102 protein-coding genes, 1 tRNA gene and 2 riboswitches (1 of these 105 only partly in view) are annotated in these 113591 nt (G+C 66.7%); of the genes, 56 read left to right on the top strand and 47 right to left on the bottom strand.

Annotated elements, in window-relative coordinates:
• From K5L94_RS19755 to K5L94_RS19740, 4 genes are all read right to left on the bottom strand, one after another.
• Positions 1–674, bottom strand: the beginning of a protein-coding gene (locus K5L94_RS19755; protein WP_164086570.1) for an efflux RND transporter permease subunit. Its footprint begins 2392 nt before the window's first position; only the first 674 of its 3066 coding nucleotides appear in the window; it begins with the start codon at positions 672–674; the stop codon falls past the left edge of the window.
• Positions 671–3748, bottom strand: a complete 3078-nt coding sequence (locus tag K5L94_RS19750) for a multidrug efflux RND transporter permease subunit (RefSeq protein WP_164086569.1) — start codon at positions 3746–3748, stop codon at positions 671–673. The genes K5L94_RS19755 and K5L94_RS19750 overlap by 4 nt, the downstream gene beginning before the upstream one ends.
• Positions 3745–4911 carry an MdtA/MuxA family multidrug efflux RND transporter periplasmic adaptor subunit gene (locus K5L94_RS19745; RefSeq protein ID WP_164086568.1) on the bottom strand — a complete coding sequence of 389 codons (1167 nt, stop codon included), beginning with the start codon at positions 4909–4911 and terminating at the stop codon, positions 3745–3747. Before K5L94_RS19745 ends, K5L94_RS19750 begins: the two co-directional genes overlap by 4 nt.
• Positions 4912–5196: 285 nt before the next feature.
• A complete protein-coding gene (locus tag K5L94_RS19740) occupies positions 5197–5814 on the bottom strand; it encodes a trimeric intracellular cation channel family protein (RefSeq protein WP_006472906.1) in 618 nt (205 codons plus the stop codon).
• A gap of 84 nt (positions 5815–5898) precedes the next feature.
• Positions 5899–6002: riboswitch (glycine riboswitch) on the bottom strand.
• A gap of 13 nt (positions 6003–6015) precedes the next feature.
• A riboswitch (glycine riboswitch) is annotated at positions 6016–6105 on the bottom strand.
• A gap of 40 nt (positions 6106–6145) precedes the next feature.
• Here K5L94_RS19740 and K5L94_RS19735 point away from each other — a divergent pair.
• Positions 6146–6421 carry a GIY-YIG nuclease family protein gene (locus tag K5L94_RS19735; protein WP_274511197.1) on the top strand — a complete coding sequence of 92 codons (276 nt, stop codon included), beginning with the start codon at positions 6146–6148 and terminating at the stop codon, positions 6419–6421.
• Positions 6422–6492: 71 nt separating this feature from the next.
• Positions 6493–6924 (top strand): nuclear transport factor 2 family protein, encoded by a 432-nt coding sequence (locus K5L94_RS19730; RefSeq protein WP_053450918.1) that lies wholly within the window; start codon positions 6493–6495, stop codon positions 6922–6924.
• Positions 6925–7006: 82 nt separating this feature from the next.
• On the opposite strand, the gene K5L94_RS19725 is transcribed toward K5L94_RS19730, so the two are convergent.
• Complete coding sequence (locus tag K5L94_RS19725) at positions 7007–8287, bottom strand: NAD(P)/FAD-dependent oxidoreductase (RefSeq protein ID WP_180879565.1); 1281 nt, start codon at positions 8285–8287, stop codon at positions 7007–7009.
• A gap of 123 nt (positions 8288–8410) precedes the next feature.
• Between K5L94_RS19725 and K5L94_RS19720 the strand changes: the two genes are divergently transcribed.
• Positions 8411–9190, top strand: a complete 780-nt coding sequence (locus K5L94_RS19720; RefSeq protein WP_053450916.1) for an NYN domain-containing protein — start codon at positions 8411–8413, stop codon at positions 9188–9190.
• 112 nt (positions 9191–9302) lie between these two features.
• Positions 9303–9923, top strand: coding sequence for a glutathione S-transferase family protein (locus K5L94_RS19715; RefSeq protein WP_274511195.1), 621 nt, complete (start codon positions 9303–9305; stop codon positions 9921–9923).
• A 95-nt stretch (positions 9924–10018) separates the two neighbouring features.
• Here K5L94_RS19715 and K5L94_RS19710 read toward each other — a convergent pair whose 3' ends face one another.
• The gene (locus K5L94_RS19710; protein WP_053451388.1) at positions 10019–12196 is read right to left on the bottom strand and encodes a primosomal protein N'; all 2178 of its coding nucleotides are present in this window, start codon (positions 12194–12196) and stop codon (positions 10019–10021) included.
• 412 nt (positions 12197–12608) lie between these two features.
• Between K5L94_RS19710 and K5L94_RS19705 the strand changes: the two genes are divergently transcribed.
• The 4 genes from K5L94_RS19705 (at position 12609) to sppA (ending at position 17785) form a co-directional block, all read left to right on the top strand.
• Positions 12609–13613, top strand: coding sequence for a hypothetical protein (locus tag K5L94_RS19705; RefSeq protein ID WP_053450914.1), 1005 nt, complete (start codon positions 12609–12611; stop codon positions 13611–13613).
• Positions 13606–14181 carry a DUF3106 domain-containing protein gene (locus K5L94_RS19700; protein WP_053450913.1) on the top strand — a complete coding sequence of 192 codons (576 nt, stop codon included), beginning with the start codon at positions 13606–13608 and terminating at the stop codon, positions 14179–14181. The genes K5L94_RS19705 and K5L94_RS19700 overlap by 8 nt, the downstream gene beginning before the upstream one ends.
• Positions 14182–14381: 200 nt before the next feature.
• Positions 14382–15746: an MATE family efflux transporter gene (locus K5L94_RS19695; protein WP_049456854.1), complete on the top strand. Its 1365-nt coding sequence runs from the start codon at positions 14382–14384 to the stop codon at positions 15744–15746.
• 116 nt (positions 15747–15862) lie between these two features.
• A complete protein-coding gene (gene sppA, locus K5L94_RS19690; RefSeq protein WP_040006996.1) occupies positions 15863–17785 on the top strand; it encodes a signal peptide peptidase SppA in 1923 nt (640 codons plus the stop codon).
• Positions 17786–17860: 75 nt separating this feature from the next.
• Here sppA and K5L94_RS19685 read toward each other — a convergent pair whose 3' ends face one another.
• Positions 17861–18073: a hypothetical protein gene (locus K5L94_RS19685; protein WP_274511192.1), complete on the bottom strand. Its 213-nt coding sequence runs from the start codon at positions 18071–18073 to the stop codon at positions 17861–17863.
• Between the two features lie 111 nt (positions 18074–18184).
• Here K5L94_RS19685 and K5L94_RS19680 point away from each other — a divergent pair, with 111 nt between their 5' ends.
• Positions 18185–18961, top strand: a complete 777-nt coding sequence (locus tag K5L94_RS19680; protein ID WP_049456856.1) for an SDR family oxidoreductase — start codon at positions 18185–18187, stop codon at positions 18959–18961.
• 92 nt (positions 18962–19053) lie between these two features.
• Here K5L94_RS19680 and K5L94_RS19675 read toward each other — a convergent pair whose 3' ends face one another.
• The 9 genes from K5L94_RS19675 to K5L94_RS19635 form a co-directional block, all read right to left on the bottom strand.
• Positions 19054–19791, bottom strand: a complete 738-nt coding sequence (locus K5L94_RS19675) for a hypothetical protein (protein WP_180879575.1) — start codon at positions 19789–19791, stop codon at positions 19054–19056.
• Positions 19792–19826: 35 nt separating this feature from the next.
• Positions 19827–20522, bottom strand: coding sequence for a DUF4124 domain-containing protein (locus K5L94_RS19670; RefSeq protein ID WP_274511191.1), 696 nt, complete (start codon positions 20520–20522; stop codon positions 19827–19829).
• Between the two features lie 43 nt (positions 20523–20565).
• Complete coding sequence (gene tsaC, locus K5L94_RS19665; RefSeq protein ID WP_164086561.1) at positions 20566–21156, bottom strand: L-threonylcarbamoyladenylate synthase type 1 TsaC; 591 nt, start codon at positions 21154–21156, stop codon at positions 20566–20568.
• Positions 21157–21278: 122 nt separating this feature from the next.
• The gene (locus K5L94_RS19660) at positions 21279–23768 is read right to left on the bottom strand and encodes a DNA topoisomerase I (RefSeq protein ID WP_053450909.1); all 2490 of its coding nucleotides are present in this window, start codon (positions 23766–23768) and stop codon (positions 21279–21281) included.
• Between the two features lie 193 nt (positions 23769–23961).
• Complete coding sequence (locus K5L94_RS19655) at positions 23962–24894, bottom strand: RDD family protein (protein WP_053450908.1); 933 nt, start codon at positions 24892–24894, stop codon at positions 23962–23964.
• A 49-nt stretch (positions 24895–24943) separates the two neighbouring features.
• A complete protein-coding gene (locus tag K5L94_RS19650; RefSeq protein WP_164086559.1) occupies positions 24944–25696 on the bottom strand; it encodes a pilin in 753 nt (250 codons plus the stop codon).
• 39 nt (positions 25697–25735) lie between these two features.
• A complete protein-coding gene (locus K5L94_RS19645) occupies positions 25736–26209 on the bottom strand; it encodes a DUF494 family protein (RefSeq protein ID WP_053450906.1) in 474 nt (157 codons plus the stop codon).
• A 43-nt stretch (positions 26210–26252) separates the two neighbouring features.
• Positions 26253–27380 (bottom strand): DNA-processing protein DprA, encoded by a 1128-nt coding sequence (dprA, locus tag K5L94_RS19640; protein ID WP_274511189.1) that lies wholly within the window; start codon positions 27378–27380, stop codon positions 26253–26255.
• Positions 27381–27510: 130 nt separating this feature from the next.
• The gene (locus tag K5L94_RS19635; RefSeq protein WP_053450904.1) at positions 27511–28644 is read right to left on the bottom strand and encodes a LysM peptidoglycan-binding domain-containing protein; all 1134 of its coding nucleotides are present in this window, start codon (positions 28642–28644) and stop codon (positions 27511–27513) included.
• Positions 28645–28770: 126 nt separating this feature from the next.
• On the opposite strand from K5L94_RS19635, the gene def reads away from it, so the two are divergent.
• The 4 genes from def to K5L94_RS19615 all read left to right on the top strand — a co-directional run bounded on the left by def (position 28771) and on the right by K5L94_RS19615 (position 33407).
• Entirely contained in the window at positions 28771–29283 is a 513-nt protein-coding gene (gene def, locus K5L94_RS19630) for a peptide deformylase (RefSeq protein ID WP_008267110.1), read from the top strand.
• 120 nt (positions 29284–29403) lie between these two features.
• Entirely contained in the window at positions 29404–30327 is a 924-nt protein-coding gene (gene fmt / locus K5L94_RS19625) for a methionyl-tRNA formyltransferase (RefSeq protein ID WP_274511188.1), read from the top strand.
• Between the two features lie 3 nt (positions 30328–30330).
• Positions 30331–31662: a 16S rRNA (cytosine(967)-C(5))-methyltransferase RsmB gene (gene rsmB, locus K5L94_RS19620; protein WP_053450902.1), complete on the top strand. Its 1332-nt coding sequence runs from the start codon at positions 30331–30333 to the stop codon at positions 31660–31662.
• A 23-nt stretch (positions 31663–31685) separates the two neighbouring features.
• Positions 31686–33407 (top strand): ArnT family glycosyltransferase, encoded by a 1722-nt coding sequence (locus tag K5L94_RS19615; protein WP_274511187.1) that lies wholly within the window; start codon positions 31686–31688, stop codon positions 33405–33407.
• Between the two features lie 10 nt (positions 33408–33417).
• Here K5L94_RS19615 and K5L94_RS19610 read toward each other — a convergent pair whose 3' ends face one another.
• Positions 33418–34539 carry a glycosyltransferase family 4 protein gene (locus K5L94_RS19610; RefSeq protein ID WP_053450900.1) on the bottom strand — a complete coding sequence of 374 codons (1122 nt, stop codon included), beginning with the start codon at positions 34537–34539 and terminating at the stop codon, positions 33418–33420.
• A gap of 46 nt (positions 34540–34585) precedes the next feature.
• Entirely contained in the window at positions 34586–35404 is an 819-nt protein-coding gene (locus tag K5L94_RS19605) for a glycosyltransferase family 2 protein (RefSeq protein WP_053450899.1), read from the bottom strand.
• On the opposite strand from K5L94_RS19605, the gene K5L94_RS19600 reads away from it, so the two are divergent.
• The gene (locus K5L94_RS19600; protein ID WP_053450898.1) at positions 35403–36461 is read left to right on the top strand and encodes a CDP-glycerol glycerophosphotransferase family protein; all 1059 of its coding nucleotides are present in this window, start codon (positions 35403–35405) and stop codon (positions 36459–36461) included. The genes K5L94_RS19605 and K5L94_RS19600 overlap by 2 nt on opposite strands.
• Positions 36462–36537: 76 nt before the next feature.
• Here K5L94_RS19600 and K5L94_RS19595 read toward each other — a convergent pair whose 3' ends face one another.
• The 4 genes from K5L94_RS19595 to K5L94_RS19580 form a co-directional block, all read right to left on the bottom strand.
• Positions 36538–38076, bottom strand: a complete 1539-nt coding sequence (locus K5L94_RS19595; RefSeq protein WP_274511185.1) for a PH domain-containing protein — start codon at positions 38074–38076, stop codon at positions 36538–36540.
• Positions 38073–38573, bottom strand: coding sequence for a PH domain-containing protein (locus tag K5L94_RS19590; protein ID WP_049457916.1), 501 nt, complete (start codon positions 38571–38573; stop codon positions 38073–38075). Before K5L94_RS19590 ends, K5L94_RS19595 begins: the two co-directional genes overlap by 4 nt.
• Before the next feature lie 75 nt (positions 38574–38648).
• Positions 38649–39782 carry a GTP cyclohydrolase II RibA gene (ribA, locus tag K5L94_RS19585; protein WP_274511184.1) on the bottom strand — a complete coding sequence of 378 codons (1134 nt, stop codon included), beginning with the start codon at positions 39780–39782 and terminating at the stop codon, positions 38649–38651.
• Positions 39783–39865: 83 nt separating this feature from the next.
• Positions 39866–40786, bottom strand: a complete 921-nt coding sequence (locus K5L94_RS19580; protein WP_006472320.1) for a lauroyl acyltransferase — start codon at positions 40784–40786, stop codon at positions 39866–39868.
• A 62-nt stretch (positions 40787–40848) separates the two neighbouring features.
• Here K5L94_RS19580 and dtd point away from each other — a divergent pair, with 62 nt between their 5' ends.
• The 9 genes from dtd (at position 40849) to K5L94_RS21940 (ending at position 52273) form a co-directional block, all read left to right on the top strand.
• Complete coding sequence (gene dtd / locus K5L94_RS19575; RefSeq protein WP_006472318.1) at positions 40849–41289, top strand: D-aminoacyl-tRNA deacylase; 441 nt, start codon at positions 40849–40851, stop codon at positions 41287–41289.
• 90 nt (positions 41290–41379) lie between these two features.
• Positions 41380–43233, top strand: coding sequence for an RNA polymerase sigma factor RpoD (gene rpoD / locus K5L94_RS19570; RefSeq protein ID WP_274511182.1), 1854 nt, complete (start codon positions 41380–41382; stop codon positions 43231–43233).
• Between the two features lie 266 nt (positions 43234–43499).
• Positions 43500–43811 (top strand): hypothetical protein, encoded by a 312-nt coding sequence (locus K5L94_RS19565; RefSeq protein ID WP_053450895.1) that lies wholly within the window; start codon positions 43500–43502, stop codon positions 43809–43811.
• A gap of 40 nt (positions 43812–43851) precedes the next feature.
• Positions 43852–43927: transfer RNA gene (locus K5L94_RS19560), tRNA-Ile, on the top strand.
• 450 nt (positions 43928–44377) lie between these two features.
• Positions 44378–49123, top strand: a complete 4746-nt coding sequence (locus tag K5L94_RS19555; protein WP_080374971.1) for an RHS repeat domain-containing protein — start codon at positions 44378–44380, stop codon at positions 49121–49123.
• A gap of 4 nt (positions 49124–49127) precedes the next feature.
• The gene (locus K5L94_RS19550; RefSeq protein ID WP_053450893.1) at positions 49128–49523 is read left to right on the top strand and encodes a hypothetical protein; all 396 of its coding nucleotides are present in this window, start codon (positions 49128–49130) and stop codon (positions 49521–49523) included.
• Positions 49524–50115: 592 nt separating this feature from the next.
• Positions 50116–51231: an RHS repeat domain-containing protein gene (locus tag K5L94_RS19545; RefSeq protein WP_053450892.1), complete on the top strand. Its 1116-nt coding sequence runs from the start codon at positions 50116–50118 to the stop codon at positions 51229–51231.
• The gene (locus K5L94_RS19540; protein ID WP_053450891.1) at positions 51228–51587 is read left to right on the top strand and encodes a hypothetical protein; all 360 of its coding nucleotides are present in this window, start codon (positions 51228–51230) and stop codon (positions 51585–51587) included. Before K5L94_RS19545 ends, K5L94_RS19540 begins: the two co-directional genes overlap by 4 nt.
• Before the next feature lie 65 nt (positions 51588–51652).
• On the top strand, positions 51653–52273 hold the full coding sequence (locus K5L94_RS21940) for an RHS repeat-associated core domain-containing protein (protein WP_080374970.1): 621 nt from the start codon (positions 51653–51655) through the stop codon (positions 52271–52273).
• Between the two features lie 261 nt (positions 52274–52534).
• Here K5L94_RS21940 and K5L94_RS19525 read toward each other — a convergent pair whose 3' ends face one another.
• The 4 genes from K5L94_RS19525 to K5L94_RS19510 form a co-directional block, all read right to left on the bottom strand.
• On the bottom strand, positions 52535–53095 hold the full coding sequence (locus K5L94_RS19525; RefSeq protein ID WP_425507571.1) for a fasciclin domain-containing protein: 561 nt from the start codon (positions 53093–53095) through the stop codon (positions 52535–52537).
• A 178-nt stretch (positions 53096–53273) separates the two neighbouring features.
• A complete protein-coding gene (locus K5L94_RS19520; RefSeq protein WP_006472189.1) occupies positions 53274–53525 on the bottom strand; it encodes a hypothetical protein in 252 nt (83 codons plus the stop codon).
• 92 nt (positions 53526–53617) lie between these two features.
• Complete coding sequence (locus tag K5L94_RS19515; protein ID WP_274511180.1) at positions 53618–53902, bottom strand: hypothetical protein; 285 nt, start codon at positions 53900–53902, stop codon at positions 53618–53620.
• A 155-nt stretch (positions 53903–54057) separates the two neighbouring features.
• Positions 54058–54888, bottom strand: coding sequence for an alpha/beta fold hydrolase (locus tag K5L94_RS19510; RefSeq protein ID WP_274511179.1), 831 nt, complete (start codon positions 54886–54888; stop codon positions 54058–54060).
• Positions 54889–55089: 201 nt separating this feature from the next.
• Between K5L94_RS19510 and K5L94_RS19505 the strand changes: the two genes are divergently transcribed.
• Positions 55090–56088 (top strand): GlxA family transcriptional regulator, encoded by a 999-nt coding sequence (locus K5L94_RS19505; RefSeq protein ID WP_274511178.1) that lies wholly within the window; start codon positions 55090–55092, stop codon positions 56086–56088.
• A 76-nt stretch (positions 56089–56164) separates the two neighbouring features.
• Here the strand turns inward: K5L94_RS19505 and K5L94_RS19500 are convergent, their stop codons facing one another.
• Entirely contained in the window at positions 56165–56563 is a 399-nt protein-coding gene (locus K5L94_RS19500) for a DoxX family protein (RefSeq protein WP_274511177.1), read from the bottom strand.
• A 120-nt stretch (positions 56564–56683) separates the two neighbouring features.
• Between K5L94_RS19500 and K5L94_RS19495 the strand changes: the two genes are divergently transcribed.
• Positions 56684–57103 carry an H-NS histone family protein gene (locus K5L94_RS19495; protein WP_008264957.1) on the top strand — a complete coding sequence of 140 codons (420 nt, stop codon included), beginning with the start codon at positions 56684–56686 and terminating at the stop codon, positions 57101–57103.
• Positions 57104–57152: 49 nt separating this feature from the next.
• A complete protein-coding gene (locus K5L94_RS19490; RefSeq protein ID WP_053450886.1) occupies positions 57153–57560 on the top strand; it encodes a hypothetical protein in 408 nt (135 codons plus the stop codon).
• Positions 57561–57583: 23 nt separating this feature from the next.
• Here the strand turns inward: K5L94_RS19490 and K5L94_RS19485 are convergent, their stop codons facing one another.
• Positions 57584–58225 carry a glutathione S-transferase family protein gene (locus K5L94_RS19485; protein ID WP_164086534.1) on the bottom strand — a complete coding sequence of 214 codons (642 nt, stop codon included), beginning with the start codon at positions 58223–58225 and terminating at the stop codon, positions 57584–57586.
• 473 nt (positions 58226–58698) lie between these two features.
• Between K5L94_RS19485 and K5L94_RS19480 the strand changes: the two genes are divergently transcribed.
• Positions 58699–59151 carry a PA2169 family four-helix-bundle protein gene (locus K5L94_RS19480; RefSeq protein ID WP_008267995.1) on the top strand — a complete coding sequence of 151 codons (453 nt, stop codon included), beginning with the start codon at positions 58699–58701 and terminating at the stop codon, positions 59149–59151.
• Between the two features lie 150 nt (positions 59152–59301).
• Here K5L94_RS19480 and K5L94_RS19475 read toward each other — a convergent pair whose 3' ends face one another.
• Complete coding sequence (locus K5L94_RS19475) at positions 59302–62661, bottom strand: autotransporter domain-containing protein (protein ID WP_274511176.1); 3360 nt, start codon at positions 62659–62661, stop codon at positions 59302–59304.
• A 188-nt stretch (positions 62662–62849) separates the two neighbouring features.
• Here K5L94_RS19475 and K5L94_RS19470 point away from each other — a divergent pair, with 188 nt between their 5' ends.
• Both K5L94_RS19470 and K5L94_RS19465 read left to right on the top strand, forming a co-directional pair.
• Positions 62850–63050 (top strand): hypothetical protein, encoded by a 201-nt coding sequence (locus tag K5L94_RS19470; RefSeq protein ID WP_006472022.1) that lies wholly within the window; start codon positions 62850–62852, stop codon positions 63048–63050.
• Between the two features lie 122 nt (positions 63051–63172).
• Positions 63173–63523: a VOC family protein gene (locus tag K5L94_RS19465; protein WP_053450882.1), complete on the top strand. Its 351-nt coding sequence runs from the start codon at positions 63173–63175 to the stop codon at positions 63521–63523.
• Between the two features lie 15 nt (positions 63524–63538).
• On the opposite strand, the gene K5L94_RS19460 is transcribed toward K5L94_RS19465, so the two are convergent.
• Complete coding sequence (locus tag K5L94_RS19460) at positions 63539–64156, bottom strand: TetR/AcrR family transcriptional regulator (protein ID WP_053450881.1); 618 nt, start codon at positions 64154–64156, stop codon at positions 63539–63541.
• 125 nt (positions 64157–64281) lie between these two features.
• On the opposite strand from K5L94_RS19460, the gene K5L94_RS19455 reads away from it, so the two are divergent.
• A complete protein-coding gene (locus tag K5L94_RS19455) occupies positions 64282–65754 on the top strand; it encodes an MFS transporter (protein WP_053450880.1) in 1473 nt (490 codons plus the stop codon).
• Between the two features lie 11 nt (positions 65755–65765).
• Here K5L94_RS19455 and K5L94_RS19450 read toward each other — a convergent pair whose 3' ends face one another.
• Entirely contained in the window at positions 65766–66068 is a 303-nt protein-coding gene (locus K5L94_RS19450) for a KGG domain-containing protein (protein ID WP_049457930.1), read from the bottom strand.
• A gap of 163 nt (positions 66069–66231) precedes the next feature.
• Positions 66232–66696 carry a MarR family winged helix-turn-helix transcriptional regulator gene (locus K5L94_RS19445; RefSeq protein WP_053450879.1) on the bottom strand — a complete coding sequence of 155 codons (465 nt, stop codon included), beginning with the start codon at positions 66694–66696 and terminating at the stop codon, positions 66232–66234.
• Between the two features lie 50 nt (positions 66697–66746).
• On the opposite strand from K5L94_RS19445, the gene K5L94_RS19440 reads away from it, so the two are divergent.
• The 4 genes from K5L94_RS19440 to K5L94_RS19425 all read left to right on the top strand — a co-directional run bounded on the left by K5L94_RS19440 (position 66747) and on the right by K5L94_RS19425 (position 71785).
• Positions 66747–67658 carry a S41 family peptidase gene (locus K5L94_RS19440; protein WP_053450878.1) on the top strand — a complete coding sequence of 304 codons (912 nt, stop codon included), beginning with the start codon at positions 66747–66749 and terminating at the stop codon, positions 67656–67658.
• A 98-nt stretch (positions 67659–67756) separates the two neighbouring features.
• Entirely contained in the window at positions 67757–68650 is an 894-nt protein-coding gene (locus K5L94_RS19435; RefSeq protein ID WP_053450877.1) for an NAD-dependent epimerase/dehydratase family protein, read from the top strand.
• Positions 68651–68862: 212 nt separating this feature from the next.
• A complete protein-coding gene (locus K5L94_RS19430) occupies positions 68863–71394 on the top strand; it encodes a methyl-accepting chemotaxis protein (protein WP_274511174.1) in 2532 nt (843 codons plus the stop codon).
• 220 nt (positions 71395–71614) lie between these two features.
• Complete coding sequence (locus K5L94_RS19425; RefSeq protein ID WP_180879615.1) at positions 71615–71785, top strand: hypothetical protein; 171 nt, start codon at positions 71615–71617, stop codon at positions 71783–71785.
• A 58-nt stretch (positions 71786–71843) separates the two neighbouring features.
• Here K5L94_RS19425 and K5L94_RS19420 read toward each other — a convergent pair whose 3' ends face one another.
• Positions 71844–73889: a TonB-dependent receptor domain-containing protein gene (locus K5L94_RS19420; RefSeq protein WP_274511173.1), complete on the bottom strand. Its 2046-nt coding sequence runs from the start codon at positions 73887–73889 to the stop codon at positions 71844–71846.
• A 490-nt stretch (positions 73890–74379) separates the two neighbouring features.
• Here K5L94_RS19420 and mdoH point away from each other — a divergent pair, with 490 nt between their 5' ends.
• The 5 genes from mdoH to hemC all read left to right on the top strand — a co-directional run bounded on the left by mdoH (position 74380) and on the right by hemC (position 80262).
• Complete coding sequence (gene mdoH, locus K5L94_RS19415) at positions 74380–76305, top strand: glucans biosynthesis glucosyltransferase MdoH (RefSeq protein WP_053450874.1); 1926 nt, start codon at positions 74380–74382, stop codon at positions 76303–76305.
• A 50-nt stretch (positions 76306–76355) separates the two neighbouring features.
• Complete coding sequence (locus K5L94_RS19410; protein ID WP_080374968.1) at positions 76356–77015, top strand: alpha/beta hydrolase; 660 nt, start codon at positions 76356–76358, stop codon at positions 77013–77015.
• 3 nt (positions 77016–77018) lie between these two features.
• Complete coding sequence (locus tag K5L94_RS19405) at positions 77019–78062, top strand: sensor histidine kinase (protein ID WP_008264821.1); 1044 nt, start codon at positions 77019–77021, stop codon at positions 78060–78062.
• Positions 78063–78072: 10 nt separating this feature from the next.
• Positions 78073–78804 (top strand): LytR/AlgR family response regulator transcription factor, encoded by a 732-nt coding sequence (locus K5L94_RS19400; protein WP_053450872.1) that lies wholly within the window; start codon positions 78073–78075, stop codon positions 78802–78804.
• Between the two features lie 546 nt (positions 78805–79350).
• A complete protein-coding gene (gene hemC, locus K5L94_RS19395; protein ID WP_053450871.1) occupies positions 79351–80262 on the top strand; it encodes a hydroxymethylbilane synthase in 912 nt (303 codons plus the stop codon).
• Between the two features lie 113 nt (positions 80263–80375).
• On the opposite strand, the gene K5L94_RS19390 is transcribed toward hemC, so the two are convergent.
• Positions 80376–81152 carry a DUF481 domain-containing protein gene (locus K5L94_RS19390; protein ID WP_006471539.1) on the bottom strand — a complete coding sequence of 259 codons (777 nt, stop codon included), beginning with the start codon at positions 81150–81152 and terminating at the stop codon, positions 80376–80378.
• A gap of 106 nt (positions 81153–81258) precedes the next feature.
• Positions 81259–81861, bottom strand: a complete 603-nt coding sequence (locus tag K5L94_RS19385; RefSeq protein WP_274511172.1) for a LolA-like protein — start codon at positions 81859–81861, stop codon at positions 81259–81261.
• 81 nt (positions 81862–81942) lie between these two features.
• On the opposite strand from K5L94_RS19385, the gene K5L94_RS19380 reads away from it, so the two are divergent.
• Positions 81943–82914 (top strand): helix-turn-helix transcriptional regulator, encoded by a 972-nt coding sequence (locus tag K5L94_RS19380; protein WP_008267051.1) that lies wholly within the window; start codon positions 81943–81945, stop codon positions 82912–82914.
• A gap of 26 nt (positions 82915–82940) precedes the next feature.
• Positions 82941–83735: a MetQ/NlpA family ABC transporter substrate-binding protein gene (locus K5L94_RS19375; RefSeq protein ID WP_053450869.1), complete on the top strand. Its 795-nt coding sequence runs from the start codon at positions 82941–82943 to the stop codon at positions 83733–83735.
• Between the two features lie 106 nt (positions 83736–83841).
• Here the strand turns inward: K5L94_RS19375 and glpK are convergent, their stop codons facing one another.
• The 3 genes from glpK to K5L94_RS19360 all read right to left on the bottom strand — a co-directional run bounded on the left by glpK (position 83842) and on the right by K5L94_RS19360 (position 87688).
• The gene (gene glpK, locus K5L94_RS19370) at positions 83842–85341 is read right to left on the bottom strand and encodes a glycerol kinase GlpK (protein WP_008268321.1); all 1500 of its coding nucleotides are present in this window, start codon (positions 85339–85341) and stop codon (positions 83842–83844) included.
• A 79-nt stretch (positions 85342–85420) separates the two neighbouring features.
• Positions 85421–86902: a glycerol-3-phosphate dehydrogenase gene (glpD, locus tag K5L94_RS19365; RefSeq protein WP_053450868.1), complete on the bottom strand. Its 1482-nt coding sequence runs from the start codon at positions 86900–86902 to the stop codon at positions 85421–85423.
• Between the two features lie 153 nt (positions 86903–87055).
• Positions 87056–87688: an OmpW/AlkL family protein gene (locus tag K5L94_RS19360; RefSeq protein WP_053450867.1), complete on the bottom strand. Its 633-nt coding sequence runs from the start codon at positions 87686–87688 to the stop codon at positions 87056–87058.
• Between the two features lie 186 nt (positions 87689–87874).
• Between K5L94_RS19360 and K5L94_RS19355 the strand changes: the two genes are divergently transcribed.
• From K5L94_RS19355 to lpdA, 3 genes are all read left to right on the top strand, one after another.
• On the top strand, positions 87875–88444 hold the full coding sequence (locus K5L94_RS19355; protein WP_164086582.1) for a DNA-deoxyinosine glycosylase: 570 nt from the start codon (positions 87875–87877) through the stop codon (positions 88442–88444).
• A gap of 113 nt (positions 88445–88557) precedes the next feature.
• Positions 88558–90270, top strand: coding sequence for a dihydrolipoyllysine-residue acetyltransferase (aceF, locus tag K5L94_RS19350; RefSeq protein WP_274511171.1), 1713 nt, complete (start codon positions 88558–88560; stop codon positions 90268–90270).
• Between the two features lie 107 nt (positions 90271–90377).
• Entirely contained in the window at positions 90378–92186 is a 1809-nt protein-coding gene (lpdA, locus tag K5L94_RS19345) for a dihydrolipoyl dehydrogenase (protein ID WP_274511170.1), read from the top strand.
• A gap of 452 nt (positions 92187–92638) precedes the next feature.
• Here lpdA and K5L94_RS19340 read toward each other — a convergent pair whose 3' ends face one another.
• Positions 92639–93457, bottom strand: a complete 819-nt coding sequence (locus tag K5L94_RS19340) for a hypothetical protein (protein WP_053450863.1) — start codon at positions 93455–93457, stop codon at positions 92639–92641.
• Between the two features lie 461 nt (positions 93458–93918).
• On the opposite strand from K5L94_RS19340, the gene K5L94_RS19335 reads away from it, so the two are divergent.
• The 9 genes from K5L94_RS19335 (at position 93919) to K5L94_RS19295 (ending at position 101135) form a co-directional block, all read left to right on the top strand.
• Positions 93919–94284, top strand: coding sequence for a hypothetical protein (locus K5L94_RS19335; protein WP_006471338.1), 366 nt, complete (start codon positions 93919–93921; stop codon positions 94282–94284).
• Positions 94285–94315: 31 nt separating this feature from the next.
• Positions 94316–95116, top strand: coding sequence for a F0F1 ATP synthase subunit A (gene atpB, locus K5L94_RS19330; RefSeq protein ID WP_049466592.1), 801 nt, complete (start codon positions 94316–94318; stop codon positions 95114–95116).
• A gap of 73 nt (positions 95117–95189) precedes the next feature.
• Complete coding sequence (gene atpE / locus K5L94_RS19325; protein WP_005411133.1) at positions 95190–95495, top strand: F0F1 ATP synthase subunit C; 306 nt, start codon at positions 95190–95192, stop codon at positions 95493–95495.
• A gap of 106 nt (positions 95496–95601) precedes the next feature.
• Positions 95602–96072, top strand: coding sequence for a F0F1 ATP synthase subunit B (locus K5L94_RS19320; protein WP_005419512.1), 471 nt, complete (start codon positions 95602–95604; stop codon positions 96070–96072).
• 2 nt (positions 96073–96074) lie between these two features.
• Entirely contained in the window at positions 96075–96602 is a 528-nt protein-coding gene (locus K5L94_RS19315) for a F0F1 ATP synthase subunit delta (protein ID WP_006471336.1), read from the top strand.
• Positions 96603–96646: 44 nt separating this feature from the next.
• Positions 96647–98194, top strand: coding sequence for a F0F1 ATP synthase subunit alpha (gene atpA / locus K5L94_RS19310; RefSeq protein ID WP_008266965.1), 1548 nt, complete (start codon positions 96647–96649; stop codon positions 98192–98194).
• Positions 98195–98291: 97 nt separating this feature from the next.
• Positions 98292–99155, top strand: a complete 864-nt coding sequence (gene atpG, locus K5L94_RS19305; RefSeq protein WP_006471334.1) for a F0F1 ATP synthase subunit gamma — start codon at positions 98292–98294, stop codon at positions 99153–99155.
• Between the two features lie 37 nt (positions 99156–99192).
• On the top strand, positions 99193–100599 hold the full coding sequence (atpD, locus tag K5L94_RS19300; protein ID WP_006471333.1) for a F0F1 ATP synthase subunit beta: 1407 nt from the start codon (positions 99193–99195) through the stop codon (positions 100597–100599).
• Between the two features lie 113 nt (positions 100600–100712).
• Entirely contained in the window at positions 100713–101135 is a 423-nt protein-coding gene (locus K5L94_RS19295; protein WP_006471332.1) for a F0F1 ATP synthase subunit epsilon, read from the top strand.
• Between the two features lie 176 nt (positions 101136–101311).
• Here the strand turns inward: K5L94_RS19295 and K5L94_RS19290 are convergent, their stop codons facing one another.
• Positions 101312–101698: a GtrA family protein gene (locus tag K5L94_RS19290; protein WP_053450861.1), complete on the bottom strand. Its 387-nt coding sequence runs from the start codon at positions 101696–101698 to the stop codon at positions 101312–101314.
• An 83-nt stretch (positions 101699–101781) separates the two neighbouring features.
• On the opposite strand from K5L94_RS19290, the gene glmU reads away from it, so the two are divergent.
• Positions 101782–103149 (top strand): bifunctional UDP-N-acetylglucosamine diphosphorylase/glucosamine-1-phosphate N-acetyltransferase GlmU, encoded by a 1368-nt coding sequence (gene glmU, locus K5L94_RS19285; RefSeq protein WP_180879350.1) that lies wholly within the window; start codon positions 101782–101784, stop codon positions 103147–103149.
• Positions 103118–103651, top strand: coding sequence for a GNAT family N-acetyltransferase (locus tag K5L94_RS19280; RefSeq protein ID WP_274511169.1), 534 nt, complete (start codon positions 103118–103120; stop codon positions 103649–103651). The genes glmU and K5L94_RS19280 overlap by 32 nt, the downstream gene beginning before the upstream one ends.
• 56 nt (positions 103652–103707) lie before the next feature.
• Here K5L94_RS19280 and K5L94_RS19275 read toward each other — a convergent pair whose 3' ends face one another.
• From K5L94_RS19275 to K5L94_RS19245, 7 genes are all read right to left on the bottom strand, one after another.
• Positions 103708–105060: a sensor histidine kinase gene (locus tag K5L94_RS19275; RefSeq protein ID WP_053450858.1), complete on the bottom strand. Its 1353-nt coding sequence runs from the start codon at positions 105058–105060 to the stop codon at positions 103708–103710.
• Positions 105057–106403 (bottom strand): sigma-54-dependent transcriptional regulator, encoded by a 1347-nt coding sequence (locus K5L94_RS19270; RefSeq protein ID WP_274511168.1) that lies wholly within the window; start codon positions 106401–106403, stop codon positions 105057–105059. The genes K5L94_RS19275 and K5L94_RS19270 overlap by 4 nt, the downstream gene beginning before the upstream one ends.
• Before the next feature lie 121 nt (positions 106404–106524).
• Positions 106525–106905 carry a PDZ domain-containing protein gene (locus K5L94_RS19265; protein ID WP_053450857.1) on the bottom strand — a complete coding sequence of 127 codons (381 nt, stop codon included), beginning with the start codon at positions 106903–106905 and terminating at the stop codon, positions 106525–106527.
• A 1-nt stretch (position 106906) separates the two neighbouring features.
• Positions 106907–108124: an ABC transporter permease gene (locus K5L94_RS19260; protein WP_053450856.1), complete on the bottom strand. Its 1218-nt coding sequence runs from the start codon at positions 108122–108124 to the stop codon at positions 106907–106909.
• 20 nt (positions 108125–108144) lie between these two features.
• Positions 108145–109443 (bottom strand): ABC transporter permease, encoded by a 1299-nt coding sequence (locus K5L94_RS19255; RefSeq protein ID WP_274511167.1) that lies wholly within the window; start codon positions 109441–109443, stop codon positions 108145–108147.
• 10 nt (positions 109444–109453) lie between these two features.
• Entirely contained in the window at positions 109454–110179 is a 726-nt protein-coding gene (locus K5L94_RS19250; RefSeq protein WP_014038558.1) for an ABC transporter ATP-binding protein, read from the bottom strand.
• Between the two features lie 35 nt (positions 110180–110214).
• Positions 110215–111492, bottom strand: a complete 1278-nt coding sequence (locus tag K5L94_RS19245; protein WP_164086589.1) for an efflux RND transporter periplasmic adaptor subunit — start codon at positions 111490–111492, stop codon at positions 110215–110217.
• A 203-nt stretch (positions 111493–111695) separates the two neighbouring features.
• Between K5L94_RS19245 and glmS the strand changes: the two genes are divergently transcribed.
• Complete coding sequence (glmS, locus tag K5L94_RS19240) at positions 111696–113534, top strand: glutamine--fructose-6-phosphate transaminase (isomerizing) (protein WP_053450853.1); 1839 nt, start codon at positions 111696–111698, stop codon at positions 113532–113534.
• The last annotated feature ends 57 nt before the right edge of the window (positions 113535–113591 follow it).

Raw genomic sequence — 113591 nt, 5'->3', positions numbered from 1 at the left:
CCCACCGCGCCCAGCGGGCGCACCGCATTGGCACGCGCGATGGCCTGGGCCACGTCCTCAAGCGCCAGGCCTGCATGGTTCAATGCATTCGGGTCCAGCGATACACGTACGGCGGGCAAGGCACTGCCCCCCACCTGCACTTCACCCACGCCCGGTACCTGCGACAGCTTCTGCGCCAGCACGGTGGAGGCCAGGTCATACAGCTGGCCGGGCGACAACGTACCCGAAGTCAGCGCCAGCGCAAGGATAGGCGCCTGCGAAGGATTCACCTTGCGGTACTGCGGCATGCCGGGCATGCCACTGGGCAGCTGCCCACGTGCAAGGTTGATGGCGGCCTGCACTTCACGTGCCGCTTCATCGATGTCGCGGCCGAGCACGAACTTCAATTCGATCTGGGTCTGGCCCTGGGTGCTGGCCGAGTCGATGCGTGAGATGCCGGGCAGGCTGCCCAGTGCACGCTCCAGTGGTGTGGCCACGGTGGCAGCCATCGATTCGGGCGAGGCGCCGGGTAGGCTGGCGCTGACTTCAATGGCCGGGTAATCCACCTGCGGCAGCGGTGCCACCGGCAACAGGCGCAATGCCAGCAGGCCGGCCAGCACCAGCGCCACCGCCAGCAGGATCGTCGCAACCGGGCGCTGCACGCAGGCCTGCGCCAAGCGCGCGATGGGGGTCACGCGCGCGCCTCGTCAACGACCACCGGGGACGCTGCACGGCCACGCTGCAGGCGATCAAAGGCCAGGTAGATCACCGGCGTGGTGAACAGGGTCAGCACCTGGCTGACCAGCAGGCCGCCGACCATCACCCAGCCCAGCGGTTGCCTCAGTTCGGCACCCGAACCACTGGCCAGCATCAGCGGCACTGCGCCGAACAGCGCGGCCAGCGTGGTCATCAGGATCGGCCGGAAGCGCAGCAGCGCGGCCTGGTGGATCGCCTCGCGCGGTGGCATGCCGCGTGTGCGCTGCGCGTCCAGCGCGAAGTCGATCATCATGATCGCGTTCTTCTTCACCAGCCCGATCAGCAGCACGATGCCGATCACCGCGATCAGGTCCAGGCTGCGTCCGCTTGCCCACAGCGCAGCCAGCGCACCGACGGTGGCCGAGGGCAGGGTGGACAGGATGGTGATGGGATGTATGAAGCTCTCGTAGAGCACGCCCAGCACGATGTACATCACCACCACGGCAGCCAGGATCAGCCACAACGTGGACGACAGCGAGCTGCTGAAGGCCGCCGCCGCGCCCTGCAGGCGAAGTTCGATGCTCTGCGGCAGGTTCACCTGTGCGCGCGCGGCGTGCACGGCCTCCACCGCTTCGCCCAGCGATGCGCCCGGGGCAAGATTGAACGATAGCGTGGCCGCTGGGAACTGGCCCACGTGATTGCGCAGCAGCGCAGAGGGTCCCACCTCCACCCGTGCTATCGCGCCCAGCGGCACGGTCTGCCCGGCGCTGTTGCGCACGCGCAGGCCGGTGATGGCCTCCGGTCCCGATTGGCGCGCCGGATCGGCTTCCAGTACCACCCGGTATTGGCTGGCCTGGGTGAAGATGGTTGAAATCTGGCGCTGTCCATAGGCGTCGTACAGGGCATCGGCTACCGCTTCCACGCTTACGCCCAGGCGCGCCGCCGCATCGCGGTCGATCGCCACGCGCGCCTGCCGCCCCTGCATCTGCAGATCGCTGGCGACATCACGCATCGCAGGCGACTGGCGCAAGGCCTGAAGCAGCTTCGGTGTCCAGATTTCCAGCGTTTCCAGGTCCGGCGTGGTCAGGGTGAACTGGTATTGATTGCGGCTGATGCGGTCCTCGATGCCCAGCTCCTGCACCGGCTGCAGGTACAGGGTGATGCCCGGAATCTTCGCCACGCGCTGCTGCAGGCGTGCCATCACCACCGCAGCGCCATCGCGGTCGCCATGCGGCTTCAGCTCGATCAGCAGGCGCCCGGTGTTGAGCGTGGCGTTGTTGCCGTCCACGCCGATGTAGGACGACACGCTGGCCACCGCCTCGTCCGCTTCGATGGCCGCGGCCAGCGCCTGCTGGCGCTCGTGCATGGCCTGGAACGAGATCGCCTGCGGCGCTTCGCTGATGCCCTGCACCAGGCCGGAATCCTGCACCGGGAAGAAGCCCTTGGGCACGGCGAAGTACAGCGCCACGGTGAGTGCGAGGGTGGCAACGGTGGCCAGCAGCATCAGCGGCTGGCGCTGCAGCACCCAGCGCAGCTGTCGGTCGTAGAGGGCGATGACGCGGTCGAAGACATCGGGTGCATGCGCGGTCTTCGCATGCGGCTTCAGGAAGCGCGCGCACAGCATTGGCGTCAAGGTCAGCGAGACCAGCAGCGAAATGCCGATGGCCACCGCCAGCGTCACTGCGAACTCATGGAACAGCGCGCCCACCAGGTCGGCCATGAACAGCAGCGGGATCAGCACCGCGATCAGCGAAACGGTCAGCGACACCAGGGTGAAGCCGATCTCGGTTGCGCCTTTCAGCGCTGCATCGCGTGGGCTTTCACCTTCCTCCAGATGGCGGGCGATGTTCTCCAGCATCACGATGGCATCGTCCACCACGAAGCCGGTAGCGATGGTCAGCGCCATCAGCGTGAGGTTGTTGAGCGAATAGCCGGCCAGCAGCATCACCGCGAAAGTCCCGATGAGCGACAGTGGCACCGCTACGCTGGGAATGAGGGTGGCCGGCAGATTTCGCAGGAACACCCAGGTGACCAGCACCACCAGGCCAATGGCCAGCACCAGTTCCTTCTGCACGCCGCGCACCGACGCGCGGATCGATTCAGTGCGGTCGCTCAGTACATTCATCTGCACACCGGCCGGCAGCGTGGCCTGCAGCTGCGGCAGCAGCGTACGTACCTGTTCGACCACGGCGATCACGTTGGCGCCGGGCTGGCGCTGGATGTTCACCAGCACCGCCGGCGTGGTGCCGCTCCACGCGGCCAGCTGGCGGTTCTCTGCGTCATCGGTGATGGTGGCGACATCGCCCAGCCGCAGCGGCGCGCCGTCGCGCCAGGCCAATACCAGCGCGCGGTATTCGGCCACGCTGCGCATCTGATCGTTGGCGTCGAGCATCACCGCGCGGATCGGGCCATCGAAGCTGCCCTTGGGCAGGTTGACGTTGGCGGCGGCGATGGCAGTGCGGATGTGGTCCATGCCCAGGCCGTTGGCGGCCAGTGCCGCCGGATTGGCCTGGATGCGCACGGCCGGGCGTTGGCCACCGGCCAGGCTGACCAGGCCGACGCCGGGCAACTGCGCCAGGCGCTGGGCAATGCGCGTATCCACCAGATCGTGCACCTGCGGCAGTGACAGGCCTTGTGAGGTCACTGCCAAGGTCAGGATCGGCGTATCGGCTGGATTGACCTTGCGGTAGACAGGTGGCACCGGCAGGTCGCCGGGCAGGAAGCTCCCTGCCGCATTGATCGCGGCCTGCACGTCCTGTTCGGCCACGCCCAGCGACACCTCCAGCCCGAACTGCAGGGTGATGACCGACGCGCCGCCGGAACTGGTCGACGATAGTTGCTTCAGGCCGGGGATCTGCCCGAGCTGGCGCTCCAGCGGCGCGGTGATGGTGCGTGTGGTCAGTTCCGGGCTGGCACCGGGGTACAACGTGGTGATCTGGATGATCGGGTAATCGACCTGCGGCAGTGCCGCCACCGGCAGCAGGCGATAGGCCAGCATGCCCGACAGCAGCAGCGCCACCATCAGCAGCGTGGTGGCGACCGGACGCAGGATGAACGCGCGCGAGAGATTCATGTGCCAGCCCTGGTCGCGGCCTCCTCGGCGATGATCTCCACCGCCGTTCCGTCTTCCAGTCCGTCGATGCCTTCGATCACCACCTGATCGCCCGCAGCCAGCCCCGAGCGCACGGCCACGCGGCCGTCATCGGCAGGCCCAAGCACCACGTTGCGGCGCTGCGCCTTGTTGTCCTTGCCGACGACATGCACGTAGTTGCCCTGGCTGCCGAACTGTACGGCGGCATCGGGAATCAGCAGGGCGGGCTGCTCGCCCAGCCGCAGGCGTACGTTGACGAACTGGTTGGGGAACAGCGCCAGATCGTGGTTGTCGAAGTGCGCACGCAGTTTCAGCGTGCCGGTGGTGGTATCGATGCGGTTGTCGACGCTGGACAGCGAGCCGCGGGCCAGTTGCCGGCGTTCTTCGCGGTCCCAGGTTTCCACTGCCAGCGCCGGTTGCGCCTGCACGGCATCGAGCAGCGCGGGCAGCTCAGGTTCGGGCACGGTGAACAGCACGCTGATCGGCGCGGTCTGCGCCAGCGTCACCAGGCCTTCGGCATCGCTGGAGCGCACCAGGTTGCCCACGTCCAACCGGCGCAGCCCGACGCGGCCACTGACCGGTGCGGTGATGCGGGTGTACTGCAGCTGCAGTCGGGCTTCGTCAACTGAGGCCTGGTCGCTGAGGCGGCGGCCTTGCAGCTGGCGCACCTTGCTCTGCTGGTCGCTCAGTTCCTGCCCGGATACGTAGTTCTGCTTCTGCAGTTCGCGGTAGCGCTGCAGTTGGCGTTCGGCGTTCTCCAGCTCGGCCAGGTTCTGCTGCTGGGTACCCTGGGCCTGTGCCAGCTTCACCTCATACGGGCGTGGATCGATCTGTGCCAGCAGGTCGCCTGCTTTGACCTGCTGGCCTTCCTGGAAGTGCAGGCGCAGCAGCTCGCCATCCACACGGCTGCGTACCACCACGCTGTGCAGCGGGGTGACCGTACCGACCGCCTTCAAGCGCAGCGCCAGCGGCTCGGCGCTGGCGCGCGCCACGCGTACCGGCACCGTCTTGACCGGCGCACCGTCGCTGCTGCCGGCGTCGTTCCGGGGCCACAGCCACCACGCCAGAAGGGCGACGAGGGCGATAGCCAGCACCACCCATAACGGGCGGGCACGGCGGAAACGGGAACTTTCGGCGACAGACATGGGGCATCCTGCGCCCTGCGCGCGCAGGGTCATGCGGGCCCGTCGGCGCGTACACGGCAACCACGGGCAACGGGGAGGGAGTGTCTGGCGGGGCCGCGGGCGCGGCGTGGCTGGATGCCGTCGCAGCAGCGACGGGGTGACAATGGTAGCCAATCACTCCGGCCAATGCCGCATGACCAACGTCATGCAACGCAAGCGGTAGTGCCGGCCGCTGGCCGGCAACCGGCTGGAATCTGCGGGCGTGTGCCGTGTTGCCGGCCAGCGGCCGGCACTACCGTCAAGCAATCAATGCACTTCGTCGTGATAGACGAACTTCGGCATTTCCCAGCGGTAGTGGATCGCCAGCAGGCGCAGCGCGAAACCGCCGCCGAGGCAGCACAGGATCGCGGTCGCGTCGGCCACGCCCCAGTGCAGCAGCAACAGGTACACCGCACCGGTCAGCAGCGAAATGATCGCGTACAGCTCCTTCTGGAAGATCAGCGGCACCTCGTTGCAGAGGATGTCGCGCAGCACGCCGCCGAAGGCACCGGTCAGCATGCCGGCGATCAGCACGATGGGCGTGGCATGGCCGGCCTCGCGCGCGATCGAGCAGCCGATCAGGGTGAAGGCGATCAGGCCCAGCCCGTCGAGCACCAGGAAGGTGCGGCGGAAGTGGTGCATCCAGCGCGCCACCCAGGTGGCGATCAGCGCCGCGCATACGGTGAAGGCAAGGTACTCGGGATGCTTCACCCAGCCCAGTGGATAGTGGCCGAGCAGGATGTCGCGCAGCGAACCGCCGCCGAGGGCGGTGACGCAGGCGATCATGACCACGCCGAACAGGTCCATGCGGCGGCGGCCGGCAGACAGCGCGCCGGTCATGGCTTCGGCGGAAATGGCGATCAGGTAGATGATGGACAGCAGCATGGGGCAGGCTCCGGGCGCGGTGGGGCCGGCCATGCGCGACTACCGCCCCTGCATGCGCAATGACGGGATGACGATGACCGGTGCCGCTCCCGCTGTCCTTTTGCCTGAGAGTTCAGCGGCGTTGGCCGCGTGCCCCTTCGGCGGATCGTCCCGGGCGTGCCCGGTGACCTCTCTCCAGCTCGGCGAGTCGAATGCATGGTTGGTGGGATTCCAGCCCACCGGCCTGAGCGATCATGGGAGCCTGCGCCTTCGGCGGGCGCCAGCGCGGCGCCTCTCTCCTGCATTCGGGCGCCAGTATATCCGCTGCAGTGCAGCACGGCATAATCCGGCCATGGCCCCGTCCCTCCGCCCGTGGTTCCTGTACCTGCTCGAATGCCGCGATGGCAGCTATTACGCCGGCATCAGCACCGACGTGGACGCGCGATTCGCCGCCCACCGGGCTGGCAAGGGCGCCCGCTACACCCGGGCCCGCCCGCCGCTGCGGGTGCTGGCCGTGCGCGAGTACCCGGACCGGGCCGCCGCTTCGCGCGCCGAATGGCAGCTCAAGCAGCAGCCGCGCGAACGCAAGCTGGCCTGGCTGCAGGCACCTGCCGGGACGCTTCTGTAGATCCACGCCATGCGTGGATGGGCTGCCCGGCCCATGCGATGATCGCCCCGCGCCCAGAGCTGGAGACCCGGATGTCCACGATTGCCCTGCTGCTCGCTCTTTCCGCATCAACGAGTCCCGCCGCCGACCCGGCCACGATCGCGGCCATCGAAGCCACCTGCCACGACTACGTCGATGGCCAGCTTGAAGCCGATCCGCAGCGCGTCGCCCGTTCCCTGCATCCGGACCTGGCCAAGCGCGCGGTGCTCGGCGATACCCCCGACGAACGCCTGGGCCTGCGCCGCATGTCGAAGGAAGAGCTGGTCTCGCTGACGAAGCAGGGCGCGCTGAAGACTCCAAAGGATCAATGGGACCGCCGCTGCACGGTGCTGGACGTGACCGGCAACGCGGCCTCGGTGCGACTGGAAACCCCGTGGTTCGTCGACTACTTCCACATGGGGCGCTTCGACCAGCGCTGGGTCATCGTCAACGCGCTGTGGTACCCGAAGCCGAAGGCGCAGTAGAGCGGAGCCTACGCTCGGCTTCTGCAATCCGCGCGAAGCGCAGCCGAGCATGGCTCGGCTCTACAGGAACATGCACGCGGCCCTACCGCCTTGGCCGTCGGTCTTCCTGGTCATCGCCGAAAATGATGCGTGCGCTGCGCTGGTAGCTCCAGTACGCCACCGCCCAGTTCAGCAGCACCACGATGCGGTTGCGGAAGCCGATCAGGAAGAACACGTGCGCGGCCAGCCAGAACCACCAGGCCAGGATGCCCGACAGCTGCAGCCGGCCCAGGTGCACGATGGCCGCCATGCGGCCGATGGTGGCCAGGTTGCCGTAGTCGGCGTACTTGAACGGACCGGGCGCGGGCTTGCCGTGCAGGCGCGCGCGGATCACCTCGGCCACGTACTTGCCCATCTGCTTGGCCGCAGGGGCCACGCCGGGCACCGGCTTGCCATTGGCCTGGTTCAGTGCGGCCAGGTCGCCAGCCACGAACAGCTCCGGGTGCTCGGGCAGGGTCAGGTCCGGCTGCACCTGCACGCGTCCGGCGCGGTCCAGCGGCACGTCCAGCGTGCGTGCAAGCGGTGAAGCGGCCACGCCCGCAGCCCATACCACGGTGCGGGCCGGCACGAACTGCTCGCCCAGCATGAAGCCCTGGCTGTCGATGCTGCTCACCGGGGTGCCGGTCAGCACTTCCACGCCCAGCTTTTCCAGCTGCCGGCGCGCCTTCAGCGAAAGCACTTCGGGGAACGAGGACAGCACGCGCGGGCCGGCTTCGACCAACCGCACCTTGGCGCTGGCCGGGTCGATGTGGCGGAACTCGTTGCGCAGCGTGTGCCGTGCAATTTCGGCCAGCGTGCCTGCCAGTTCGACACCGGTGGGGCCGCCGCCGACGATGGCGAAACTCAGCCAGGCGGCCTTTTTTGCCGGGTCCGGTTCGGCCTCGGCACGCTCGAACGCCAGCAGCAGTTTGCGGCGCAGGGCGATGGCATCGTCCAGGGTTTTCAGGCCGGGCGCATCATCGGCCCATTGGTCGTTGCCGAAGTAGGCGTGGGTGGCGCCGGTGGCCAGCAGCAGGCTGTCGTAGTCCAGCATGCTGCCATCGGCCATGCGGATCTGCCGGGCCTGCTTGTCGATGGCCACCACTTCGCCGAGGCGGACTTCCACATTGCGCTGGTGGCCAAGGATATGGCGCAGCGGTGCCGCGATATCCGGCGCGGACAGGCCGGCGGTGGCCACCTGGTACAGCAGCGGCTGGAACAGGTGATGGTTGCGGCGGTCGACCAGGGTGATGCGTATGCGCTCGCGGGCCAGGGCGCGGGTGGCCCAGAGACCGGCAAAACCACCGCCGACAACGACCAGGTGGGGAACGCGCTCACGACTCATCGACTCACTCCAGTGGGGGCATTGGGGGAAGCGCCTGGCATCTTCGCACGGCGGCCGCCTGTCACGTCAGCGCCCGCGTGGATCGGCGATACTCGGGTTCAGGCAACCGCCCGTGAGGAGCCCATGAGCGAACCGGAAAAGCGCATCGCCCTGTTGATCGACGCCGACAATGCGCCGGCTTCGAAGATCGACGAGGTGCTGGCCGAAGTGGCCCGCTACGGCGTGGCCAACGTGCGTCGCGCCTACGGCAACTGGAAGAGCCCGCGGTTGAAGGGCTGGGAAGCGGTGCTGCACGAATATGCGATCCGCCCGATCCAGCAGTTCGCCTACAGCAAGGGCAAGAACGCCTCGGACATGGCGATGGTGATCGACGCCATGGACCTGCTGTACGCGCGCAACCTCGATGGATTCGCCATCGTCTCCAGCGACGCGGATTTCACCCCGATGGTGATGCGGCTGCTGACCGATGGCGTGAAGGTGTATGGCTTCGGCGAGAAGAAGACGCCCGAACCGTTCGTCAACGCGTGCTCGAAATTCACTTATCTGGAGGCGCTGGGCCAGACCCATGCCAGCGTTCCGGATGCCGAGCAGGCCTCCAGCGAACAGGCCTCGAACGAACCGGCGACCAACGACGATGCACGGCCGCGCAAGAGCGGTGCGGAAATGCGCAGTGATACCCGGCTGGTGAAGATGCTGCGCCGTGCGGTGTCGGCGGCCGAGGGCGAGGATGGTTGGTCGCATCTTGGCCCGGTCGGCAGCCAGATCGGCAACCAGGCCTCGTTCGATCCGCGCAACTATGGCTACGGAAAGCTGAGCGATCTGTTGGCGGCGATCGGCCTGTTCGAACTGAAGAAGGACGGCAAATCCTCCTACGTGCGCGCACTGCCCAAAAAGAACCGGTAGTGCCGGCCGCTGGCCGGCAGCGCCCAGAAGCCAGATCCCGCATCCGGCGTGCACACACCCACACCAATCAGGCGTATCGTTGCCGCTCGCATTGCCAGCAGGGAATACCCGCATGTTGAAGATCTGGGGCCGTCGCAATTCAAGCAACGTCCGCAAGGTGCTGTGGTGTGCCGAAGAAATCGGCCTGCCGTATGAATCCATCGAAGTCGGCGGCAGCCACGGTGGCACGCAGACGCCGGAGTACCTGGCGATGAACCCCAACAGCCTGGTGCCGGTGATCGAAGACCATGGCCTGCCGCTGTGGGAATCCAACGCGATCGTGCGCTACCTGAGCGCGCGCTACGCGCTGGGCACGCTGTACGCCGAAGACCCGATGCAGCGCGCCCAGGCCGAGAAGTGGATGGACTGGAGCACCTCGCGGATGGCGCCGATCTACAGTGACCTGATCTGGGGCATCATGCGCACCGCGCCGGCCGACCGTGACGAAGCGCGGATCAACGCGGCCATCGTGCGTGCCGGTGACTACCTGGCGATGCCCGACGCGACCCTGGCCCGGCAGCCGTGGCTGTCCGGCGATACGTTCGCGATGGGCGACATCCCGCTGGGCTCGTTGATCTATGCCTGGTTCGAACTGCCGATCCAGCGCCCGGAACTGCCGCACCTGGCCGACTGGTATGCGCGCCTGCGCGAACGCCCGGCCTACCAGCGCGGCGTGATGTCGCCGCTGACGTAAGCGGTGGCGTTCGGCGTAGCGTCGAGCTTGCTCGACTGCTTCTGGCGCACGGCAGCCGAGCAAGCTCGACGCTACGCAGTACCGGTTGCCAGACCTCAATACAGATCGGTCGGATCCACATCCAGCGACCAGCGCACCTTGCGCGCTTCCGGTAGCGCATACAGCTGCGGCACCAGCTGCGCCAGCACGCTGTGCAGTGGCGGCCGCTGCAGTGCCGACAGCAGCAACTGCGTGCGCTGGTAACCGGCACGGCGCGGCATCGGTGCCGGCATCGGCCCGTAGGCCTCCACCACGTTCTGCTCGCCAAGCAGCTGCCGCGCCGCCAGCAGGAAGGCGTTGGCGTGCTCGACCTGCTGCGCTTCCGCGCGCATCAACGCCAGGTGCGCGAAGGGTGGGAACCCGGCGGCCTGGCGCTGGTTCAATTCGGCCTGCGCGAACGGGTGGTAGCCACCGTTCACCAGGGTCTCCAGCAACGGATGCCCGGGATGATGGGTCTGCAGCCAGACCTCGCCCGGGTCGCGTGCGCGGCCGGCGCGGCCGGCCACCTGGATCAACTGCTGCGCCAGTTTCTCGCTGGCACGGAAGTCGGCCGAGAACAGGCCCTCATCGATGCCCACCACCACCACCAGGGTCAGCTTGGGCAGGTCGTGGCCCTTGGCCAGGATCTGCGTGCCGACCAGGATGCCGGGCCGGTCGCCCAGCTTCGCCAGCTGCTGTTCCAACGCATCGCGGCGCGAGGTGGTGCCACGGTCGATGCGCACCACCGGGAAATCGGCGAAGGCCGCAGTGAGATGTTCTTCCAGGCGTTCGGTGCCGATACCCTGCGGTTGCAGCGCCAGGCTGCCGCAGGCCGGGCATGCCAACGGTGCCGGCTGCCGTGCACCGCAGTGATGGCACTGCAGGCGCCGGCCACCGCCATGCACGGTCATCGGTGCATCGCAGCGGTTGCACGGCGCGGTCCAGCCACAGTCGTGGCACAGCAGCACCGGCGCATAGCCGCGGCGGTTCTTGAACACCAGCACCTGCTGGCCACGCTGCAGGTGCTCGCCGATGCCGGCCAGCACATCGGCGGAGAGACCGTCATGTAGTGGCCGCTTGCGTACATCGAGGATGCGCACGCGCGGTGGCCGCGCATCGCCGGCGCGCTGCTTCAGGCGCAGGTGGGTGTAGCGCCCGGCATAGGCGTTGTGCAGCGTTTCCAGCGAGGGCGTGGCGCTGCCCAGCAAGACCGGAATGCCCAGTGCCTTGGCCCGCACCAGGGCGAAATCGCGCGCGTGGTAGCGGATGCCGTCCTGCTGCTTGTAGCTGCCGTCGTGTTCCTCGTCGACGATCAGCAGGCCGGCCTGCGGCAGCGGTGTGAACACCGCCGAACGCGTGCCGACGATCACCCGTGCCTCGCCGCGCGAAGCGGCGGCCCAGACACGCGCGCGCTCGTTGTCGTTCAAACCCGAATGCAGTGCGTGCACGGCAATGCCGAGGCGGCCGCGGAACCGCGCCAGGGTCTGCGGGGTCAGGCCGATTTCCGGCACCAGCACCAGCGCCTGCCGGCCCTGTGCCAGGCAATGGATGATCGCCTGCAGGTAGACCTCGGTCTTGCCACTGCCGGTTACGCCATCCAGCAGGAACGGCTGGAAGCCGTCGGCCGCGTTGATCGCGGCCACGGCCTCGGCCTGGTCCGGATTGAGCGTGGGGCCGGGCAGCGGCTGCGCGTGCTGCGGGGCCACGCTCAGCGCAACGCGCTCGGCCAGCTCGCGCTTGGCCAGGCTGCGTGCGGCGGTGCGCCAGTCGTCCATGCGCTCGCCCAGTACGTCTTCATCCACCACGGCCTCGGCCAGCAGCTCGGCCAACTGGCGGGGGCGGCTGCCGGCGCGCAGTTTTTCACGCTGGGCGCGGCCTTCGTGGGTCAGCTGCCAACCCCAGTGATGGGTCTCGGGCAGGGCCTCGCCATGGCGCAGGGGGCCGGGCAGGGCGGTGCTGAGGACCTCGCCCAGCGGTGCGTGGGTGTAACGCGCCAGCCACTGCAGGCTCTGCCACAGCTCGCCCTGCAGCAGCGGTTGCGGGTCACACCAGGCCAGTGCCTGGCGCAGTCCCTGGCCGTCGTCGGCCTGGCCGTGGCCGACCACCACGCCGACCAGCTCGCGGTTGCCGAAGGGCACCTTCACGCGGCAGCCGACCACCATCGCAGGGGCGTCGCCCTCCGGTGACAGGTAGTCGAACAGGCGCGGCAGCGGGACGGGCAGGGCGACCTGCAGGGTCGGAATCGGTGAAAGCATCGGGCCAGTGTAACGGGCCATGCGCGCACGGATGGCGCGGCCCGGGGCGCTGGAGCGACGGCGGTTGAATCATAAATGTCACCTAAATATCGGTGTCCATTGGAGATTCAGTCTTATCCACATGTTCTGTGGATAACGTTGTGCGTTACCGGTCGACGGGCGCGCAGGAGGCCGATGGCGACGGCCTCACGCTTGGGTTGGTCAAAAAATCGCCACATTAGAAAAGCGATATAAATCAACAAGTTGAGTGTGAAACATTGCTGAAACAGAGTGGATTCAGCTGGATGCCCCAGTTTTGCCCGAGGGGGGCGTGGTGCTGTGCACAACCTGCAGCACGAAGTGCCAGCGGGCGCAAGTCCTACGGGCGTCGATGGCCTGCCGCTATCATGCCGGCAGACCTTTGGAGTGACCGATGACGGCTGTGCCCGCCCCTGTTTCCTCGACCGCGGCCGGTGCGCTGTCGGCGTTCCTGCGTGGTGTTGAACGCCGTGCCCTGGTGGTGGCTGAACTGCAGTGCGGCGATGCTGCCCGCGCCGAGCAGACCCTGGTGGCGGTGATGCGCGCGTTTGCCGCGGTGGCCAGCGACCTGCCGATGGCACAGTGGCCGACCCGCTTCTGGACCCTGCTGGGCCAGCGCCAGGCACTGCGCGAGCCGGCAGGCGGCCAGTGGGCGCCGCCGTTGGCCGCACTGGGCGGGATGGACCCGCTGCCGCGCTTGGCCTTGTTGCTGCGGGTGGGCGGCAGCCTGGACGAAGGCATCGCCATGCGCGTGCTCGACCAGGACGAAGCGGGCTACCAGCACCTGCTGGCCAATGCCTGCCCGCGCGATGCGCACGGCCAGCCCGACGCGTCGGCCTGGCGCCAACTGGCCGAACAGGTACAGCTGCGCATCCGCGACCTGCCGGCCAAGCGCCTGCAGCAGCTGCAGCAGCCGGCCGCACCGGCCGCCCACAATGAACCCGTAACTTCCAGCTGGCGCGCGCCGCCGCAGGAAGCGCGTGCCGCCGCCAATGGCAAGCGCCGCCGCCCGACTGCCAAGCCGCGCTGGCGCGGCCCGCTGATCCTGCTGCTGACCGTAGCCGTACTGCTGGCGGCGGCGCTGGGCTGGCGCTACCTGCAGGGCCGTTCGTTCGGTGCCGCGGCACCGTTGCCGGAAGGCGTGGTCGGCGAGGCAGGCCCGGTCACGGTGGAGGCGTTGCCGCCGAGCACGGTCAATGCCGCGCCGGATACGACGCCTTCCCAGGCCGCAGACGACGCCACGATGCTGGCCGACCGCGACTACCCGCTGCTGGCCGATGCCGATCTGTATGCGTGGACCGCCGCAGGCGGTCCGTTGCCGGTGGACGAATCGCAATCCAGGCCGAGCCGGCCCGAGCCGGCCAGTGCCACGCTGGAAACCACCGCTGCCGATGAATAAGACCCTGTTCGCCAGCGCGCTGCTGGCCCTGCCGCTGTCGCTGTCCGCCGCACCGCAGACCTTGAATGTGCCCCTGCCTGCGCCGGCGCCCGGCGTTGAGGCGACAGCACCGGCCCCGGCCGTTGCGCCGTCGGCCTTCGCGCAGCTGGATGCAGCGCAGCAGCGCCAGCGACGTGCCGACTACGCCGCGTGGCGGGCGCTTCCGGAAGGCGAGCGTGAGCGCATCCGCCAGGCCGCGACGCGATTCAACGCGTTGCCGGCCGACCAGCAGCAGCGCCTGCGCCAGCAGTTCCAGGCGCAGGACCAGGCCTTCCGCGAAGGCTGGCGACTGGGCCCGCAGCTGGGCCTGGTGTTTCCCAAGCTGCATGGCCTGTTCGGCTACGTGCCGCCGCAACAGCGCGAGGCCGCGCTGGCCGTGCTGCGCCAGCTCAGCCCGGCCCAGCTGGCACAGCTGGCCCTGGTCGCACAGCGCACGCCGCCGCAGGAACGCGACGCGGTGCGCAGCGCCTTCCTCGCGGTGCCCGCCGCCGAGCGTGACACCTGGCTCAAGCGCCAGGCCGGACAGTAAAAAAAGGGACGGAGGGGATTAAGTCGTATTCGGAACAATTGGGTCTGAAACGACTTAATCCCCTCCGTCCCCTTTTTGTGGCTGGAACCCAGCATTCACACCGTGTCATGGGAATGCGCGCGCTGCGCGCGTAAGATGACCGGCCGCAAACCCGGTGCCTGTGCCCTTCGCGCGCAACCGTAGTTCGCGTCAAGCACCTTATGTCTACTGCAACCTCCACGCCGCGCTTCAGCAAGGAAGTCGGCGCCACCGGTCTGCTCGCCCTGCCGCTTGTGCTGGGCCATGTCTCCACCGGCCTGATCTCCTTCGTCGACAACGTGATTGCCGGCCACCACGCCACCGCGACCCTGGCCGCGGTGACCATCGGCACCGCCCTGCTGTGGCTGCCGATGCTGATCCCGATCGGCACGCTGATCTCGCTCACCGCCTCGGTATCGCAGCTGCACGGCGCTGGCCGCGAGCGCGAGATCGGCCCACTGTTCCGCCAGGCACTGTGGCTGGCACTGGGCCTGGGCCTGATCATGTTCACCTTCCTCACCGTGGTGCCGCCGCTGCTGCCGGCCTTCGGCATCGCACCGGACATCGTGCCGGGCGCGACCGCGTTCCTGCATGCGGTGCGCTGGGGCGGCCCGGCGCTGACCCTGTACTTCTGCATGCGCTACCTGAGCGAGGGCATGCACTGGACACTGCCGACCATGCTGCTTGGCTTCGGCGGCCTGCTGGTGCTGGCGCCGATGGGCTATGTGCTGGCCAACGGCAAGCTCGGTTTCCCGGAAATGGGTGCCGAAGGCCTGGGCATCGCTTCGGCGGTGATGATGTGGCTGCAGGCGATCGCCTTCGCTACCTACCTGTGGTTCACCAAGCGCTTCGCCCACCTGCAGCTGTTCTCGCACTTCGAAGGGCCGCGCTGGAAGGCGATCTGGGAACTGCTGCGCACCGGCCTGCCGATCGGTATCACCGTGCTGATGGAAGGTGGCCTGTTCATCGTCACCGCGCTGCTGATAGGCCGCCTGGGCGCCAACGAGGCGGCCGCGCACCAGATCGCGATCAACGTCGCGCAGCTGTGCTTCATGATTCCGATGGGCGTGGCCGAGGCCACTACCGTGCGCGTCGGCCATGCCGTCGGCCGTGGTGACGGCTTCGGTGTGCGGCGTGCGGCGTGGGCCGGTTACGCGATCATCATGGGCACGCAGACGCTGTCGGCGGCGGTGCTGCTGTTCGGCCACGATGCCATCGTCGGCGTGTACACCAACGATCTGGCGGTGGCCGGCCTGGCCTCGACCCTGCTGCTGTACGCGGCCACCTTCCAGTTCCCGGATGGCATCCAGGTGCTGTCGGCCGGCGCGTTGCGCGGCCTGAAGGACACCCGCGTACCGATGTTCATCGCCATGTTCGCGTACTGGGGCCTGGGCATGCCGCTTGGCGCCGGGCTCGGCCTGGGCCTGGGCATGGGCCCGCAGGGCATGTGGATCGGCCTGATCGTGGGCCTGACCGCGGCCGCCATCCTGATGGGCTGGCGCCTGCGCCGCAGCAGCCTGCGCATCGGCCAGTCCACCCTGTCCTGATCCTTCCTGCCCGCCATGCTGATCCATGGCGGGCGATCCCCTGACTTGTGTCCGATGCCGCATCACACGGCACCGGCTATGCTGGTACCACGGCAAGAAGCCATCCGGAGCGTTCCATGAATCAACCCGTGCCCCCGCTGCCCCCGGCGCGTCGCAATCCCGTCGCCAGCTTCTTCATCGGGCTGTGGGACGTCATGAATTTCACCCGCCGGTTGATCCTCAACCTGGTGTTCTTCGGCCTGCTGTTCCTGCTGCTGGTGATGTTCGTCATTGCTGCCGGCATGGGCGCCGGTGCCAGCAAATCGCTGCAGGACCGCACCACCCTGGTGATCGCGCCGGAAGGACGCCTGGTCGAGCAGTTCAGCGCCGATCCGGTCAGCCGCGCGCTGGCCAAGGCGGTGGGCGACAACGGTGCCGAGGAGATCCAGCTGCGCGACCTGCTGCGGGTGATCGAGTCGGCCAAGGAAGACAAGAAGATCGAGCGCGTGGTGCTGGAGCTGGACAAGCTGCAGCCGTCGGGCTTCGCCTCGCTGCGCGAAGTGGCGTCGGCGCTGCAGGACCTGCGCGCGTCCGGCAAGCAGCTGGTGGCCTACAGCGAGAGCATGGGCCAGTCGCAGTACCTGCTGGCCGCACAGGCCGACGAGGTCTACCTGGACCCGATGGGGTCGGTGGTGCTTGAGGGCCTGGGCCGCTACCGCCAGTACTTCCGCACCGGCCTGCAGGACAAGCTGGGCGTGGACGTGCATCTGTTCAAGGTGGGCGAGTACAAGTCCGCCGCCGAGCCGTACGTGCTCGACGCCGCCTCGCCGGCCTCCAAGGAGGCCGACCTGTTCTGGATGAACGACGTGTGGCAGCGCTACCTGGCCGACATCGCCAAGGCCCGCCGCCTGGATCCGGCCCAGCTGGCCGCCGGCATCGACACCTTGCCGGAGGGCATCGCCGCCGCCGGTGGCGACCTGGCCAAGTTCGCCCTGCAGCAGAAGCTGGTAACCGCGCTGAAGACCCGCGAGGAATTCGAGGATCTGATGATCGAGCGTGGCGTGGCCGATGACGATGCCGACGGCGGTTTCCGCAACGTCGACTTCGGGCGCTACCTGGCGCTGCTCGACGCTCGCCGCAACCCGGTGGACTCGCGTCCGCAGGTGGCGGTGGTGGTGGCCGAAGGCGAGATCAGCGGCGGCGACCTGCCGGCCGGCCGCATCGGTGGTGAGTCGACCTCGGCGCTGCTGCGCGCCGCGCGCGACGACGAGAACGTCAAGGCCGTGGTGCTGCGCGTCGATTCGCCGGGCGGTGAAGTGTTCGCCTCCGAGCAGATCCGCCGCGAAGTGGTGGCCCTGCAGGCGGCCGGCAAGCCGGTAGTGGTGTCGATGGGCGATCTGGCTGCGTCCGGTGGTTACTGGATCAGCATGAATGCCGACCGCATCTATGCCGATCCCTCGACCATCACCGGTTCGATCGGCATCTTCGGCATGGTGCCGAACTTCAGCCGCGCGCTGGACAAGATCGGCGTGCACACCGATGGCGTCGGCACCACCCGTTTTGCCGGTGCCTTCGACGTCACCCGTCCGATGGACCCGGCCGTCGGCCAGGTCATCCAGACGGTGATCAACAAGGGCTATGCCGACTTCACCGGCCGCGTCGCCGATGCGCGCAAGAAGCCGGTCGAGGCCGTCGACGAAGTGGCCCGTGGCCGCGTGTGGAGCGGTGCGCAGGCCAAGGAACGTGGCCTGGTCGATGCCTTCGGTGGCCTGAAGGATGCCGTGGCCGACGCCGCCAGCCGCGCCAAGCTGGGCAAGGCCGATGCCTACCGCGTGCGCTACATCGAGAAGGCGGCGACGCCGTTCGCGCAGTTCGTCAGCGGTTTCGCCGGCAGCCGCGCCGGTGCGTGGATGCTGTCCGACTCGGGCATGGCGCGAATGATGCTGGCCCGCACGATGCCGGAAGTGGACACGCAGTTGCGCTTCGTCGAGAACGCAGCCCGCGAGAAGGGCAACGGTGCGCCGGTGAAGGCGCTGGCGTACTGCTTCTGCGGGTTCTGATCGGAGCGCCTATCCACGCATGGCGTGGATCTACTGGAAACGCCCGGCTTCGGCCGGGCGTTTTCGTTTGCGGGGTTACTGCGTCGCCTCGGCTTCGGCCGTGCGTTCACGCGCAGCGGCATCGTCCACGGTTTTCTGCACGCCCTTGGCGCGGTCCAGCGGCTGGTTGATCGTGCGCGACATCGCCCGGGGTACCGGTGGCTTTTCCGGGTTCGGCGCCGGTGGGCGCTGGCAGCCCGCCAGCAGCACGGTGGCCAGCAGGGGCGAGGACAGGATCAACATGCGCATGGCGGCTCTCCGCGGTGGGCGTACGGGCAGTGTCGCACCCCCGGCAGGCAGCCGCCGTGAGCGCGTATCCTTGCGGCATCGAAACACAGCGGGCGCGGCCCCGGAGGACACATGACCCAGCAACGGTGGCGCCTGGATGGCCAGACCGCCCTGATCACCGGCGCCAGCGCCGGTATCGGCCTGGCGATCGCGCATGAACTGGCCGGCCTCGGTGCCGACCTGATGATCGTCGGCCGCGATATCGACATGCTGGAGACGGCACGCGACGAACTGCTGGACGTGTATCCGCAGCACCAGGTGCACGCGCTGGCTGCCGATGTCTCCGATGACGAGGACCGCCGCCAGATCCTGGACTGGGTGGAAGATCACAGCGATGGCCTGCATATCCTGGTCAACAATGCCGGTGGCAACGTCACCAAGGCGGCCACGGAATACTCCGAGGACGAATGGCGCCAGATCTTCGAGACCAACCTGTTCTCTGCGTTCGAGCTGTCGCGCTACGCGCATCCGCTGCTGGCCCGGCACGCGTCGTCGTCGATCGTCAATGTCGGCAGCGTGTCCGGCCTGACCCATGTGCGCAGTGGCGTGGTGTACGGCATGAGCAAGGCGGCGATGCACCAGATGACCCGCAACCTGGCCGTCGAGTGGGCCGAGGATGGCATCCGGGTCAATGCGGTGGCGCCGTGGTACATCCGTACGCGGCGCACGTCCGGTCCGCTGTCGGACCCGGATTACTACGAGGAAGTGATCAACCGCACGCCGATGCGCCGCATTGGCGAGCCCGATGAAGTGGCCGCAGCCGTGGGCTTCCTGTGCCTGCCGGCAGCCAGCTATGTCACCGGCGAGTGCATCGCGGTGGATGGCGGTTTCCTGCGCTACGGGTTCTGATCGTTCGAGGGTAGCGCCGGCCGCTGGCCGGCAACCTCAGGATCTTCAGATGATTGCAGTTGCCGGCCAGCGGCCGGCACTACCGGTGGCTGTCACCCCGGCACCGGGCAGTTGCTGGCCTCCAGCACGCCCTGCAGCCGTTCGCGTTCACCGCGCGCGGTATCGCGGTTCTCCGGTGCGGCGAATCGCTCGCGGCCGCGTGCATCGCGGAAGCGTTGCTGCCAGCTGCCGCAGCGTTGCGCCTCGGGCAGCGCCTCGCAGCGGTCACGCACCACTTCGCAGCCTGCTGCATTCACCGGCGTGGCGCCGCCCAGCCCCTGCACGGTCATCAGTTCGCAGCGCCCGGGGGCGGCCTCGTACTCGTGCAGGTAGCCACCGCCCTGGCTGTCGGTGCACTGGAAGATCGGTGGCAACGGCGGTTTCGGTGGCCCGTCGCCGGATGCGGCGCGGGCCTCGGCTTCGCGTTGCAGCGTCGCGCTGTCGAGAATCTGGTCGCCGCCTTCGCGTTCAACCATGCCTGCTTCCATGATCGTGCGCCCCTGGTCCGCGCGCCGTGGTGCCGCGGGCGTTGCAGGCGCTGCAGCGGGTTCGCTGGCCTGGGGAACCGGTGGCGGAACCGGAGCCAGCGCCTGTGGGCGTTCAACCACGGCGGGTTGCGGGCTGGAGGGCGCCGGCACGCGCACGACCTGCTGCGTGCTGCCTGCCGGGCAGGGCGTGCGCTGCAGGGTAGGGATGTCACTGCTGCTGGACATGCAGCGGTAGATCACGCCCTCGTCAGCCAATGCAGCGCCGGGCAGCAGGGCCAGGGCCAGCCAGATCAATCTGTTCATGCGTACAGCGTACAGGCTGCGCTGGGACGCCGCGCTCAGCGCTGGCAATCGCGCGACAGGCGCGCATCGATGCCGCGTTGCTCGTTGCTGATGGCGGTGCGTTCGCTCTGCAGCGCGCTGTTGTAGCGCCGGTTCAGTTCCCAGCGGTGGTCGCGCAGGCGCGCGCAGACTTCCTGCGGCGGCAGCGCGTGGCAGCTGTCGCGGACCAGCACGTTGCCGGCCGGGACCTGCACGCCTACCCCCACCGCAGGCGGGCGATACCCCGCGCCTTCGCCAATGGGCGTACCGACCGGCGTGCCGATGGCCGGTCGCGGCCCGGGATATGCCGGGCCGTGATGCCCACGCGGAAGCCAGACGCTGGTCCACAGCGGGACCCAGCGCGGATTGCCTTCGTTGTTGTCGCTGGTATAGCGCCGGCCATCGTCACTCACGCATTCGTACATCGGCTGCGGTGGCTGGATGTAGACGTGGCGGACTTCGCGCTCGCGAATGACCGGCGTCTCGCTGGGCAGCGGCGGTGCGGCATCGCTGCGTACCACGCGGGGGGCGGGGTCACGCGGACGCTGCAGGTCGCGTACTTCCTGGCGGCCGCTATTGCACGGCCGGTCCTGCAGGGCGACGGCGCCGTTGCTGGCCACGCAGCGGTACACGCGCACGTCCTCGGCCTCGGCGGCGCTCGCCGTCCACGGCAGCAGCAGGCTCAGGCTCAGGGCGGCGCGCAGCAGGGTCATGGCGGCAGGGTGCGTGATTGTCCGCGGCAGCGCAATCGTCGGCTCAGGAGCGCAGCACGTTGCCGCTGAGTGCATCGCGGATCGGGGTGGGCTGGGCCAGGCCGCCGGTCTGTCCATCGAGGATACCGTCGAGCAGGCGCAGCAGGCGTGGGTCCAGCTCTTCGCGGCTGCGTGCCGGTGGTTCCCCGGCCAGGTTGGCGCTGGTGGAGACCAGCGGGCCTCCCCAGGCACGGCACAGTGCGGCCACCAGCGGGTGGGCGCTGATGCGCACCGCGATGCCGCTGTGCTCGCCGGTGACCCAGGGCTGCGCACGCGGGCCGGCCGGCAGGATCCAGGTGTTGGCACCGGGCCAGCTGGCCAGCACCGCGCGCTGGCGCGCGTCGGGCAGCGCCTGCAGGCGCACCCAGCCTTCCAGCTGCGCGAGTTCGGCGGCCACCAGGATCATGCCTTTCTCGATCGGGCGCTGCTTCAGCCGCAGCACCATGTGCACGGCGGCTTCGTGCGAAGGATCGCAGCCCAGGCCCCAGACCGCTTCGGTCGGGTAGGCGATCACGCCGCCCGCGCGGAGCGTGGCGACAGCAGAGTCCAGGGTGAGTTCTTTCATGGCGGCGACCGGCCCGGCGTGGGGCTTCATTATCCCCCTGCTGCGTGCAGAAGGGGTGGAACGGTGCCGCTCGGTGGTGCCGGCCGCTGGCCGGCATTGTTGGTGGGTGCGGACCGTGGGTCCGCCCCCCCTCATCCACGCATGGCGTGGATCTACTTGGCTGCCTTCTTTACGGCCTTCTTCACGGCCTTCTTGGCCGGGGCCTTCTTCGCGGCAGCCTTCTTTACCGCTTTCTTGGCCGGGGCCTTCTTGGCGGCGGCCTTCTTCGGCGCCGCTTCCTTCTTCACCGCCGCCTTCTTGGCAGGTGCCTTCTTGGCAGCGGCCTTCTTGGCACCGAAGCCCTTGCGCACCGGCTTGCCGGTTTCTTCCATCAGCTGCTGCACTTCGGCCAGGGTCAGCGAGGCCGGCTCGCGATCCTTGGGGATCTTGCCGTTCATCTTGCCATCGCTGATGTACGGGCCGAAGCGGCCGTTCAGCACCTGGATGTCGCTGCCCTCGAACTCCTTGATGATCCGGTTGCGCGCGATCTCTTCCTTCTCTTCGATCAGGAACACGGCGCGGGCCAGGTCGATGGTGTACGGGTCGTCTTCCTTCTTCAGCGAGGCATAGGTGCTGCCACGCTTGGCGAACGGACCGAAACGACCAATGCCGACGCTGACCGGCTCGCCGTTGTCCTCGCCCAGCGCACGCGGCATCAGGAACAGTTCCAGCGCGTCTTCCAGGGAGATGGTGTGCATCGACTGGCCGGGGCGCAGCGAGGCGAACTTGGGCTTTTCCTCGGCGTCCTCGGCGGTGCTGCCGATGGCCGCGTACGGCCCGAAGCGGCCCAGCCGCACGCTGACCGGCTTGCCGGTCTTCGGGTCGGTGCCGAGCTCGCGGGCGCCACTGGCCTCGGCACGGTCGACCGATTCCTTTTTGTCTTCGACCAGTTCCTTGAACGGCTCCCAGAAGCGGGCCATCAGTGGGATCCACTCCTCCTCGCCACGCGAGACGGCGTCGAGCTCGTCCTCGAGCTTGGCGGTGAAGTCGTAGTCCACGTAGCGGGTGAAGTGGCTGGACAGGAACTTGGACACCGCACGGCCGACATCGGACGGGCGGAAGCTGCGGCCTTCCATTTCCACGTACTTGCGGAACAGCAGGGTCTGGATGATCGAGGCGTAGGTCGAGGGACGGCCGATGCCGTACTCTTCCAGCGCCTTCACCAGCGCCGCTTCGGTGTAGCGCGGCGGCGGCTGGGTGAAATGCTGCTCGGCCTGGATGCGCTCCAGCGGCACGCGGTCGCCGGGCTTCATCGCCGGCAGCTTGCGGCCTTCGTCTTCGTCCTCGGCGCTCTTGCTGTCCTTGCCTTCCTCGTACACGGCCAGGAAGCCGGGCACGACCACGGTGGTGCCGCTGGCGCGGAATACGTGTTCGCTGCCGGCCGACAGATCGACGCTGACCGTGTTGAGCGTGGCCGGAATCATCTGGCAGGCGACCGCACGCTTCCAGATCAGCTCGTACAGGCGGCGCTCGTCGTCGGTCAGGAACCGCGCGACCTGGGCCGGGGTACGCAGTGCCGAGGTCGGGCGTACGGCTTCGTGCGCTTCCTGGGCGTTCTTCGACTTGGTCTGGTAGGTGTTCGGCTGGTCCGGCAGCGAGGCGATGCCGTAATCGCGGGCGATCACGTCGCGGATCTCGGCCAACGCATCCTGCGACAGGTTCACCGAGTCGGTACGCATGTACGAGATCAGGCCGACGGTGCCTTCGTCGCCGATGGCCACGCCTTCATACAGCTTCTGCGCCACCTGCATGGTCTTGCGGGTGGTGAAACCGAGCTTGCGCGAGGCTTCCTGCTGCAGGGTGGAGGTGGTGAACGGCGGTGCAGGGCGGCGCTTGCGCTCCTTGCTGGCCACGTCGGTGACATGCAGCGAGCCCTGCGCCGCCTGCTGGATGCGCAGGCGGGCGGCTTCGGCGGTGTCGCCGTCGGTGATGGTGAACTGCTCGAACTTCTGCCCGTCCAGCTTGATCAGCTTGGCGTTGAAGTGCTGCGAGGGGTGCGCGCACTCGGCGGCGATCGACCAGTATTCGCGGGCGATGAAGGCTTCGATCTCTTCCTCGCGCTCGACGATCATGCGCAGCGCCGGGCTCTGCACGCGGCCGGCGGACAGGCCGCGCTGGACCTTGCGCCACAGGACCGGGGACAGGTTGAAACCGACCAGGTAGTCCAGCGCGCGGCGCGCCTGCTGGGCATCGACCAGGTCACTGGCGATCTCGCGTGGCTGGCTGATCGCCTCCTTGATGGCGCGCGGGGTGATCTCGGTGAACACCACGCGCTGCATCGGCTTGTCCTTGACCAGCCCGCGTTCCTTCAGGATCTCGGCGATGTGCCAGCTGATCGCCTCGCCCTCGCGATCCGGGTCGGTTGCCAGCAGGATGTCGTCGGCGCCCTTGGCAGCCTTGGCGATCGCATCGACGTGCTTCTCGTTCTTGTCGATCACGTCGTAGTGCATGGCGAACCCGTTGTCCGGGTCGACCGCGCCTTCCTTCGGAATCAGGTCACGCACATGCCCATACGAGGCCAGGACCGTGTAGTCCTTGCCGAGGTATTTGTTGATCGTCTTGGCCTTGGCCGGCGATTCGACGATGAGCAGGTGCTTGGGCATGGCAGCAGGGTCTGTGGGGCGAACCGTGGGGAAGGGGCCGCTAGGGTGGAGCAAACGGCCGCATTAGTGAAGCGGCCACGGGAAAATCCATAAACTGAACGCCCGGTAATGTGCCGGGCGTTCAGGTTTCACCTTATTAGAGGAATCACGCCCGGCCAGCCCATGTCAAGCAGCCAGGCGTGACGATGGCCGTTCAGGAGGCCATCTTGGCGATGAAGCCGACCGCGAAGACCAGCAGGGCCAGGCCCACCAGCGACAGCAGGCCGGTCAGCACCAGCACCAGCACGGTGACCGTGCCCAGCTCGCGGCGCTGCAGCTGTGGCTGGTCGGTGAAGGCCCAGCGGTCGACCACCAGGGTGTCGCAGATCATGTCGTGCAGGCCCTGCTTGCGCTCGGTGAAGGCCGCCATCAGGAAGCCGATGCCGAGGGTGAAGCTGCTCAGCAGCATGGCCCAGTAGCGACCGAACGCGCGCGCCTTGGTCAGGCGTTCGCCATTGCTGCGCACGACCTTGATGCCAACCGCCATCTTGCCCAGCGTGGCGCCACCCTTGGAGGCATGGAACCAGGTGTAGTACGCCATGCCGATGGCGAAGTTGATCAGTGCGCTGGACAGCTGCGCGACCACCTCGATGGCCGATTCACCACTGCCCACCGCGCCCATGCTGGCGCCGAGCACCACACCGAGGATGGCGCCGATGATGCTGCCGGGGATGAACAGCACGAAGTAGTCGATCATGTAGGCGGCCACGCGCTTCCAGAAGCCCGCGTAGACCACTTCGCCGCCCATGACCGGCTGCGCATGGCCAGCGCCGCCTGCGGCGGCAGGCGCGCTGTATGGCGAGCTGCCGAGGGCGCCGGTACCGGGCAGCGGCGCGGTGCCGTTGTCGATGGCGGCATAGTCGCCGCGCAGGTCGAAGCCGCCGCTGCCGGCGGCCGCCGTGGCATCGGCCAGCGTCTGCAGTTCAAGCTCGTCGACCACCTGGCGCAGCGCCGCCCACTGCGCCATGCCTTCGCGCCAGACCAGCGTGTCCAGGTTCAGTTGGCCGCGCTGGAAGCGCTGGCGGATCTCCTGGACCGGCAGCGGGCCCTGGCGTTGCTGTCCTTCGGCGTAATACCACTCAGTCATTGCATGTTCCCTGTTGGATCGTCCTTGGAGGTACCGGTACGCGCGCGGCTCAGCCGCGGCACGCCGGCGGCAGGTACTTGTCGTCGCTTGCGCCGCTGCAGTCCCAGCGGCCGCTGTCGCGGTCGTATTCCAGCCACAGCAGATCGCCGTCGATGCTCTTGCCCGGCATCGACAGCGTTGCCTCGATACCGCAGTGGCCGTTGTTGAAGCGGCCGATGTTCACCGCCGACAGGCCGGACCGGGTGAAATCGCCAGCGGCGGGGAAGCCGGCATCGTTGGCGCCCGGGCAGCGCCCTTCCTCATCGGCGAAATGCTGCACCTGGTCCTGCAGCGGGTGCAGGGCATCGGCCGCAGCGGCGACCTTGGCGCGCACGGTGTAGTCGTTGTAGGCCGGCAGGGCGATGGCGGCAAGGATGGCCACGATCGGCACCAGCACCAGCAGCAGAGCGCCTGCGATGATCGCAGTGAGGGCGCAGCCGGACAGCTGCTTCTTCGGCGCCGGCACGACGCCGGCCGGTGTGCTGGTGGCGTACGGGGTGGAGGGCGGCAGCACCGGTGGCTGCGGCGGAGGTGGCGCAACCGGTTCCGGCTCGGCGTCGACGATCGGCGCAGAAGCATCCAGTGCCGGCACGATCAGGCCGAGTTCGTCGACGACGCTACGCAACGGCTGCCATTGCGGCAGGCCGTCGCGCCACACCAGGGTGTCCAGGGAGATCTGGTTGTTGCGGAACAACTCAACCAACTGTTCCGCCGGCAGCGGGCCTTGCTGCCGGTTGCCTTCTGCGTGGAACCACTCGCTCACGGGGACGCTCCTGAATGCGCTATGCCCCCAAGTGTACGGTCAGTGCAGGGGTTCTGGCTCGTCCATGAACATCTGCGTCTCCATCCAGGCATAGGCCGCTTCGGAGCCGGGCTGGTTGAACAGCACCATCAGTACGACCCACTTCAGGTCGTCCAGGTCCAGTTCGTCCTGGTCCAGGGCCATCGCCCGGTCCAGCACCAGCTCGCGCTGGTCGGCATCAAGGATGCCGTGCTGTTCCAGATACAGCAGGAAACCGCGGCATTCCACGTCCAGCTTGTCCAGCTCGGGGCCGTGGTAGACGCGCACGGGGCCATCGACCCGGGCCTGGGACACGCTCGGCCGCTGCGCGGCCAGGGCATCGAGCCAGTCGAATGCCTTGTTGATCTCGGTAGGGCTGAAACCGGCCTGGATCAGGCCGTTCTGAAGCGAATCGCGGTCACGGATCAGGTCCGCATCTTCGCTGAAATAGTGTTCAAACAGGTACAGCAGTACGTCCAGGATGCTCTCTTTCATTGCCCCTCGGCCTGCGTCGCGCGACGCTGTGGAGGTGAAGAAACTAGGGAGTTCGACAGTAGCGGCCGTGTACGCACACCACGATTCCCGCCAGTTCCATGGCCAGCAGCATGGAGGACACCTGGGGCGCCGTCAATCCACAGCGCGTGATCAGTGAATCCATACTGCTTGGGTTGTGGTCCAGGGCCCGCCACAAGCACTGGTAGTCAGGGTCGTCGGCCCAGCGCGCCGGCAGGAGTGCCGGCGGTGCCTGTTCAGTGGGGGTGGCCAGCCGCGATTGCAAGCCCGGCAGCTGGTGGCGCAGCGCAGGGGCCAGCAGCTCCAGCACCTCCTCCGGGCGCTCGACCAGCGCGGCGCCTTCACGGATCAGCCGGTGGCAGCCCGCCGCGCGTGGATTGAGCACCGAACCGGGCAGGGCGCAGACCTCGCGACCGGCCTCGGCGGCCAGGCGCGCGGTGATCAGCGCTCCCGAGCGCTGGGCGGCCTCGACCACCACCGTGGCCAGGGCCAGCCCGGCCACCAGCCGGTTGCGCGCCGGGAAGTGCCCGGGGCGGGCCGCGGTGCCCGGAAGGTATTCGCTGAGCACGGCGCCCTCGGTGGCGATGCGGGCCTGCAGCCGGGCATGGCTGTCCGGGTAGGCGCGGTCGGGGCCGGTACCGATCACGGCGACGGTGCAGCCGCCGGCGTCCAGGGTTGCCAGGTGGGCGGCTGCATCGATGCCGGCAGCCAGCCCGCTGGTTATCGCCAACCCGGCCTCGACGAAGCCGCTGGCAAAGCGGGCCGCCAGCGCGCGACCGCCCGGCGTCGGCGAGCGGCTGCCGACCAGGGCCACGGAGGGGCGCCAGGCCAGGCTGGGGTCACCGGCCACGAACAGCGCCAGCGGTGGGTTGGGTACCTCCAGCAAGGGGGGAGGAAAGGCCGGGTCGGTGAAGGCCAGGAGGTGGTGATGGTCGTCTTCCAGCCAGCGCTGCGCGGCTGTCCACGCCCGCGCATCAGGGCGTTCCAGTGCGGCGCACTGCTCCGGTGTGCAGCCGTGTGCGCGCCAGTTCGCGGTGCCCTGCGCGATGGCCGCGTCCGCGCAGCCCGCGCTCTGCAGCAATGCCCGTCGCGGCGCCAGTGCGCCCCCTGCCATTACCAGGCGCAGCAGCGCCTCATCAGCTTGCTTGGTCATTCCCCACTATCGACCGCATGCAACAAAGGCGCCCTCGGGCGCCTTCGCATGTAAATGTCAGGTTTTGCCGGAGGTGCCTGCCGACCAGGGGCCGGCACTACCTGGGGTGGCCGAGGCAGCCCGGCAACCGTTATTTCGCGTCCGGGTGCAGCGCGTTGTAGCCCACCCGCACCGGCTTCACGCCCTGCATCACCAGCGCGTAGCTGACGTTGTCGAAGGTGCGGAACACCATCGCATGCGCCGCATATTCCTCCGGCAGCGCAACCCGGCCCACGCTGCCGCTGAGCGCATCGTCCATGCGTGACGACGTCGGGTACTTCAGGCGGTTGGCCACATGGCGGCCCTGCCGCCACAGCGAGAACACGGTGCCATTGTCGACGCCCTGGGCGCGGCCGGCCGAAATCGCGATCACGTCGCGCGGGCCGCCGGCGGTAAACATATCGGTCACCGCGAGCACGCGCACGTCCACGCCTTCCACGCCTGCGGCCGGCACATGCGGCACGAACTGCAGGTCATAGGGGCGGGCCTCGACCGGCACCAGGCGGTCGCCGACACGGACTTCACGGCCACCCGTGCTCTTGTCCAGCGCCAGCGTGGAGGCCCCGGCCTTGCCGTCGGCAACCCGGGTGATGGTGCCGGTGGCGAGCTGGGCCAGTTCATAGCCCAGCACGCCGCGGCGCGCGTTGGGTGCGTTGTAGGCCTTCCACAGGTTGCCGCTGCCCGGGGTGACGTCGCCGTTGGCGTTCAGGTCTTCGCTCGGCTTGGGCTGGGCGTAGCGCACGGTCGGGCGGACCACGGCCCAGCGCTGTCCCAGCTGGGCATCGGCCAGGTTCACGTAGGCGGCATCGCCACCAGACACGCGCAGTCGGTTGTCCTCCAGGCCGACCACCTGGGGCAGCTGCTCGATGCTGTCGACCACGCTCAGCTGCTTCAGGAACGGCTCGACCTGGGCCAGCGGAATGGCGTCGATCGGGGCCTCCTGGCGCGGGCCCGGCTGGGCCGCCACGGTCACCCGGTCCAGATAGGCCAGGCTGAGCACGTCACCGGGATAGATCAGGTGCGGGTTGGCGATCTGCGGATTGGCCTGCCAGATCTCCGGCCACAGCCACGGCTTCTGCAGGAAACGTGCGGCGATATCCCACAACGTATCCCCTTTTCGGACCACATAGGTGTCCGGGTGCCCGCCATTCACTTCCACGGCGGTAGCATAGGCAGCCACGGTCAGCATCGCCGCGGCGACGACCGTACGAAAACGAAGCAACATAGGTGTGAAGCCCTGATTCCCCAACAGGTCCGCGCACTATAGTCCAGAAACCGGGGCGCAAGGCAAGCGTTGGAGCTAGAATCTGCGACGTATGCCGGCGTGCCGGCCCCCTATCCGGAAACAGCCATGGCCCTTCTCCCCATTCTCGAGTTCCCCGATCCGCGCCTGCGTACCAAGGCTGCGTTGATCGAAGCCGCCGAAGTCACCACGCCGGCCTTCCAGGAACTGATCGACAACATGTTCCTGACCATGTACGACGCGCCGGGCATCGGCCTGGCCGCCACCCAGGTGGACGTGCACAAGCGCTTCATGGTCATCGACGTCAGCGAAGAAAAGAATGAACCGCATGTGTTCATCAACCCGGAAATCGTCGCCAAGGACGGGGGCCGGGTGTACCAGGAGGGCTGCCTGTCGGTGCCGGGCATCTTCGCCGACGTGACCCGCGCCGATACCATCACCGTGAAGTACCTGGACCGCAACGGCCAGGAACAGCAGCTGGAAGCCGGCGAAGTGCTGGCGACCTGCATCCAGCACGAGATGGACCACCTGGACGGCAAGCTGTTCATCGACTATCTGTCGCCGCTCAAGCGCGAGATGGTGCGCAAGAAGCTGGCCAAGCAGCGCAAGCACGTGGCGTGATCGCCGATCCGGGCCACCCTTCGGGTGGCCCCTGCCTGCGCGGCGCGCGCGGGCTGTACGGCGCCGGCCGACGGCGCCGTTTTCTTTCCTGCACGAATCCATCCTGCAAGTGGGGTAGCCATGAGGATTGTCTTTGCCGGTACGCCGGAATTCGCGGTGTCGTCGCTGCGCGCGGCTGCGCGCCACCATGAGGTCGTGGCGGTCTACACCCAGCCTGATCGCCCGGCCGGCCGTGGCCGTGGCCTGGCGCCGTCGCCGGTCAAGCTTGAAGCCGTGGCCCGTGGCATTCCGGTCTACCAGCCCGAATCGTTGAAGGACGAGGCCGCCCAGCAGCAGCTGCGCGATCTGCAGCCGGACCTGATGGTGGTGGTGGCCTACGGTCTGATCCTGCCCAAGGCGGTGCTGGCCATTCCGGCCCACGGCTGCTGGAACGTGCATGCCTCGCTGCTGCCGCGCTGGCGCGGTGCCGCGCCGATCCAGCGTGCGATCCAGGCCGGTGACGCGAAGACCGGCGTCTGCCTGATGCAGATGGAGGCCGGCCTGGATACCGGTCCGGTGCTGCTGCACCAGGAGCTGCCGATCGCTGCCACCGATACCGGTGGCCAGCTGCATGACAAGCTGGCCGAACTGGGCGCGCAGGTGCTGTCCGATGGCCTGGGCCTGCTGCGTGCCGGCATCAAGCCGATCGCACGGCCGCAGCCGGAGCAGGGCGTGACCTATGCGCACAAGCTGGACAAGGCCGAAGCGAAGCTGGACTGGGCGCAGGACGCCGGCGCGCTGGCGCGCACCGTGCGCGCGTTCAATCCGTGGCCGATCGCCGAGGCGACGCTGGCCGGCGAACGCGTGCGCATCCATGGCGCGGTGGCGCTGGAGGCGGACCACGGCCAGGCACCGGGTACGGTGCTGGCCGCCAGCCGCGATGGCATCGACATCGCCTGTGGCCAGGGTGCATTGCGCCTGCGCGTGCTGCAGCGTGAAGGCGGCAAGGCGATCACCGCCGCCGACTACCTCAACGCTCGCCGCGACCTGCGCGTGGGAGCGTAAGCGGTGTCGAAGCAGAACGATTTCTCCGTCGCCAAGGCGGCACCGGGCGCGGCCACGCGCATGCTGGCCGCACGCGTGCTGGCGCAGGTTTTCACCCGTGGCCGTTCGCTGAAGGCCGAACTGGCCTGGGCGCTGCCGAAGCTGGCCGACAGCCGCGACCGCGCGCTGCTGGAAGCGCTGTGCTTTGCCGTGCTGCGTCGTCGCAGCACCTATGACGCGGCATTGCAGGGCTGGATGCAGAAGCCGCTGTCGGCGCGTGACGCCGATCTGCGCACGCTGCTGATGGTCGGATTCGCGCAGCTGGATGTGCTGGAGCTGCCGGCGCACGCGGCGCTGTCGGCCACGGTCGATGCGGCGCGCGCGCTGGGTCGCGAACGCCAGGCAGGCCTGGTCAACGCGATCCTGCGCCGCGCCCAGCGCGAAGGTTTCCCGGAGCAGCCCGCGCGCGATGCCTTCCCGGAATGGCTGGCCGAGGCGATCGAACGGGATTGGCCGGCGCAGGCCGAAGCGGTGTTCAACGCTAGCCTGCAGCCTGCGCCGCTGTGGCTGCGCGCCAACCGCCAGCATGGCGGCCGCGACAAAGCCCTGGCAGCGCTGGCCGAGGCCGGCATTGCCGCTGAACCCAGTGCGCTCAGTCCCGATGCGTTGCGCCTGGCGGCCCCGGTGGCGGTGAACCAGCTGCCTGGCTTCGCCGACGGCGCGCTGTCGGTGCAGGACCTGTCGGCGCAGTGTGCGGCGGATGCACTGGCCCCCGCTGCCGGCTCGCGCGTACTGGATGCCTGCGCAGCGCCCGGTGGCAAATCGGCGCACCTGCTGGAACGCGACCCGAGCCTGCGACTGCTGGCGCTGGATATCGACGCCCGGCGCCTGGCGCGCGCCCGTGACACCTATGCCCGTACCGGCGTGGGCGAACACGCGCAGACCCTGGCCGCTGATGCCAGCGATCCCGGTGCCTGGTGGGATGGCGTGCCGTTCGACGCGATCCTGCTGGATGCACCGTGTTCGGCCACCGGCGTGATCCGCCGCCAGCCGGATGTCATGTTCCACCGCCGCGCCGAGGACATCGATGCGCTGGTGGGAGTGCAGGCGCGCCTGCTGGAAGCCTGCTGGTCGATGCTGCGCCCGGGCGGCGTGCTGCTGTATGCGACCTGCTCGATCCTGCGTGCCGAGAACATCGACCAGGTGCGCGCGTTTCTCAAGTGGCATCCGGATGCCGAGGCGCAGCCGCTGGGCGACGCATTTGGCGTGGATTGCGAAGGCGTGGCACGCCAGCGCCTGCCAGGTGACGACGATGCTGACGGTTTCTTCTACGCACGTCTGATAAAAGCAGCCTGACCCCTGCTGCCGTTTCGAGTCCCATGCTGAAAACCCACGCCTCGCGACAGACGTGGCTGTTGGTGGTGATGGCCCTGCTGGTGCTGGGGGCTGGCCTCGGCCTCCGCGATCCATGGCCGTCGGACGAGCCACGCTTCGCGCTGGTGGCCAGGCAGATGGTCGACAGCGGCTACTGGTTGTTCCCGCATCGTGGGCCGGAGCTTTACTCGGACAAGCCGCCGATGCTGATGTGGTGGCAGGCCACGCTGTACGGCCTGGTCGGCCACTGGCGCGTGGCCTTCCTGCTGCCGTCGCTGCTGGCAGCGCTCGGCACGCTGTGGTGCGTGGTGGATCTTGGCCGGCGCCTGTGGACGCGCCGCGTGGGGTTGTACGCGGGCTGGGCGCTGCTGTTCGCGCTGCACTTCACCTTCCAGGCGAAGAAGGCACAGATCGACCCGCTGCTGGTGCTGTTCATCACGCTGGCCAACTACGGCCTGCTGCGCCACCTGTTGCTGGGCCCTGCCTGGCGCTGGTGGTGGCTGGGCTGGTTCTTTGCCGGCATCGGGGTGATCACCAAGGGTGTGGGCATGCTGGCCCTGCTGATGATCGTACCGGCCGCCCTGGCAGCGGCCCTGCACTGGCCACGCGTACGCCTGCATGCAGGTGATGTCCGCTTCTGGCTGGCGCCGCTGTGGTTTCTGCTGGCGGTGTCGCTGTGGCTGGCACCGATGATCATGGCCGCGCTGGCCACCGGCCTGGACCCCTACCGGGCCTATATGGACGACATCCTGTTCCGGCAGACCGCGCGGCGCTACATGCAGTCCTGGGACCATCACCAGCCGTGGTGGTACTTCCTGGCGATCATGCCATCGATGTGGATTCCCGCCTTCCTGCTGCTGCCCTGGGCGTTGCCTGCGTGGTGCCGCCGGCTGCGCCGCCGCGACCCGCGTTACCTGTTGCCGCTGGCCTGGTGGCTGCTGGTCGTGCTGTTCTTTTCCATTCCCCACGGCAAGCGCGATGTCTACATCCTGCCGGCCCTGCCGATGTTCTGCCTGGCGCTGGCACCGTTGTTGCCGGGGCTGCTGAAGCGGCGCGACGTGCAGGGCGTGCTGGGCGCCTTCGCCGCGTTGCTGGCCGCAGGATTGACGCTGATCGGGGCATTGGCGCTGCTGGGCGACCCCGGTTTCGAAATACGCCTCACCCATGGTCGCGGCCTGGCGCCTGGCGCTACCGACGCGCTGGCATGGACGGCGCTGGCGATGGGGATCTGGGGCGGCCTGAGCCTGTGGGCAAGCGGGCGCGGTCGCCGCCATCTGGCCGTGATCTCGACACTTGCGGGAATCTGGGTGCTGTATGGCGTGCTCGCCTATCCGCTGCTGAACGATTCCAGTTCGGCCCGTGGCCTGATGCGTGAGGTCGGCGCGCGCATCGGCCCGCAGGCCGAGCTGGGGCTGGTGGCATGGAAGGAGCAGAACCTGCTGATGGCCGATCGGCCTGCGGCAACCTTCGGTTTCGAAGACCGCTGGCACGAGCAGCTGCAGGCGGCCGTACGCTGGCAGCGGCTGTTTCCGCAACGACGCTGGCTGCTGGTGAACGAGGACGCCCTGCAGGCCTGCATCGATCGATCACGCGCGGAAATGGCCGGTGTTTCCAATCGCCGCCGCTGGTGGCTGGTGCCCGCTGATGCGGTGGCCGGCACCTGCAGGCCGACGGCAGCGGAGCTTGAGCACGAACGCCGCCTGCAGGGGGCCGGCGTAGCGGATTGAAGGCCGGCCCTCAGCGGCCGGCCAGTGCTGCCTCATAGCTGGCCAGCGTGGCATCGGCGAATGTCTGCAGGCCGAATTCCCGCTGCGCGTGGCGGCGGGCGGCATGGCCATGTCCGGGCAGTGCATCGCGTTGCGCGTACAGTGCCGCCACCTGTGCGGCGATGGCGTCGATGTCGCGGGTGGCGACCACCCAGCCGTCGACTCCTTGTTCGATGTTCTCGGGCAGGCCGGCGAAGTCGCTGACCAGCATCGGCTTGCCGCTGGCCATCATCTCCCGGCAGGCGAAGGAGATGGTCTCGATGTCGTGGGACAGCACGAAGCCGATATCGCCGGCCGCGATCAGCACGCGGGTATCGGCCAGCAGGCCGGTGAAGTGCACCTGAGCTGCGACGTCTCCCAGCGCCTGCACCTGTTCGCGCTGCTGCGCGCTGGGCAGGTGGCCGGCCACGGCCATGTGAACGCGGGGGCGGATCGCATCGGGCAGCCGTGCGATGGCCCGGGCCAGGTCGATCCAGCCCTTGTAGTCATCGGTGCCGGCATTGCTGACCAGCACCAGTGCCTCCGGGTCCTGGGTCCATTGCTGGCGCAGTGCGTGGCCGGCCCCGGTCGGTAGCGGCGAGTAGCGCTCCAGGTCGACGCCGTTGCGCACCACATCGATCGGGCAGCGCCGGTACGGACCCTGTTCCAGCAGGCGCTTGGTATCGGCCGAGACCGCGATCAGCCGATCGGTGGCCCAGCGTGCGCGCAGCGCGTTTCCAACGGTATCGGTACGTTTGCTGTTGTGCTTGGTCAGCAGGATCGGGGGGCGGCGCAGGCCGAACAGCGCCTGCATCACCACGCGATGGTCGCGCGCGCCGTTGACGTGGACCAGGTCGATGTTCTGTTCGTGGACCAGGCGGCGCAGCGCGCGCTGCTCGGCCAGCTGTTGCGGCAGGGTCGGCAGGCCGCTGCCGAAGTCGACCGGCAACGTGCTGGCGATGCCTTCAGCGGCCACGGTACGCAGCAGGCGGCTGTCGGCTGGGGCTGCAACGTGGAGCGCGTGCCGGCCATGCAGGGCCCGCGCAAGGGAAACGATGTACGTCGTATGGCCGCCACCGTCGCCGTAGTGGAAGTTGGTGTACAGGATTTTCATGGGGGGGGACCTTCGGGCAACGCGCGGCCAGTGTGACACAGGCCGTTCAGGACCGTTCCGCAGGCGCCGCCGGATCGGCCACCGCCTGGCCGTTGCCCAGCATCCACAGCATGATGGTCTTCTGCCGCACGTAGTTGGCACGCACATAGGCGTAGACCAGGCCGTGCCAGCCGTCGCGGAAGCCACCGCGGAACAGGAAGCCACGCCAGAATCGCCAGGCTGGAGCCAGCACCAGCTTGCCGAGCGTGGCGCGCTTGCCGCGTGCAAACTCGTGCTCGGCCATCATCCGGGCGTACTTCTCGGTCTTCGCCAGCTGCTGCTGCAGCGAGCGGTACGGGTAGTGGATCAGGTCCCCGTGCAGGGTGCCGACGCTGCCGTCAACGCTGGCCGCCTCGTGGATCTCGCGCTTGCCGCGCCAGCCACCGCGGCGGCGGTCGAACAGGCGCATTACCCGATCCGGGTAGGCGTTGCCATGGCGCAGGAACCTGCCGAAGTACTCCGACAGGCGCGCGAAGCGGTACCCAGCGTGGCCGGCGAAGCCGCCGTCGCGGGCCTGCTCGATGGCCGTGCGCAGTTCCGGGCTGATGCGCTCATCGGCGTCCAGGCACAGCACCCAGTCATGGCTGGCCTGCTCGACGCAGAACGCCTTCTGGCTGCGGAACCCCTCGAACCGCCGCTGCAGCACGCGGGCGCCGGCGGCCTCGGCAAGGGCCACGGTGGCATCGGTGGACTGCGAATCCACCACCACGATTTCATCGCAGAAGGCCAGCGAGGCCAGGCAGTCGCCGATGCGCCCGGCCTCGTTGAACGCGATAATGCACGCCGAGATGCGAGGCCGTTCGATGGGAGCGGTCGTGGAGGACATGATGGCCGGGTACCTGTTGTTTGCGACGGAGCGCTATGCGCTGCCTATTCTCGCCCCGTTGGCGCAGGCCTTGCACGCGTCCGGGCAGGACGTGGCCGCCTGGTTCGAGGGCGGCGCGGCCGGCAGCCACCTGCCCGGGGTGCCCAACATCGGCCTGAAGCAGGCCCTGGCGATGCGCCCGCGCGCGGTGTTCAGCGCCGCCAACTGGGTGCCGACCTTCCTGTCCGGCGCCAAGGTGCAGCTGTTCCATGGCTTCAACGTGGAGAAGCGGGACAGTGCGCGCGGTCATTTCCGGGTGCGCGGCATGTTCGACCTGTACTGCACGCAGGGCCCGGCCACCACGTCCCCGTTCCGGCAGATCGCCGCCCAGCAGGGCCACTTCGCGGTGGCCGAGACCGGTTGGCCGAAGCTGGACCCACTGTTCCGCGATGATGGCGGCGAGAGTGCCGCGCTGCGCGCGCCGGCCGCTGGTCGCCCGGTGATCCTGTTCGGTTCGACCTTCACCGAGCGGTTGAGCGCGGCCCCGCACCTGCACGCGCAGATCGCGGCCGACATCGCCGCCGGCGACCGCTACTGGCTGCTGACGCTGCACCCGAAGTGCGCGCCGGAACTGTTCGAGCGCTACCGCGCGCTGGCCGGTGCCAATGCCCGCTTCGTCGAGCCGGAGCAGGTGATGGCCGCGCAGCGCGCCGCCGATGTGCTGGTGTCGGACACCTCGTCGATCGTTTCGGAGTTCATCGTCCAGCACAAGCCGGTGGTGACCTTCCGCAACCGCGTGCCCAAGCCGCACATGATCGATTTCGACGACCCGGCACAGCTGCCGGCGATGCTGCAGCGTGCGCTGCATCCGGACGCCGCGCTGCAGGCGGAGATCGTGCGTTACGCCGATGCCATCCATCCGTACCGCGATGGCCGCTCCAGCGAGCGGGTGATCGCCGCGACCGAGGATTTCCTGTCCGGCGAAATGGGCGCGCTGCGGCGCAAGCCGTTCGGCACCTGGCTGCGCGACCTGCAGATCCGCAAGGACCTGGGCTACTGGGGCCCGTCGCAGCGGTGAGGTAGTGCCGTCCGCTGGCCGGCAAACCCGGGCATGTCTGTGGCTGCCGGCCAGCGGCCGGCACTACCGGCATGGCTCACCAGCGCAGTTTGCGCCGTGCCAGTGCCGCCGCCAGCTGTTCCATCACCCGTTGTGCCTGTTCGTGTGGCAGGTAATGCAGGGTCAGTGCCACATCACCATGCGCACCGGCGGTATCCAGCTGCAGGCTGCTGGTGCCGAGCAGCTTGTCCAGCGGCGAGCGCTGCAGGCGCAGGCCCTGCACCTTGTCCAGCTCGGCCCAGCGCCACCAGCGCTTCCACCAGCCGCCGCGCACCGCCACGTAGTGATCGTCCAGGTACCAGCCCATGCGTGCCATCTGCCGATGCGCGACCAGCAGTGCCATCGGCATCCAGGCCAGCACCACCAGCCCCCATGGTCCCCACCGCCAGTACGCGGCCGCCGCCAGCAACGGCGCCAGCAGCAGTGCACCCAGGCACAACCGCCACCAACCGCGCTGCGGAATGGACTGCCACTGTGCCGGCGGCCACTGCAGCTGCGGCAGCAGGTGCTGCACCAGCTGCTCGCAACGCGTGCGTGATGCCAGCGGCGCCAGTTCGCGCAGGGCACGGTCCTCATCGCGCGAAGGCCCGCCGGCGGCGCTGTCGATGCGCAGCTGGCGCAGCCCGAACCAGCGATGCAGGGTGCTTTCGCGCAGGGTCCAGGCCTGGATGCGGCGACGCGCCACGCTGCTGCGGGTGCGGCTGAGCAGGCCGGCCGAGACGGTCAGGCGGCGCTCCTGCTCGCTGAGCGTGAAGCCGTGGTAGCGCAGCAGGGTCAGCACCACCGACAGCACGCGCAGCGCCAGCCAGCCCAGCAGGAGCGCAGTGCCCGCCAGAAGGAACGCGCCGGCCACGCCCGGGTGCAGGTGACTGGCGTAGCCGAACGCCTCGCGGCCACCGCGCTGGAGGGCGTCATCCATCACCGGCCGTGGCACGGTCTGGAACAGCACGCCGACGGCGGCGATCGCCAGCGCCCAGCCCCGGTTGGATAGCAGGCCCATGCGCACCACGTCCCAGCTGGACAGGCGCAGCAGCACGTGTTCATTGCCGGTGTCGGCGATGTCGGCCACCGCAATCGCTTCGCTGGCCTGCGGCGCTTGCCCGCGCTGGCGCACCAGCCGCTCCAGGGCCAAGGCCTGGTCCAGCTTCAGCACCCGCATTTCCGCTTCCGGGCGCGCGCCACCGGCCGACTCCAGGCGCAGCTCGGCCACGCCGAACAGGCGGTGCAGCGGGTTCTGCCGCACTTCCACGTTGTGGATGCGGGCAAACGGGATCTCGCGGCGGTTGCGCGCAAGCAGGCCGCTGCGCACGGTGATTGCATCGTTGCCGATGCGGTAGCGGTAGCTCAGGTACTGCAGCACCGACACCAGCACCAGGACAGCAATGGCCGACAACGGGATCAGCTGGGCCCACATCGGATCGCGATCGCCGCGCTGGCCGAACACCAGCAGCGCGATCAGCGGCAGGAAGTAGTGGCGCAGCTGCATCAGCAGCACGAACAGCCACGACCATGGATGCAGGCGATGGTCTTCGCCACCGTCGGGCAGCGATGCGGGCAGGGGCGGCGGCAGGCTCACAGGGCGTCGGCGTCCTGGTCGAGCTGGTGCGAAAGGGTGTCGCGCAGGCGTTCGGCGTCGGCCTCGTCCAGGCCGCTGACGGTCACCGCGCTCATGCGCGTGCCGGCAGTGTGCACGATCAGCGTGGCCAGGCCGGCGCGGCGCTCCAGCGGCCCCCGGCGCAGGTCCAGGTGCTGCACGCGCGAAATGGGAATGCGGGTCTCCAGCTGCCACATCAGGTCGCGGCGCAGGCCCAGGCCCTGTGCATCCAGCCTCCAGCGCGTGCGGACCAGGCGACGATGGCCCAGCCACGCACCGAAGGCGATGCCGATCAGCAGCCCAAGGGCCGCAGTCCACAGCCCGCCGGGCAGATCGAAGAACCACGCCGCCGCCGCCAAGGGCAGGCCCGGCACGAACAGGCCGCCGAAGGCGCCTTCCAGTGCGGCCAGGCGGGCCGCGCGTTGCGGTAGTACCTGCCAGTCGGAGGCGGGTGGTGCAGGAATCGAGGCGTCGGTCACGCGGGCTCCGTCAGGCAGCAGGGCGGGCGATGGCGGCCGTGGCCGCACCGCGCAGACGGTAGCAGGTCGGCCGCGTTACTGGGCAGCCTGGATCAGCGCGTCCACGTCCAGCATGTGGCCCGCACGGTCGGCCTTGGTGCGCAGGTAGTGCTCGTTCTCGGCGGTGATCTCGCCGGTGACCGGAATGCAGTCCAGCACCTCGATGCCGGCATTGCGCAGGCGCTGCGCCTTGGTCGGGTTGTTGCTGAGCAGGGCCACGCGCGAGATGCCCAGGCCGTGCAGCATCGCCACCGCGCTGCCGTAGCGGCGTTCGTCGGCGCCGAAGCCCAGCTGCGCATCGGCATCGATGGTGTCCAGGCCATCGTGCTGGTAGCCGTAGGCACGCATCTTGGCCGCGATGCCGGTACCGCGGCCTTCCTGGTCCAGGTACAGCAGCACGCCGCCGCCCAGTTCCTTCAGCTTGCGCAGGCCGCGCCGCAGCTGGTCGCCGCAGTCGCACTTGAGTGAACCGAACAGGTCGCCGGTCAGGCACGAGGAATGCACGCGCACCGGCACCACCGCCGACAGGTCCGGTTCGCCGACGATGATCGCCACCTGGTCGCGCTGCGCCACGCCGCCGCGGAACACCGCGAAGGTGGTCATGCCAACGTCGCGCAGCGGCACCGGGGAGCGGGCCACCAGTTCGTAATCGTGGGCCGCATGGGCCGCGCCCTCGGCGAGGTCGCACAGGGCGACTTCGGCGGCGCCGTCGAAGGTGGCGTCACCTGCATCCAGGCGCACGGCCACCATTGCCGGCAGCAGCAGGCCCAGGCGGGCCAGTTCAACCGCGCCGGCATCGAAGGCGTCACCGGCGCTCCAGCCCTCCGGCATCGGGCCGGGCTCGCGCAGGTAGCCCAGCGAGGGCAGGGCATCGAAGGCGATGCCGGCCAGCGGCAGGCGTGCGCCTTCCGGAGCGTCCACGCCGAGTACGCGGGCGCGGGTGGCGGTCAGGAACAGGTAGTGGCGCTCGCGCGCGGCGCTGGCGAAGGCGGCAAAGCTGCTGGCGGTGGCACTGTCCAGCGCGATCACCGCCAGGCGTTGGCCCTGGCCATCGTGCAGCAGGACCGGGCGACCGGCGCGCAGTTCGGCCACCGCGCGTTCGCAGCGGATCGCGGCCGGATCGCCGAACAGGGAAGAAGCAGGCATGGCAGGACCGGGGGAGGCGGACATCGCAGTCTCTATGGGGGCGCCGGCGTCGTATTCAACGTGGTGCGGCCGCCGGTCGCAGGGACCGGTCGGGCTCAGTGGGGCCGCTAGTGGGGATGCTCTTCGGTGGCGTAGGGATCCTCCTCGCCGCTGCCCGCCGGTCGCAGCGTATAGCGCTTGTACGTCCACTGGTACTGCGCGGGGTCGCGGCGGGCGATGCGTTCGATACCGGCATTGAGCGCAGTGGCGGCCACCTGCGGGTCCGGGTCGGCCACCGCCGGATCGGTCGGTTCGATGTGCAGGGCGAATTCCATGTCCGGCCCGATGCGCTCGCACCAGCCGTACAGCACGGTGGCACCGGTGCGCTCGGCCAGCCGGTTGACCAGGGTCATGGTCAGCGCCTGCACGCCGAAGAACGGCACGAACACACCGTCGCCGGCTTTGGGTTGCTGGTCGGGCAGGATGCCGGTGGCACCACCGTCCTTGAGCACCTTGAACAGCTGCCGCACGGCCGGGCCTTCGGCGCGCACCTGCTGCACGTTCTGGCCGCCGCGCACCAGCTGCAGGAAGGCGTCGCTGGCCTCGTCCTCCGGCGGCTTGTAGACGATGGCGATCTGCCCGCGCGAGGCCAGCCACTGGTTGAGCAGCTCCCAGTTGCCGAAGTGCGGCGCAGCCACGATCACGCCCTGGCCGCTGGCCAGCGCCGCGTCATACAGCGCTTCGCCATGGCGCTGCTTCAGGTGCAGGCGCAGGTTGTCGGCCGGCTTCTGGCTCCACAGGCGCAGGGTCTCAATGGCCTGCAGCGCGGTGGAGCGCAGCAGCTCGCGGTGCAGGCGGTCGCGCGCGGTGGCATCCAGTTCGGGGTAGGCCAGTTCCAGGTTGCGCCGGGTGACGCGGCTCTCACGGGCATTGAGACTGATCCACGCCCACGCCAAGGCGCGCGCGGCGCCCCGCAGCAGCGGCCAGGGCAGGCGGGCGAACAGGGTGGTGGCGCGGTAGACCAGCCGGGCTTTGCGTTGCGGATTCATCGGCGCCAGTTTAGCCAAGGGCGCTGCTATCGTGGCCGGCCCTGTTCATTCGGAAGCCCGCGATGCTCGTCCTGATCCAACGTGTCAGCCAGGCCGCCGTGCATGTCGACGACGAAGCGGTGGGGCAGATCGGCCCCGGCCTGCTGGCGCTGGTCGGCATGGAGCCCGGCGATACCGAGGCCCAGCTGCAGCGGATGGCCGAGCGCCTGCTGGGCTACCGGGTGTTCGCCGATGAGGCCGGGAAGATGAACCGGTCGCTGCGTGACACCGGCGGCGGCCTGCTGCTGGTCAGCCAGTTCACCCTGGCCGCCGACACCCGCTCGGGCATGCGCCCGAGCTTCACCAGCGCGGCGCCGCCGGACGAGGCTGAACGCGGGTTCAATCGATTTGTCGGGATCTGTCGTGAAAATCACGCGCCGGGGGTGGAAACGGGCCGATTTGGTGCCCATATGGTCGTCAGCCTGGTCAATGACGGTCCCGTGACCTTCCTTCTCAGGCCCTGAGCTTGCGGGACCACCGCCCGGCAGGCGGGGCCCCGGGCTGGTATAATGCTACGTTCCCTATTTCTCCCTAGCCGGTGGCGCGAGCACTACATGGCCAACGAACGTCCTGCCCAATCCGAAATCAAGCAACTGATCAGCAAGGGCCTGGAACAGGGCTACCTGACCTACGCCGAAGTCAATGACCATCTGCCGGACGACATGGTCGACCCGGAACAGATCGAAGACATCATCGGCATGATCAACGGCATGGGCATTGATGTCCATGAAGTTGCGCCGGATGTGGAAACCCTGCTTCTCAACGACGGCAACACCGGTAACCGCGAAGTCGATGACACCGCGGCCGAAGAAGCCGCCGCCGCGCTGAGCGCGCTCGACACCGAAGGTGGCCGTACCACCGACCCGGTGCGCATGTACATGCGCGAAATGGGCACCGTCGAGCTGCTGACCCGCGAAGGCGAAATCGCCATTGCCAAGCGCATCGAGGAAGGCCTTTCGCAGGTGCAGGCCGCCCTGGGCCAGTTCCCGGTGTCGGTCGAGTCGCTGCTGAACGACTATGAAGCCCACAAGGAAGGCAAGAAGCGCCTGGCCGAAGTGATCGTCGGCTTCAACGACCTTACGGACGAAGCCCCGGCGCCGGCCGCGGCTACTGCTGATGACAGCGACGATGCCGACGCCGATGGCGACGAGGACGAGGACGATGATGTCGAGGGTGGCGAGGAAGAAGCCGCACCGACCGGTCCGGACCCGGAGGAAGTCGCCGCGCGCATGCAGGCGCTGAGCGATGCCTTCACTGCCTTCAAGAAGGCGGCGACCAAGGGCGACAAGAAGAACCTGCCGCGCCTGCGCGAAGAGATGTCGGCGGTGTTCGTCACCCTGAAGCTGCCGCTGCCGCTGACCGACGTGCTGACCAAGCAGCTGCGCGACACCATGGCCGACATCAAGTCGCATGAGCGCCGCGTGCTGAACCTGGCCACCGTTACCGCCCGCATGCCGCGCAAGGACTTCATCCGTTCCTGGGAAGGCAACCAGACCAACCTGGAATGGGTGGAAGATGCACTGAAGCGCAAGCAGAAGTGGTCTTCGGCGCTGCGTGAAGTGAAGGACCAGATCATCGCCGAACAGCAGGCGACGATCGACATCGAGAAGCTGACCCAGCTGGACCTGGAAGAGCTGAAGGAAATCAGCCGTGCCATGGCCTACGGTGAAGCCAAGGCGCGCAAGGCCAAGAAGGAAATGGTCGAGGCCAACCTGCGCCTGGTAATCTCGATTGCCAAGAAGTACACCAACCGCGGCCTGCAGTTCCTCGACCTGATCCAGGAAGGCAACATCGGCCTGATGAAGGCCGTGGACAAGTTCGAGTACCGCCGCGGTTACAAGTTCTCGACCTACGCCACCTGGTGGATCCGCCAGGCGATCACCCGCTCGATTGCCGACCAGGCACGCACCATCCGTATTCCGGTGCACATGATCGAGACGATCAACAAGTTGAACCGCATTTCCCGCCAGATGCTCCAGCAGTACGGCCGCGAGGCCACGCCGGAGGAGCTGGCCAAGGAAATGGACATGCCGGAAGACAAGATCCGCAAGGTGATGAAGATCGCCAAGGAGCCGATCTCGATGGAAACCCCGATCGGCGACGACGAGGATTCCCATCTGGGCGACTTCATCGAGGACACCAATGTGGAGTCCCCGATCGAGAACACCACCAACATCAACCTGTCTGAAACCGTGCGCGACGTGCTGGCCGGCCTCACCCCGAGGGAAGCCAAGGTGCTGCGCATGCGCTTCGGCATCGACATGAACACCGACCACACGCTGGAAGAGGTCGGCAAGCAGTTCGACGTGACCCGCGAGCGCATCCGCCAGATCGAAGCGAAGGCCCTGCGCAAGCTGCGTCACCCGAGCCGCTCGGAGCAGCTGCGCAGCTTCCTGGATATCGATTGATTTCCAGCGGCTGTTGAAGCGTTGAGAGAAACCCCGCCTGGTGCGGGGTTTTTCTTTGGTGGGTGCCGGGACATGCCCGACGGCTCTTGCCGATGTCGCATCTGCCGTTTGAATTCTTCCTGCGACGGTCGCACGCTGATCGCGCAGATGCTCAACACATCCCGTAGGCGGGCCGGTCATCACCGGCGCCGATGCAAGCGCGCGGCAGGTCACGTGCAACTCGCACGGCCTGCGGCATTGATTCGTCATGCATCTGGAGTCACGCCATGAATGATGTGGAGCACGATTTGCCTGAGCCCGTACGAGCCGATTTCCCGCCGCTGCTGGACTGGGATGAGGTGATGCGGGATGAGTGCGAGGATCGGTTGGGGTTTGCACGCCGTACAACGTATGCGCTGCTGACGCTGTCGGAGGCCGGATTGCTTGCCGGCTTCAGTGGCGACAACCAACAGGGACTGGAGGAAGTCAGAAGGATGGTCGCGTTGTTCCAGGCATACCTGAGGCGGCAGGTATGGCTCGCGGAAGCAGCGGAGAGGCGGCTGGGGCGTGTTTCGGAGGCGTTTGCCGCCGCCGGGTAGCCGATCGAGCGCGGCCTCCACTACACTGTGACGCTGCGCAGGGCCTATAGCTCAACGGTTAGAGCAGGGGACTCATAATCCCTTGGTTCCAGGTTCGAATCCTGGTGGGCCCACCACATTGACGTCCGGCGAAGTCCAGAGGGCGTCCAACATCGTCGGAATTACGCGGTCTCAGTTGGAATGGGCGCCGCTGCACGTGCTTCTGAATGCCGCCTAGGCCATGCAGCCTTCCACAATCGACTTGGAGCTACCTCATCAGTTCTGCATGAAGAGGTGCCCTGCTTGGATGCCCAAGCTAGCCGGCCCTGTGTCCACTGCGCTCTGAGGAGTACTTGTAGCCTATGAACATGCCCGGCGGGTCAGGCTGTGCGGAAACTGCCGCCCGGGATTCTGCGACCAGTACGCGTGTGCGTTGGGGCGGCCCCTCATAGATCTAGTAGCACGAGACAAGCAGAGGAAACCAAATGAGCCAATAAGCCATGATCATTTCAGAGGTGAGATGAATTCTTATTTGACGGATCCTGGCTTGCTGTGAAAAAGTCGCTCTCAACAATCAGGGGGCGGAAATGCGGATCGAAACAAGGAACGTCGCGGTCGGCCCGCGTGCGAGTGGATGCGCGGTGCTCGCACTTCTATTTGGGCTCTGCTTCGCCGCGCGGGCGCAGCAGGTAGTTCAGCAGCCCTATCAAGAGTACGACAAGAAGCTCAACTCGGCTGAGCAGGTCGGTCCACTGACATCAGAGCTCTTCGGTGACTCGATCAATGTGTACGACCAGAGCGGATACTTCAAGCAGACCGATATCGACTTGGCAGGTAACAACTTGCTACCGGTACGGCTAGAACGCCGATTGAATGTGAGGCCCATTCCCGACAACGGTTCGCCGCCATTGATCTATGGTGGTGCGGGTGACTGGAGCATCGATGTACCTTTCATCTCCGGCGTATTCGATTCCCAGTATGGATGGACCTATCGAGGTTCTCGGAAAGATCCGCGCTGTAGCACCAACTTCATTCCCTATACGCCGCCGACAGTCCGCATTGAAGACATCTGGTCTGGCTATACCGTCAATCTTCCCGGGGAGGGCGCGCGGTCGCTGATGGGTGACCCACCTGCCGGCCTCAAGCCAGTCAGTCGTCAGAGCGAAAACTGGAGCTGGACCACCAGTGCGATGGACACCGTCAGTTGCACGCCGATGATCGCCGGTCTGGAGGGCGAGGGCTTCATTCTGCAGACCACATCGGGCATCAAGTACACCTTTAATATTGGCACGCAGCGCGCTGTGGGTCTGATGGGATCCATCGGCGCCAACTCTGCCCAAGCGCGCGTAGAGATCTATCTGCTGGCAAGTCGAATCGAAGATCGCTTTGGTAACAGTGTCAGCATCAGCTATAACGGGAACGGCTATCCGACCAACATCACGTCCAGCGATGGGCGCTCGATCTTGTTGAATTATGTAGGAAATCGCCTGCAGAGCGCCTCGGCAAATGGCCGCACCTGGACTTACGGATATGCAGGAAACTCGCTGCAGCGGGTTACCCAGCCGGACGGTGCCTGGTGGGAGATCAACCATCTCTCCGACATGCGTATCGCCTATGAGAACTGGCCGGAGGACCCGTCGCAGGGGTGTGGCAGTCCGCCTTTTCGGGACAAGATCTACACCCTTCAGATGAAGCATCCATCTGGTGCGATCGGTACGTTCTCCTTCCGGAATGGGCGACGCTATCGTGCAGGAGTTCCGGCGAGCTACTGCATCAAAGAGGCGCGCGATGGTCAGATGATTCAGTATCTCGCGATTGCCAACTACTTTGAGAACTTTGGTCTGACGGAGAAGACCATTGAAGGTCCGGGTATTGCTCCCATGCGCTGGACGTATACGGACAAGGGGGATTATCAGGACTACTGGGCGGGGAACTATCCCTACTGCAGCACCTGCACCCAGTCCAAGGCGGTGAGAATCACGCAGCCTGACGGAAGCTGGGTCGAAGAGATCTACGGAATTGTTTTCCGGTTCAATGATGGGAAGCTTCTTGGCCGGCGTGCCGGCAATGCGGCAGGAACGGTGCTCGAGACCGAAGAACTGACGTATGTTTCAGATGCGCAGATGCCTTCGATGCCCTTTCCCGATCGCTACGGCTGGACGTGGGGAGGTAACGACGGCAGCTCGGCACTGCTAAGGCCGCTGCAACGACGTCAGGTCACGCGGGATGGTGTGACGATGACCTGGCAGGCCAACTCCTTTGATAGCTATGGGCGCCCGGCGAGCGTGACCCGCAGCAGCTCGCACGGGGGAAGTCGGACTGATGTCACCACTTACTACAACGACACCAGTGGCTGGATCCTTGGCCTGCCTGCCAGCCGGACCAACAGCGACACAGGTCTGGTCGAAGCCCAGAACACCTACACTGCGAAGGCGCAGTTGGTTGAGCAGCGAAGTTTTGGAAGGCTTATCCACCGGCTGGGCTATCACGCCGATGGCAATGTCGCGTCGGTCAAGGATGGCAATGGCAACACGACCACGTTGGAGCGATGGAAGCTGGGAATTCCACAATGGATAAGCCATGCCGACGGCACGGTGACCCGGGCCGCCGTCAACGATTCTGGCTGGATTACCGCCGTCGCCGACGAGAATGACTACCTCACCCAGTACGAATATGACGCGATGGGGCGGCTGACACGCGTCGAGTATCCCAGCGATGACAGCGTCGCCTGGAATGCAAAGAGGCAGGCACTCGAGTGGGTGCCGCTTAATGAGTACGGTATTCCTCCGGGTCATTGGCGGCAGACAACGGCCACGGGCAACGCACGCAAGATCACCTACTTCGATGCGTTGCTGCGGCCGATGCTGACCCAGGAGTTCGATGCGGGCAATCAAGCCGCCACGCAGCGCCTGCAGTTGTTTGCCTACGATGCCCAGGGGCGGCAGACATTCTCGTCGTATCCGGTTTCAGACTTCCCGGTTCCCTGGAAGGGGACCTGGAAGGAGTACGACGCCCTGGGGCGGCTGATCTCAAGTTCGCAGGACAGCGAACATGGTCTGCTGTCCACCCTCACCGAGTATCTGCCAGGTGGGCAGATGCGCGTGACCAACCCCAGGGGGCAGGTGACGCAGACCCGGTTCCAGATGTTCGATGAGCCGTCCTATGAGCACCCGGTGTCGATCCAGATGCCGGAGGGGGCGGTGATGAATATCGCCCGGGATGTCTTCAACAAGCCATTGATCATCGCCCGCGGCAATGCCAATGGCAGCCAGACGGTGGCTCGCCGCTATGTCTATTCGCCCAGCCAGCAGCTGTGCAAGACGATCGAGCCGGAAACCGGCAGCACCCTGATGGATTACGACGGCGCCGGCAATCTGATCTGGTCGGCATCCGGGGTCGATTCTCCATCGCCACTGACCTGCAATACCGAGGCCATCAGCAGCAGCGGTCGCGCCGTCTATCGCGAGTATGACGCGCGGAATCGGCCAACCTATCTGCGGTTCCCCGACGGAAACGGCAATACGAGTTGGACGTATACGCCGGATGGGCTCCCGTCGCGATTGTTGGTCCGGAACGATTCTGGCGCCACGACGGCGTCCAATCACTATTTCTACAACAAGCGCCGCCTGTTGACAGTGGAAAGGGTGTCTCAGCCTGATTGGAACGATTGGCCCATCATCTACAGCTACAACGCCAATGGCCACCCTTCCGGGCAGACCTGGCCGAGCGGGCTGACGGTCGACTACGCGCCGGATGCGCTGGGCCAGGCTACACGGGTCGGGAACTTCGCTACCGACGTTCGCTACTACGCGAATGGCGGCATCAAGCAATTCACCTATGGCAACGGCATCGTGCACACGATGCAGCAGAACGAGCGTCAACTGCCTTCTCGGACCACCGATTCGGGTGTTCTCGACTTTGATACGCGATTTGATCGGAACGGCAATGTCAGCGACATCTATGACCTGGCACTGGGAGCGTTCTACAACCGGCACATGCTCTATGACGGTCTGGATCGACTGATCGCGGCAGGCTCCAACAACTTTGGCGGTGATTCCTGGCACCGGTTCAGCTATGACACGCTGGACAACCTGACCAGCTGGATGCTGCCGGGTGTCAAAGACCATCGCTACTGGTACGACGCGCACAACCGCCTTACCAATGTGCGGGATGGTGTGGGCAACACGCTTATCGGCCTGAGCTATGACGTGCAGGGCAACCTGAAGCTGAAGAATGGCCTCAACCACAGCTTCGACTTCGGCAATCGACTGCGCGAGGTGACTGGTAAAGAGACCTATCGCTACGACGCGCTGGGGCGCCGCATCCTTGCCTCCGCCCCAGGACTGGGAGTGGTGCTTTCGCAGTACGCACAGGACGGTCGGCTGGTATTCCAGAGTGATGGCCGCAAGGGGCTGGGGCGCGAGTACGTTCATCTGGCCGGCAGCCTGATCGCTCGCCGGGACTACGCAGGCGCCGACGCCAAGATCACCTACCTGCACACCGATGCGCTGGGAAGCCCGGTTGCCAGTACGGATGCTTCCGGCAACGTGATCGAGCGTACTCATTACGAGCCGTACGGCGCGCCGATCGGCAAGGTGGTGGATGGCCCTGGGTACACCGGGCATGTGATGGATGGTGAGACCGGGCTGGTGCAGATGCAGCAGCGGTACATGGATCCGCAGTTGGGGGTGTTCTTGTCGGTGGACCCGGTGACGGCGTATGAGCAGCCGGTTGGGCAGTTCAATCGGTATCGGTATGCCAATGGGAATCCCTACAAGTTCACGGATCCGGATGGGCGGGAGAGTGGTGCAGCCTACTCGGCAATGTACCGGGCCGAGCTGAAGTATGGGATGAATACCAGTGGCACAACTCTTACTAAGGAGCAAGTGGGAGTAATGGTTGACTTTATGCCGATATTTGGCGATGCGAAGGGTTTTGTTGATGCCTATAACAATCCCTCGCTTGTCAGTATCGGGGCCGCTATGTTGGGTGTGGCCGGTCCACTTGGTGATGGTGCCGCAAAGCTGATAAAAGGAGTTGACCGAGCTGCAAGTGGCGTGAAGCTGAGTAAACAGCTTGGTAGTGAGCAGCAGCTTGGCGAGCTGATGTCAGGAAAGGGAGAGGTCATCGCTGGCGGGCAGAGTGGAGTTCTTTTGCGGGATTCGCCGCGCCTCAGTGCTGTTCATGGAGGAAGTGCCTCTGATTGGGTCAAGGTATCAAGCTCGTCGCACAAGGCGCCAGATGGGCAGCAATTCTCTACTCATGCATATCAGAATCAGGCGACCGGACAAGTCGTTGAGCCAAAAACAAAGTTGATTGAAGAAGGGAGATAGACTGATGCGAGTAAAAGTCGTCAGCAATTGGGTTGATATTCTTGCCGGGCTTGGCGCGGAAGGGAGAGTAAAGTCGACGCTGTTCCTGGGTGCTGGGAATGAGTACACGGTATTCGGACTTAGTCTCCATAGGGAGTCGAGCATTTACAGGGGCGGGACGCTCGTCTGCAAGGTAATCGATGACTATGGGAATCTGACTTCTGCGCCAATCGGCATATTTGATGTTATTGATGGGTCCATGCCGAAAGAATGGCGCATTGAGAAGCGGTTTGATGGGGTGTTCATGTGGCCAGATTTATTTCATAGGGAATTCTTCTTTGACGATCTGTCGGAAGGTGTTCCGGAGTGTGTGGCCGAATTTAGGAATCTTAGGTATATAATGGAGGGCGAGGGTGGGTGAATTTTATCGTGGCGGAACTACGGTGGCTCGGAGGATACTCAGGAATAAATACTGCTTGGATGATGAATGATCTAGACCCGGGCTGCGTAATTGGCAGGCCATAGGGTTGGATCCATCGTTGGGGATCAGGACTAGCTTCACGAGCCAAGTGCAGTCTTCTGCTGTCAATGGCGCTAAGGGAACCGTGCCGGGATGGGGCGCAGTAAAACGTGGTCGCTGACTGAAGGCAGGTCGCAAGTCGGCCATGAATTGGATGGTGGAAGGGAGGGGCTTCCGCATTACCAGGCAGAGGGTGTGAGAGGACATGCTTTCTGGGGCAAAGGTTAGTGTAGGTGCGCTTGCTATGACCGGCATGATTGAGTAAGTCACTGAAGAGCCACGAGATGACCCCTATGAGCTTGGGGATGCTCAGGTTCGCGACCTGATTCTTCGCGAGCAGCCCCCCCTCTGTGCACAAGGCTTGGATCGTGACCTGGGCGCACGGTAGGCGTCGTACCTTAGGTTCGGTCGAACATCTGTCACTTGTTCAGGCCCGCGACCAAGTGTCAAAGACCATCGCTACTGGTACGACGCGCACAACCGCCTTACCAATGTGCGGGATGGTGCGGGCAACACGCTCATCGGCCTGAGCTATGACGTGCAGGGCAACCTTAAGTTGAAGAATGGCCTCAACCACAGCTTCGACTTCGGCAATCGGTTGCGCGAGGTGACTGGCAAAGAGACCTATCGCTACGACGCGCTGGGCAGGCGGATCCTTGCATACTCGCCTACTAAGGGAAATGTACTTTCCCAGTACTCTCAGGACGGCAGGCTGGTATTCCAGCGCGATGAACGAAAGGGACTGTGGCATGAGTACGTCCATCTGGCCGGCAGCCTGATCGCGCGCCGCGACTACGGTGACGCAGAGGCCAAGATCACCTACCTGCACACCGATGCGCTGGGAAGCCCGGTTGCCAGTACGGATGCTTCCGGCAACGTGATCGAGCGTACTCATTACGAGCCGTATGGCGCGCCCATCGGCAAGGTGGTGGATGGCCCTGGGTACACCGGGCATGTGATGGATGGTGAGACCGGGCTGGTGCAGATGCAGCAGCGGTACATGGATCCGCTGCTGGGGATGTTCCTATCTGTGGACCCGGTGACGGCTCACGAGAATCCTGTCGGAATGTTCAATCGCTATCGTTACGCTGCGAGCAACCCATACAGGTTCAAGGACCCTGACGGCCGCTGCTATACAAGCACGGGGGCGTGCATGACGGAGGCTGAGTTTGAACAGGCGTGGAAAGGGGAGCCAAGTCGGGTCCTGAACACGATCGGAAGCCCGTTGGGGACTGTCGCAGACGCCTTGAATGGCGATTTCAAGGGCATGATTGTGGGCGCGGTGATGTCTCGTGCCCCGGGTGGAAAGAGCGGAGTCAAGGCGGCAGGGTTCTTTGTCCGATTTGGAAAGGGCGCAGAGAGCGCTGAATCGCTTGCAGCTCAAGCCGTCAAGGCGGAGAAGGCCGGGTTCCCGCATGGGGTTTCGGTCAAAGCGCAGGAGAGGGTGAGTGCGGCAGATAGACTCAAAAACCGGGTTGCCGATCAGGCGGAGGCAAAGAGCGCGTTCAATACACCTCAAACCGGGAACAATCCGAACCACCATACTGTGGAACTCCCCAAGCCAGTAACGGAGAAAGTGGCTCAGAAGTTTAATGAGGTTTACAAATGAAGATCGAATTGCTTGTGGAATGGTACGACGGTGAGTTGCAGCAAGTGATGGAAGATGGTGGTCGATACCTATACGCAATCTGCGTGGAGGCAGACTTCAGTAAGCCCTTGCAGGATAGGGTCTACTTCGTGATCAATATTCTTGCGAAGGAGAAGCGAATGATTGAGCGCTTTCTCGCTGACGCAGACATGGATGGCCTTGATCGTCTGCTGCGCGATGAATTGTACGGTCGCCGAGGTGCGATTTTCTTAGGGGATCCAAACAATTGGAGGGTGGAGTCGGCTGATTTCAGTATTGAGCCAGCCCCCTATCTCAAATTCTTCGCGTTTCCAGTCGTCGATGTATTGGTGGCTTGAATCTGTGGACAGCGGTGCCGTTATGGGTAGTCCCAGCCCCGTACGTCAACTAAAAGCAGCGGTATATGGATCCGCAGTTGGGTGTGTTCCTGTCGGTCGATCCGGTGACGGCGTATGACCAGCCTGTGGGGCACTTCAACCGGTATCGGTATGCCAATGGGAATCCCTATAAGTTCACGGACCCGGAGGGCCGGCAGAGTCTGCCGCGTTCGGTATACGAGATCGACTGGACGAAGCCTGAAACTAGACAGGCGCTCCGTGAAGCTGTCTCCATGGTCGCGGACTTCCGCGCGGTGGCAGTGTCAAGTACAGCCACGGAAGCCGACGCCATGACCACTCGCAAGATTCCGCCATTCCCCGTCGATGAACCCACCAACGACGACGACAACCCCGCCTTTGACCTCAGCACCTTCCAGGGCTGCCTGAAGCGCATCCGCGATGGCGAAGGGTCCGATGGCATGCTGTGGCCGGAAGAGAACCTGTCAGACGGCCGCCGTCAGTCCTTGGCCAGGATCGACCGCGCGGCGGTGGGCATGCTGACCGCAGTGGAGATGCTGCATGCGGCCAGTCGCTGCGAATCCACGGCCACGCCCGACCGCCATCTGGATGAAGGGGTTGTTGAGGGCCTGTTTTTCGCGTGCCGCGAATTGGCGGAACTGGTATGCAGGGAAGTCAGGCCATCCTGACCTCTCGCGCCCGGGCAACCCCTCACCCCATCTCGCGGTGAGTCGCCATTGCTGGACGCATTCAGTGGACGTTGCCGATCTGGCGACCGTTCTACAGCCGGCAGATGCTCCACGACCGCCTGGACCGAGTGATCGTGGCAGGCTTCAACAATCGGGGGCAACGACCATCGCTACCGGTCAAAGGGTGCGGCCGTCCATAGCCGGGTCTTCTCTCACAACAGCGGCAGCCGCCGTACGCGACTGCCGCGGATACAGTCGTGGTTACTTCGGCATCAACACCGTGTCGATCACGTGGATCACGCCATTGGACTGGCCCACATCGGCAATGCTGATTCCCGCCTTGCCACCCTTGGCATCGATGACCCACAGCTTGCCGTCATGCAACGCGACGGTGAGGGATTCACCTTCAACGGTCTTCAGCATGGCCTTGCCGCCGTGCTTCCTGGCATCGGCCATCAGTTGCGCGGAACTGTAGTTGCCCGGCACCACGTGGTAGGTCAGGATCTTCGTCAACTGCGCCTTGTTTTCAGGCCTTACCAGCGTATCGACCGTGCTTGCGGGCAACTTGCCGAAGGCTGCATTGGTGGGTGCGAAAACGGTGAAGGGGCCAGCACCATTGAGGGTATCGACCAGCCCGGCTGCCTTGACCGCGGCGACCAGGGTGGTGTGGTCCTTGGAGTTGATGGCGTTCTGGACAATGGTCTTGCTGGGATACATCTCCGCTCCGCCCACCATCACGGCGTTGGCGGCGAAGCTCAAGGAAGTGGCTGAAACGAGTACGGCGAAGCTGACGGTGGCGGCTATCCGCTGAAGAGCTTTCACGGCGCGTTCCTCTATGGGAGGCCCGCAAGGCGCGGGCATCCTACATACGCGGGGGCGCGGAGCTTGGATGCAGGCAGCTGCATCCGGGTGCTTCTTCGCCGGAGGTGGCGACGCGTTGTAAAAGGCGAGTGAACGCCTGCGTCTGCTGGCGCGCTACTCGATACGAACCGCGTGCGACTCAGCGACGCGGATGACGAATGTCGGATGGGCTGCTTGAAAGACGCGCGTTGCTGATGGCCTGGCGGACGCCACAGTTGCGGCAGGCCAGCACGGTTCCCCCGGCGACATGTTCCATCTCATCTTCGCCCCACACGCTCGTAGCGCCGCAGGCCGTGCATGTCGCTACGATCTGCAGTGCCCGCGCCAGAGTGCCATGCTCTCCGGCTTTGTACGTCAGGTTGGTGATCTGAAACAGTCCGGTATGACTCATGGGAAGGCCGGCAAATATCGGTTGACTGAAGGCTAGCGCCGAACAGGTATCGGCAGTGTCGGTGCGATGTTGAGGGAAGGTCCAGGCGCCGGCTATTCGCCGTTGCGTCGATTGAGCTCTTCGAGCCGTGCCCGGCTGACGGACTGGTGATTGCCGCAGGTTGGGCAACTGAGGGCCGCTGCCCCATCGAGATCGACCAGCCCATGGTTGGGAATCGCCCTGAACTGCCAGGAGCACTTGATGCAGGCGCAGTCGATTCGAGTGACCTGCAGGAGTGTGCCGTCCGCGCGCGTCACTCCCTCGACGCTGGTTACGTAGAACTGTCCGATGTCACGCATGGAGATGAACGAGCGCCCTGACTTGAATGGGGCGCTCATCATGCTGCTTTGCCGGTCGCATGACACGAAGGGCGCTTGGTCGAATTCTTAAGAATTAAGAATTCATGTCTCGACCTGGACCTGGTGTGTGTGACAGGCGGCTCTCGCCATCCATGTCCGGGAAGTGCCTGAAGCACTTCCCGGTTCCTTCATGATCAGCTTTCCAGGAACGCCAGCAGGTCGGCGTTGATCCGGTCCGCGTGCGTGGTCGGAATGCCGTGCGGTGCACCTTCGTAGGTGATCAGCTTGCCGTTCTTCACCAGCTTCGCGGAGAGAACGCCGGAATCCGCATACGGAACCACCTGGTCATCGTCGCCATGGATGACCAGCACCGGAATGGAGATGCCCTTCAGGTCATCGGTGAAATCGGTCTGCGAGAAGGCAACGATGCCATCGTAGTGCGCCTTCGCCGAGCCCTGCATGCCCTGTCGCCACCAGTTCCAGATTACCGCGTCGGAGGCCTTCGCACCGGGGCGGTTGTAGCCATAGAAGGGGCCTGACGGCACGTCGTGGTAGAACTGCGCACGGTTGGCCGCCAGCTGCGCCTGGAAGTCGTCGAAGACCTCCTTGGGCGTGCCCTGCGGGTTTGCCGCAGTCTTGACCATCAGCGGCGGCACCGAGCTGATCAGCACCGCTTTGGATACATTCCTCTCGCCGTGGCGGGCGATGTAGCGAACCACCTGGCCACCCCCGGTGGAATGGCCGACATGCATCGCCCCCTGGGTGCCCAACTTCTCGACCACCGCCGCAACATCGTCCGCGTAGTGATCCATGTCGTGGCCATCCCACACCTGGCTGGACCGTCCATGCCCACGGCGGTCGTGCGCGACCACGCGGTAGCCCTTGTTGACGAAGAACAGCATCTGCGCGTCCCAGTCGTCGGAGGTGAGCGGCCAGCCATGATGGAAATGAATGACCTTGGCGTCACGCGGACCCCAATCCTTGTAGAAGATTTCGACGCCGTCTTTCGTGGTAACCGTAGCCATTTCAGGGTTCCTCGCTGTTGTGAGTCGGGGGGCGTCCTGCATGCCGGCGACCTTGTATCGGCGCAGGAGGAAGGACGCTGTCAGTGCGGGTTGTGGAGTGGCCTCAGGCGCGCATTTCCCTCTATCCTGAGGCGGCCATCACTCCGTCCGAATCCATTCTAGGTAGCGCTGCATCAATTGAAATTGGCGGAGGTGACATTCATGGGTATCGAAACTGACAAGCGGATTGAAATCGCTCTGCTGATCTATCCCGATTGCCAGATGGCGGCGATCCACGGCCTGACCGATCTGTTCCGGATCGCGAATGAATGGGCCAGGTATCCGCACGAAGATGACCGGCAGTGTTTCATACGGGTGACACACTGGCAGTTGAACCCGGCATCGGGGCGCATGGAATGCTGCTGGGACAGTGATCCCGGCGATGTGAATGCTCCCGCATTCGTGATCTCACCCCCCAGCGTTGCGATGCCCGAACGGATGTCCGCGATGCCACGCCAGGCACAGTGGCTCAAGGAGCTCCATTCGCTCGGTGCGATCATGTGCTCGGTCTGCGCAGGCGCCTTCGTGCTCGCACAGACCGGCCTGCTTGCGCGACGCCGGGTCACCACGCATTGGGCATTCGCGGAGCTGCTTGCCAGCACGTATTCCGACGTGCAGGTGACGACCGAGAACGTTGTCATCGATGACGGTGACGTCATTACGTCCGGCGCGATCCTTGCCTGGAATGATCTCGGTCTGTTGATCGTCGATCGCACGATGGGCTCCAGTGTGATGCTGGCAACGGCGCGCTTCATGCTCAGCGATGGGATCCGGCAGGACCCGCGGCCACTGCAGGGATTCCTGCCAAGGTTCGATCATGATGATGCGGCGGTGCTGGCCGTCCAGCGCTTCATCCTTTCGCAGCCGGGAAAGCGCCACACGGTGATCGCCTTGGCCGAGCGTGCGCATCTCACCGAAAGAACCTTCATCCGCCGCTTCCAGAAGGCCACCGGATTCAATCCGGCCGACTATATCCGCCAGGTCAGGATGGCCAAGGCGAGGGACGCGCTGCAGCTCGGGGATCTTCCCGTTGCCCGGATAGCCGCGTCACTGGGATACGACGACGCGGGATCCTTCCGCAAGGCGTTCCAGGGCATCGTTGGCATGTCCCCTTCAGCGTATCGGGATCACTTCCGGATCCGGCGGCGTATGCAGGGCTGAGCTCCTCAGCGCTGAGGTGTGCGTGTCGCCCTGGGCGCGAGGACGGCATCGGGCAATGCCCGGCGTTGCGCCTCCGTCATCGCTGCGCGCGCCGCCCGCGCCCATCAATGCTGTAACGCCCGGCCCCGGTGCAGGCCAGCAGCAGGAATCCACCGGCCAGCCCGAGGTTCTTCAGGAACATGATCTGCTGGGTCGGGTCGGCGACGTTGTGGTGGAAGATGAAAGCGGTCACCAGGCTGAAGCCCGCCAGCACCACCGACACCAGGCGGGTCTGGAAGCCGAGCAGGATGCAGAGCCCGCTGCCGATCTCGAAGGCGATGGTCGGCCACAGCAGGATGCCCGGCACGCCCATCGCTTCCATGTAGCCCTGGGTGGCACCGGGGTCGCCGAGCTTGCCGATGCCGGAAACCAGGAACAGCGCCATCAGCAGCAGGCGTGCAAGCAGGTAGGCGAGCGAATGCGATGAGGTGCTCACGTCGATGTCCTCGGAGATGGCGTGCGAAGGCGATCGGAGCCCAGCGGCGGTGAAGCCTGTGTGTATGCCCGGGCATCAGGATGCCTTGACAGCCGCCGCGGCGCGGTAGACCTTTCCCGCATGACGATTGATATTGAATCGCTCAGCCTTCGCGAGCTGGGCGCCCTGGTGGTTGCCGCTGAACAGCGGAAACAGCTGATTTCCAACCGCCGCCCGGCCAGTGCGGTACGCCGCCTGCTGAAGGCCGCAGCGGCCGAAGCGGGGTATACCCTCGAGGAGCTGTTCGGCGGAGAGGCCATCGAAGAGGCCGCCCCGCGCCGGAAGCCGGCACGGCGCAGGACCGGGAAAGTGGCGGCCAAGTACCGCGACCCGGAGTACAAGCGGCTCACCTGGTCCGGCCGTGGGCGCATGCCGCGCTGGCTGGCCGCCAAGGTCCAGAAGGGCCACAAAGTGACCGACTTCCTCATTCCGGGGCTGGCCAAGCCGACGGCGCGCAAGAGCAGCCCGATCGGCAAGCGCACGGTCTTCAAGAAGGATTGACCCGGTGGCGCTGTTACCCTGCCTAGGTCTTTGAACGAAGGAGCAGGCGATGGCATACAGCGGCAGCATGACGATCACGCCGAAGTGGCTGTACCTTGCCGCAGGCCTGTCGGTGCTGGTCAGCCTGCTGGCCTGGTCCGTGGAATGGAGCGGGCTGGCCTACGTCTGCCCCTACTGCCGCGTGCAGCGCACGGTGATCGGCGTGCTCGGGCTGTTGATGCTGTTCGCGCGGCCAGGCGGCCTCATCGTGCCCTGGCTTGCGTACACCTCAGGCGGCTTCGCGTTCGTGGTGGCCGCCATGCAGCACTTCAACGGCTGGAAGCGCATCTCTGCCGGAGAGTTCAGCTTCAACGCGCAGTGGTACATCGATCCGTGGCTGTTGTCCGGGTGCGCGATGCTGATCCTGGTGGCGCAGCTGATGCTGGTACAGGCCGCCAGCCGGCCCAGGCCGCGCTGAGTGTTTCCACGCCGGGCGCGGAACTACCCGTTCTGGAACACCGCCCGCTGCGCGGCGAACGCGCGCTGGTAGGCCGGGCGCTGCGTTGCCCGGTCCACGTAGCCGCTCACCTGCGGGAATTCATCGAGCAGACCGCTGCTCTTCAGCCGCAGCAGCACCGCCACCATCATCAGGTCGCCCGCGCTGAATCCGCCGTCCAGCCAGGCGGAATCGCCCAGCGCTGCGGACAACTGCGCCAGCCGCGTCCGCACCCGCTCATCGAGCATCGGTAGCCGCTGCGCATACCAGGGCTGCTCGCGCTCCAGCACCCAGGCCATCGAGCGCTCAACAACCGGCGGCTCCACCGTGTTCAGCGCGGCGAACATCCACATGATCGCGCGCATGCGCGCATCCGGATCGCGCGGCAACAGGCCCGGGTACTGTTCGGCCAGGTGCAGGACGATGGCGCCGGATTCGAACAGGACCTGTCCGCCGTCCTGCCAGGTGGGAATCTGCCCGAACGGATTCCTTGCGAGGTGGGCGGGCTGCTTCATCTCGGCAAAGGTGAGCAGCTGCACGTCGTAGGCCACGCCCAGTTCTTCCAGCGCCCAGCGCACGCGCATGTCGCGGGCCAGGCCCTGGCCGCGATCGGGTGAGGTGGCGAAGGCAGTGAGGATGGGACACATCGGGAGGCTCCTGCAGGCCGACGGGCCTGGCTTCCAGTGTTTCGACGAACGACAGCGCCTGGAATCGACATCGGCTCCGGCGCGTGCACGTCGCTTGCACGTGCCCTCTACGCGGGCACTGATTCAGATCCATCACGCTGGCGGGGTCATCCGCAGAAACAGGTGTGCATCCATGAATACCCCAGGAAAGCCGAAGCCCAGCTGGCGCCAGCGAAACGTGCTGATGGCAGCGCTCGCCGCGGTGCTGGTCATCGTTCTGGTCATTCTCTTCATCCCCTGGTGAGGCACGCGCGGACAACTCTGCGTGAACGCAACACCACCGTGGCGTGAAGCGGTCAGTGCGGGTTGGGCGAGGTGATGCATGCATCAATCAATGCTCACCCACGAAGCACATGGGCCTGTCCACAGTGGTCCCGCAGGCAGCACTCACGGCTGCCTCTCTCCCACGGAATCGACTACACAGGAGCAATGACATGAGCACCCAGTCCACCATCGAACATCGCCTCAACGACCTGATCGAGATCGCCCGTGATGGCAAGTCCTTCTATGAAGAAGCCGCGACCAAGGTGAAGGATGCCGAGCTGTCGGCACTGTTCACCCGCATTGCTGGCGTCAAGGGCCGCATCGTCGCTGCACTGAGCGGCTCGGTCGCTGCCAGCGGTGGCAAGCCGGCCGAGCACGGTACGGTCGTCGGCTCGATGCAGCAGTTCTACGGCAAGGTGCGCGCTGCCTTCGGTGATACCAACTACGGCTACGTGGCCGAGCTGGAAGAATCCGAAGATCGCCTGCTCGGCGCGTTCAAGGACGTGCTGAAGGAGAACGATCTGCCGCCGGCCGTGCGCCAGGAAGTGACCCAGCTGCTGCCGGACGTGCAGGAATGCCACAACGTCATGCGCGCGCGCAAGCACGCGATGAAGGCAGCCTGACGCTTGAAGGCGGCCTTCTCCCCGGGGCCGCCGCGGCCGGGGCAGTGTTCTGCCCCGGCCACCTTTGTCCAGGGGGACGCGCATAAAAAAGGGGCGGCCGCGAGGCCGCCCCAACCCGTCAAGAGAGCACGTGACTAACCGGGCACGTGACTAGAAGCGGATCGACCAGCGGGCATTGGCACCGTGATCGCGGCTTTCGCTGCCGAACTGGCCGCTGTAGCCCAGTTCCAGCTGCTGCCGCGGGGTCAGCCAGGCCGACAGGCCCAACTCGGCCACGACCGCATTGTCGGCAATCGGTGCACCCTCGACCGCGAACGTCGTGGTGCTGTTGGCGAAGGCGAGGTTGGCTACCTGGCTGCGGTCACCCGAGGCCCGGCGATAGCCCACGCCACCGCGCAGGTGCAGCCAGCTGTCCTGCTGGAACGACGCCTTCAGGCCCTTGTCGAAGCGCACGCCGGCGGTGGCGACCGTGGTGCCGGTGTCATCCACCTTGCCGCGCAGTGCCGCCGCACCGCCGCGCTCGTCGATCTGCTTGAGGTCCACCTCCACGCGCGCGACCTGCAGGTACGGCTCCAGGCCACCCTCGGCGCTGCCGAAGCGGTAGCCCGCCTCGATGAAGGCCTGGCGGGTGTGTGCGTTGTAGCGCGCGCTCAGGCTGTCACTGAAACCGGCAAAGGCCACGTCGCGGTTGCTCTTCACTTCGTTGCGGCTCCATGCGACGCCACCACGCAGGCCGAAACCGCCCCAGTTGTGGCTGGCGTAGGCACCGAAATGGGTGTTGTCGATCTTCGACCGGGCGCGACGCTCCTGCTGCTTCACGTCGGTGCGGCCAGTGCCGGCCAATACGCCGATCTGCCAGCCGCCGAACTCGCGGTCGACGCCGACCAGCACGCCGTTGCTGTTGGTGTCGGTGCGCGCGGTGTTGGAATTGCCATCCAGCTTGCCGTTGCCGCCGATGGCCTGCACCCATGCACCGGTGGCGTCGCCCGGCTCCGCACCGGGTGCCGCCGCGCCGGCGCGGCGCGACAACGCGGCATCACGGACGTGGCGGCTGCCTTCGACCAGGGCCAGCGCGGTGGCAGCGTGCAGTTCGCCACCGATGCCATCGAGCACGCCGCCGACCTGCTGCGGGAACAGCTGGGTGAGCGGCTTGGGCAGGCCCTGGTTGATCGCCAGCACGTCGGCGGCCGCGGCGACCGCGCGTTGGTTCGGCGTACTGGCCGCGCTGGCCAGCAGCGCACCGCGTGCGACGTCGATGCGGGCGCCGTTGGCACCGTAGGCCAGGCTGAACTGCAGGAACGGCGAGAAGGCGCTGAAGTCGGTCTTGGCGAACTGGCCGCTGACGCCGCCGTCGGCGCGGATGAAGTTGAACTGCTCGCCGAGGTAGTAGGTGCCCGGTTCCGGCAACGCCACCAGGGTGCCGCCGAGGGTCGCGGTGCCGGTCACGTGCAGCTGGTCGCTGCGCCCACCCGGGGCCAGTTCGGCGGCAAACACGCCGCTGGCGCCCTGCATGTAGTTGCCGTTGATGGTGAGCGTGCCGATGGAGTTGCCGGGGGCGATGGTGCCATCGACGCGGGTGCTGCCCAGCGTGCCGACGCCCTTCAGCAGGCCGTTGGCGCCGACCGTGGTGGTGCCACCGGTCTGCGTGCCGTTGAAGGACACCACGCCGCCGTCGACCGTCAGGTTGCTGTTCTTCAGCACGCCGCTGGCGCTGACCGTGCTGACGCCGCCGTGGGTGGTGAGCGCGGTGGAGACCAGGCTGCCGTTGAGCAGGAACTGGCCACCCTGCACGTCGACCGCCGAGGTGAGCGCGTTGCTGCCGTTCAATTCCAGCGTGCCCTCGCGCAGTACAGCGCCGTTGAAGGTGTTGTCGCCGCTCAGGCGCAGCCAGCCGATGCCGGATTTGGTCAGCTTGCCGGGGCCGCCGATGGCGTTGGTCCAGTCATCCCATGCATCGCCTTCCCACACCTTCAGCCCACCGGCCTTCTGGTTCATCACTACGTTGGTATCCACCCGCAGCGATCCATAGCCTTCGATGGCCTTGCGCAGGTCGACCATGCCCCAGCCGTAGATGGGGTCGATGCCTGCCGCACCCAGATCGCGCGCGGTGGTCAGCAGCACATCGCGCACCTGGGCGTTGTCCAGGTACGGGAAGCGCTCCATCAACAGGCCGAGGGCGCCGGTGATGTGCGGTGCGGCCATCGACGTGCCGGTCTTGGTGCCGTAGGTGTACTCGGTGTTTTCGCTGTCGATGATCAGCCGCACGTACGCCGAGGTGTTCTCGATGCGGCCCTTGATCTCGCCGGACACGATGGTGCTGAGGATGTCGGTGCCGGGGGCGGAGATGCACCAGTTGGCGGCGACACCGCAGATGCTGGAGCTGCCGTCGATCACGTAGTCGGTTTCGCCGGCGGCGGCATTGGGCCGGCGCACATTGGCCACCGCCAGCCAGTAGGGTTCGATCTCCGGCTTCCAGCGCGGCATCGACGCGGTGATGCCGGCCACCGCACCACTGCCGTTGCCGGCCGACCATACCTGGATCAGCGTGGAGCCCGGCTTGTCGCCGCTGCCGGCATAGATGCTGCCGTACACGTCGTAGCCATCACCGATCGCCGCATACTGCGCGTCCAGCGCGGCAGCGGTCATGTTGCGGGTGGAGATGCCCCAGCTGTGGTTGATGGCGCGCACGCCCTGCGCCTGGATCTGCGCATACATGTCCAGTGTGGCAGCGTCATCCGGATCGGTGCGGTACAGCGCACGCGGGCGATAGAAATTGTCCGGGTCCAGGCGCCACTCGTAATAGGTATCACCGAAGACGCGGGCAGCGGTCAGGTTCGAACCGAAGGCCACGCCGTGCATGCCCTTGCCATCACGGTTGGCACCGATGGTGCCCAGCACGTGGGTGCCATGGTCGGCGTAGCTGAAGCCGTAGGGCTGGCCTGCGGCGATCAGTCGTGCGGCCAGCGCGGCGGGAACACCGGGGCCGAGGCCGTAGTAGTTGTAGCCCGGCTGCTCGCCACGGGTCTGGCCGCATGCGCCGGCACCGGCCACCACGCCGGGCGTGGCGCAGTCCGCACCGATGGTGATGCTGGAGGTGTTGCGCCCGGCGAATTCGGGGTGTGCCAGTGCCGAGCCTGAATCGAACAGGGCCAGGCGCACGCCCTGGCCGGTCAGGCCGCGCGCGTAGGCGTAGTCGGCGCCCATCGCAGCCAGTCCCCAATCGGCGTTGAATTCATCGCTGCGCCAGCTGGCTGCATCGCCGGGTTTGCCGAGCAGGGCGGTGCTTCCCGTTGCAGGCGCGGTGGCGGTGGGCGCCGTGGAAGCCGACGCCACATCGGCGACGGGCCGTGCCCACGCGGCCTGCAGCTGGCGTTGATGCTGCCAGGCATCGAGTGATTCGCTGGCCATGGCCGGCAAGGTGGTGGCCAGCAGCAGCGAGCTGGCAACAGCAAGTGCCAGCGGGCGATGCGGGAGGGAGCGGGACGAACGGCCGTACAGCGGGTGATTCATCGGACAACTTCCTTGGTTGACGGACAACAACGCCGTTAACGCCAAGGCAGGCCGATGCCCCCCAGTCGTGTGAAGGAAATTTTATGAACTGGTTAAGGATTCGTGACGCGGGTGTTCACCTCGCCTCCCGGTGTCCCCGCTACGGTGGGCCCGCCTGGGCTCACCAGGCTTATCAAGGAGTGATGACGATGCGTGCATTGAAGAAGATGGTCGCCGGTGCGGTGTTCGCGTTGGCCTGCACCGGTTCGGTGGCGGTGGCAGGGCCGGTCGAGCCCTGCGACAAGCCGTGCTGGCGGGCCTATCAGATGTGCCTGGCCAGCGGTGTGGATGCCGGTGAGTGCCAGCAGGCCTACAACACCTGCGTGGTCGACCTGTGCATGGGCGTGTGAGTCGCGCCTTTTAAGTTCTATACCGCCTGGAGCCCCGTCATCGACGGGGCTCTTCTGTTGCAGGGGGTGACGCTGGCATCGATGCGGTACTCTCGGTGCGTCTTCCGGGAGAGGGGAATGCCATGGCTGTCAGGCGCGTCGTTGCCAACATCGCCACGCCCGATCCGCAACGCGCCGCCGCCTTCTATGGCGACCTGCTCGGCATGCCGGTGGTGATGGACCACGGCTGGATCGTCACTCACGGCGGGCAGGGCAATGCCCTGGCGCAGGTCAGTTTTGCCAGTGAAGGCGGCTCCGGCACCGCGGTGCCGGACCTGTCGATCGAGGTGGACAATCTGCAGGAGGTGCTGGAGCGCATGCGTGCGGCCGGCATCGCGCTGGAGTACGGCCCGGCCGACGAGCCCTGGGGCGTGCGCCGCTTCTTCGTGCGCGATCCGTTCGGAAGGCTGTTGAACATCCTCGCCCATTGCTGAGCGGCGGGTTGCGGGTCAGCGATGTGTCGCGGCCGGCGCTACGCCGACCATGCGCAGGCAGTCGTCCACCACGGCGGCAATGAAGGCGTCGGCGTCCTGCGCGGGTGCGGCGATCAGGTCATCGGTGGCGCCGTGCACGCCGGCATAGATCAGCGAGGCGGTGACCTGCGGCGACGGCAACTGCCACAGGCCGGCGGTCATTCCCGTTTCAAGAATCGACAGCAGCTGCTGCTGGATCGCGTTGCGTTCGGCATTGCCGCGCTGGTGATGATGGTGATGGGCGAAGACCACATCGTGGACGGCGTGCGTGCGCACGTAGATTTCGATGTTGGCGCGGATCCAGGCGCGCAGCCGTGCCACGCCATCAGCGGCCGGGTGCTGCTGCACGGCCTGGTCGACGTCCTCGATGAAGTGCCGGGTGTAGCGCTGCGCCAATGCCTGCAGGATCTCGCTGCGCGAGGCGAAGTAGGTATAGAAGGTGCCCTTGGCCACCTCGGCTGCGGCCACGATGTCACTGACGGTGGTGGCCTCCACACCCTGTGACAGGAACAGCGCCTGCGCGGCGTCCATCAGTTCTTCCTGGCGGGTTTCGGCGGGCTTGGTGCGAGGCCTGGCGGCAGCGGGGGTCTGCATCGTGGCTGGGTCCGGGTGTGTCGGCGGCCATTCTAGCTCCGCCCCGGGAGTGACTGACCGTCGGTCATTGACCGACGGTCAGTCAGTGACTAGGATGCGGGCACATCCTCCCCCGGGATCCGAACATGCAACGCTTGCGACGACCGGCCCTGGTGCTGGCGGCCTACCTCGGCACCTTCCTCGCCTCGCTGGACATCAGCATCGTCAACGTCGCCCTGCCGACCCTGCAGCAGGCGCTGGACACCGACATGGCCGGCCTGCAGTGGGTGATCAACGCGTATGCCATCGCGTTGTCGGCCCTGATGCTGTCAGCGGGCCCGCTCGGCGATCGTTATGGGCATCGGCGGATGTGGCTGCTCAGCGTGGCCACCTTCACCCTGGGGTCGTTGCTGTGCGCCTGCGCCGGCAACTTGCAAACGCTGGTGGCCGGGCGCGTGGTGCAGGGCATCGCCGGTGCGCTGCTGATTCCCAGCGCCATGCCGATCCTCAGCCATGCGTTCCCCGATCCGCGCCAGCGCGCGCGCGCGATCGGGGGCTGGTCGGCATTCAGTGCGCTGGCCCTGGTACTCGGCCCGCTGTTGGGCGGCGTGCTGGTGCAGCGCGCCGGCTGGCCCAGCATCTTCCTGATCAACCTGCCGCTGGGCCTGCTTGCCCTCGTGCTCGGCGCGTGGGGTATCCCGGAGCGGCGGCATCCACACCATGCCGCGCTGGACCCGGCGGGGCAGCTGCTCAGCGCCGTTGCACTGGGTGCGCTGAGCTATGGCCTGATCGCGATCGGCGAGCAGGGCCTGCTGGCGCCGGCAACGCTGTCGGCGCTGGGCATCGCCGGCGCCGGGCTGGTGTTGTTCGGTCTGGTCGAACGCCGGGTGGCACGCCCGCTGCTGCCGCTGGACCTGTTTGCTGATCGCCGTTTCGGCATGCTCAACCTGGCTTCGTTCGTACTGGGATTCACCGCCTATGCGAGCCTGTTTTTCCTGTCCCTGTTCTTCCAGCAGGCGCAGGGGCTCAGCGCAGCCTCGGCAGGCTCGCAGCTGGTGCCGCAGTTCCTGTTGATGGGCGTCGTCTCGTTGTTGTTCGGTCGCCTGGTGGTACGCGTGGGGCTGCACACCGCGCTGGTCTGCGGCTATGTGCTGGTCGCCGTGGCGCTGTGCGCGATGGCCACGTTGCAGCCTGCGACGTCGCGCGGGCAGGCCAGTGCCTTGCTGATGCTGCTGGGCATCGGCATGGGGCTGGCGGTACCCGCCACTGGCATGGCGGTCATGGTCCAGGTACCGGCCGAGCGCGCGGGCATCGCGTCAGCCACGATGAATGCATTGCGCCAGGCGGGCATGAGCCTGGGCATCGCGCTGCTGGGCAGCCTGATGGGCCTGCGTGCGGTACGCCAGTTTGCCGCGTCCGCACTGGCCGCCGGGCAGCCAGGGCTGGCCGCCCATGCACGCGGGCTGATCCTGCACCCGGGCTCGACGTATTCCACGCCCCAGGTGGTGGCGTGGTACCGCAGCGCGATGGCCAGTGGCTTCGGGTGGGCGATGGCGGTGGCAGGCGTGGTGGCCCTGCTTGCGGCCATCGGCCTGCGCCGACTTCGCCTTGCGCGCTGACCGCACAGCGTTCATCCCTGCTGGCGTTGCGGATCCTTTGCGGCTGGGTCGAGCGATGCCTGTTGCTGTTGCTGGCGGGCGTTGGCGTGGCGTGCGTGGCCGCCTTCGCGGCCGATCGCCGCCATGTGCTGCCGGTCACGGCTGATAGCTTCGCCGCCCTTGCGGCCGGCGACGCGGGCTTCGTCCGGACTGAATTCATGCGCGTTGCCGGAGGCGTGCGCGGCGCGTCCGCCCTTGGCGGCGATCGCACGTTGCTTGTCCCCGTCCATCGAGGCGAAGCCCCGGGTGGAGCTGCGCGGGTTCTGGCCAGTCATGTGAATCCTCCTGCGGTGTGGGCGTCGCCGTCGTCGACGACAGCGGCCATGCTTGGCCATCGCGCGCTAAGTCCAGGTCGCCATCCTTGCAGCTGTCTTCACGCGGCCTGCGCACCGGGTTCAAACGGCCGGCCGCCCTCGGCCGCAGTGGGGCCGAACCGTGTCAGCCTTCGCGTGCCTCGCGCAGGCGCTGCGCGAAGGGGCGTTGTTCGAGCGCCTGCAAGGCGCTGCGCAGCACCTGTTCCAGCGACTGGCCGAGGTCGGCCTCCAGGCTGCGTGCCGCATGCGCGGTGGCCTGCCACTGGGCCTGCAGCGCCGGCACGGCCCGCAGCGCATGCGGGCTCAACTGCAGGATGCGCTCGCGGCTGTCTTCACCGATGACGCTGTGCAGCCAGCCGTCGCGCACCATCGCTGCCACGGTCTGGCTGAGCGCCGAATGGCTGAGCCCGCAGGCCAGTGCCAGGTCCTTGATGCGGCACGGGCCCTGCGCCATCAGCGTGCGCAGCACCGGGGTGTAGCGCGGCCGATAGTCCAGCTGCAGATCGCGGTAGGCCTGTTCGACGGCCGGGTCGAGCTGATCGAGCAGGGCGCGCAGCAGCGTCCCCAGGGTCGCGTGTTGGAGATCCATGATCGCGATGATATATAAGCGCTTATATATCATCAATACGGGGTAGGGTCATGGCGGTTTCGTGGATGCTGGGTGCGTTGCTGGCGGCGGCATGCCCGTCCCAGGATGCGGTGCTGCAGGCCGCGGCCACCGCAATACAGGCGCAGTACCTGGACGAGGCCGAAGGTGCCCGCATTGCCGCAGCGGTGCGCGGCTGGTCCAGCCAGCGGCGCTATGCGGACAGCTGCGCGGACCCGCAAGCGTTCAGCGCACGCCTGAACCAGGATCTGGACGTGTTCGATGGCCACTTCCATGTGGAACGCGTGGACGCCGATGCCGGCCAGGACGACTGGCTGATGGCCTGGCGTGCGGACGCGCGCGGCAATGGTGCGGGCGTGCGCGAGGTGCGGGTGCTGGAGGGCAACATCGGCTACCTGCGCCTGAGCACCTTCTATCCGCTCGACCTGGCCCGGCCAAAACTGGTGGCAGCGTTCAGCCTGCTGGCCGATACCGATGGCCTGGTACTGGACCTGCGCCAGAACGGCGGTGGTGATGATGGCAGCGCGGACGTGCTGGTGCGCACCCTGCTGGAGCCGGGAATCACCGAGGTACAGGCGCTGGAACAGCGCGGGCGGCGCACCGCGGTGCGGTTGCCGCCGGCCAGCCTGCCGCCCTACCTGAAGCCGCTGGTGGTGCTGATCGACCGTCGCACCGGCTCGGCGGCCGAGTTCGTCGCGTACTCGCTGCAGGCGGTGGGGCGCGCACGCATCGTCGGTAGCCGCAGCGGTGGCGCCGCGCACATGTTCGATGATCCTGTGCAGCTGCCCGCTGGTTATCAGATCAGCATTCCGGACCGTCAGCCGATCAACCTGCGTACCGGCGGCAACTGGGAACGAACCGGCATCACGCCGGATGTGCCCGGCGGTGATGATCCGCTGTTCATCGCGCGGCAGCTGCTGGCACCGCCAACGTCGCCACGATGAACGCGTTTTTGCAACATCCGGCTATCGCAGACGACATGCCGCTTGCCTAGAATCGAATCATCCCGGTAGTTCCCGGGCGCTTCGAGCGAATGGACTCAATGAAGATTCTGTTGACCGGCAGTTCCGGACGGATCGGGCGTGCGATCTTCGGCGCACTCGCGGCCGCCCACGAAGTGGTGGGGCTGGATCGCAGCCCGTTCGCCACCACCCGCATCATCGCCGATGTCACCGATCGCCAGGCCGTGGAACGCGCTGTCCGTGGCGTCGACGCAGTGATCCACACCGCCGCCCTGCACGCACCGCATGTGGGACTGGTGCCGGATGCGGTGTTCCAGCAGATCAACGTGGAGGCCACCTCGCACCTGCTGCAGGCCGCGCGCGAGGCCGGTGCGCGGCGGTTCGTGCTGACCAGTACCACCGCGCTGTACGGGCATGCGGTGGTGGCGGGAGGCTGCCGCTGGATCGATGAAGACACCGAGCCATTGCCGCGCACGATCTATCACCGCAGCAAGCTGCAGGCCGAGGCTCTGGCCGTGGCCGCCGCCACGCCGGGCTTCAGCGTGCGTGTGCTGCGCATGGGCCGTTGCTTCCCGGAGCCGCCCGAGCGCATGGCGATGTTCCGCCTGCACCGTGGTATCGACGCGCGTGACGTGGCCAGTGCGCATGCCGCGCTGCTGCTTGATGACGGTGCCGCCTTCGCCCGCTACATCGCCTGTGCGCCGACGCCGTTCCGGCGCGAGGACTGCCTGGAACTGGCCACCCAGCCGCGCAACGTGCTGGCGCGGCGCGTGCCGCAGCTGCTGGCCGAGTTCGAACGCCGTGGCTGGCCGCTGCCGATGAGCATCGACCGCGTCTACGACAGTGCCCGCCTCCGCAACGAGCTGGGCTGGCAGCCGCGGTTCGGCCCGGACGATGTGCTGCAGCAGTACGCCGCGGGCAGCATCGAAGTGCTGCCGCGGGCGCAGTGGATCAAGGATCGCGTAGCCGAGTAGGGCGGCAGCGGGGCGGGTTGCTGACCCGTCCCTGAGCAGATTCAGGAATGTGCAGGCGGGCCGCCTCAACCTCGTTGGTGGGCGGCCGCTAACCCGGTGCGCTTCCAGCGCCGGGCGTGTACCCCGGTGGCCGGGGGCCTGCGCGACGGATCGCGCGCCTGCGCGGTGCCCTCGCGGTACCGGTCATCCTGAACTGCCTAGCGGACCCTTCCATGCCTCCTTCCCGTTCCGCCGCTGCCCGCCGCCCGGGCAGCATCGCCCACAAGCTGATGCTGGGCACCGCCGTGATCGCACTGCTGTGCTTCGGCCTGACCGCGTTCCTGATCTATCGTCAGGCCAGCGCCAGCCTGATCGATGCCTCGCGCCAGACCATGACCAGCGAAGCCAACGCCGAGGCGCGCCAGGTCGCAGCCGATCTGGGCACGGCCTTCGCCAGCAACGACGCGATGGTCGAAGCCGTGCTCGCCCAGCGTGCGCGCGGCGATGTACCCGACCGCGCCAGCCTGGCGGCGGTGCTCGGCGAGCAGCTGCGCACCCATCCGGAATGGCTGGGCAAGAGCACCATGTGGGAAGCCGATGCGTTCGACGGCAAGGACGCCGCGTTCGCCAACACCGAGGCGCACGATGCCACCGGCCGCTACATGAGCTACTGGGCCTGGCAGGACGGCGCACCGCAGCAGTCGCCGATGACGGACTACACCGAAGCCGCCGATGGCTCGGCCGACTGGTACATGGATCCCAGCCGCGACAAGCTGCCCAAGGTCAGTGAACCCTATGCCTATGACATCGGCGGCCAGCAGGTGCTGATGAGCACACTGAGCACGCCGATCATCGAGAAGGGCACCTTCCTCGGCGTGTTCACCGTCGACTTCTCGCTGGCGGCGCTGCAGAAGCACCTGGCCACGCTGACGCCGATGGGCGCCGGCCGCGTCGAACTGCTTTCGCCCAAGGGCGTGGTGCTGGCCTCGGCCAACGCCGCCGAGATCGGCAAGCCGCGCAGCGACGCGCTGACCCGCAGCATGCTGGCGGACATCGCCGCCGACCGCCGCTTCGAAGCCTTCACCCCGGATGCCGCCGGCAACGTGCGCGTGTACGTGCCGCTGCGCGTGGGCGACGCCCCGCAGCGTTTCGCGCTGGGCGTGGTGATGCCGCATGCGGTGATCGTGGCCGAGGCGCGCCAGCTGCTGTGGCTGACCCTGCTGGTCGGCGTGGTGGCGGCCCTGGCCCTGAGCGCGGGTGTCTACGTGCTGTTGCGCCGGCTGGCGATCCGCCCGCTGGCTGAAGCCGTGCGCGTGGCCGGTGATGTCGCCGCGGGCAAGCTGGACAGCACCCTGCCGGCGCGCAGCAATGACGAAGTGGGACGCCTGCTGGAGGCGATGCAGGGCATGCGCGGCCAGCTGCAGGCGGTGATGGCCGCGCAGGCGGAAATGGCCCGCCGTCATGACGCCGGCGAGCTCAGCTACCGCATGGACGCGTCGGTGTTCCCTGGCGAGTACGGCCGCATGGTGGCCGACAGCAACCAGCTGGTGGCCTCCAGCAATGCGGTCACCCAGCGCCTGGTGGAAGTGATGCAGCGCTATGCCGTAGGCGACCTCAGCGTGGACATGGAGGCGCTGCCGGGCGAGAAGGCCGTGTTCAGCGCCGCGATGGCCACCACCAAGAGCAACCTGGCCGCGATCAACGATCAGATCCAGCAGCTGGCCGCAGCCGCCGCTGCCGGTGATTTCGCGGTGCGTGGCGATGCGCTGCGCTTCGACCACGACTTCCGCCGCATGGTGGAAACGCTCAACACCATGATGCAGGTCAGCGACCACAACCTGGCCGCGCTGTCGACGCTGCTGCGTGCGATCGCCGCCGGTGACCTCACTGCCCGCATGCAGGGTGACTTCCACGGAGTGTTCGCGGTGATGCGCGACGACGCCAACAGCACCGTGCAGCAGCTGACCGGGATCGTCGGGCAGATCCAGCAGTCCGCGGCCAGCATCCGCCTGGCAGCGGGCGAGATCGCGGCTGGCAACAGCGACCTGTCGCGGCGTACCGAACAGCAGGCCGCGAACCTGGAAGAGACTGCCGCGTCGATGGAGGAACTGACCTCCACCGTGCGCCAGAACGCCGATCACGCGCTGCAGGCCAACACACTGGCCGGTTCCGCGGCCGGCGTGGCCAGCGAAGGAGGGCAGGTGGTCAGCCAGGTGGTGCAGACCATGGAGCAGATCGAGGCCTCGTCGCAGCGCATTGCCGAGATCATCTCGGTGATCGATGGCATCGCGTTCCAGACCAACATCCTGGCGCTGAACGCCGCAGTGGAAGCGGCACGTGCCGGTGAGCAGGGCCGCGGGTTTGCGGTGGTCGCCAGCGAAGTGCGCGCGCTGGCGCAGCGCTCGGCCGGCGCGGCCAAGGAGATCAAGGAGCTGATCGATGCCTCGGTCGCGCAGGTCGGCGCCGGCGCGGAACTGGTGCATGGCGCCGGTCGCACCATGCAGGAGATCGTCGGCCAGGTTGGGCGGGTAAATGAAATCATGGCCGAGATCTCGGCCGCCTCGCGCGAGCAGTCGGCCGGCATTGAGCAGGTCAACCAGACCGTGGTGCAGATGGACGAGACCACCCAGCAGAACGCTGCGCTGGTGGAGGAAGCCAGTGCCGCCGCGCGGGCGATGGAGGAGCAGGCCGAGCAGCTGGCGGTGGCGGTGTCGCGCTTCCGCCTGCAGGCCGGGCCGGTGGCGGTGGCACGCCGCGCGGCGTGAGCCCCCGGGCGGCGGCCGGGGCGGTCATGGCGATGAACCGTGCACACGGCAACGGGTTCAGGAATGCGCCCCGGCACCGGGAGTCCAGTCGTATGGCCGGCGCGGTGCTGCGGCCGGGCGCCGCACCGTCACCCATCCGCCTTTTTTTTAGGATAGGGTGCGCAGTTCCGCTGCCGCTCCAGCTGAATCCGTGCGGCGGCGGGATGTCCATGGAGGTTGCATGACCACACCTGCTACACCGGAAAACGCACCGGGACCGGTGCTCCTGCCGACACCTGAAGTGGTGCAGGCACAACAACTGCTCGCACGCCAGCAACTGGCGGTGGCGATGGACCGTGCACGCACGGCCGCCACGCGCACTGCGGCACCGGCCGCACTGCAAAGCGAGTAACCCGCAACACCGTCGATCGCGCTGGCCCACCGCCAGCGCGATCGCGGCGCGCCGCCGGTCAGAACCGCGCGGTCATGCTGAGGAAGTAGCTGCGCCCGGCTACGAAGTAGTCGGTGGAGCCTTCGGCATACAGCTTCTTGTCGGCCAGGTTGCTGACACCGCCGCGCAGGGTCAGCACCGGGTTGACGTTCCAGGCGGCGGTCAGGTCATACAGGGTGTAGGCCTTGAGGAAGGTGGTGGCCACGCCGTCCTGCTTGCCGGTGTACTGCGCCGACAGGCTGCTGGAGAACGCCGTGTTCGGCGTCCAGTCCAGCGACGAATAGCCGGAGAACTCCGGCGTGTCGATCAGGTTGCGGCCGGTGGTCAGGTTCTTGGCTTCCTTCATCCAGGTCGCCGAGGTGCGCCAGCGCCAGTGCTCGCCGAAGCGGAAATTGAGGTTGCCTTCCATGCCACTGGTGCGTGCGCGCTGCACATTGCTCATGCGCGTCCACCAGATGCCGTTGAACCTGCCCAGCGGGGCGTACTCGATCTTGTTCCTGAAGTCGGTGTGGAAGTAGGTCAGGCCGGCATCCACCCAGTCGTTGTCGAAACTGATGCCGATCTCGCGGTTGGTGCTGGTTTCCGGGTCCAGGTCCGGGTTGCCGGCCATGTAGCAGCCGCCGCGGGTATAGCCCAGCGGGATCAGCGAGGTGCAGCCACGGCCACCGGACTGGGTGGCGGCAGTCGCCGAATTTTCGGTCAGGCTGGGTGCGCGGAACCCCTTGGAGACGCCGCCACGGATCGTCCACTGCTCGGCCGGGTGCCAGACCAGGTAGGCACGCGGGCTGACGTGGCCGCCGAATTTCTCATGGTGATCGAGGCGTGCGCCCAGCGTCAGCGCCAGGGTGCGATGCAGTTTCAGTTCGTCCTCGACGAACAGCGCCCAGGTGTCCACTTCCAGATCGGAGCCGCTGACCGCGTTGCCGGCATAGTCGATCGGTGCACGGCCGATGGTGTCGGTGTTGGTCAGCTCCTGGCGCTTCCACTGGCCACCCACGGCGAACTGGTGTTCAACGCCGAGGGTGAACGGCGTGGTCAGGCTGCCTTCGATGATGGTGTCGGTGGCCTCGGAGCGGCCGGTGGCGCCGATGTCGTTCTTGTACTCGGTCCAGTACGCGCTGATCTTCGAGTTACCGAAGCGCCACTTGCCATCGTGGTTGAGCGCCAGCGAGCTGCGCTTGAGTTCGGTGGCACCCCATGCACCTTCGTCCTGCTTTTCCAGGGCGGCATCGATGAAGGCCTGCTGCACGCCGTGGCCGGCTTCCAGCGACAGTTCCTGCGCGTCGCTGAGTTTCCACTGCAGCAGCGCGTCGACATTGCGGTCCTTCTCGCCGGCATAGGCATTGCCGTAGACACCGCCATTGGATTGGTCGGAGTCGCGGCGCATGCTGTTGGCGCCGATGCGCAGGCCGAAGCGCTCGCCCAGCGGGCCGGAGAACGTGGCGCCGATCTGCTGGGTGTCGCCACGCTTGTCGTCGCCTGGTCGCGTGTAGCTGTGGGTGGCGCTACCGTTCCAGTCATCACCGATGCGTTTGGTGATGATGTTGATCACGCCGCCCATGGCGTCGGAGCCATACAGCGACGACATCGGCCCGCGCACCACTTCGATGCGCTCGATCTGGTCCGGCGAAATCCAGTTCAGGTCCTGGCGTCCGAGGTCGGGGCGGTAGTTGGTCGAGGCCGAGCTGCCCATGCGCTTGCCGTCCACCAGCACCAGCGTGTAGTTGGACGGCATGCCGCGCAGCTTGATCTTGGACTGCTCGCCGGCGGCGCTGAGGCCGCCGGTCACGCCGGGCACCCGGCTGAGCAGGGTGGCCAGGTCGTGTACCGGCTGGCGCTCGATGTCCTCGCGGCTGATCACGCTGATGCTGGCGGGGGCATCCTTGATCCATTGCTGGTTGCCCGAGGCGGTGACCACCACGGTGTCCAGATCCTTGGTGGACGCATCGGCGGCGGCCTCGGCGGCGGCCAGGCCGGGCAGGGCAAGCAGGCAGGTGGTGGCAACGGCGACGGCCAGGCGGCTGCGCGTGGGGTGCGCGGAACGGGAACGGAATGACAGGGACATGACGGCTTCCATGGGAGTAGGAGAGACCCGGTGGAAGCGCAGGCGCAGGCAGACAGCAGGCAGCCCCCTTCCATGGGTCGTCGGCGCGCGGCGGCGCCGGCGCGGCTGGGTGGGTCTCAACCGTCGGGAAGACGTCGACCTGCCTGGTTAATGAAATGATAACCGTTCGCGTTTGTTACGATCCAGTACCCGTGGTGACGAAGCGACAACATCGATTGCGGGGCGTCATCGCCTGCTGTTTGCTGAATGGGGATAATTCCCGGCGTAGGCCTTCGCACCCGGCTTACATCCGGCGCCCTAGACTGGGCCGCATTTTCGATTCCGCCCCGTTGGAGATCGTGTGGGTTCCGGTAGTGACAGACATCGACTGTGCGGCCAAGGGCCGGCACAGCCAGGACAAGTGCGGGCGCCGGGAAGGCGCGCCGGGAACCTTCGTGCATGCAGCCCGGCCGGGATGGCCGGCCATGCCGAACGTGCGGAGTAGGCGGTGATGGGGGGTCAGACCATCCACGCGGAAGCGGATGCGCCCCGGCTGGATGCCGGCTGGGCGCTGCTGCCTGCTGAATCTCCGTTGCAGATGCCCGAGCAGACCCTGCGCGAAGGCGCCCTCAAGGTCCGCCGGCATCGCACGTCGCCGCGCCTGATCGGCCTGCGACGTTTCTACATTTTCGGTGGCACGCTGGGCATGACCGCCGTGGCCACGCGGATGATGTGGCGGGTGCTGTCGACCAATGGCATCAGCGTGCTTGAAGCCTGCCTGCTGGTGTTGTTCGTGGGCCTGTTTGCCTGGATCGCGCTGTCCTTCGCCAGCGCACTGGCGGGCTTCCTGACCGCTGTGTTCGACCGTGGCTACCGCCTCGGCATCGACCCGGACAAGCCGCTGCCGACCGTGCACAGCCGCACCGCGCTGCTGATGCCGACCTACAACGAAGATCCGCGCCGCCTGCTGGCGGGCCTGCAGGCCATCTATGAATCGGTGGCCGCCACCGGCCAGCTTGAGCGCTTCGACTTCTTCGTGCTCAGCGATACCCGCCGCGAGGACATCGCGCGCGCCGAGGAGCAGGTGTTCGCCGAACTGCGCGACCGCGTGCCGGACGGCCAGACGCGACTGTTCTATCGCCGCCGTGGCGACAACAGTGGGCGCAAGGCCGGCAACATCGCCGACTGGGTGCGCCGCTTTGGCGGTGCCTATCCGCAGATGCTGATCCTCGACGCCGACAGCCTGATGACCGGCGACAGCATCGTGCGCCTGGTCGCAGGCATGGAGCACAACGCCGATGTCGGCCTGATCCAGACGCTGCCGTCGGTGATCGGTGGCCGCACCCTGTTCGCCCGCATGCAGCAGTTCGGCGGCCGCGTGTACGGCCCGGTGATCGCCCGTGGCGTGGCCTGGTGGCACGGCGCCGAGAGCAACTACTGGGGCCACAACGCGATCATCCGCACCCGCGCCTTCGCCGACCACGCCGGCCTGCCGGCGCTGCCGGGGCGCAAGCCGTTCGGCGGCCACGTGCTCAGCCACGATTTCGTGGAAGCCGCGTTGATGCGCCGTGGCGGCTGGGCCGCGCACATGGTGCCGTACCTGGGCGGCAGCTACGAGGAAGGCCCGCCGACGCTGACCGACCTGCTGGTGCGTGACCGCCGCTGGTGCCAGGGCAACCTGCAGCACGGCAAGGTGGTGGGCAGCCGCGGCCTGCACTGGATCAGCCGCACCCACATGCTGATCGGCATCGGCCATTACTTCACCGCGCCGATGTGGGCGATGCTGATGCTGATCGGCATCGCCATCCCGTTGTTCCAGCAGGGCATCGACTTCAACGCCCTGCTGCACCTGTCGCCCAGCGTGTACTGGCGGGCCCAGGACGAGGAACAGGTGGTGCGCCTGTTCGCCGCCACCATGGCGGTGCTGCTGCTGCCCAAGGTGCTGGGCTACCTGGCGATGCTGCTGGACCCGGTCGACCGTCGCGGCTGCGGTGGTGCGATCCGCGCGTTCGTCTCGATGCTGGTGGAAACCGTACTGGCAGCGCTGATGGCGCCGGTAGTGATGTACGTGCAGTCGCGCGGCGTGGCCGAAGTGCTGTCCGGCCGCGACTCGGGCTGGGACGCACAGCAGCGCGACGACGGTGGCATCTCGTGGCTGGCGCTGATCCGTGGCTACGGTGGCCTGGGCGTGTTCGGTGCCTTCATGGGCGTGCTGGCCTGGGCGGTATCGCCGTCGCTGGCGGCGTGGATGGCACCGGTGGTGATCGGCATGGTGCTGGCGGTGCCGGTGGTGGCACTGACCTCCTCGCGCGGCCCGGGCGCCTTCCTGCACCGCCTTGGCCTGCTCGACATCCCCGAAGAGAACATCCCGCCGCCGGTGCTGGTGCGCGCCGCGCAGCTGCGCCGGGAAGCGGCCGAGCAACCGCCGCTGTACTGATCGCCCCGCGCCAGCGGCATAATGCGGCTCGAACTTGAAGGAGCCGCATCATGCTGCAAACGGTGGAACAGGAAACCGGCGCCTCGCCGCAGTGGTCGGTGATCTGGCTGCACGGCCTCGGCGCCGACGGCCATGACTTCGCACCGATCGTGCCGGAACTGGTGCGGCCGCACTGGCCGGCGCTGCGCTTCGTGTTCCCGCACGCGCCGGTGCGGCCGATCACCATCAACAACGGCGTGCCGATGCGTGGCTGGTACGACATCGTCGGCATGGACTTCCGTTCGCGCGCCGACATGGCCGGCGTGCAGGAATCGGTGGTGCAGCTCGACGCGCTGATCGCACGTGAGATCGAGCGTGGCATCGCGCCGGAGAAGATCTTCCTGGCCGGCTTCTCGCAGGGTGGGGCGATCATCCTCACCGCAGCGCTGTCACGCACCGCGCCGCTGGCCGGCCTGATCGCGCTGTCCACCTATTTGCCCGAGGCTGAAAGCGCCAAGCGAGTTGACGGTGCCGTGCAGGTGCCGGTGTTCATGGCCCATGGCAGCAGCGATCCGGTAATTCCGCAGGCGGTGGCCGTACACAGCGCGCAGGCACTGCAGGCGCTGGGCCTTGAGCTGGAATGGCACAGCTATCCGATGGCCCACCAGGTCTGCGCCGAAGAGATCCAGGCGCTGGGTGACTGGCTGCAGGAACGGCTGGGCGCTGCCTGAGCCATGGCCCCGGCCAGCGCACCACCGTGGATGCCGGAGCTGTGCCGCCTGCCGCGGTTGGCGGCGATGCTTGGCCTGGCCGAGCTGGTGGTGGTGGTGCTGGCCCTGGCGCCCGACGGCAGTCGCCACTGGACCTTCGGTGAACTGCTGTCGGCCAGCGGCTTCGCGCTGTGGCTGGCGTTGGCGGTCTCGGCCAGCCTGTGCCTGCTGCGGCAGGCGCTGTCGAGGTTGCCGCAGGTACTGGGCGCGGTCGCGGCGATCGCCCTGGCGACCCTGATCGCGGTGGTCTGCGCCGGCATCGTGCATGCGCTGTACGCGGTGCTGGGGGACAACTTCGCCAGTGGTATCAGCTTCTGGCGCTTCACCCTGGGCAGTGCGGCCACCACTGCACTGATCACGGCGCTGGCGCTGCGCTATTTCTATGTGAGTGATCGCTGGGCCGCGCAGGTGCAGGCCAACGCGCGCGCGCAGGCCGATGCGCTGCAGGCGCGGATCCGCCCGCATTTCCTGTTCAACAGCATGAACCTGATCGCCAGCCTGCTGCATCGCGATCCGGCAGTGGCCGAGCGCGCGGTGCTCGATCTGTCCGATCTGTTCCGTGCCGCGTTGGGCGCAGGCGAGGGCGATTCGACCCTGCGCGACGAATGCGAGCTGGCCGAGCGTTATCTGTCGATTGAATCGCTGCGCCTGGGCGAGCGCCTGCAGGTGCAGTGGCAGCGTGACGAACCACTGCCGTGGGACCTGCCATTGCCGAGGCTGGTATTGCAGCCGCTGGTGGAGAACGCCGTGCTGCACGGCATCTCGCGCCTGCCCGAAGGCGGCACCATCGAGCTGCAGCTGGTGCGCGAGGGCCAGGAGCTGCAGATCCGCGTGCGCAATCCCGCGCCCGATCCGCAGGCCCCGGGGCTGGCGCTGGCGCGCGGTGCCGGGCATGCCCAGCACAGCATCGGCCATCGGCTGGCCTGGCGCTTCGGCAGTGCCGCGCGGATGACGGCCGGCTGGAGCGAGGGCTACTATGCCTGCCAGGTGACGGTGCCGATCCAGTGAGGGGACGATCGTGAGGGTAGTCATCGCCGATGACGAACCGCTGGCGCGCGAGCGCCTGCGCAGCCTGTTGGCGGCGCAGGACGGCGTTGACGTGGTGGCCGAGGCCGGCAACGGCGAGCAGGCCCTGCACGCCTGCGCGGAGCTGCAGCCGGACCTGGTCCTGCTGGATATCGCGATGCCGGGGCTGGATGGCCTGGAAGCGGCCCGCCACCTGGCCAGCTTCGAGCCACGGCCGGCAGTGGTGTTCTGCACCGCCTACGACGCGCATGCGCTGTCGGCCTTCGAGGCGGCGGCCATTGATTACCTGATGAAGCCGGTGCGTGCCGAACGCCTGGCTGCCGCGATCGCACGTGCACGTACCTTCCTGGCCGGGCGCGACGGCCAGCCGCAGGACAACAGCGGGCAGCAGGCACGCAGCATGCTGTGCGCACGCCTGCGCGGCAGCCTGCGGCTGATCCCGCTGGACGACATCCATTACCTGCAGGCCGAAGAGAAGTACGTAGTGGTGCACCACGCGCGCGGCGAAGACCTGATCGAGGAATCGTTGAAGTCGCTGGAGGAGGAGTTCGCCAGCCGCTTCATCCGCATCCATCGCAACTGCCTGGTGGCACGCCACGAGTTGGTGGAACTGCGCCGTGGCTCGGGTGGGCAGGTGCAGGCGATGCTGAGGCATGGCAAGCAGCCGCTGGAAGTCAGCCGCCGCTGCGTGGCGATGCTGAAGCAGGAATTGCGGCACCTGTGAGGGGTCCGCGCGGCCTGCGGCCGCGACTGCTTACAGATCAAAATCAAGATCAAGATCAAGATCAACAGCAGGTTGGTCGGCTCGTTGTTCTTACGTGCTGGGTCGGGCCGGGGTGGGGTGGCGGGACACGCCGTAAACCCATCCATGGGGGCTCGATGGCGCCATCCATGGCGCCAACGGTCCCGCCACCCCACCCCGACCCAACCCTCTCGTTCTCCACCGCATCGGACAGCAAAAGCATTGGTGTTATCGGGTGGGAAGGGAAATGTAGAGTCGAGCCATGCTCGACTCAGAGCGAAGCGACCCGCTGTTGCTCCTGCTCTTCTTTTGATCTTCCGTGGCTGGACGCGCACGGAAACTGTCAGAGGCCGGGCGGGGTGGGTTCGCGGGGGTGTCCGCGGCATGGATGCCGCGGCCAAGCCTCCACGGACGGATTCACGGCGTCCCCCGCGAACCCACCCCGCCCGGCCAAGCCCAGCTGCTGCTCCAAGCCACGAGGGGCTCCGCCGTTGGCCGTATCCGCGCCGAAGGCGCGATAATGCCCGGATGGAAACCGTCCGCATCGCCACCCGCAAGAGCCCGCTCGCCCTCTGGCAGAGCGAACACGTCGCCGACCGCCTGCGCCAGGCCCACCCCGGCCTGCACGTGGAACTGGTGCCGATGAGCACCCGCGGCGACGAGGTGCTGGACCGCTCGCTGGCCGCCATTGGCGGCAAGGGCCTGTTCCTGAAGGAGCTGGAGCTGGCCATGCTGCGCGGTGAGGCCGACTGTGCCGTGCATTCGCTGAAGGACGTGCCGATGGAGCTGGACGCGCCGTTTGCGTTGCCGGCGATGCTGACCCGGCACGACCCTGCTGATGGCTTCGTCTCCAACCTGTACGCCTCGCTGGAGGCGCTGCCGATCGGTGCGCGTGTCGGCACGTCCTCGCTGCGCCGCCAGGCCCAGTTGCGCGCGCTGCGCCCGGACCTGGAACTGCTGGACCTGCGCGGCAACGTCAACACCCGCCTGGCCAAGCTCGACAATGGTGGCTACGACGCCATCGTGCTGGCGGTGGCCGGGCTGGAGCGGCTGGGCCTGGGCCAGCGCATCGTCGCGCGCCTGCAGCCGCCGCAGTGGTTGCCGGCGCCGGCACAAGGCGCGGTGGCAGTCGAATGCGATGGCGGCAACGCACGCCTGATGGCCCTGTTCGCGGGGCTTGACGACGCTTCCACCCGCGCCTGTGTGGAGGCCGAGCGGGCGATGAATCGTGCGCTGCATGGCAGCTGCCACGTGCCGGTGGCGGCGATCGCGCAGTGGCAGGGCAATGACCTGCACCTGCAGGGCCTGGTCGGCAGCGCCAGTGACGGCCGCGCGGTACGCGCCGAAGCGGTGGGGCCGGCCAGCGACCCGGATGCGCTGGGCCAGCGCGTGGCGACGATGCTGCTGGACGCCGGTGCCGGCGAGCTGTTGAACGTCTGAGCCACGCATCTGTAGAGTCGAGCCATGCTCGACTGCTGTTGGCGGGCCAGATAAGAGCAGTCGAGCATGGCTCGACTCTACAGATAAGAACGGGCGCCCTTGGCGCCCGTTGCTTATTTGAACTTGTAGACCACGTTCATCGTGGTCAGCGTGTCGGTCTTGCGCTTGTCCTCGGCCACGTCACTGTTGTAACGCGCCTGCCAGCCGGCTTTCAGCGCCAGGTGCTCGTTCATGCTCACCGAGACACCGAAGTCATTCTGGCCGAAGGTGTTGTACGAACCGGATTCGACCAGCAGGGTGTTGACCAGGTCGGTGTTGTCGGTCAGCGAGTACTTCAGGTCGAACAGGCCGCGACCGATCATGCCGGTACGGGTGCGGTCGTCCTCGGTGCTGTGGGTGCGGCGCACACCGGGGCCGATCTGCGCGTCGAAGGAGAAGCGCTCGGTGTTCCACAGGCGGGTGCCGTAGCCCAGGCCGAACGAACTCTGGCGGTCGTAGGTGGCGAAGTCGTCGCGTTCGGTACGCACCGTCGCGGTCAGCTGGCGGTGCTCGCCCAGCTGCAGCGCGCTGCCGGCGCTGCCGGTGTAGCGGTTGGCGGTGGTGTTGTTGCGACGGGTGGTGGTGCCATCGTCGGCGGTCTCGGTCACCTTCGAGCTCGAGCGCAGGCCGAACAGGTCCATGCTGTGCACCCAGTCGCCATCGGTGTAGCGCAGGCGCAGGCGGCCATTGAAGCTTTCGGTGCTGCTGTTGCCGCGTGCCGATGCGAAGCCGAGCTCGCCGCCGCTGCCGCTCCACGGCGAGGACATCGCCGCCAGTTCGGAGGCATCCTGTGCATACGCGAGCGGCGCGCACAGCAGCAGGGGAATCAGCAGGGACACGCGCAGGGACATCGAGGCTTCTCCGAAGCGATTGACAGCCGGTGATGATACTGGAAGCGTGATGGCGGTCCGAATCGATCCAATGCGCGCTTCAGCGAACGTTGCCGCGATCGCCTATTCAGGGCAGATCGACGCGCAATGCCGGATCGTTGAAGCGCGAGTAGCGCAGGCGCAGCTGGAAGCTGCGGCCATTGCTGCTGCCGCTGCGCACCAGCTGCCGCGGCAGGCCCTGGGCATCGATCCAGTACTCCAGGCGCTCACTGGGCTGGCTGCCACGCAGCCGGTAGTGGCGGGTCTCGACCCCGTCCAGGGTCTGGCTGCCCAGGTCCTCGGCCTGCAGGTCGGCGGGCAGGGCATCGGCCGGCAACGGGTTGCGCCACTGTTCGAGCAGGCCCGGCGGGGCCGGCACCTGGCGGATCGCGCCCTCGGCCTGCAGGAACAGCGTGTCACCGATGATCGTCTGCGGTCCGGCCGGGGTCTGCACGCGGAAACGGTCGGGGGCGACGAAGTCCATGGCGCTGCGCACCGGCTGGGGGGCGCCCAGCACCTCCAGCTCGGCGTGGAAGCTGCGCAGCGTGGCGAAGCGCTGGCTGGCGCCCAGCACGGCCTGCGCCGGATCGGCGGCCGGTACCGGGGCTTCGGTGCTGGCCGGCGCTGGTGCGCGATCGCAGGCGGCCAGCAGCAGGCAGGCCAGCAGGGACAGGGCAGGCAACCGGCGCATCGGGCGTTCCATGGGGGTGGGGGCGACCACGATAGCCCAAACGTCCCACACAAGACCCGCGAGTCGGACATAATCGGGGGTATGGACCGATACGAACGCATCACCGCCCTGCATCGTCTGCTCAAGTCCGCTCGCTATCCGGTGACGGTGGCGACCCTGCAGGACAAGCTCGGTTGTTCCCGTGCCACCGTCTACCGCGACCTGGCCTTCCTGCGCGACGCGCTGATGGCGCCGATCGAGGGCGACGGAGAAGCCGGCTTCCGCTACCACGCCGACGAGAGCGACCGCTTCGAGCTGCCCGGCTTGTGGCTGAGCTCGGAGGAACTGCACGCCCTGCTGGCCTCGCAGCACCTGCTGGCGCGCACCGGCGGCGGCGTGCTGTCCTCGGTGCTGGCACCGCTGCAGCAGCGCATCGAAAGCCTGCTGGCGGCCCAGGCAGGTGTCTCCAGCTGGCCGGTGGACCGCGTGCGGGTGATCCCGCACCGTGGGCGCAAGTTCGATGAAGGCAGCTTCCGCAGCGTGGCTTCGGCGGTGCTGGAGCGCCGTCAGCTGGCGTTCGAGTACCGCGCCCGCTCCACCGACGAGCCGACCAAGCGCACGGTCTCGCCGCAGCGCCTGACCCACTACCGCGACAACTGGTACCTGGATGCCTGGGACCACGACCGCGACGCCCTGCGCAGCTTCGCCGTCGACCGCATCCACAAGGCGCGGGTGGTCGACAGCACTGCGCGCGATGTTGCCGACAGCGAACTGGACGAGCAGCTGGGCGCCAGCTACGGGATCTTCTCCGGCGCGCCGAAGGGCTGGGCGACCATCCTGTTCAGCGCCAAGGCCGCGCGCTGGGTGGCCGACGAGCACTGGCACTCCAAGCAGCAGGGCCGCTTCCTGGCCGATGGCCGCTATGAACTGAAGGTGCCGTACAGCGTCTCGCGCGAGCTGTTGATGGACGTGCTGCACTATGGCTCGGATGCCGAGATCGTGGAGCCGGTGATGCTGCGCGAGCAGGCCAAGGCCCTGCTCGAGCTGGCCCTGAGCAACTACGACAACGCCTGACCCTCCCCACGAGAACCCCACCGCCCATGAAGAAGACCCTGTTGCTGCCCCTGCTTGCCGCTGCGCTGGCCCTGACCGCCTGCGGCAAATCCGGCGAACCCTCGCAGAAGCTGGTGGTGGCCGCCACGGCCGTGCCGCACGCCGAGATCCTCGAGGTGGTCAAGCCGATCCTCAAGCAGGAAGGCGTGGACCTGGACGTGCGCGTGTTCAACGACTACGTGCAGCCCAACGACCAGCTGGTGCAGAAGCAGGTGGACGCCAACTACTTCCAGACCGAGCCGTACCTGGATGCCTACAACCGCGACCGCAAGACCGACCTGGTGAAGGTGATCGGCGTGCACATCGAGCCGTTCGGTGCGTACTCGCGCAAGATCAAGTCGCTGGCCGAGCTGCGTGAGGGCGCCGACGTGGTGATCCCGAACGACCCGAGCAACAACAGCCGTGCGCTGATCCTGCTGCACAAGGCCGGCGTGATCGAGTTGAAGGACCCGACCAACGCGTTGTCGACCCAGCGCGACATCATCGCCAACCCGAAGAACCTGAAGTTCCGCGAGCTGGACTCGGCGATGCTGCCGCGCGTGCTGGACCAGGTCGATCTGGCCCTGATCAACACCAACTATGCGCTGGATGCCGGCCTCAACCCGACCCAGGACGCGCTGGCGATCGAAAGCAAGGATTCGCCGTACGTGAACTTCCTGGTCGCGCGCCCGGACAACAAGGACGATGCCCGCGTTCAGAAGCTGGCCAAGGCGCTGACCAGCCCGCAGGTGAAGGCCTTCATCGAAACCAAGTACAAGGGCGCGGTGCTGCCGGCGTTCTGACCGGCGCTACGGACGCTCTGGCCATGCGGTAGTGCCGGCCGCTGGCCGGCAATCTGCAAACGCCGCCAAGGATCATGGGGTTGCCGGCCAGCGGCCGGCACTACCCTCAGTCGACGTGGAAGGCGAGCGTGGCGGCCACCGCCTGCTGCCACCCGGCGTACAGCTTCTCGCGCCGCGCCACCTCCATCTGTGGCTCGAAGCGCCGGTCCAGGCCCCATTGCGCGGTGATCTGCTCGCGGCTGGTCCAGAACCCCACCGCCAGCCCGGCCAGGTAGGCCGCACCCAGCGCGGTGGTCTCGGTCAGTCGCGGCCGCAGCAGCGGCACGCCGAGGATGTCGGCCTGGAAGCCGGCCAGGAAGTCGTTGCCAATCGCACCGCCATCAGCGCGCAGCTCGGTCAGCGCGATGCCTGCATCGGACTGCATCGCATCCAGCACATCGCGGGTCTGGTAGGCCATCGCTTCCAGTGCGGCGCGCACGAAGTGCGCCTTGCGCGTGCCCCGGGTCAACCCGAACATCGCGCCGCGCACGTCACTGCGCCAATAGGGCGCGCCCAGACCGACGAACGCAGGCACCAGGTAGGCACCTCCACTGTCGGGCACCTGTGCGGCCAACGCCTGGCTGTCGCCGGCGCGCTCGATCATGCGCAGGCCGTCGCGCAGCCACTGCACCACCGAGCCGGCCACGAAGATCGAGCCCTCCAGCGCGTACTCCACGCGCCCGTCCAGGCCCCAGGCGATGGTAGTCAGCAGTCCGTTGCGCGAACGCACCGCCTGGGTGCCGGTATGCATCAGCATGAAGCAGCCGGTGCCATAGGTGTTCTTGACCATGCCCGGCTGGAAGCAGGCCTGGCCGAACAGCGCCGCCTGCTGGTCACCGGCGATGCCGGCGATCGGGATCGGATGGTCAAAGAAGAACTGCGGCCGGGTGTGCGCGTATACCGAACTGGAGTCACGCACCTGCGGCAGCATCGCGCGCGGGATGTCCAGCAGCGCCAGCAGGTCGTCATCCCAGTCCAGCGTGTGGATGTTGAACAGCAGCGTTCGCGCGGCGTTGCTGTAATCGGTCACGTGCGCCTGGCCACCGCTGAGGTTCCACACCAGCCAGCTGTCGATGGTGCCGAACAGCAGTTCGCCGCGCTCGGCCCGCTGTTGCGCGCCCTCCACGTGGTCGAGGATCCAGCGCACCTTTGTTGCGGAAAAATACGCATCGATCAGCAGGCCGGTGCGCTCGCGCACCAGCGCCTCGTGGCCATCGGACTTCAGCCGCTCGCAGAGGGCGTGGCTCTGCCGCGACTGCCAGACGATGGCGTTGTGGATCGGCTGGCCGGTTGCGCGATCCCAGACCACCGTGGTCTCGCGCTGGTTGGTGATGCCCAGCGCGGCGATATGGCGCGGGTCGATCTGCCCGCGGCTGAGCAGCTCGGTCAGCGTGGCATAGACGCTGGTAAGGATCTCGCGCGGGTCATGCTCGACCCAGCCAGGGTGCGGGAAGATCTGCGCGAACTCGCGCTGCGCGCTGCCGACGATGTTGCCGGCACGGTCGAACAGGATCGCGCGCGAACTGGTGGTGCCCTGGTCGATGGCCAGCACGTAGCGGGGCGTCATGCAGCGTCTCCGGTAGCGATGGTATTGGTAGAGTCGAGCTTGCTCGACTGCTCTTCATGCCAGTCGAGCAAGCTCGACTCTACCGTCTATCCATCCATGCCTGCAGCCGCGGCACCTGCGCGGCATCCAGCCGCAACCCCAGCTTGCTCCGCCGCCACAGCACATCATCGGCGTCGTGCGCCCACTCATGCTCCCGCAGGAAATCCACTTCGCGCGCATGCAGGCCCGCACCGAAGTGCTCGCCAAGATCGTCCATGGATTGCGCCGCGCCCAGCAACGACGCGCTGCGGCTGCCGTAGGCCCCGGCCCAGCGTCGCGCGATGTCCGCGGGCAACCAGGGAGCCCGCGCGCTCAGCTGCGAGCGGGCCTGTGCGGCGTCCCCCCAGTCGCTGCCCGGCAGTGCGGCTCCGGTTGCGGTCCAGGCGGGCCCCATCTGCGGTAGGGCAGGGCGCAGCAGGTCCAGTGCCTCTTCGGCCAGTACCCGATAGGTGGTCAGTTTGCCGCCGAGCACATGCAGTGCCGGCGCCGGATCGGACTGTACCTGCAGGCGGTAGTCGCGGCTAAGCTTCGCCGCACGCGGGTCCGGGTCGGCCAGCAGCGGGCGCACACCGGCGAACTGCCAGGCCACGTCCGCGGCGGTGATCGGTTCACGCAGGTAGCGGTTGGCGGCATCGCACAGGTAGGCCAGCTCGGACGGCAGTACGCTGCAGCGCGCCGGATCGCCACGGTAATCGGTGTCGGTGGTGCCGACCAGCAGGTGGTCTTGGGCGAAGGGCAGCAGGAACACCACCCGGCCATCGGGTTGCTGCAGCAGGCAGGCGCTGTCATCGGGCCAGGGGCGGCGCAGCACGATGTGGCTGCCCTGCACCAGGCGCAGGGCGGGGCCGCCGCTGCGCGCCTGCATCCGTTCCAGCAGGCCGCCCGCCCACGGGCCCGCGGCATTGGCCACCGCGCGTGCGATCACGTGCCGTTGCTGACCATCGTGGGTTTCCAGCACGGCCTGCCAACGGCCCTGCAGCGCACGCAGCTCGATGCAGCGGCTGCGCACCTGCACCTGCGCGCCGCGCTGCGCGGCATCCAGTGCGTTCAGCAGTACCAGCCGCGCATCATCGACCTGTGCATCGGCATAGCTGAAGGCCCGCCGCAGCACCGGGGAGAGCCAGGCGCCGAGCGAATCCTGCTGCAGGTCCAGCGCCTGCGAGGCGGGGAAGGCAGGGCTGCGCCGGCCCAGGTGGTCGTACAGCCATAGCCCCACGCGCAGCATCCAGCGCGGGCGCAGATGCGGTTCCCAGGGCAGCACGAAGCGCAACGGATGGACCAGGTACGGTGCCTGCCGGCGCACCACCTCGCGCTCGCCCAGCGCCTTGCGCACCAGGCCCAGTTCGCCCTGTTCCAGGTAACGCAGGCCGCCGTGGATCAGTTTGCTGCTGGCACTGGAGGTGTGCGCGGCCAGGTCATGCTGTTCACACAGCAGCACCCGCAGGCCGCGACCGGCCGCGTCACGGGCGATGCCGGCACCGTTGATGCCGCCACCGATCACCAGCAGGTCAACCTCCTCCATCGCGCCTCCGTGTCCTGTGTCTGTAGAGTCGAGCTTGCTCGACTGCGTTGACGAGAGTCGAGCAAGCTCGACTCTACAGACCGCAGGTGACGGAAACGACGACGGGCCCCGAAGAGCCCGTCGCGTTGCATCAATGGAGCGGTGCTGCCTGGATCAGAAGCGGGCGCCGATGCCGAAGCCGACGGTCCACGGATCCATCTTGGCTTCGCCGATCTTCTCGCCGCCAACCTTCACGTCCGGGCGGGCGCGCATGTAGCGGGCGTCAGCACGGGCGAACCAGGTGGAATTGATGTTCATGTCCACGCCGACGGTGCCGATCACGCCCTTGGCGTCCTTCAGGCGGATGTCGGAGCTGCTGCCGTCGGCCAGCTTTTCGCTGCTGAAGCTCGACTGGTAGTAGCCCACGCCCACGAACGGACGGAACACGTTGTCGGCCTGGCCGAAGTGGTACTGGCCGCTCAGCGCGACCGGCTGCTGCTCGACCGAACCCACGCGAACGTTGTTCGGGCCCTTGAACTTGTTGTCGAACTTGTCGGCGGCGCCCCACAGTTCAACGGCCCAGTTGTCGTTGACGTAGTAGCTGAAGCTGACGGTCGGCGCCGGGCCGCCATCGGTCTTCTTGATGCCGTCGATCGGATCATTCTTCGGCTGCAGCAGCGAGATGCCGCCAACAACGGCAAAATGCTTGCCCGAAGCGGTATCGGTGCTGCTGTCCTGGGCGAAAGCGGCCGGCGCGAACGCGGCGGAGGTCAGCAGGGCGAGACTCAGGATACGGATGGAGCGCATGGGGGTATCTCCTAATGTTTCTTGTTTTGGGCCCCCGGTTGCGGGGCGAGCACACCGTAGTCGCCCCAACATGAATCGAATCCGACGCGCGTTAAAAATTGGTTTGGCTTGTTCAGCGAGCAGCGCGAAAAGCCTGTATTCATGGGGTTTTTGGCCATCCGTGACATTCATTCAGTTGGAGAAGATGTGAGCGCTGCGACGATGTGCATCGGCCTGCAAGCGCAGGTGAACGTGGATTGCAGAGTGCTGCTGCTCGGTTCGATGCCGGGTGTGGCGTCGCTGCAGGAGCAGCGCTACTACGCGCACCCGCGCAATCGCTTCTGGCCGCTTTTGGCGGAAATCTGCGGGTTTGATGCGGGCCTGCCGTATGCACAGCGATTGCAGGCATTGAACGCCGCGGGCATCGGCCTGTGGGATGTGATCGGCCAGTGCGAGCGGCGCGGCAGTCTGGACGCGGACATCGTGCGCGGCACGGAAGTGCCCAATGCGCTGCCGTCACTGATCGCCTCGCTTCCTGAGCTGGAGCTGATCGCCTGCAATGGCGCGGCGTCGATGCAGGCGTTTCAGCGCTGGGTGCTGCCCCGGCTGGAGGCGCCGCCGAGGCTGCTGGCGCTGCCCTCCACCAGCCCGGCCAACGCGGCGTGGTCGCTGCCGCGCCTGCGCCTGGCCTGGCAGCCGGTGGCCGACGTACTGGCGACATCAAGCGGACATCGTCGGGACAATACGCTACCGACTGGTCAAGGCCGCAACCCATGAGCAACAGCGTGTCCCGGCTGCGTGCGTACTGAAAACACCTGTAACGGTTGGCGCTGGACCCCGCTGGCCGCACAATAGACGTTTCCCTACACCAGATTGCCGGAGTTATCCCCATGGCCGAAATCAAGGAAGCACTTGTCCCCGATATCGGTGACTACAGCGATATCCCGGTAATCGAGGTGCTTGTCGCCGTCGGCGACACGGTCAAGAAGGACCAGGGCCTGGTGACGCTGGAAAGCGACAAGGCGACCATGGAAGTGCCGTCCTCGGTGGCGGGCGTGGTCAAGGAACTGAAGGTCAAGGTCGGCGACAACCTGTCCGAAGGCAAGGTCGTGGCGCTGATCGAAGTGGCCGAAGGCGAAGCTGCCAAGCCGGCCGCCGCCGCACCGGCCCCGGCCAAGGCCGCTGCCCCGGCCGCCGCCACCCAGAGCGCGCCGGCCCCGGCCGCTGCTGCGCCGGCCGCACCGGCCGCCAGCGGCGGTGCCGTTGAAGCGCTGGTGCCGGACATCGGCGATTACACCGACATCCCGGTCATCGAAGTGCTGGTTGCCGTCGGCGACACGGTCAAGAAGGACCAGGGCCTGGTCACGCTGGAAAGCGACAAGGCCACCATGGAAGTGCCGTCGTCGGTCGCTGGCGTGGTCAAGGAGCTGAAGGTCAAGGTCGGCGACACCCTGTCGCAGGGTGCCGTGGTCGCCATCATCGAGGCCGAGGGCGCTGCCGCGCCGGCCCCGAGCAAGGCCGCCGCTGCCGCTGCCCCGGCCGCCGCCGAAACCGCCACCAAGGTCGAGCCGGTCGCCGTGCCGGCCCAGCCGGACAAGCTGGCCGCCCGCGAGGTCGCCTCGGCCGGTACCCCGTCCAGCCCGCCGGTGCAGTTCAATGCCGATGGCGTGCTGCCGGCCAAGGTGCCGTATGCCACCCCGGCCGTGCGCGTGTTCGCGCGCGAGCTGGGCGTGGACCTGCTGCAGATCAACGGCACCGAAAAGGGCGGCCGCATCACCAAGGGTGACGTGCAGAAGTTCGTCAAGGCCGCGCTCAGCGGCGGCGTGCCGGCCGCTGCCGGTGGTGCCGTTGCCGCCGGTGGTGGTCTGAACCTGCTGCCGTGGCCGAAGGTCGACTTCAGCAAGTTCGGCGAGACCGAAGTGCAGCCGCTGTCGCGCATCAAGAAGATCTCCGGCGCGAACCTGGCCCGCAACTGGGCGATGATCCCGCACGTCACCCAGTTCGAGCAGGCCGACATCACCGACCTGGAAGGGCTGCGCGTGGCGCTGAACAAGGAGAACGAGAAGGCCGGCATCAAGCTGACCATGCTCGCCTTCCTGATCAAGGCCAGCGCCGCGGCGCTGAAGAAGTTCCCGGAATTCAACGCCTCGCTCGATGCCAGTGGTGAAAACCTGACCCTGAAGAAGTACTTCCACATCGGTTTCGCCGCCGACACGCCGAACGGCCTGGTCGTGCCGGTCATCCGCGACGTGGACAAGAAGGGCGTGGTGCAGATCGCGCAGGAAACCGGCGAACTGGCCAAGAAGGCGCGCGACGGCAAGCTGGGCCCGGCCGACATGAGCGGCGGCTGCTTCTCGATCAGCTCGCTGGGCGGCATCGGCGGCACCGCGTTCACCCCGATCGTCAATGCACCGGAAGTGGCCATCCTCGGCGTCTCCAAGTCCTCCATCCAGCCGGTCTGGAATGGCAAGGAATTCGCGCCGAAGCTGATGCTGCCGCTGTCGCTGAGCTACGACCACCGCGTCATCGATGGCGCCCTGGCCGCACGCTTCACCACCTACCTGTCGCAGGTACTGGCCGACATGCGCCGCGTGCTGCTGTAAGGCACCGCTTCGCCCCCACCGTGCGGCTGCCGCCCCCTGGCGCGGCCGCGTGAACAGATGCAGTGACAGCCCGCCGGCCATGCCGGCCGGGCACGAGGAAAACCACCATGGCCACGATTGAAGTCAAGGTTCCCGACATCGGCGATTACAGCGATGTGCCGGTGATCGAAGTGTTGGTCGCCGTCGGCGACACGGTGAAGAAGGATCAGGGTCTGGTGACCCTGGAATCGGACAAGGCCACCCTGGAAGTGCCGTCCTCGGCCGCCGGTGTGGTCAAGGAACTGAAGGTCAAGCTGGGCGACAGCCTGTCCGAAGGCGCCGTGGTCGTGGTGCTGGAAACCGAAGGCGCCGCCGAAGCCCCGGCCAAGGCCGCCGCGCCGGCTCCGGCCGCAGCTGCGCCGGCCAGCAAGCCGCCGGTGACCCCGTCGCACCGCGCCCCGGCCGAGCCGGCTGCGCCGAAGCCGGCGCTGTCCAGCGGCAAGCCGGCCGATATCGAATGCGAAATGGTCGTGCTGGGCTCGGGCCCGGGCGGCTACACCGCCGCCTTCCGCGCCGCCGACGTCGGCCTGGATACCGTTCTGGTCGAGCGCTACGCCAGCCTCGGCGGCGTCTGCCTCAACGTCGGCTGCATTCCGTCCAAGGCGCTGCTGCATGCCGCAGCGGTGATCGACGAAGTGGCCCACGCCGGTGATTTCGGCGTCGAGTTCGGCAAGCCGACCATCACCCTGGACAAGCTGCGCCAGTACAAGGAAAAGGTCGTCAACCAGCTGACCAAGGGCCTGGCCGGCATGGCCAAGCAGCGCAAGGTCCGCAGCGTGCAGGGCGTCGGCAGGTTCGTCTCGGCCAACGAGCTGGAGATCACCGCCGCTGACGGCAGCACCCAGCTGCTGCGCTTCCAGAAGTGCATCATCGCCGCCGGTTCGCAGGCGGTGAAGCTGCCGAACTTCCCGTGGGACGACACGCGCGTGATGGACTCCACCGACGCGCTGGAACTGGCCGAAGTGCCGGGCTCGCTGCTGGTTGTCGGTGGCGGCATCATCGGCCTGGAAATGGCCACCGTGTATGGCGCGCTGGGCAGCAAGGTCACCGTGGTCGAGTTCATGGACCAGCTGATGCCGGGCGCCGACAAGGACCTGGTCAAGCCGCTGGCCGACCGCCTGAAGAAGCAGGGCATCGAAGTGCACCTGAAGACCAAGGCCTCCGGCGTCACCGCCGATGCCAAGGGCATCACCGTCACCTTCGAAGCTGCCGAGGAAGGCCAGTCGCCCGCGCTGGCGCAGGGCACCTTCGACCGCGTGCTGGTGGCCGTGGGGCGCTCGCCGAACGGCAGGAAGATCGATGCCGAGAAGGCGGGCGTGCAGGTCACCGAGCGTGGCTTCATCCCGGTGGACCGCCAGATGCGCACCAACGTGCCGCACATCTTTGCCATCGGCGACATCGTCGGCAACCCGATGCTGGCCCACAAGGCCACGCATGAAGGCAAGCTGGCCGCTGAAGTGGCTGCCGGCCACAAGAAGGAATGGGTCGCCCGCGTGATTCCGTCGGTGGCCTACACCAACCCGGAAATCGCCTGGGTCGGCGTCACCGAGACCGAAGCCAAGGCCAAGGGCCTGAAGGTCGGCGTGGCCAAGTTCCCGTGGGCGGCCAGCGGCCGCGCGATCGGCATCGGCCGCACCGAGGGCTTCACCAAGCTGATCTTCGACGAAGAGACCCACCGCATCATCGGTGGTGCCATCGTCGGCGTGCATGCCGGTGACCTGCTGGCCGAGATCGGCCTGGCCATCGAGATGGGTGCCGAAGCCGAAGACATCGGCCACACCATCCACGCGCACCCGACGCTGAGCGAATCGGTGGCGATGGCCTCGGAAATCTACGACGGCACGATCACCGACCTGTACATGCCGAAGAAGAAGTAAGGCGCCCGCGCCGTTGCGAACGAAAAGCCCTGGCTTCTGCCGGGGCTTTTTTTCTTCGATCAGTGCTGCAGCAAAGGGTGGGGCCGCTGCGCGGGAGGCGGGCATTTCGACAAATGTCCCCCGTCGTCCGCCTGCGGCGGTCGCCTCCTCCTTTACTTTGTCGAAACGCCTGCCACCCGCGCAGCGGCTCGGCTTACGGACAGTCGAGAGCTGCTGCCAAAGCCGCCTGGATGCCTGACACGCGGAGGGAGCGGGGGCTGTGTGCGAAGTAAAGGAGGAGGTGCCGGCCGCAGGCCGGCGCCGGGGGACATTCGCACACAGCCCCCGCTCCCTCCAGCGCTCGACCCAGCCGCTCTTGCTCCTGCACACAGGGGAAAACAGCACAAAAAAGCGCGGCCCCGATAGTCCGGAGGCCGCGCCAGGAGAGAGAGTGCCGTGGAAGGGGCGGGGGATCAGAACACGAAGCTGACGCCTGCCACCGGGCCCTTGAATTCCTGCTTCAGGCCGACGGTGCCGTCGCTGCCCTTCTTGTCCACGTCCAGCTTGAACCAGTCGTAGCCGGCGAACACGCCGAAGTTCTTGGTGAAGCGGTAATCGACGATGGCATTGGCGCGGCTCAGGTCGCCCTTGTAGTCATCGAAGCTGCCCCAACGCGTGTTCAGGTACTGGCCCTGCAGCGTGATCATCCAGCGCTCGGACGGGGTGAAGGTCATGCGCGCACCCACCACCGGCGCGATGCCGTCGGCCTTCTCGTCGAGGAACTGGCCTTCGTACACGGTGCCCAGGTCGGCATAACCCTTGGTGCTGACCTTGGCGTACTCGCCACCGATCTGCAGGCCGAGGTCGAAGGTGTCGGTATCGACGACCGAATAGTCATAGACCAGGCTGGCCACCTGGTACTTCAGTTCACCCTTCACGAAGCTGCCGGCCGGCACGTTCTCACCGCCGAAGGAAATGCCCTGGTCCAGCGTCTCGCGGCGGTCCTTGTCGTACTTGAAGTAGTTGAACAGCAGGCGCTGGCGGTTGCTGATGCGGAACATGCCGTCGATGCGCGGCTCCCATTCCTTGCCACCCAGCTTGAAGTCCTGGTTCAGGGCGATGTCCTGGCCAGCCACGTTGGTCCTGCCGCGGAGCGTGTTGTCCGAATCGATGTTCATCGCACCCAGGCGGATGGCGAAACGGTCGTCGCCTTCCGCGGCGTGGGCGGCATTGGCGAACGAAGCGCCGGCGGCGAGCAGGGAGAGGGCGAGCAGGGTGGGAACGGAGCGCATCGAAGAGTCCTTGCAGTGGTTCATCAGAATGAAGACCACTGTGCCGGACGGCGGCGTCCACCATCCGTGAACGTATGGTCCACGGGATGTGCACGGTTCAGCGCTGTCGCGACGATGCAAAAAAGATGGCCCCGGAGCCGGGCTTCGGGGCCATCGTGGGACCTGCGGGGCGAAGCGTCGACGAGGTTGCTGCAGGCAGGTCGAAAGATCGGACCGGCGCATTCGGCGAAAGTTCCGCAGCCTGCGACCAAAGTTCAATACTGCGCTGCAGCATCACGCGGACGTCATTGTCCCTTGGGTGGCACGCAAAAATGTAACCGTTACCGCAACTTGCGGCCTCCCGGGATGAACAGGGAGCGGTTGTCTCGCAAATTGTCCCATTGCTATAATTTGGCGGCTCGATGAGGCCCCCTCTGCTGTAGCCGCCTCAGCCCTCCACTTGCAACCACGCGGGACGTCCTGTGCTGAACTCCGTTGATGCGGGTCGGCGACTGATGCTGCGCGCCGCGGTCTACCCGCTGGCCGCGGTCGCTGTCCTGGCCCTGGCCTTCCTGCTGGTGGGTCCGAAGTATGCCCTCGGCGCGCTGGCGTCCGGTGTGGCCATTTCGGCCGGTGGCTGGGTGGCAGCGCGGATGGCACTGAGCGGGGGAGCGGTGGCCGCAGGATCGGCGATGGCTCGCCTGATCATTGCGATCGTGGCCAAGTGGGTGGTGGTTTTCGGCGTCCTGCTGGTGGGGTTCCTGGTCTTCAAGCTGCCTGCATTGGCGCTGTTGGCCGGTATCGCCGTCGGCTTGATGTTCCAGGTCCTGGCCATGGCCAGGCGTTGACAGAATTCAATTAACTGAAGGTTCCGGACACATGGCGGGCGAGGCTCTAACCCCTACCAGCTACATCCAGCATCACCTGCACAACCTGACCGCGCCGGTCGGCAAGGGTGAGGGTATGTTCTGGCATATCCACGTCGATACCTTCCTCACCGCGGTCCTGATGGGCCTGGTGATCGTCGTCGCGTTCTGGCTGGGCACCCGCAAGGCCACCGCCGGCGTGCCGGGCAAGTGGCAGGCCTTCGTCGAGATCTGCCTGGAGTTCGTCGACCGCCAGGCCAAGGACACCTACCACGGCAAGAGCAAGCTGGTCACGCCGATCGCCATCACGATCTTCTTCTGGATCCTGATGATGAACCTGATCAAGATGATCCCGGCCGACTTCATCGCCAAGCCGCTGGAATGGGCGGGCATCCACTACTGGAAGCCGGTGCCGACCGCCGACGTCAATGCCACCCTGGGCATGGCCATCAGCGTGTTCTTCCTGATGCTGTTCTTCGCACTGAAGTCGAAGGGCCTGCTGGGCTTCATCAAGGAATTCCTGACGGCGCCGTTCGGCAAGTGGATGATGCCGTTCAACCTGATCCTCAACATCGTCGAGTGGCTGAGCAAGCCGATCTCGCTGGCGATGCGACTGTTCGGCAACATGTTCGGCGGCGAAATCGTGTTCCTGCTGATCTGGGTGCTGGGTGGTGCCGGTTTCTTCGGTGCCATTGCCGGTGGTGCGTTCGGCCTCGGCTGGATGCTGTTCCACCTGCTGGTGATCCCGCTGCAGGCCTTCATCTTCATGATGCTGTCGATCGTGTACCTGAGCCTGTCGGAAGACGCTCACTGAGTTTCAAGCTTCAACGCGTTTCAACCTTCATCCGTTTCATCACCCTTAGCAACTTAAGTTCCTGGAGATAACCATGTACTTCGCCGTCCTGACCAACTTCGCGCAGATTCAGAGCTCCACCGCCCTTGCCGTCGGCATCATGATCGGCCTGGCCGCGCTGGGCGCCGGTCTGGGTCTGGCCATCATGGCTGGTAAGTTCCTGGAGTCGGCCGCCCGCCAGCCGGAACTGATCCCGGTCCTGCAGGTCCGCATGTTCATCACCGCCGGCCTGATCGACGCCGCGTTCATCATCTCGGTCGCCGTCGGCCTGCTGCTGGCCTTCGCCAACCCGCTGTCGGCTGCCTTCGCTGGCGCCGTCACCAAGGCTCTGGCCGGCTGATACAGCGGTTTGAGACGACCGGGTGCTGATGCACCCGGTTTCGGATGAAGGCCGGATGCGCCGCTACGGCGGCGCGTCCACCCCGAAACCAGCGATCGAGCTAACCATGAATATCAATTTCACCCTTCTTGCGCAGGCGCTCGCCTTCGCTGGTCTGATCTGGATCATCGCGACCAAGATCTGGCCGCCGCTGATGAACGCGATCGAAGAGCGCCAGCAGAAGATTGCTGAAGGCCTCGCTGCTGCCGACCGCAGCCAGAAAGATCTGGCCCAGGCGCAGGAGAAGGTCAACGAAGCGCTGAAAGAAGCACGCACCAAGGCCAACGAGATCATCGACCAGGCCCACGCGCGCGCCAACCAGATCGTTGATGCTGCCCGTAACGAAGCGATCACCGAAGCCACCCGTCAGAAGGAACTGGCCCAGGCTGAAATCGACGCCGCCGCCAACCGTGCCCGTGAAGATCTGCGCAAGCAGGTGTCCGCGCTGGCCGTGACCGGTGCCGAAAAGCTGCTCAAGCGCGAAATCGACGCCAACGCCCACAAGGCGCTGCTCGACGAGCTGGCCTCGGAGATCTAAGGATGAGCCAGGCCCTCACGCTTGCCCGCCCGTACGCCCGCGCCGCGTTCGCGACCGCGCGCGACGAAGGCGCGTTCGCGCCGTGGTCGGACGCCCTGGCGTTCTCCGCCCACGTCGCCGCCGATCCGCGCGTGGCGGCCCTGCTCGCCAACCCGGAGCTGGGCCGTGACGACGCCGTCGCCCTGCTGGCGCCGGTGACCCACGGCGAGACCTACTCGCGCTTCCTGGCCATCCTGGCCGACTCGCATCGTCTGCCGCTGCTGCCGGAAATCTCCGGCATGTTCGATGCCCTGCGCGCCGAAGCCGAGCACGTGGTCAAGGCCACCGTGACCTCGGCGGCCGAGCTGTCGGCCGGTGAGCTGGATGCGATCAAGGTCGCGCTGCGCAAGCGCTTCAACCGCGAGGTCGACGTGACCACCGCGGTCGATGCCTCGCTGATCGGCGGCGCCGTGATCGATGCCGGCGACGTGGTCATCGATGGTTCGCTGAAGGGCAAGCTGGCCCGTCTGCAGACCGCGCTCGCTAACTGAATTCATTTAACGTCCGGCCCCGCTGCCGGCACTAGGACTTGACGATGGCAACCACGCTCAACCCCTCCGAAATCAGCGAACTGATCAAGAACCGCATCGAGAAGGTCAAGCTGGCCGCGGAATCGCGCAACGAAGGCACCGTGACCAGCGTGTCCGACGGCATCGTGCGCATCTTCGGTCTGGCCGACGTGATGCAGGGCGAAATGATCGAACTGCCGAACAACACCTTCGCCCTGGCCCTGAACCTGGAGCGCGACTCGGTCGGCGCCGTGGTCCTGGGTGACTACGAGCACCTGCGCGAAGGCGACGTCGCCAAGACCACCGGCCGCATCCTGGAAGTGCCGGTCGGTCCGGAACTGCTGGGCCGCGTCGTGAACGCGCTGGGCGAGCCGATCGACGGCAAGGGCCCGCTGGGCACCGACCTGACCGCTCCGGTGGAGCGCGTTGCTCCGGGCGTGATCTGGCGCAAGTCGGTCGACCAGCCGGTGCAGACCGGTTACAAGTCGGTCGACGCCATGATCCCGATCGGCCGTGGCCAGCGCGAGCTGATCATCGGTGACCGCCAGACCGGCAAGACCGCCATGGCGATCGACGCGGTGATCAACCAGAAGGGCACCGGCATCAAGTGCGTGTACGTTGCGATCGGCCAGAAGGCTTCGACCATCGCCAACATCGTGCGCAAGCTGGAAGAGAACGGCGCGCTGGCCCACACCATCGTGGTGGCCGCGACCGCTTCCGAATCGGCTGCCATGCAGTACATCAGCGCCTACTCGGGCTGCACCATGGGTGAGTACTTCATGGACCGCGGCGAAGACGCGCTGATCGTGTACGACGATCTGTCCAAGCAGGCCGTGGCCTACCGCCAGATCTCGCTGCTGCTGAAGCGCCCGCCGGGCCGTGAAGCCTACCCGGGTGACGTGTTCTACCTGCACTCCCGTTTGCTCGAGCGCGCTGCCCGCGTGTCCGAGGAATACGTCGAGAAGTTCACCGAAGGCAAGGTCACCGGCAAGACCGGTTCGCTGACCGCGCTGCCGATCATCGAAACCCAGGCCGGCGACGTGTCCGCCTTCGTTCCGACCAACGTGATCTCGATCACCGACGGCCAGATCTTCCTGGAAACCGACCTGTTCAACGCCGGCATCCGCCCGGCCGTGAACGCCGGTATCTCGGTGTCGCGCGTCGGTGGTTCGGCCCAGACCAAGATCATCAAGAAGCTGTCGGGCGGCATCCGTATCTCGCTGGCCCAGTACCGTGAGCTGGCTGCGTTCGCGCAGTTCGCCTCGGACCTGGACGAAGCAACCCGCAAGCAGCTGGAGCGTGGCCAGCGCGTCACCGAGCTGATGAAGCAGAAGCAGTACGCGCCGATGTCGATCGCCAACCAGGCGCTGTCGATCTACGCCGTCAACGAGGGTTACCTCGACGACGTGCCGGTCAACAAGCTGCTGGCGTTCGAAGAAGGCCTGCACGCCCACTTCGCCAACACCCAGGGCGAGCTGGTTAGCAAGGTCAACGCCACCGGCGGTTGGGACAACGACATCGAAGGTGCCTTCAAGAAGGGCATCGCCGAGTTCAAGACCACCGGCAGCTGGTAATCGCGGTCCTGTAGAGCGGAGCCACCGGCTCCGCTGGACCAGATGACAAACGGTTGAACAACGCGGGGCATCAGCCCCGCGCCACGGGAAACAAGAGATGGCAAGCGGACGCGAAATCAAAACCAAGATCAAGAGCGTGCAGAACACCCGCAAGGTGACGCGCGCCCTGGAAATGGTCTCGGCCTCCAAGATCCGCAAGGCGCAGGATCGGATGAAGACCTCGCGTCCGTACGCGCAGGCGATGAAGCAGGTGATCGGCCACCTGGCCCAGGCCAGCACCGACTACCAGCATCCGTTCCTGGTCGAGCGCGAGCAGGTCAAGCGGGTCGGGTTCATCGTGATCTCCTCCGATCGCGGTCTGGCCGGCGGCCTGAACAACAACCTGTTCCGCAAGATGCTGGGCGAAGCCAAGGCATGGCAGGACAAGGGTGCCGAAGTGGACCTGGTGACCATCGGCCAGAAGGCATCGACCTTCTTCCGCCGCGTGAAGGTCAACATGGTCGGCAGCGTGACCCACATCGGCGACGTGCCGAAGCTGGAATCGCTGATCGGTGTGATCAAGGTCATGCTCGACGCCTTCACCGAAGGCAAGGTCGACCGCGTGTACCTGGTCTACAACCGCTTCGTGAACACCATGACGCAGAAGGCCAGCTTCGATCAGCTGCTGCCGCTGCCGCCGGCTGAGAAGCAGGTCGCTCACCACGACTGGGATTACCTGTACGAACCCGATGCCGCGACCGTGCTGGAGCACGTGATGACGCGCTACATCGAGTCGCTGGTGTACCAGGCACTGCTGGAAAACGTCGCCTCCGAGCATGCCGCACGCATGGTTGCGATGAAGGCGGCGAGCGACAACGCCAACAAGCTGATCGGCACCCTGCAGCTCGTCTACAACAAGGCGCGCCAGGCAGCGATCACCCAGGAAATCTCCGAAATCGTCGGCGGCGCGGCAGCAGTCTGACCGCGTTCGTTCAAAGCACACATTAGAGGATGCAGCAATGAGTCAGGGCAAGATCGTTCAGATCATCGGCGCGGTCGTCGACGTCGAATTCCCGCGTGAGTCGGTGCCGAAGGTGTACGACGCACTGAAGGTCGACAACACCGAAATCACCCTTGAAGTCCAGCAGCAGCTGGGCGACGGCGTGGTGCGCACCATCGCCCTCGGTTCCACCGATGGCCTGAAGCGCAACCTGATCGCCACCAACACCAACCGCGGCATCTCCGTGCCGGTCGGTGCTGGCACCCTGGGCCGCATCATGGACGTGCTCGGCCGTCCGATCGACGAAGCCGGCCCGGTGGCCGCCAGCGACAGCTGGGAAATCCACCGTGCGGCCCCGTCGTACGAAGACCAGTCCCCGGCCACCGAACTGCTGGAAACCGGCATCAAGGTCATCGACCTGATGTGCCCGTTCGCCAAGGGCGGCAAGGTCGGCCTGTTCGGCGGCGCCGGCGTCGGCAAGACCGTCAACATGATGGAGCTGATCAACAACATCGCCAAGGCGCACAGCGGTCTGTCCGTGTTCGCCGGCGTGGGTGAGCGTACCCGTGAGGGCAACGACTTCTACCACGAAATGAAGGACTCCAACGTCCTCGACAAGGTGGCGATGGTGTACGGCCAGATGAACGAGCCGCCGGGCAACCGTCTGCGCGTCGCCCTGACCGGCCTGACCATGGCCGAGTACTTCCGCGACGAGAAGGACGAAAACGGCAAGGGCAAGGACGTCCTGCTGTTCGTCGACAACATCTACCGCTACACCCTGGCCGGTACCGAAGTGTCGGCACTGCTGGGCCGTATGCCGTCGGCCGTGGGTTACCAGCCGACCCTGGCCGAGGAAATGGGCGTCCTGCAGGAACGCATCACCTCGACCAAGAACGGTTCGATCACCTCGATCCAGGCCGTCTACGTTCCCGCGGACGACCTGACCGACCCGTCGCCGGCGACCACCTTCGCCCACCTGGACTCGACCGTCACCCTGTCGCGTTCGATCGCCTCGCTGGGTATCTACCCGGCCGTCGATCCGCTGGACTCCACCAGCCGCCAGATGGACCCGCTGGTCATCGGCCACGAGCACTACGACACCGCCCAGCGCGTCCAGCAGACCCTGCAGAAGTACAAGGAACTGAAGGACATCATCGCGATCCTGGGCATGGACGAGCTGTCCGAAGAGGACAAGCAGGCCGTGTCGCGCGCCCGCAAGATCGAGCGCTTCTTCAGCCAGCCGTTCCACGTGGCCGAAGTGTTCACCGGTTCGCCGGGCAAGTACGTGCCGCTGAAGGACACCATCCGTGGCTTCAAGGCCATCGTCGATGGCGAGTACGACCACCTGCCGGAGCAGGCGTTCTACATGGTCGGCGGCATCGAAGAAGCGGTCGAGAAGGCCAAGAAGATGGCCGAGAAGGCCTGATCCGGGACGGGCGGGAGCGATCCTGCCCGACCTGACGCCGGTGCCGGGCAACCGCCTGCACCGGTGGACCCCCACGGTGGCATTGCGCCGCCGCGAACAGCGAAGAGATTTGCATGAGCACGATCCGTTGCGACATCGTCAGCGCCGAGCAGGAAATCTTCCGTGGCGAAGCGACCCTGGTCGTGGCCACCGGTGAGCTGGGCGAACTGGGCATCGCGCCCAAGCACGCGCCGCTGATCACCCGCCTGAAGCCGGGCAAGGTGGTGGTGACCACGCCGAATGGCGAGCAGCTGGATTTCGCCATTTCCGGCGGCATCCTGGAAGTGCAGCCGCAGGTGGTGACCGTGCTGGCCGACACCGCGATCCGCGCACAGGACATCGACGAAGCCTCGGTCCGCAAGGCCAAGGAAGAAGCCGAGCGCATCCTGGCCAACCGTGGTGAAGCCATGGAAATTGCTGAAGCCCAGCAGAAGCTGGCCGAGGCCGTGGTGCAGCTGCAGGCGCTGGAGCGCCTGCGCAAGACCCTCAAGCACTGAGGTTCACGCTGCACCCACGAGAACGCCGGCCTTGTGCCGGCGTTTTTGTTGGTGCCGACCGCACTGGGTAGAGTCGACCGTTGCTCGACTATCGCGCGCAGCGCGGGTTTTTCGCGGCCTGATCGAAAGGCAGTCGACTGACAGTCGACTCTATAGATCCGGATCCCCACCTCGTATCAGCGATACACCACGTAGCGCATCAGCAGGAACGAGACAGCGGCCAGCCCGCCTTCCACCAGCGGCTTGGCCAGCCAGGCGTACTGCAGGCCCAGCGCATGATCCGCGGCAGATACCAGCAGCGTGCTGGCCGTGGTGAGCAGCAGCCACAGTGGCAGGAAGCGCGCGAAGCGGCGCCAGCCCAGCCGTTGCTGGCCATCGGCCGTGGCGAAGGTGATCCGCCCGTTCAACCAGAAACCCAGTAGCATGCCGGCCAGTCGCCCGGCCAGGTTGCCCGGTACCACGGGCACGCCCGCCGCCGTGGCCAGCACGAACACCGCCCAGTCGAGCAGCAGCTGCAGTGCGCCGATGACGAGGTAGGCGCTTCCCTGGCGGAGCAGGCTCATGGTTGGGGTGAGGACGGGCAGGCCCCCATGTTAGCGGCCCACGCACTAGAATCATCGGCAACGAACCACAGATTGCCGTTGCCATGACCCAACCCCTGCACGTCATCATCCTCGCCGCCGGCGCGGGCAAGCGCATGAAATCGGTGCTGCCGAAAGTGCTGCAGCCTATCGCCGGCGAGCCGATGCTGGCACATGTGATTGCCGCGGCACGCGAGCTGCAGCCTGCCGCCATCCACGTGGTCTACGGTCATGGTGGTGAAGCGGTGCGGCAGCACTTTGCGGGCCAGCCTGACCTGCAGTGGGCCGAGCAGGCCCAGCAGCTCGGCACGGGCCATGCGGTGGCGCAGGCAATGCCGCAGGTGCCCGATGCCGCACAGGTGCTGGTGCTGTACGGCGACGTGCCGCTGATCCGCGCGCAGACCCTGCGCGACCTGCTGGCGCAGCCGGGCCGCCTGGCGGTGCTGGTCGCCGAGGTCGACGATCCCACCGGCTACGGCCGCGTGCTGCGCGATGCCGAGGGCAAGGTCGGCTCGATCGTCGAGCAGAAGGATGCCACTGACGATCAACTGCGCGTGCGCACGATCAATACCGGCATCATCGCGGCCGAGTCGACCGCACTGCGCCGCTGGCTGTCGCAGCTTTCCAACAGCAATGCACAGGGCGAGTACTACCTGACGGATGTCTTCGCCTTTGCTGCCCACGAGTACACACCGGCCGAGATGGCGCTGGTCGCCGACGCGCAGGAGGCCGAAGGCGCGAACGATCCCTGGCAGCTGTCGCAGCTGGAGCGCGCCTGGCAGCGGCGCGCGGTGCGTGCGCTGTGCGCGCAGGGTGCGCGCGTGCGTGATCCGGCGCGGCTGGATATCCGCGGCACCGTTACCGTCGGCAGCGATGTGCTGATCGACGTCGACGTCGTGCTGGAAGGCAACATCGTGCTCGGCGATGGCGTCACCGTTGGCCCGTTCAACCGCCTGAAGGACGTCAATCTCGGGCCGGGCACGGAAGTGCGCGCACACTGCGATCTGGAAGGCGTGGTCACCGAGGGCGCTGCGCTGGTCGGCCCGTTCGCGCGCCTGCGCCCAGGTACCGTGCTGGCCGATGGCGTGCATGTCGGCAACTTCGTCGAAACCAAGAAGGTCACCCTCGGCGTCGGCAGCAAGGCCAACCATTTGACCTATCTGGGCGACGCGGTCATCGGCAGCAAGGTGAACATCGGTGCCGGCACCATCACCTGCAACTACGACGGCGTGAACAAGTCGACCACCACCATCGGCGACAACGCGTTCATCGGTTCCAACAGCTCGCTGGTGGCACCGGTGACCATCGGCGAAAGTGCAACCATCGCCGCCGGTTCGGTCATCACCCGCAACGCGCCGGATGGCAAGCTGACCCTGGCACGCGCACGGCAGGAAACCATCGATGGCTGGAAGCGCCCGCTCAAGAAGTCCTGAGCCCCGCGTTCCGCACGCCGATGAACTCGGCGTGCTGCCGGGCATCGAGCAGCGCGCTGGCGAGGTGTTGAAGGGCCACGAGGCCTATCCCGTGTTCGCGGGTCATGGGCTGGATCTGTCGACACTGCGCGAGGGCCGTCAGCGTGGTCAGCTATGGGTCGTGGATGCCGCCGGGAGCGGCATTGCCGGTTACCTGCTGGCGGGCGAGCTGTGCGGTGAATTCCATGTGCTGCAGATGGACGTCGACCCGGTGCATGCGCGTCGCGGCCATGGCCGTGCGTTGCTGCGGCATGCATTGGCGCAGGCCAGGGCCTCCGGCTTTGCTGCAGCGGTGCTGACCACCTTGAGCGACGTGCCGTGGAATGCAGCTTTCTATGCCAGCGAAGGGTTCGACGTAGTGCCTGAGGCGCAGTGGAACGACGGCCTGCGCACCGTCATGGCCGAAGAGGCTGCGCTCGGGTTTCCGATGCACCTGCGGGTGGCGATGCGACGGGTCTGGTAGGGGCCGACCTCGGTCGGCACATCCACGCATGGCGTGGATCCACCCCATCGATCCACTCAACCCGCCGGCAGCAGGATCGACACGCACAACCCGCCATCGCCGCGATTCTGCAGCGACACCCGCCCGCCATGCGCCTCCACGATCTCGCGGGTCAGCGCCAGCCCCAATCCGGTGCCATTGCGCTTGGTCGAATAGAACGGCATCAGCGCGTTCTGCAGTACCTGCTCGTTCATGCCCTTGCCGCGGTCCAGCACGTCCAGGCGCAGCCATTGCGGCAGCCGTGTCAGCTGCACCTGCACGTCATCGTTGGGCGGATCGGCTTCCGCGCAGGCTTCGTGCGCGTTCTTCAGCAGGTTCAACAGTGCCTGCCCGAACTGCGCGATGTCGATGCGGCTGCTCAGCGCCTCGTCCGGCTCGCGCTCCATGGTGAACGGAATCTGCTGGCGCAGGCTGGACAGGAACGGCGCCCAGTGCACGGTCTGCAGCTGTGGCTGGGGCAGCTTGGCAAAGCGCGCATAGCCACGGATGAAGCCCTCCAGGTGGCGCGCACGGTCTTCGATGGTGGTGAAGATTTCCGGCAGCCGGTCGAAGCGTTCGCGCTGCACCAGCACGCCGCCGGAATGGGCCAGCGAAGCGATCGGCGCCAGCGAATTGTTGAGCTCGTGGCTGATCACCCGGATCACCTTCTTCCAGGTCTGCACCTCCTGGCGGCGCAGTTCGGCGGTCAGCAGGCGTACCAGCAGCAGGTCGTGCGGGCGGCCGTTGAGCTGGAACGCGCGGCGTGAGAGGTGGTAGACCTGCTCGTCTTCCTCGTCGCCGTCCTCGCCTTCGGCATGCACCGCGAACAGGCTGTCGCCGCCGCGGGCGATCGCGTCGCGCAGCTCCACCGGCACCTGCTCCAGCACATCCTCCAGGCGCTGGCCTTCCAGCTTCCAGCCGCCGTGCAGCAGCTTGCGCGCGGCCAGGTTGGAGAACACCACGCGGGCGATGCCATCGCCGCCGGACGCGATCAGCAGCATCGCCACCGGCGTGTTCTGCACCATGGTGTCGAGCAGCAGTTCGCGCTGCACCAGCCCTTGCCGCTGCGCACGCAGCACATCGCCCAGCTCGCGGTGCGCCTGCACCAGGTCGCCCAGCTCATCATTGCCCGGCCAGTGCACGCCGAAGTTGTACTCACCATCGCGGTAGCTGCTGGTGGTGCCGGAGAGCGCGCGCATCAGCGAGCGCACCGGTGCGGTCGCGCGGCGCAGGGTCCACCACATCAGCGACAGCAGGACCAGCGTCGATACCGTGGTGATCACCCAGCCGTGATCCATCCAGTACGCCAGCAGCCACGGCAACGCGGCAGCCAGCGCCAGCACCGGCAGCAGGCGCAGGAACAGGCGGAAGGTGAACGAGCGCCGCTTCATTCGCGCGGAATGCCGTGGCGGTCCATGCGCCGGTACAGCGCCTGGCGGCTGAGCCCGAGCTCGGCCGCGGCCTGCGCGATCACGCCATGGTTGCGTGCCAGCACATCCTCGATGCGCGCGCGATCAGGATCATTGCCGGCACCCGGTGCCGGGCGCGGTGCCGCCGCAGTGCGCGGCAGGTTGAGGTCAGCCACTTCGATGCGGCTGCCGGTGGCCAGCAGCTGGGCGCGCTGGATCACATTGCGCAGTTCACGCACATTGCCGGGCCACGGATGCCGCTGCAGCGCCGTGGCCGCGGCACTGGACAGTGGCTTGTCGGAGGCCAGGAAGCGCTCGGCCAGGGGCACGATGTCGCCCGGGCGTTCGGCCAGTGGTGGCAGCACCAGTTCCACCGTGTTGAGGCGGTAATAGAGATCTTCGCGGAAGGTGCCGTCGCGGATCATGACCGGAAGGTCGGCATTGGTCGCACTGACCACGCGCACCTTGACCTGGCGCTCGCGGTTGGAGCCCAGGCGCTCGAAGCGACCGGTTTCCAGCACGCGCAGCAGCTTCATCTGCCCGCCCAGCGACAGGTTGCCGATCTCGTCGAGGAACAGAGTGCCACCGTCGGCTGCTTCGAACTTGCCCTCGCGTGCCTTGTTGGCGCCGGTGTAGGCACCGGCCTCGGCGCCGAACAGTTCGGCTTCGATCAGTTCCGATGGCAACGCACCGCAGTTGACGGTGATGAACGGGCCCTTGGCCACCAGCGAATTGGCCTGGATGATCTGCGCGATCTTCTCCTTGCCTGCGCCGTTGGGGCCGGTGATCAGCACCGGCAGCTCCGAGCGCGCGACCTGGCAGGCCAGGGCGATGACACGCTCGCTGGCCGGGTCGGCGAACACGGCGCCGCACAGGTCGTACTTCTCTTCCAGTGCGTTGCGCTGGCGCAGTTCACGGCTGCGACGCCGGTCCAGTTCGCGACGCGCCTCGGACAACTCCAGCAGGTTGTTGACCGTGGTCAGCAGTTTGCGGTCGTCCCACGGCTTGGCCAGGTAGTCGGCGGCACCGGCCTTGACCAGGTCCACCGCGCTGCTCAGATGGGTCCAGGCCGTGAGCAGGATCACCGGCAGGTCAGGGTGGCGTTCGCGGATCTGCGCGAACAGGGCCTCGCCTTCTTCCCCGGACGTGGTGTCCTCGCTGAAGTTCATGTCCTGGATCACCAGGTCGACCGGCTGCGACTCGAGCAGTGCCAGGCCCTCGGTCGGGCTCTGTGCCTGCAGGGTGTCGATGTCGTGCAGGGAGAACAGCACGTCCAGCGCGGTACCCACGCTGGCGTTGTCGTCGATGATCAGGATCGAAGGCATCAAGCGGTTCTGCAGAAAGGGATGGGCGGCGCCGTTGGAGCCGTTCGTGTCCACACGCCGGGAGAGCCCGGCGCCACCCATCAAGCATAGCCAAACCCGTGGCCGCAGGCGCGGTCCGGGCCTACCGCGGCGGAGGGGGCGGTGGCGGCGGCGCCGGAGCAACCAGTGCCAGGCGCCAGGCAGCCGCATTCACCGGCACGGTCAGTTCGCGCCTGTCGCGGCGCAGCAACAGGTAGGCGGTGGGGGCGGTGGAGTGGCGCAGGGCTTCGGTCAGATGCTCGATCCTGCGCACGGCGGTGTCATCCACGCGCAGGATGCGGTCACCGCTGCGCACGCCGAAGCGGGCTTCGGGGGCAGCGGCTTCGACCCGCACCTGGCCTTCGGTCGAGCGCAGCGCCAGCCGTGCATCCTGCTGGCGCCACTCCAGCGTCTGCGCGCTGCTGCTGCCGGCCAGGGCCGGCAGGGATGGAAGCAGCATCAGCAGCAGCCAGCAGGCGCGCATCTCAGGCGCCCCGGGTGGCAACCGCCGGCGGTACCGCTGCGGCACGCCGGGCCGGCCCGAACACCGCGATCTGGCCCAGTGCCCACAGCAGCAGCGCACCCAGTGGCAGGTAATACAACGGCATGCGCGGCAGCTCGTACATGTTCATCAGGGCGAGGTTGATGGCGTAGGCCGCCAGCATGCCCAGCACGATGCCCAGTGTGGCCAGCAGGAAGTTCTCGGTCTGGAAGTAGCGCAGGATCTGCCCGCGGGTAGCGCCGAGCGCGCGGCGGATGCCGATCTGCTTGCTGCGCTGCTGCACCCAGAAGCTGGCCAGGCCGATGATGCCCAGCGCGGTGACCACCAGCAGCGAGATGCTGACGGTGATCAGCAGGCCGACCATTGCCCGGTCGTTCTTGAAGAAGTCCTTGCGCTGGTCCTCATAGGTCAGCTTGTCGCGCATCAGCCGGTTGGGGTCGATGCGTTCCAGCGCTGCGGCCGCAGCATCGAGTACTTCCTGGCGCCGTGCCGGATCGGTCCGCAGCACGTACGTGCCGCCTTCATCGAAGGACCGCTGCAGTGGCAGCAGCATCGAATTGGTCCAGTTGTCGTTCCAGCCATTGGGCGTGCTGAGCGTGTCGACGATACCGACCACGTTCAAGGGTTGCTTGCCCATGTAGTAGGTCTTGCCCAGCGCGCTGCCGTTGGGCTCCATCTTCGCGGCGGTGCTCTGGGTGAGGATCACCGGGACGGCCTTCTGCTTGGCACCGCCCTTGGAGGCTTCCTTGAACTCGATGTACTCGCCGGGAAGGAAGTCGCGGCCTGCGATGAGGTTGATTCCCATCGTGCCCAGGCCGCCTTCGGACAGGGTGTACATCGACGCGTTCGTGGTCGGGCGTTCCTGGTCGACCTCGCGGGAGATGCTGCTGCTGGACGAGCCGTTGCGGAACGGCACCTGGTTGATGATGGTGGCACTGGTGACGCCGGGAATCGCGCGCAGTGCCGCCAGGTCTTCGCGGGTGCGCGCCATGGCATTGGTCTGCTCGCCGATGCCGCTGACGCGCAGCATCACCAGTTCGTTCTCGGCGATGCCGCTGGGCATGCTGATCTTGTCGACGCGCTGGCTGACCAGGAACAGCGCGTTGCAGACGATGGCGCAGGTCAGGGCGACTTCCAGCACGATCAGGGCGGCAGCAGTCTTGTGCCGGCGCAGGGTGCTGAGGATGGGGCGGATGTCCATGGGAGTCCTCGTTCTCGTGCTTACTGCGACTTGAGCTGGATGGCCGGGGTGACCTGCATCGCGCGCCAGGCCGGCAGGAAGCCGGCGGCAAGGCTGGCGAACAGGGTCAGGCCCAGTGCGAGCAGCAGCATGCTGCCGTCCAGATGAGCGAGCTGCGCGTAGTCCACCGGTTGCTGGCGCACCGCGTACAGGCCGAGCAGGGCCAGCCCGATGCCGAGCACGCCGCCTACCACGCCGACCGCACCGGCTTCGACCAGGCACTGCAGGAAGATCTGCCCACGGCTGGCGCCCAGGGCGCGGCGCACGCCGATCTCACCGCTGCGGCGCAGGAACTTGGCCAGCAGCAGGCCCACCGTGTTGACCAGGCAGACGCCGAGGAAGCCCAGTGCCAGCCACAGCTGCAGGCGCACGTCGCTGGGCACCGCGCCGTTGAAGTCCAGCCATTCCATCACGGTGCGCAGGCGCACGTTCGGCGGGTGCTTGAAGCGGCCGGCCTCGCGCTGCTGGGTCGAGTAGTTTTCCAGGTAGCGGCGGTAGTCGGCGGCCTTGGACGGGTCCAGCTCCACCCAGTACTGCAGCCAGGCGCAAGGTGCATTGAGCGAGTAGCTGTTGCCGTCGGGGTTCTCGCCGAAGCAGTTCATGTTGCCGTTGTTGCCGAGCTTGAGGTCGAACGAAGTGGAGATCGGCAGCAGCAGATCTTCGTCCTTGCCGTAGCTGCCCGTGGTCAGATCGTAGAAGTGCGGCTCCGGGCTCCACTCCTTCATCACGCCGACCACGCGATAGCTCTGGCCTTCCATGCGCAGGTCACGTCCCACGCTGTTGGCACCCTGGAACAGCTTGTCGTTGAGTGCCTTGGAGATGACCACCACGCGGGCGCGGGCGTTGTCATCCTCGCGCGTCCAGGGGCGGCCGTACTGCATGGGTACCTCGAACATCGGGAAGAAGTCGGCCGACGTCCAGCGGGTGTCGATGCTGAAGGGCTTGAGCGTGCTGTTGTCCGGCTCGATGGTGCCACCGCCGCCGCTCATCAGCGCCTGCCGCTCACCCTTGGCTTCGCGCAGCAGCGCTTCACCGTCGAAGCGGGTCAACTGGGTTTCCGGCTCTTCGCCGGCGACATAGGCGCCGGTCGCGGCGTCGAGCTGCACGTAGAACAGCCGGTCGCTCTTGCCGGGAATCGGGTCGCCGGACAGCACGTGGAAGACTGTCAGCGTGGTCATCGAGGCGCCGATGCCGAGTGCGATGGCAACCACCATCAGCGCGGTCAGGACCTTGTTGCGGCGGAAGCTGCGCGCCGCCAATCGGGCGTAGTAGGCGAACATGGTTGGGCCCTCACTCGTTGACGGCGACGATGTGGCGCGGCGGGGTGGCCAGCACCGGCTCGCGTACCAGGTCGGTCACCTGGCCGTCGACGATGTGCACGTTGCGCTGCGCGCGCGCGGCCAGTTCCGGATCGTGGGTGACCATCACGATGGTGGTGCCGGCGGCGTTGATTTCCTCCAGCAGCTCCATCACGCCACGGGCCATCTGCGTGTCCAGGTTGCCGGTCGGTTCGTCGGCCAGCAGCAGGCGCGGGCTGCCGGCCAGGGCGCGTGCGATCGCGGCGCGCTGCTGCTGGCCGCCGGACAGTTCATTCGGGTAGTGCTTCATGCGCGAGCCGAGGCCGACCTGGGTCAATGCCTTCTCGATGCGTTCGCGGCGCTCGTTGGCGCTCATCTTTCGGTAACGCAGCGGCACGTCAACGTTGTCGAACAGGTTCAGGTCGGGGATCAGGTTGAAGCCCTGGAAGATGAAGCCGATCTTCTGGTTGCGCAGGCGGCTGCGGGCATCGTCGCCCAGCGTGCTCACGTCCTGCCCGTCCAGCATGTAGGTGCCGCTGGTGAAGGTTTCCAGCAGGCCGGCGATGTTGAGGAAGGTGGTCTTGCCGGAGCCGGACGGGCCGGTGACGGCGACGAACTCGCCTTCCTTGACCTGCAGTTCCAGCGAGCGCAGTGCGTGGGTTTCCACCTGTTCGGTGCGGAAGACCTTGGCGACCGAACGCATTTCGAGCATGTACATGGGGTGTCCTCTCTCCAGGATTCAGGGTTCTGATATCAGTTGACGGAGACGCGTTCGGCGTCCTTGAACAGGTCGCTGCCGGAGACCACGATGCGGTCTCCCGGTTGCACACCCGACTTGATTTCCACTTCGCCCAGGCTGCTGACGCCCAGTTCCACCGGACGGCGCACGGCGGTGCGGCCATCCATCACGTAAGCGATGCCGTTGCCCTGTTCGACGAACGGGCCACGCTCGACCTTCAGCACGTTTCTGCGGGTATCGAGCAGCACGCGCACCGACATCCGCTGGCTCTGGCGCAGGCCTTCCGGCTGCGCGCTGGCGAAGCGCACGCGGGCGTTGACCTCGCCGTTGACCACCTCCGGCGACACCGCGCTGATCTCGCCCGGGAACGGCTGGCCGTTGCCGCCGGTCAGCTGTGCGGGCATGCCGATCGCCAGGTCACGGGCGAAGCTCTCCGGAACCTTGATCTCGACTTCGAACTTGGACAGGTCGACCACGCCCAGCACCGGCGCGTTGGCGGCGAGGTTGGTGGACTGGATCGCCTGCACCTGGCCGACCTGGCCATCGAACGGCGCGCGCAGGGTCAGTGCATCGACCTGGCGCTGGACTTCGGCCACCACGGCCTTCTGGCGATCGGCCAGCAGCCGCTTGTTGCGTGCGTCCAGGTCGGCGCCCTGGCTCTGCAGGCGTGCATCAGTGGTGGCGTTGGCCAGAGTGATGTCGGCCTTCTTCAGCGAGTCCTTGGCCTTGGCCAGGTCGATCTGCGGCACCGCGCCGCCGTCGTAGCCACGCTGGTAGCGCTGCAGGTCGCGGTCGGCGGCCTGCCGTTCGATGGTGGCCTGGTCGGTTTCCTTGCGCGACTTGGCGCGGGCCAGGGTCGCGTCCAGCGCGGCGCGGCTGGCCTCGGCCTCCAGGCCGGCCAGGGTGGCCTGTTCCTGGGCCAGTTTGCTGCGCAGTTCCGGGCTGTCGATGATCGCCAGTTCCTGGCCCTTCTTGACCACGTCGCCGGCGACCACCTTCAGGTCCACGGTACCGGCCGAAATGGCGTACAGGATCGGGCTGTTGGCGGCGATCACCCGGCCGTCGGCGGCGATGTCGCGGACCAGGTCACCCCGCTTCACTTCGGCGATGCGTACGCGGCTGCTGTCGAAGGAGCGGCTGGCGTTGGACCAGGCGTGCACGGCCCAGCCGATGCCGGCCAGCAGCACGAGGGCGCCCGCCGCCGGCCAACGGTAGCGGTGCCAGTTGGCGCGGGTGGCGCTGGCCGGTGCGGAGGAAACGATCTGGTCCTGGGCGGAAGTGTCGCGGATCATCGGATGCGTGCCTTGCGGTGGTAGCCAATACCAAGCACGTAGCGTGCCAACTTTATTCTGTTTCAGATCAACGGTTTGGCGGACTCGTCGCGGTGTCCGGGTGTCCGCGGACACCTTTCCGGACACTTTCATTAAGCGGACAGGAGGGGGAACCCGGGCACGCAGGCTAGAATGCGCCGATCGTCTTCAAGGAATTGCGTGACATGTGTGGAATCGTGGGTGCGATCGCCGATCGCGACGTAGTGCCGGTGCTGATCGAGGGCCTGAAGCGACTTGAATACCGCGGCTACGATTCCTCGGGCATCGCCGTGATCGACCAGGGCGCCCGGCCGGAGGTCCGCCGCGTGCGCCGTACCGGTCGTGTGTCGGAAATGGCTACGGCGGCCGAGGCTGAAGGCTTCAATGCGGTGCTGGGCATCGGCCACACCCGTTGGGCCACCCATGGCGGTGTCACCGAAGCCAACGCGCACCCGCATATCAGCCAGGGCGTGGCGCTGGTGCACAACGGCATCATCGAGAACCACGAAGAGCAGCGCGAAAGGCTGCGCGCGCTGGGCTACACCTTCGAATCCCAGACCGACACCGAAGTCATCGCGCACCTGATCCATCATCATCTCAAGGATGGCGACGACCTGCTGCTGGCGCTGCAGCACACGGTGAAGGAGCTGACCGGTGCCTACGCACTGGCCGTGGTCAGCCGTGCCGAGCCGGAGCGCTTCGTCTGCGCGCGCATGGGCTGCCCGCTGCTGGTCGGCCTCGGCGAGGGCGAGAACTTCGTCGCCTCCGATGTCTCGGCGGTGATCTCGGCCACCCGCAAGGTGATTTTCCTTGAAGAAGGCGACACGGCCGAGATCCGCCGCGACGGTGTGCGCGTCTTCGACGAGCATGACCAGCCGGTCGAGCGCGACGTGCATCTGTCCGATGTGTCGCTGGCCTCGCTGGAACTGGGCCCGTACCGCCACTTCATGCAGAAGGAAATCCACGAGCAGCCGCGTGCGCTGGGCGACACCATCGAGGCGGCAATCGACGCCGGTGGTTTCCCGGCCGAACTGTTCGGCAAGAACGCCGAAGCGGTGCTGTCGGGCATCGAAGGCGTGCAGATCATCGCCTGCGGTACCAGCTATTACGCCGGCCTGACCGCGCGCTACTGGATCGAAGCCATCGCCGGCCTGCCGTGCAGCGTGGAGATCGCCAGCGAATACCGCTACCGCGCCGCCTATGCGAACCCGAAGCACCTGATCGTCACCATCTCCCAGTCCGGCGAAACGCTGGATACGATGGAAGCGCTGAAGTACGCCAAGTCGCTGGGCCACAAGCACACGCTGTCGATCTGCAACGTGCCGGAAAGTGCGATCCCGCGCGCCAGCGAGCTGGTCTGCTACACCCGCGCCGGTGCCGAGATCGGCGTGGCCTCGACCAAGGCCTTCACCACCCAGCTGGCCGCGCTGTTCCAGCTGACCGTGGTGCTGGGCAAGCTGCGTGGCCGCATCGACGCAGCGCAGGAAGCGGACTACCTGGAGCAGCTGCGCTTCCTGCCGGGCAGCGTGCAGCACGCACTGAACATGGAGCCGCAGATCGCGGCATGGGCCGAGCGTTTCGCGCGCAAGAGCAGCGCGTTGTTCCTGGGCCGCGGCCTGCACTACCCGATCGCGCTGGAAGGCTCGCTCAAGCTCAAGGAAATCTCCTACATCCACGCCGAAGCCTATCCGGCGGGCGAGCTGAAGCACGGCCCGCTTGCGCTGGTGGACGAGGACATGCCGGTGGTGGTGATCGCCCCCAACGACAGCCTGCTGGAGAAGGTGAAGTCGAACATGCAGGAAGTGCGCGCCCGTGGTGGCGAGCTGTTCGTGTTCGCCGACCAGGACAGCAACTTCAACGAGTCCGAAGGCGTGCACGTGATCCGCACGCCGCGCCACGCCGGCGTGCTCAGCCCGATCGTGCACACCATTCCGGTGCAGCTGCTGGCGTACCACACCGCACTGGCGCGTGGCACCGACGTGGACAAGCCGCGCAATCTGGCCAAGAGCGTGACGGTGGAGTAACGCCGGCTGCTCGACCTGGATGCGGTACACGAAGGGGGCCCATGTGGCCCCCTTTCG

The organism is Stenotrophomonas forensis (assembly GCF_028752115.1).
GTDB classification, from domain to species: Bacteria; Pseudomonadota; Gammaproteobacteria; order Xanthomonadales; family Xanthomonadaceae; genus Stenotrophomonas; species Stenotrophomonas forensis.
This window is presented reverse-complemented; position numbering and strand designations above follow the sequence as displayed.

Bases quoted from the DNA above. Each gene is read 5' to 3' on its own strand.
- K5L94_RS19280 (WP_274511169.1), top strand. From the start codon at position 103,118: ATGGCTGGAAGCGCCCGCTCAAGAAGTCCTGAGCCCCGCGTTCCGCAC.
- K5L94_RS19410 (WP_080374968.1), top strand. From the start codon at position 76,356: ATGCTGCAAACGGTGGAACAGGAAACCGGCGCCTCGCCGCAGTGGTCG.
- aceF (WP_274511171.1), top strand. From the start codon at position 88,558: ATGGCCGAAATCAAGGAAGCACTTGTCCCCGATATCGGTGACTACAGC.
- K5L94_RS19485 (WP_164086534.1), bottom strand. From the start codon at position 58,225: ATGTGTCCCATCCTCACTGCCTTCGCCACCTCACCCGATCGCGGCCAG.
- K5L94_RS19510 (WP_274511179.1), bottom strand. From the start codon at position 54,888: ATGGCTACGGTTACCACGAAAGACGGCGTCGAAATCTTCTACAAGGAT.
- K5L94_RS19380 (WP_008267051.1), top strand. From the start codon at position 81,943: ATGGACCGATACGAACGCATCACCGCCCTGCATCGTCTGCTCAAGTCC.
- atpA (WP_008266965.1), top strand. From the start codon at position 96,647: ATGGCAACCACGCTCAACCCCTCCGAAATCAGCGAACTGATCAAGAAC.
- K5L94_RS19440 (WP_053450878.1), top strand. From the start codon at position 66,747: ATGGCGGTTTCGTGGATGCTGGGTGCGTTGCTGGCGGCGGCATGCCCG.
- dprA (WP_274511189.1), bottom strand. From the start codon at position 27,380: ATGACCAAGCAAGCTGATGAGGCGCTGCTGCGCCTGGTAATGGCAGGG.
- K5L94_RS19255 (WP_274511167.1), bottom strand. From the start codon at position 109,443: ATGTTCGCCTACTACGCCCGATTGGCGGCGCGCAGCTTCCGCCGCAAC.
- K5L94_RS19275 (WP_053450858.1), bottom strand. From the start codon at position 105,060: ATGAAGCGGCGCTCGTTCACCTTCCGCCTGTTCCTGCGCCTGCTGCCG.
- K5L94_RS19295 (WP_006471332.1), top strand. From the start codon at position 100,713: ATGAGCACGATCCGTTGCGACATCGTCAGCGCCGAGCAGGAAATCTTC.
- K5L94_RS19340 (WP_053450863.1), bottom strand. From the start codon at position 93,457: ATGCGCTCCGTTCCCACCCTGCTCGCCCTCTCCCTGCTCGCCGCCGGC.
- K5L94_RS19245 (WP_164086589.1), bottom strand. From the start codon at position 111,492: ATGATCCGCGACACTTCCGCCCAGGACCAGATCGTTTCCTCCGCACCG.
- K5L94_RS19455 (WP_053450880.1), top strand. From the start codon at position 64,282: ATGCAACGCTTGCGACGACCGGCCCTGGTGCTGGCGGCCTACCTCGGC.
- K5L94_RS19420 (WP_274511173.1), bottom strand. From the start codon at position 73,889: ATGTCCCTGTCATTCCGTTCCCGTTCCGCGCACCCCACGCGCAGCCGC.
- K5L94_RS19705 (WP_053450914.1), top strand. From the start codon at position 12,609: ATGACGGCTGTGCCCGCCCCTGTTTCCTCGACCGCGGCCGGTGCGCTG.
- K5L94_RS19480 (WP_008267995.1), top strand. From the start codon at position 58,699: ATGAGCACCCAGTCCACCATCGAACATCGCCTCAACGACCTGATCGAG.
- K5L94_RS19550 (WP_053450893.1), top strand. From the start codon at position 49,128: ATGCGAGTAAAAGTCGTCAGCAATTGGGTTGATATTCTTGCCGGGCTT.
- K5L94_RS19655 (WP_053450908.1), bottom strand. From the start codon at position 24,894: ATGACTGAGTGGTATTACGCCGAAGGACAGCAACGCCAGGGCCCGCTG.
- K5L94_RS19745 (WP_164086568.1), bottom strand. From the start codon at position 4,911: ATGTCTGTCGCCGAAAGTTCCCGTTTCCGCCGTGCCCGCCCGTTATGG.
- K5L94_RS19260 (WP_053450856.1), bottom strand. From the start codon at position 108,124: ATGGACATCCGCCCCATCCTCAGCACCCTGCGCCGGCACAAGACTGCT.
- K5L94_RS19515 (WP_274511180.1), bottom strand. From the start codon at position 53,902: ATGAGCGCCCCATTCAAGTCAGGGCGCTCGTTCATCTCCATGCGTGAC.
- lpdA (WP_274511170.1), top strand. From the start codon at position 90,378: ATGGCCACGATTGAAGTCAAGGTTCCCGACATCGGCGATTACAGCGAT.
- K5L94_RS19475 (WP_274511176.1), bottom strand. From the start codon at position 62,661: ATGAATCACCCGCTGTACGGCCGTTCGTCCCGCTCCCTCCCGCATCGC.
- atpG (WP_006471334.1), top strand. From the start codon at position 98,292: ATGGCAAGCGGACGCGAAATCAAAACCAAGATCAAGAGCGTGCAGAAC.
- K5L94_RS19730 (WP_053450918.1), top strand. From the start codon at position 6,493: ATGTCCACGATTGCCCTGCTGCTCGCTCTTTCCGCATCAACGAGTCCC.
- K5L94_RS19685 (WP_274511192.1), bottom strand. From the start codon at position 18,073: ATGCGCATGTTGATCCTGTCCTCGCCCCTGCTGGCCACCGTGCTGCTG.
- K5L94_RS19605 (WP_053450899.1), bottom strand. From the start codon at position 35,404: ATGTCCTCCACGACCGCTCCCATCGAACGGCCTCGCATCTCGGCGTGC.
- K5L94_RS19435 (WP_053450877.1), top strand. From the start codon at position 67,757: ATGAAGATTCTGTTGACCGGCAGTTCCGGACGGATCGGGCGTGCGATC.
- glpD (WP_053450868.1), bottom strand. From the start codon at position 86,902: ATGGAGGAGGTTGACCTGCTGGTGATCGGTGGCGGCATCAACGGTGCC.
- K5L94_RS21940 (WP_080374970.1), top strand. From the start codon at position 51,653: ATGGATCCGCAGTTGGGTGTGTTCCTGTCGGTCGATCCGGTGACGGCG.
- hemC (WP_053450871.1), top strand. From the start codon at position 79,351: ATGGAAACCGTCCGCATCGCCACCCGCAAGAGCCCGCTCGCCCTCTGG.
- K5L94_RS19505 (WP_274511178.1), top strand. From the start codon at position 55,090: ATGGGTATCGAAACTGACAAGCGGATTGAAATCGCTCTGCTGATCTAT.
- fmt (WP_274511188.1), top strand. From the start codon at position 29,404: ATGAGGATTGTCTTTGCCGGTACGCCGGAATTCGCGGTGTCGTCGCTG.
- K5L94_RS19580 (WP_006472320.1), bottom strand. From the start codon at position 40,786: ATGAATCCGCAACGCAAAGCCCGGCTGGTCTACCGCGCCACCACCCTG.
- atpD (WP_006471333.1), top strand. From the start codon at position 99,193: ATGAGTCAGGGCAAGATCGTTCAGATCATCGGCGCGGTCGTCGACGTC.
- K5L94_RS19360 (WP_053450867.1), bottom strand. From the start codon at position 87,688: ATGCGCTCCATCCGTATCCTGAGTCTCGCCCTGCTGACCTCCGCCGCG.
- K5L94_RS19670 (WP_274511191.1), bottom strand. From the start codon at position 20,522: ATGACCCTGCTGCGCGCCGCCCTGAGCCTGAGCCTGCTGCTGCCGTGG.
- glmU (WP_180879350.1), top strand. From the start codon at position 101,782: ATGACCCAACCCCTGCACGTCATCATCCTCGCCGCCGGCGCGGGCAAG.
- glpK (WP_008268321.1), bottom strand. From the start codon at position 85,341: ATGACGCCCCGCTACGTGCTGGCCATCGACCAGGGCACCACCAGTTCG.
- K5L94_RS19750 (WP_164086569.1), bottom strand. From the start codon at position 3,748: ATGAATCTCTCGCGCGCGTTCATCCTGCGTCCGGTCGCCACCACGCTG.
- sppA (WP_040006996.1), top strand. From the start codon at position 15,863: ATGAATCAACCCGTGCCCCCGCTGCCCCCGGCGCGTCGCAATCCCGTC.
- K5L94_RS19520 (WP_006472189.1), bottom strand. From the start codon at position 53,525: ATGAGTCATACCGGACTGTTTCAGATCACCAACCTGACGTACAAAGCC.
- K5L94_RS19600 (WP_053450898.1), top strand. From the start codon at position 35,403: ATGATGGCCGGGTACCTGTTGTTTGCGACGGAGCGCTATGCGCTGCCT.
- ribA (WP_274511184.1), bottom strand. From the start codon at position 39,782: ATGTCCGCCTCCCCCGGTCCTGCCATGCCTGCTTCTTCCCTGTTCGGC.
- glmS (WP_053450853.1), top strand. From the start codon at position 111,696: ATGTGTGGAATCGTGGGTGCGATCGCCGATCGCGACGTAGTGCCGGTG.
- K5L94_RS19740 (WP_006472906.1), bottom strand. From the start codon at position 5,814: ATGCTGCTGTCCATCATCTACCTGATCGCCATTTCCGCCGAAGCCATG.
- K5L94_RS19710 (WP_053451388.1), bottom strand. From the start codon at position 12,196: ATGCTTTCACCGATTCCGACCCTGCAGGTCGCCCTGCCCGTCCCGCTG.
- K5L94_RS19430 (WP_274511174.1), top strand. From the start codon at position 68,863: ATGCCTCCTTCCCGTTCCGCCGCTGCCCGCCGCCCGGGCAGCATCGCC.
- def (WP_008267110.1), top strand. From the start codon at position 28,771: ATGGCCCTTCTCCCCATTCTCGAGTTCCCCGATCCGCGCCTGCGTACC.
- K5L94_RS19495 (WP_008264957.1), top strand. From the start codon at position 56,684: ATGACGATTGATATTGAATCGCTCAGCCTTCGCGAGCTGGGCGCCCTG.
- rpoD (WP_274511182.1), top strand. From the start codon at position 41,380: ATGGCCAACGAACGTCCTGCCCAATCCGAAATCAAGCAACTGATCAGC.
- K5L94_RS19695 (WP_049456854.1), top strand. From the start codon at position 14,382: ATGTCTACTGCAACCTCCACGCCGCGCTTCAGCAAGGAAGTCGGCGCC.
- K5L94_RS19490 (WP_053450886.1), top strand. From the start codon at position 57,153: ATGGCATACAGCGGCAGCATGACGATCACGCCGAAGTGGCTGTACCTT.
- K5L94_RS19675 (WP_180879575.1), bottom strand. From the start codon at position 19,791: ATGAACAGATTGATCTGGCTGGCCCTGGCCCTGCTGCCCGGCGCTGCA.
- atpE (WP_005411133.1), top strand. From the start codon at position 95,190: ATGTACTTCGCCGTCCTGACCAACTTCGCGCAGATTCAGAGCTCCACC.
- K5L94_RS19720 (WP_053450916.1), top strand. From the start codon at position 8,411: ATGAGCGAACCGGAAAAGCGCATCGCCCTGTTGATCGACGCCGACAAT.
- K5L94_RS19565 (WP_053450895.1), top strand. From the start codon at position 43,500: ATGAATGATGTGGAGCACGATTTGCCTGAGCCCGTACGAGCCGATTTC.
- K5L94_RS19700 (WP_053450913.1), top strand. From the start codon at position 13,606: ATGAATAAGACCCTGTTCGCCAGCGCGCTGCTGGCCCTGCCGCTGTCG.
- K5L94_RS19445 (WP_053450879.1), bottom strand. From the start codon at position 66,696: ATGGATCTCCAACACGCGACCCTGGGGACGCTGCTGCGCGCCCTGCTC.
- K5L94_RS19405 (WP_008264821.1), top strand. From the start codon at position 77,019: ATGGCCCCGGCCAGCGCACCACCGTGGATGCCGGAGCTGTGCCGCCTG.
- K5L94_RS19460 (WP_053450881.1), bottom strand. From the start codon at position 64,156: ATGCAGACCCCCGCTGCCGCCAGGCCTCGCACCAAGCCCGCCGAAACC.
- K5L94_RS19450 (WP_049457930.1), bottom strand. From the start codon at position 66,068: ATGACTGGCCAGAACCCGCGCAGCTCCACCCGGGGCTTCGCCTCGATG.
- K5L94_RS19315 (WP_006471336.1), top strand. From the start codon at position 96,075: ATGAGCCAGGCCCTCACGCTTGCCCGCCCGTACGCCCGCGCCGCGTTC.
- K5L94_RS19680 (WP_049456856.1), top strand. From the start codon at position 18,185: ATGACCCAGCAACGGTGGCGCCTGGATGGCCAGACCGCCCTGATCACC.
- K5L94_RS19320 (WP_005419512.1), top strand. From the start codon at position 95,602: ATGAATATCAATTTCACCCTTCTTGCGCAGGCGCTCGCCTTCGCTGGT.
- K5L94_RS19375 (WP_053450869.1), top strand. From the start codon at position 82,941: ATGAAGAAGACCCTGTTGCTGCCCCTGCTTGCCGCTGCGCTGGCCCTG.
- tsaC (WP_164086561.1), bottom strand. From the start codon at position 21,156: ATGAAGCCCCACGCCGGGCCGGTCGCCGCCATGAAAGAACTCACCCTG.
- K5L94_RS19265 (WP_053450857.1), bottom strand. From the start codon at position 106,905: ATGCGCGCCTGCTGGCTGCTGCTGATGCTGCTTCCATCCCTGCCGGCC.
- K5L94_RS19470 (WP_006472022.1), top strand. From the start codon at position 62,850: ATGCGTGCATTGAAGAAGATGGTCGCCGGTGCGGTGTTCGCGTTGGCC.
- dtd (WP_006472318.1), top strand. From the start codon at position 40,849: ATGCTCGTCCTGATCCAACGTGTCAGCCAGGCCGCCGTGCATGTCGAC.
- K5L94_RS19390 (WP_006471539.1), bottom strand. From the start codon at position 81,152: ATGTCCCTGCGCGTGTCCCTGCTGATTCCCCTGCTGCTGTGCGCGCCG.
- mdoH (WP_053450874.1), top strand. From the start codon at position 74,380: ATGGGGGGTCAGACCATCCACGCGGAAGCGGATGCGCCCCGGCTGGAT.
- K5L94_RS19645 (WP_053450906.1), bottom strand. From the start codon at position 26,209: ATGAAAGAGAGCATCCTGGACGTACTGCTGTACCTGTTTGAACACTAT.
- K5L94_RS19615 (WP_274511187.1), top strand. From the start codon at position 31,686: ATGCTGAAAACCCACGCCTCGCGACAGACGTGGCTGTTGGTGGTGATG.
- K5L94_RS19660 (WP_053450909.1), bottom strand. From the start codon at position 23,768: ATGCCCAAGCACCTGCTCATCGTCGAATCGCCGGCCAAGGCCAAGACG.
- K5L94_RS19715 (WP_274511195.1), top strand. From the start codon at position 9,303: ATGTTGAAGATCTGGGGCCGTCGCAATTCAAGCAACGTCCGCAAGGTG.
- K5L94_RS19610 (WP_053450900.1), bottom strand. From the start codon at position 34,539: ATGAAAATCCTGTACACCAACTTCCACTACGGCGACGGTGGCGGCCAT.
- K5L94_RS19270 (WP_274511168.1), bottom strand. From the start codon at position 106,403: ATGCCTTCGATCCTGATCATCGACGACAACGCCAGCGTGGGTACCGCG.
- K5L94_RS19540 (WP_053450891.1), top strand. From the start codon at position 51,228: ATGAAGATCGAATTGCTTGTGGAATGGTACGACGGTGAGTTGCAGCAA.
- K5L94_RS19735 (WP_274511197.1), top strand. From the start codon at position 6,146: ATGGCCCCGTCCCTCCGCCCGTGGTTCCTGTACCTGCTCGAATGCCGC.
- K5L94_RS19425 (WP_180879615.1), top strand. From the start codon at position 71,615: ATGACCACACCTGCTACACCGGAAAACGCACCGGGACCGGTGCTCCTG.
- atpB (WP_049466592.1), top strand. From the start codon at position 94,316: ATGGCGGGCGAGGCTCTAACCCCTACCAGCTACATCCAGCATCACCTG.
- K5L94_RS19635 (WP_053450904.1), bottom strand. From the start codon at position 28,644: ATGTTGCTTCGTTTTCGTACGGTCGTCGCCGCGGCGATGCTGACCGTG.
- K5L94_RS19385 (WP_274511172.1), bottom strand. From the start codon at position 81,861: ATGCGCCGGTTGCCTGCCCTGTCCCTGCTGGCCTGCCTGCTGCTGGCC.
- K5L94_RS19725 (WP_180879565.1), bottom strand. From the start codon at position 8,287: ATGAGTCGTGAGCGCGTTCCCCACCTGGTCGTTGTCGGCGGTGGTTTT.
- K5L94_RS19250 (WP_014038558.1), bottom strand. From the start codon at position 110,179: ATGTACATGCTCGAAATGCGTTCGGTCGCCAAGGTCTTCCGCACCGAA.
- K5L94_RS19290 (WP_053450861.1), bottom strand. From the start codon at position 101,698: ATGAGCCTGCTCCGCCAGGGAAGCGCCTACCTCGTCATCGGCGCACTG.
- K5L94_RS19555 (WP_080374971.1), top strand. From the start codon at position 44,378: ATGCGGATCGAAACAAGGAACGTCGCGGTCGGCCCGCGTGCGAGTGGA.
- K5L94_RS19465 (WP_053450882.1), top strand. From the start codon at position 63,173: ATGGCTGTCAGGCGCGTCGTTGCCAACATCGCCACGCCCGATCCGCAA.